Below are 114131 nucleotides of genomic sequence, written 5' to 3'. Positions count from 1 at the left end.
AGGCGAAGATCGCCCGCGCCGCCGATGCCTTCCAGGCCTGGCGCAAGGTGCCGGCGCCGCGTCGCGGCGAGCTGATCCGCCAGTACGGCGAAGTGCTGCGCCAGTACAAGGCCGAGCTGGGCGAACTGGTGTCCTGGGAAGCCGGCAAGATCACCCAGGAAGGCCTGGGTGAAGTGCAGGAAATGATCGACATCTGCGACTTCGCCGTCGGTCTGTCTCGCCAGCTCTACGGCCTGACCATCGCCTCCGAACGCCCCGGCCACCATATGCGCGAGACCTGGCATCCGCTGGGCGTGGTCGGTGTGATCAGCGCCTTCAACTTCCCGGTCGCCGTCTGGTCCTGGAACGCCGCGCTGGCGCTGGTCTGCGGCAACCCGGTGGTCTGGAAACCCTCGGAAAAGACCCCGCTCACCGCCCTGGCCTGCCAGGCGTTGTTCGAGCGCGTGGCGAAGAATTTCAGCGAAGCACCGGCCCATCTCTGCCAGGTGGTGATCGGCGCCCGCGAAGCCGGCGAAGCCCTGGTGGACGACTCGCGCGTGGCCCTGGTCAGCGCCACCGGCAGCACCCGCATGGGCCGCGAAGTGGCCCCCCGTGTGGCGGCCCGTTTCGCCCGCAGCGTGCTGGAGCTGGGCGGCAACAATGCCATGATCCTCACCCCCAGCGCCGACCTCGATCTGGCGGTGCGCGCCATTCTCTTCAGCGCCGTCGGTACCGCCGGCCAGCGCTGCACCACCCTGCGCCGCCTGATCGCCCACGAGTCGGTGAAGGCCGAGATCGTCGAGCGCCTGAAGGCGGCCTATTCCAGGGTGCGCATCGGCCATCCGCTGGAAGGCAACCTGATCGGCCCGCTGATCGACAATCAGAGCTTCGACGGCATGCAGCGCGCCCTGGAACAGGCCCGTGCCGAAGGCGGCAAGGTATTCGGCGGTGAACGCCAGCTCGAAGGGCAGTTCCCGAACGCCTACTACGTGTCCCCGGCCATCGTCGAAATGCCGGGCCAGAGCGCGGTGGTCTGCCACGAGACCTTCGCCCCGATTCTCTACGTGATCGGCTACAGCGATTTCGCGGACGCCGTCGCCCTCAACAATGCGGTGCCCCAGGGCCTGTCGTCCTGCGTGTTCACCACTGATGTGCGCGAAGCCGAGCTGTTCCAGTCGGCGGTGGGCAGCGACTGCGGCATCGCCAACGTCAACATCGGCCCGAGCGGTGCGGAGATCGGTGGCGCCTTCGGTGGCGAGAAGGAAACCGGTGGCGGCCGCGAATCCGGCTCGGATTCCTGGAAGGCCTACATGCGCCGTCAGACCAACACCGTGAACTATTCCCACGAACTGCCGCTGGCCCAGGGCATCACCTTCGACTGAGTGGGTTCCGGCCCTAAGGACTGCTATCGATGAGCCTGCGCCAGGAATGCCTCTGGGAATATCTGACGCCACAATTGCCGGAAAGCCCTGTGCTGCACGGCGAGGTCAAGGTCGATGTCTGCGTGATCGGGGCCGGTTTCACCGGCCTCTCCGCCGCATTGCACCTGCTGGAGGCGGGCAAGCGCGTCTGCCTGCTGGAGGCCCACACCGCCGGCCATGGCGGTTCCGGGCGCAACGTCGGGCTGGTCAACGCCGGCATGTGGATTCCGCCGGATGAGATCGAAGCCGGCCTCGGCCACACCGTCGGCGAGCGCCTCAATCGCACCCTGGGGGCCGCGCCGTCGCTGGTGTTTTCCCTGGTGGACCGCTACGACATCGACTGCCAGTTGCGCCGCGAAGGCACTCTGCACATGGCCCACAACGCCCGTGGCCAGGCAGACCTCGCCAGTCGCTGCGAGCAGTGGCAGCGCCGTGGTGCGCCGGTCGAGCTGCTGACCGGCGCCGCCTGCCGCGAAGCCACCGGCACCGACAAGATCGCCGCCGCGCTGCTCGACCGCCGCGCCGGCACCCTCAACCCCATGGGCTACACCCGTGGCCTGGCCCGCGCGGTGAAGTACCTCGGCGGCCAGCTCTTCGAACATTCCCCCGTGCTGCGGCTGGAACGCCAGGGCGCAAACTGGTGCGTGGTCGGCGAACACGGCGTGGCCATCGCCCCGCAGGTGGTGATCGCCTCCAACGCCTACACCGAAGGCGAGTGGACCGAACTGCGCCGCCATTTCTTCCCCGGTTTCTACTACCAGGTGGCCTCCACGCCGCTGTCGGGCGAGGCCGCCGCGCGGATCCTGCCGGGCGGCCAGGGTTCCTGGGATACCCGCCAGGTACTCAGCAGCATCCGCCGCGACGCCGCCGGCCGCCTGCTGCTCGGCAGCCTGGGCAACGGCTCGCGCAAGCCGGCCTGGTTCCTGCGCGCCTGGGCCGATCGCATCCAGCGCCACTACTTCCCGTATCTGGGCAAGGTGGACTGGGAATTCACCTGGACCGGCTGCATCGATTTCACCCCCGACCACCTGATGCGGCTCTACGAGCCGGCGCCCGGTCTGCTTGCCTTCACCGGCTACAACGGCCGCGGCGTGACCACCGGCAGCGTGGTGGGCAAGGCCTTCGCCGATTACCTTCTGAGCGGGGATGAAACGGTGTTGCCGATGCCCTTCCAGCCGATGCGCGCGGTGTCCGCGGTGGGGCTCCGGAGTTCGCTCTACGAAGCGGGTTTCTCGCTCTATCACGCGGGGCAGTGCCTGCGCGTGGTGATCTAGCAGGAAGGGAAGATTGGAGTAGGGCGGACCACGCTTCACCGGTCCACCCTGGGCGTTCGGGGCAGCATCGAACGGGGGAAATGAAATGCGATCTTCACCCTGCGAAAAGCTCTGACTGGGCATTGGGGCCGTGATGCAAGTCGCAAAAAAGTTGCACTGCACAGCTATGAGGCGCAGGGTTGTTTCTTGCAGGATTGGGGGAGTCCAGAGCGGGGCAGTAACAGTGCGGAGTGGGAAAATTCGCGCACCAGCGATGTGCAAATGGGTACCGCGAGTCTATTGTTACCGCACGTGCTGGCACCTTGATGCTGTGCGGCTTCCAGGCCTGTCCCGGGTTTTCTTGAAGCGATTTGGAAGTTACTGATTTTAAAGAATAAAAATAATAAACCTAGGAGGTGGGAAAAGCCTTTCAGGGCGCGGAGCAACTACAAGAATTAATGGCACGCCACTTGCTGAACACGAGCGCTAACCCTAAAAACCTCAGGAGCAAAACTCCATGTCGCAGAAGATTTTCAGAAAAGGCTTTCTGGCTCTGGCGGTTACCACCGCACTGGGCATTTCTTCCGTAGTACAGGCTGATGTAGTCATTGGCGTAGCCGGGCCGCACACCGGCGCGAACGCCTCTTTCGGGGAACAATACTGGCGCGGCGCCTCCCAGGCCGCCGAAGACCTCAACGCCGCCGGTGGTATCAACGGCGAGAAGATCAAACTGGTGAAAGCCGACGACGCCTGCGAGCCGAAACAGGCCGTGGCCGTTGCCAACCGTCTCGTCGACCAGGACAAGGCCATCGCCGTTGTCGGTCACTTCTGCTCCTCCTCCACCATCCCTGCTTCCGAGGTCTATGACGAAGCGGGCATCATCGCCATGACCCCCGGCTCGACCAACCCGGCGGTGACCGAGCGCGGCCTGTCCGGCATGTTCCGCATGTGCGGCCGTGACGACCAGCAGGGTATCGTGGCCGGTGACTACATCGTCGACGTGCTGAAGGCCACCAAGGTCGCCATCATCCACGACAAGGACACCTACGGTCAGGGCCTGGCCGATGCCACCAAGGCGCAGCTGGCCAAGCGCGGCGTGAAGGAAGTCCTGTACGAAGGCCTGACCCGCGGCGAGAAGGACTTCAACGCCCTGGTCACCAAGATTCGTGCCTCCGGTGCCGAAGTCGTCTACTTCGGTGGCCTGCACCCGGAAGCCGGCCCGCTGGTTCGCCAGATGCGTGAGCAGGGCCTGACCGCCAAGTTCCTCTCCGGCGACGGCATCGTCACCGACGAACTGGTCACCACCGCCGGCGGCCCGCAGTACACCAAGGGTGTGCTGATGACCTTCGGCGCCGACCCGCGCAAGATCGCCGACGGCAAGGCCGTGATCGAGAAGTTCCGCGCCGGTGGCTTCGAGCCGGAGGGCTATACCCTGTACGCCTACGCGACCCTGCAAGCCCTGGCTGCCGGCTTCAATGGCGCCGGTTCCAACGATCCGGCCAAGGCTTCCGAATGGCTGAAGGGCCATCCGGTGCAGACCGTGATGGGCAAAAAGGAATGGGATGCCAAGGGCGACCTGAAAGTCTCCGACTACGTGATCTACGAGTGGGACGACAAGGGTAAATACGCCCAGCAGTGATAACCGGCTCGCGCCCCACGCGGAGCGCGAACCGTTAGCTCGGCTGACCGGCCAGATGCCACCCGCATCTGGCCGGTCGGTGTATTCCGGGAAACTGCTGAAGTCCTTTTCTGCTTGAGCCGGGCGGGGAACCGCTCGATTTGACATGGTTTTTCAGTGGTGCCCGTCTGATTCCACTCGCGGGAGCTGGCCGAACCCAAGGCCGGACCCCCAAAAGACGAGACAGAGTGATGGACGGTATTATCCTGCAACAGCTGATCAACGGGCTGACCCTCGGGTCGGTCTACGGTCTGATCGCCATCGGCTACACCATGGTTTACGGCATCATCGGCATGATCAACTTCGCCCACGGCGAGGTGTACATGATCTCCGCCTACATCGCCGCGATCACCCTGGCCATCCTGGCCTTCTTCGGGCTCGAATCCTTCCCGCTGCTGATCCTCGGCACCCTGCTGTTCACCATTGCGGTGACCGGCGTGTACGGCTTCGTGATCGAGCGCATCGCCTACAAGCCGCTGCGCAACTCCACCCGCCTGGCGCCCCTGATCTCCGCCATCGGCATGTCGCTGATCCTGCAGAACTACGTGCAGCTCAGCCAGGGCGCCCGCCAGCAAGGCGTGCCCACCCTGCTCGACGGTGCGTTGAAGTTCCATATCGGTGATGGCTTCGTGCAGCTCACCTACACCAAGGTATTCATCCTGGTGGCGGCCTTCATCGGCATGGCGGTGCTGACCTACATCATCCAGCGCACCAAGCTCGGCCGCATGTGCCGCGCCACCCAGCAGGACCGCAAGATGGCGTCGATCCTCGGTATCAACACCGACCGGGTCATCTCCTACGTGTTCGTCATCGGCGCTGCCATGGCTGCCCTGGCCGGCGTGCTGATCACCATGAACTACGGCACCTTCGACTTCTACGCAGGCTTCATCATCGGCATCAAGGCGTTCACCGCCGCGGTGCTCGGAGGCATCGGCTCGCTGCCCGGCGCCATGCTCGGCGGCATCATCCTCGGGATCGCCGAAGCGCAGTTCTCCGGCATGGTGAATACCGACTACAAGGACGTGTTCAGCTTCTCGCTGCTGGTGCTGATCCTGATCTTCCGTCCCCAGGGCCTGCTGGGCCGTCCGCACGTCGCCAAGGTGTAATCATGACGTCTGCCATTGCCAGGAAACCCCTGGATATCAAGAAGAGCCTGATCGACGCCGTCGTCGCCGGTCTGCTCGCCCTTATCGTCTTCGGCCCCATCATGGGCGTGGTGCTCGATGGCTACAGCTTCAACCTGGAGTTCAAGCGCGTCGGCGTGATGATGGGCGTCGTCATGCTCGGCCGTTTCTTCCTCAGCCTCTACCTGCAAACCCCGGGCGGCGAAGTGCTGATGCAGCGCTTCGAGAGCACCGGCTCCGGCGTGCATGTGCGTGATCCCGACTACAAGAGCCGGCTGCGCTGGATCCTGCCGCTGCTGATCGTCGCCGCGGTGATCTTCCCGTTCTTCGCCAGCAAGTACCTGCTCACCGTGGTCATCCTCGGCCTGATCTACGTATTGCTGGGCCTGGGCCTGAACATCGTGGTCGGCCTCGCCGGCCTGCTCGACCTCGGCTACGTGGCCTTCTACGCCATCGGTGCCTATGGCCTGGCGCTCGGCTACGACCACCTGGGCCTCGGCTTCTGGGCCGCCTTGCCGCTGTCCGCGCTCACCGCAGCGCTGGCCGGCGCGCTACTGGGGTTCCCGGTGCTGCGCATGCACGGCGACTACCTGGCCATCGTGACCCTGGGCTTCGGCGAGATCATCCGCCTGATCCTCAACAACTGGCTGAGCTTCACTGGCGGCCCGAACGGCATGTCGGTGCCGTCGCCTACCTTCCTGGGCCTGGAGTTCGGTCGCCGGGCGAAGGATGGCGGGGTGCCTATCCACGAGTACTTCGGCTTCGCCTACAACCCCAACCTGAAGTTCCTGTTCATCTACGTGGTGCTCTTCCTGGTGGTGATGCTGGTGCTCTACATCAAGCACCGCCTCACCCGAATGCCGGTCGGCCGGGCCTGGGAAGCGCTGCGCGAGGATGAGATCGCCTGTCGCGCCATGGGCCTGAACCACGTGCTGGTGAAGCTCTCGGCCTTCATGCTGGGCGCCTCCACCGCAGGGCTCGCCGGGGTGTTCTTCGCCAGCTACCAGGGCTTCGTGAACCCCTCGTCCTTCACCTTCTTCGAGTCGGCGCTGATCCTCGCCATCGTCGTGCTCGGGGGCATGGGTTCCACCGTCGGGGTGGTGATCGCCGCCTTCGTCCTCACCGTCGCGCCGGAGCTGCTTCGCACCTTCGCCGACTACCGAGTGCTGCTCTTCGGCGTGCTCATGGTGGTGATGATGATCTGGCGGCCGCGCGGGCTGATCCGTATCAGCCGTGTCGGCTTCACCCCGCGTAAAGGAGTAGCCCCATGAGCGACCAAAACATCCTCAGCGTCGAGCACCTGATGATGCACTTCGGTGGCATCAAGGCGCTCAACGACGTCAGCCTGAAGATCAAGCGCGGCTCGATTTCCGCACTGATCGGCCCCAACGGTGCGGGCAAGACCACCGTGTTCAACTGCCTGACCGGCTTCTACAAGGCCACCGGCGGACGCATCCACCTCAATACCCGTGGCGCGACCACCGACATCATCAAGGTGCTGGGCGAACCCTTCCAGCCCACCGACTTCGTCAAGCCGGCGCAGTTCGCCAGCCGCCTGCACTACAAGATGTTCGGCGGCACGCACCTGGTGAACCGCGCGGGCCTGGCGCGAACCTTCCAGAACATCCGCCTGTTCCGGGAAATGTCGGTCGTGGAGAACCTGCTGGTGGCCCAGCACATGTGGGTCAACCGCAACCTGCTGGCCGGCGTGTTCAACACCCCGGGCTTCCGCAAGGCCGAGGACGACGCGCTGAACCACGCCTTCTACTGGCTGGAAGTGGTGGACCTGGTGGACTGCGCCAACCGCCTGGCCGGCGAGCTCTCCTATGGCCAGCAGCGCCGTCTGGAGATCGCCCGCGCCATGTGCACCCGGCCGCAGCTGATCTGCCTCGACGAACCCGCCGCCGGCCTCAATCCGGCCGAGACCGAGGCGCTCAGCCGGATCATCCGCAAGCTGCGCGACGAACACGACCAGACCGTACTGCTGATCGAACACGACATGGGCATGGTGATGAGCATTTCCGACCACATCGTGGTGCTGGACCACGGCGAAGTGATTGCCGAGGGCAACCCCCACGATATCCGCCACGATCCCAAGGTGATCGCCGCCTACCTCGGCGCCGAAGAGGAGGAAGTGGCATGAACGCCCCCCTCCTGGAGTTCAAGGATGTCGACGTCTTCTACGGCCCGATCCAGGCGCTGAAGAAGGTCAACCTGCACATCAACGAAGGCGAGACGGTGAGCCTGATCGGCGCCAACGGCGCGGGCAAGTCCACCCTGCTGATGTCCATCTTCGGCCAGCCGCGCGCGGCCAGCGGCGCCATCGTCTACGGCGGCACCGACATTACCCACAGGTCGGCGCACTACGTTGCGTCCAACGGCGTCGCCCAGTCGCCGGAAGGGCGCCGGGTGTTTCCCGACATGAGCGTGGAAGAGAATCTGCTGATGGGCACCATTCCCGTGGGCATGGACCATGCGGACGAAGACATGCAGCGCATGTTCGACCTCTTTCCGCGCCTGAAGGAACGGCGCAACCAGCGCGCCATGACCATGTCCGGCGGCGAGCAGCAGATGCTCGCCATCGCCCGCGCGCTGATGAGCCGGCCCAAGCTGCTGCTGCTCGACGAACCCTCCCTGGGCCTGGCGCCCATCGTGGTCAAGCAGATCTTCCAGACCCTCAAGGAACTGGCCCAGACCGGCATGACCATCTTCCTCGTGGAGCAGAACGCCAACCACGCGCTCAAGCTCTCCGACCGCGCCTACGTGATGGTCACCGGGGAAATCCGCATGAGCGGCACGGGCGAGGAGCTGCTGGGCAACCAGGACGTCCGCAACGCCTACCTCGGCGGTCACTGACCGCGCTTGCTCCCTCTCCCGGCTTTTCTCCCCTCGCCCTGCGGGCGAGGGGCCGGGGTGAGGGCCATTCGTTCGCACTCGGTTCTCAAAGGAGTCCGGAGATGCAAACCCTGCGCTTTTTCACCAACGCCGACGTCGCCGCGGCGTTGCCTTATCCACAACTGATCGAAGCCCTGCGCCATGGCCTGGCCAATCCGGCCGAAGCGCCGGTGCGGGCCTGCCATGCCTTGCCGCAGGACGCATCGCTGCTGTGCATGCCGGTCTGGCAGACAGGACAGGGCGTCGGCGTGAAGCTGGTCACCGTGTTCCCCCACAACGGCGAGAAGGGCCTGCCCTCGGTCGCGGCGCTGTTCACTCTGTTCGACGACGCCACCGGCAAGCCCCTGGCGGTGCTGGAGGCTTCCGAACTCACCGCCCGGCGCACTGCCTGTACCTCCGCCCTGGCCGCCAGCGCGCTGGTGCGGCACGACGCCAGCCGACTGCTGGTGGTGGGCGCTGGCACCCTGGCCGCGCACATGGTCCGCGCCCACTGCGTGGTGCGCCAATACGAACGTGTGGATATCTGGGGACGCCACCCGGACAAGGCCGCCGAACTGGTGCGCACCCTGGCCGCCGAAGGCTACCCCGTGCACGTGGCGCCCGACCTGCAGACCTGCGCCCAGCAGGCCGACTGCATCAGCTGCGTCACCACCTCCACCTCGCCGCTGATCCTCGGCGACTGGCTGCGGCCGGGGACCCACCTTGACCTGGTGGGCGCCTTCCTGCCCAGCATGCGGGAGACCGACAGCGCTGCCGTGGCCCGCTCGCGCATCGTGGTCGACACCCGTGCCGGTGCATTGGAAGAAGCAGGTGACCTGCTCTTTGCCATCGCCGAGGGTGCCATCACCGAGCAGAGCATCCACGTCGAACTGGCCGACCTGCTGCATGGCCGTGGCCATCGTCAGACCAACAGCGAGATCACCCTGTTCAAATCGGTGGGCTATGCCCTGGAAGACCTGATCGCGGCGCAGGTGCTGCTGCGGGCGGTGGAGTAACTGCTGCAGGAGCGAATTCATTCGCGACGGGGCGCGGAGCCGTCCCCTCTTGGCAGCCTTGCTGGCTGCTTTCGCGAATGAATTCGCTCCCACAGGGGGTTAGAACTCCTCTTCCTCCGCGGCCTCGGGCAACTTGGCCGCCAGCACCTCCACCCGCTCGATCTGTGGCGGCGTGCTGAACAGCTCCCCGGCGCGCTCCATCAGCGCGGCGGCCACCTGGCCGGTCATGTGGGCCTGCAGTCCCAGGTCACTGTCGAAAGCATCGAAAATGCCGAAACTCTGGGGTCCAATGCGCAGGGCGAACCAGGCCGTGGTATCGGGCTCGGCCTTTACCAGCGGCAGGCCGCCACGGAGGAATTCCTCCACTTCGGCGACTTTCCCCGGCCTGGCTTCCAGGCGTACCAGCAAGGCGACTTTAACCATGGCCCGATCTCCTCTGTGGTTAGCCAGGGAAGTCTAGGTCCCTGGGAAAAGGCGCCGGTCCCGCTTGTCCGATATGGGGATATCCACAGGCGCCGACACGGGAGATGTTCCTGTATCGGAGCGCATTCGTTCGCGAAGCGGGCCGAAGGCCCGCCCTACGGCCAATCGCGAATGAATTCGCTGCCACAAACAAGGCCGATCCCGGCTGCTACCCACAAAGCCTGTGAAACAATCTGTGGATAACTTGGTGGTAGCTGCCGCCGGGCCCCGATTCCCGCCACCCAAAGGCGGTCGATCACATATTGTCCAGTCGGCGTTTTTTTCACGAAAACAGGGGCTTGCATGAGCTATCCAGCGTTTGGAAACACAGCTGGAGTTGTCCCCGGCAACTGTGCGAAAAGCTGTGGATAAACTTGGGAGTAATCGCTGCGGTGCAGATGCGGTGCGGGCTGTATGGCGCTGGCGATTTTTTCGCCAGGAGCTCGCGCCTGTGGATGGCGTAACCTATGCCGGTCTATTCGCAACGGGCCTGTGCCCCAGAGCAAGGAGAAGAGCATGACTTCCACCGTATTCATCACCGGCGCCACCTCGGGTTTCGGCGAAGCCTGCGCCCGGCGCTTCGCCCGGGCCGGGTGGTCGCTGGTGCTGACGGGCCGCCGCGCCGCGCGTCTGCAAGCACTCAAGGATGAGCTCTCGGCCCAGACCGACGTGCTCACCCTGGAGCTGGATGTGCGTGACCGCAAGGCCATGGAAGCCGCCATCGCCGGCCTGCCGGCCAGGTACGAGAAGATTCGTGGCCTGATCAACAACGCCGGCCTGGCGCTTGGCGCCGACCCCGCGCCCAAGTGCGACCTGGATGACTGGGACACCATGGTCGACACCAACGTCAAGGGCCTGATGTACAGCACCCGCCTGCTGCTGCCGCGCCTGATCGCCCACGGCCGTGGCGCGAGCATCGTCAACCTTGGGTCGGTGGCCGGCAACTGGCCCTATCCCGGCAGCCACGTCTATGGCGCCACCAAGGCCTTCGTCGGGCAGTTTTCCCTGAGCCTGCGCAACGACCTGGTGGGCACCGGCGTGCGCGTCACCAACATTGAGCCGGGGCTGTGCGAGAGCGAGTTCTCCCTGGTGCGTTTCGGTGGCGACCAGGCCAAGTACGACGCCACTTACGCCGGCGCCGAAGCCATCCAGCCGGAAGACATCGCGGAAACCATTTTCTGGATCATGAACCAGCCGGCTCACATCAACATCAACAGCCTTGAGCTGATGCCGGTGAGCCAGACCTGGGCGGGCTTCGCGGTCAATCGTTCAGCGAAGTGATGCGGGTGGAGCGCCCGAGCAGCTGCAGGGCGCGATCCGGGTAGTCGGTGATCAGGCCATTCGCCCCCATGTCCAGCAGGTGGCGCATGGCCGGTTGCTCGTTGATGGTCCACATCTGGACCGCCAGGCCGCGCTGCAGGGCGGTCTTCATCAGGCTGTCGGTGGCCACCTGCAGGCCGCCGCTGCTCTCGGGAATCTGCAGGGCCTGGTAGGACGGGCTGACCAGGCTGCCCAGGCCGACCCAGTTCAGCGCCACCAGCAGGCGCACTGAAGTCGGGCCGGCCGAGGTGGCGACGCCGGGGCAGACTTCGCGGAAGCGCTTCAGGCTGCGCTCGTAGAAACTTCCCACCAGCACTCGCTCACGCTGCTCGTGCTTGTCCAGCAGGGCGCACAGCTGCTCTTCCAGCCCAGCGTCGGGCACCTTGATCTCCACCACCTTGGCCTGTTCCGGGAAACGCTCCAGCACTTGTTCGAAAGTGGGGATGCGGATGCCCTGGCCGCGATAGGGATGGCTCTCGCCGCCATCGGCGCTCCAGCGGTAGCCGGCATCCAGGGCCTGCACCTCGGCAAGGGTCAGATCGGCCACCTTGCCGTCGCCATTGGTGGTGCGATCCACCCGTGGGTCGTGCAGCACCACCAGTTGGCCGTCGCGGGTGCGGCGCACGTCCATCTCCAGCATGTCCACCTTGAGGGCGGCAGCGCGCTCGAAGGCGAACAGGGTGTTTTCCGGCCACAGGCCGCGTCCGCCTCGATGGGCGATGACCAGGGGCTGGTCGCCGAAGCCGGCGAGCACGCCGGGCCGTTCCGCCGGGCGACTGGTCAGGGCCAGTGCGAGCAGGCCGGCGACGAGGAGGAAGAGGGGAGCGAGGAAGAATCGGGCGAAGCGCTTCATGTTGTTCTTATCCGTAAGACGTGGACGGGCGTGCCGAATCAAACGCGGGGACTATGACAAAGACGTGACGGCGAGGCGAGGGGGATGTGTGTGGGTTGGGATGTGGGTAGGTAAATCGATGCTGCTTGGGGGCATCGTGCTTTTCTTGTGGGGGCGAATTCATTCGCGAAGGGCAGCGCAGCTGCCCCAATTGCGAGGCCGAATGGCAGACCTGCGGTCTGCTTAGCGATTGAAATCGCCCCCACAGGGTTTGGTGACAGGCCGTGCTCAGCTCGCCAACAACCACACTCCGGCCCCAGCCGAGAGACCACCGGCAATACGCACCAGCGGTGCGGCGGCGCGCGGCAGGGCGCGCACCAGGCCATAACCGGCTGCATGCAGGGTGGCGGTGGCAGCGATGAAACCGACGGCGTAGCCCCATGGGCTGGCCAGGTCCGGCAGTTCGAGGCCGTGGGCGACGCCATGGGCCATGGCGAACAGGGCGGTCAGGCCCACGGCCAGCCACAGTGGCGGGCGCACCGCCACGGCCACCAGCAGGCCGAGGGCGAGCACCGAGCCGGCGATGCCGGTTTCCATCAGCGGCATGGCCACGCCAGCGAAACCGGCGAGGCCCCCCAGCAGCATGGCGCCGACGAAGGTCAGCGGCAGGGCCCAGCGCGCCGAGCCCCGCTGTTGGGCCGCCCAGAGGCCGACGGCGAGCATGGCCAGCAGGTGGTCGAGGCCGGTGACCGGGTGGGCGACGCCCGCCATCAGGCCGGAATGGTCGTGGCCGGCGTGGGCGAAGGCCACGGCCGGGGTGAGGAACAGGGCAATGGCGAAGAGCGACTTGCGCAGGTTCATGCTGAATCTCCTTGAAGGCGAATCCTGTTGGCAGAGTGGGGTTTCAAGCAGCGAGCAGCCCCTGCTTCTCGATGAAGGCGATGATCTCGTCGAGGCCCTGGCCGAGCTTCTGGTTGCTGAACACGAAGGGCCGCTCGCCGCGCATCTTGCGGGCGTCGCGGTCCATCACTTCCAGGGACGCGCCGACCATGGGCGCCAGGTCCACCTTGTTGATCACCAGCAGGTCCGACTTGCAGATGCCGGGGCCGCCCTTGCGCGGCAGCTTGTCGCCGGCGGAAACGTCGATCACGTAGATGGTCAGGTCGGAGAGTTCCGGGCTGAAGGTGGCGGACAGGTTGTCGCCGCCGGATTCCACCAGGATCAGGTCGAGGCCGGGAAAACGGCGATTGAGCTGCTCCACGGCTTCGAGGTTGATCGAGGCGTCCTCGCGTATGGCCGTGTGCGGGCAGCCGCCCGTTTCCACGCCGATGATGCGTTCCGGCGCCAGCGCCTCGTTGCGCACCAGGAACTGGGCGTCTTCCTGGGTGTAGATATCGTTGGTCACTACCGCCAGGTTGTAGCGGTCACGCAGGGCGCGGCAGAGGGCCAGGGTCAGGGCGGTCTTGCCGGAACCGACCGGGCCGCCGATACCGACGCGCAGGGGTTGGCTGTTCATGGCTTCTTCTTCTCCTAGGAACGGAACAGACGGCTGTATTGGCGCTCGTGCGCCATGCTCGCCAGGGCCAGGCCGAAGGCGGCGCTGCCCCAGCGGGACGGGGGAATTTCACTGGCGTCGCACTGCGCCTGCTCCAGGCAGGGCAGCAGGGCAGAGGTCAGGCGCTGGGCAGCCTGCTGGCCCAGTGGCAGGGTCTTCATCAGCACCGCCAACTGGTTCTCCAGCCAGCCCCAGAGCCAGGCGCTGAGGGCTTCCTGCGGGGCGATGGACCAGGCGCGGGCGGCCAGCGCCCAGGTCACGGCGAGGCCCGGTCCTTCCAGTTCGGCGAGCAGGGCTCGGGCGGCGTCGTCCTGCTCGGGCAGGTCGTCCAGCAGCTGTTGCAGGGAGTACCCCATCTGCCGGCTTTCCAGATGCTGCTCGCGGGTTTCACGGCTGGCGCGGTGACGTTCGGCCAGGGCCTTCAGTTCGTGCCAGTCGTCCCGTGCCGCTGCCTCGCAATGGGCCAGCAGCAGGGGCGCCTCGAAGCGCGCGAGGTTGAGCAGCAACTGATCCCTGATCCAGCACGCGGCACTTTCAGGGTCATGCACCAGTCCCGAATCGACGGCCAGCTCCAGGCCCTGGGAATAGCTGTAGCCACCAATGGGCAGCTGGGGGCTGGCGAGTCTCAGGAGCTGCCATGCCTTGTTCACGTGCGCACACCGAACTGGTGCAGGCGCGGCGCATAGCTGAAGTCGGCTTCGAGCTGATGGGAGTGGTGATGACCCCCGCCGTAGGCGCCGTGCTCGGGCTGGAAGCCGGCTTCGATGCATTCCACCGTGGCGCCAAGCTGTTCGAGCATGGCCTTGAGCACGTAGTCGTCCAGCAGGCGCAGCCAGCCGTCGCCGATCTGCAGGGCGACGTGGCGGTTGCCCAGGTGGTAGGCGGCGCGGGTCAGTTCGAAGGCGTTGGCGCAGGTGACGTGGAGCAGGGCTTCCGGGCGCGCGCTGACCTTGACTACCCGGCCGTCCTGGCTGCGCAGGCAATCGCCGTCACGCAGGGGCGGATGGCCGCGTTCGAGGAACAGGCCGACGTCCTCGCCGCTCTCGGTGAAACAGCGCAGGCGGCTCTTGCTGCGCGCTTCATAGGTCAGCAGGAGCTCTTCGTCCCAGCTCGACCGGGCTTCTATTCGTTCGTGGATGACCAGCATGGGTGGGTCCGGCAGTGTGCAATGCCGGGATGCCGAGCAAGGCCCTTGCCAAGATGGCCGGACGCCCGTTCACCGGGCCTTTCGCGGAGCTGTGCCTGTCTGTGGGGCGTGTGGCTGGTCCGCGATGGTGCGCAGCGCACCGATGCAGTGCGCGGATGCTGGCGATCCGGTCAGCTTTTCGACTGGCCCGGTCCCAGCCAGTGCTTGCCTCCGATCATGATGAAACGCAGTTGCTGGGTGATCTTGGCGGCGGGCAGGAGGTGCGGCGGCAGGTTGTCCGCCGGCGGGTCGATCAGTTCGGGGAGTGTGGCGAATACGGTCTTCACCACCAGGTCGGCCACCAGGTCGACGCCTTCCTCGTCCAGTTGCGGCATGCGGTTGATCAGCCTGAGGTCGGCGGCCAGGTCGTCGGTGATGCGCTGGCGCAGGGCGCCGATGGCCTGGCGCACGGGCTGCGAGCCGCCGTACTGTTCGCGGGCGAGGAAGAGGAACTGGCCACGGTTGGCGAGCACCGCGTCGAGGAAAATGCGCACGGAGGCTTCGATGATGCCGCCCAACTCGAACTCGTTCTGGCGCACCTTGCGAATGGTGGCGCGGAAGGTTTCACCTACCTCCTCGACCAGGGCCAGGCCCAGCTCATCCATGTCGTTGAAGTGGCGGTAGAAGCCAGTGGGCACGATGCCGGCGTTGCGCGCCACTTCCCGCAGGCTCAGGCTGCCGAAGCCACGGCCGCTGTCCATCAGGAGGCGCGCGGCATCCATCAGGGCGTGGCGGGTCTGCTGCTTCTGTTCCGAGCGTTGGGTCATGGGGCGCGGCCGTTGGCGAATGTGCGGCGCACTCTAGCAAAAGGGCTTCGCGGGCGTCGAACCTGCTTCAGTGAACAACTGTTGACTGTAATTCCGATCTTCGTGCAGCCTAGTGCACGAGTGTTCACTAGAGTCCTGTCATGCCCCTCGTACCTCTCTCCCTGGCGCGCCGATTCGGCCCCGCGCTGGGACCCTTGCGCGCACTGGCCGGCGGCGGCTGGCTGCAGGAAGCCGACCTGGATTGCCTGCTGCGCCTCGTCCATCCCGTTCTGCGGCTCAACCGCGTGTTCGCCCGTGTCGAATCCCGCCGTTGGGTGGCCGACGACATGCTCGCCATCGGCCTGCGCACCAATGGCAATACCCGTGGCTGGCGGCCCGGCCAGCATGTACGCCTCCACCTGGAGCTGGATGGCGTGCGTCAGGGCCGCAGCTACAGCCTGGTGAGCGTGCAGGAGGACGGGCGCCTCGAACTGGCGGTGAAGCGCCAGCCGCAAGGGCGGTTGTCCAACTGGCTGCTGGACCGGCTGGAAGTCGGCTCCGTGCTGGAGTTGGACCCGGCCCAGGGTGACCTGGATTGGCCTCAGGATGCTTCCTCGGTGCTGCTGCTGGCCGCCGGCAGTGGCATCACGCCCTTGCTCGGCCTGCTGCGTCAGGCCCTGGCCCGTGGTTTCACTGCGCCGGTGACCCTGCTGCACTACGTGCGCCACCGTGCCCAGCGCGCCTTCAGCGAGGAGCTGCAGGGGCTGATGGCGCGCCACCCCAATTTCCAGGTGCGCTGGGCCATCAGCGGCGAGGCGCCGGCGGTCGATGAGCTGGCCGGGCGCTTCCAGGTGGATCACCTGGCCGGGCTGCCGGCGCACAGCCTGCTGGCCTGCGGACCCCACGGATTCGTCGCGGGCGTGCGTGACTGGTGGCAGGCCGCGCCGCGCGGCGGGCGTCTGCAATGGGAGGCCTTCACTGCGCCGGCGCCGACCGCCGGAGTAGGGGAGGCGGTGCGTCTGCGCTTCGTCCGCTCCCATCGGGAGCTGCCCGGCAACAGCGCCGCCAATCTGCTGGAGCAGGCCGAAGCCCATGGCTTGCGTCCACCCCACGGCTGTCGCCAGGGCATCTGCACCGGCTGCACCTGCCAGCTCCTGGCCGGCAGCGTGCGTGACCTGCGCACCGGCGCCATGACCCATGGGCCGGGGCTGCCGATCCGTCTTTGCGTCAGCGCGCCGCTGGGCGATGTGGAACTGGAACTCTAGGACTTGCGATGCGATTCGACCGCGAACTCACCTTTGCCGAACTCGATGCTTTCGGCGCCGAGCTGGACGCCCTGCGCCAGCGCACCCTGGACGATCTCGGCGAAGCCGACGCCCGTTACATCCGCCGAATCCGCGCGGCCGTCCGCTTCTGCTGCTGGAGCGGACGCGCCTTGCTGCTGCTCGGCTGGTTCCCGCCCACCTGGTTGCTGGGGGCGGCGCTGCTCGGGTTGGGCAAGATCCTTGAGAACATGGAGCTGGGCCACAACGTCATGCATGGCCAGTACGACTGGATGAACGATCCCGAGCTGCGTGGCACCCGCTATGAGTGGGATATCGCCGGTCCCTCCGACTTCTGGCGGCACACCCACAACCACATCCACCACAGCTACACCAATGTGCTGGGCAAGGACGACGACGTTGGCTACGGCGTGGTGCGGCTCTTCCCTGAACAACGCTGGAAACCCTTTTATCGCTGGCAGCCCTTGTGGGTGACGCTGCAGGCGGTGCTGTTCCAGTACTCGGTGGCGGTGCAGCACCTGCGACTGGACCAGTACTTCAAGGGCCGCATGAGCGCAGATGAACTGCGACCACGACTGCGCCAGTTCAATGCCAAGGTACTGCGCCAGTCGGTGAAGGATTACCTGCTGTTCCCCTTGCTGGCACTGCCATTGGGAGGGAGCGTGACGGCCGTGCTGGCGGGGAACCTGCTGGCCAACCTCATCCGTAACCTCTGGACCTTCACCGTGATCTTTTGCGGCCACTTCACCGAGCGCGCAGCCGTATTCCCGCCCGAGGTGCTGGCCGGGGAGAGTCGCGGCCACTGGTACCTGCGTCAGCTGCGGGGCTCCAGCAACCTGGAAGGCGGGCCGCTGTTCCACATCCTCACCGGCAACCTCAGCCACCAGATCGAACACCACCTGTTCCCCGACCTGCCGGCGCGGCGCTATGCCGAGATGGCCAAGGTGGTGCGGGAGATCGCCGGGCGATACGGGCAGGTCTACAACAGCGGGCGGCTGTCGGTGCAGTTCGGCAGCGTGCTGAAGCGCGTCTGGAAGTACCGGTTGGCGTGATTTCGCGGATGAATCCGCTCTTGCAGGACTGCACTGCCGGTGGGCCGGATATCACCCCTCACCCTCTGGAAGAGGGGCCGGGGGTGAGGGAAGTTGCCGGCCGGCCCGGTGCCACTGTTTCGCGAATGAATTCGCTCCCACAATCACAAAGCCCGGCATTTGCCGGGCTTTGTGGTTTTGCAGCCTGCAATCAGGCGACGCGGTTGGCGCCAGTGCGGTCGGCACCGCTTTCAGCGACGCGGTTGGCGCCAGTGCGGTCGGCACCGCTTTCAGCGACGCGGTTGGCACCGGTGCGGTCGGCACCGCTTTCAGCGACGCGGTTGGCACCGGTGCGGTCGGCACCGCTTTCAGCGACGCGGTTGGCGCCAGTGCGGTCGGCACCGCTTTCGGCGACGCGGTTGGCGCCGGTACGGTCGGCACCGCTTTCAGCGACGCGGTTGGCACCGGTGCGGTCGGAACCACCTTCGGCGACGCGGTCCAGGACCATGAAGCCACCTTCGACAGCAACCGGCTCGATGACCTGGAGGGTGGCACCTTCCTTCGACTCGCCCAGAACCGGCTGGGAATCCGACGGCAGGGCGAAGACGCTGGTGCTCAGGGCGGCGATGAACAGGGCGGCGAAGGCTTGGGTTTTCATGATCGTGGGCTCCTCAACGGGGGCTGGAAACTGGCTACGGAGCCTATGTTACGGACGGGGTGTTGATTAAGAAGTGATCACTTCCGATAGAGAACATCAACGCCGTTGATGTTGCGAGGATGCTTTTATAATCAAGCGCTTGCGGTATTTTTAAGACCGCTTCGCGGGGCGAAGGCAATGAAAGCCAGGTCATTGGATGGAGCATCTCGGCGCGTTCGTGGGTCGATAAGGCATGGACTTCACGCAGCCTCCCGAAGGCTGTCGTGGATCAAGGGGAGAAATGCATGACACGAGGTCTTCGCTTCCTGGCCAGGACGGTCCTGGCGCTGGTGCTGCTGTTGACGGCCTTGCTGGTGCTGGTCGCCACCTTCGATTGGAACCGCATCAAGCCTGCGCTCAACGAGCGGGCGTCCGCCGAGCTGGGGCGCGAATTCGCCATCGAGGGTGACCTTCGCGTCATCTGGCAACGGGAGGAAGGCGAGGGTGGCTGGCGCGCGCTGGTGCCCTGGCCGCACTTCGCCGCTGAAAAGCTGCGCCTGGGGAATCCGCAATGGGCCAAGGGAGGCGATTTCGTCAGCCTCGAACGGGTGGAGTTCCGCATCGCGCCGCTGCCCCTGCTGTGGCAGCAACTGAGCATTCCGCGCATCGAACTGGGCGGCCCGCGGGCCAGCGTCCGTCGCCTGGCCGACGGTCGCAACAACTGGACCTTCGAGCTGCCGGCCAAACCGGAAGGCGAGGAGCAACAACCTTCCGGCTGGACGCTGGACATCGGCACCATAGGTTTCGACAAGGGCCAGGTGCAGGTGGATGACGCCCAGACCGGCACCCGCCTGGATCTGCTCATCGACCCGCTCGGCAAGCCGATCCCGTTCAGCGAACTGCTGCCGGCCAAGGGCGCCAGGCCGGCCACGGTCAGCGCGCAGGATTACGCTTTCGGCTGGCAGGCCAAGGGCAGCTACAAGGGACAGCCGCTGGATGGCAAAGGCAAGGTGGGTGGTCTGCTGGCGCTGCAGAATGCCGACCTGCCGTTCCCGTTGCAGGCTGATATCAGGGCCGGCGACACCCGTATCGTCCTGCTGGGCACCCTGACCGACCCGCGCGAGCTGGGTGCCCTGGACCTGCGCCTGCAACTGTCCGGCAAGAGCCTGGCCCAGCTCTATCCCCTGACCGGCGTAACCCTGCCGGAAACCCCGGCCTATTCCACCGATGGCCGGCTGGTGGCCAGCCTGAACGAACCGGGCGGGGCGAGGTTCCACTACCAGGGTTTCAACGGCCGCATCGGCGGCAGCGATATCCATGGCGACCTCACCTATGCCGCCAGCCAACCCCGGCCGAAGCTTTCCGGCACCCTGACGTCCGAGCAGCTGCGATTTGCCGACCTGGCGCCGCTGATCGGTGCCGACTCCAGCGCCGGTCAGAAGGCCCGTGGCGTCGCCACGCGCCAACCGGCGGACAAGGTGTTGCCGGTGGAAGCGTTCCGCACCGAGCGCTGGCGGACGATGGACGCCGACGTCCGCTTCACCGGCAAGCGCATCCAGCACAGCGAGAAACTGCCCGTCACCGACCTGTCCACCCACGTCCTGCTCGACGATGGCCAGCTCAGCCTGGACCCCCTGCGCTTCGGCGTGGCCGGTGGCGACCTGGACGCAGTCGTCCGCCTGGATGGGCGACGCGCGCCGCTTACCGGCAGGGCTCGGCTCACAGCCCGCCACTTCAAGCTCAAGGAGCTGTTTCCCAACGTCCAGGCCATGCGCAACAGCCTGGGCGAGCTGAACGGTACGGCGGACCTGTCCGGCACCGGCAATTCGGTGGCGGCCCTGCTGGGTACCGCCAACGGCAACCTGCAGATGCTGGTCAATGACGGCACCATCAGCCGCAACCTGATGGAGATCGCCGGGCTCAACGTCGGCAACTACGTGGTGGGCAGGCTGTTCGGCGACGAGGAGGTGAAGATCAATTGCGCAGCGGCGGACCTTGGCCTGAAAGACGGGCTGATGACGCCGCGGCTGTTCGTCTTCGATACCGAGAATGCGTTGGTGCAGATCGACGGCAACGCCAACTTCCGCAATGAGCGGCTGGACCTGAGCGTTACGCCGGAGTCCAAGGGGGTGCGGTTGTTTTCCCTGCGTTCGCCGCTCTACGTGCGCGGAACCTTCAAGAATCCCCAGGCCGGGGTGCAGACGGTGCCCCTGATGGTACGCGGAGCGGGAATGTTGGCGCTGGGTGTGGCGGTGGCACCGGCGGCGGCCCTGTTGGCGCTGGTGGCGCCGGCGGCCGGTGGCGAGGAGGGCAATGCCTGTGCGCCGCTGCTACAGCAGATGCGCAAGCCTTAGCAGACTGTTGAAAGCTACCTGCGTTGCCGGTACGTCGTCAGCGTTTTTCAATCAGCTGCCCGGCACGGCTCAGAGCTGGTCGCGCTCCGCCTGCTCGCGCTGTCCGCAGGTCATGAAGCCCTTGTGGCGGACCCGGCCGCTGCTGTCGAAGCTGATGTGGTAAGGCTGCTGGTGGCCTTCTTCGTTGAGGATGTAATTGTTGCAGGAACCCGGATGCACGCTGCGCTGGACGACGGATGAAGGGCGCCCCCCGATGAGCAGGACCTGCTGCCGGCTCATGCCGGGCTCGACATCCGCGACCAGGGGCTGGTTGCGGAAGGTGATGTAGTCCGTCGGATTTTCGATCTTGCTGGCGCAGCCGGCAGTCGATGCCAGGGCACAAGCCATGACAAGCGCTTGCTTGTACATCATGGGTCCTCGAGGTTAACGCAGTTGAAACACTGCGCTTGGAACATCGGAGAGTGGGGAGAGTTCGCCCGAGAACGCCCCGAAACGGAGCAGGCGATGGACGGCATTGCGCCAGCAGCTGGCCAAATGCCGGAGGAAAAACCAGAAAGCCGCGACTGGCGCGGCTTTCAGCTGGTCTTGCTGGCTACCTGATATCGTGTGCGGGGGGCATAAGCGGTATCAATAGCTTGAGCTGGTCTTCCTGGCCTTTTCCAGTTCTACCTGTTCCCGCTGCTCGCAGGTCATGAAGCCCTTTTCCTCGACCCGGCCACTGCCGTCGAAGCTGATGTGGTAGGCCTGCTGGTGGCCGTCCTGGTTGAGGATGTAGTTGTTGCAGAGACCCGCGTTGACCTTGCGGCGAATGGAAGATGAGGGCGGCCCGCCGATGTTGCGCACCTGTGTTTCGCTCATGCCTTCATCCACCTGCTTGACCAGCGGCTGGTTGCGGTAGGTGTAGAAGTCGGTGGGGTTTTCCATCTTGCTGGCGCATCCGGCCACGGCGGCCAGGGCGCAGCACAGGATCAGCGCGTGCTTGCTCATGTAGGCATTTCCCTGTGTGTCCCTCGTCGGAATGAGCCTAGACCGCTGGTCGGCGCCGACCAGCGGAGGACAGCAGGTTTGCCGATGAACGGTCAGCCGTAGCGTTTCTTCGCTTCGATGGCCAGGCCGCTGCCGATGCTGCCGAACAGGTTGCCTTCCACCTGGCGGGCGTTGGGCAGCATGGCCGCGACGCTCTGGCGCAACGCCGGGATGCCGCTGGAGCCACCCGTGAAGAACAGGGTGTCGACCTGGTCGGCGCGCACGCCGGCCTGGGTCAGCAGCGTATCGACACTGGCGCGGATGCGTACCAGCAGGTCGTCGATGGCGTTCTCGAACAGCGCGCGGGTCAGCTCCACGTCCAGCCCCGGCTCGACGCGCGCCAGGTCGATGCGGCGGCTCTGCGCCTCGGTCAGCTCGATCTTGCTGTCCTCCACCTGCATGGCCAGCCAGTGGCCGGCGCGCTGCTCGATCAGGCTGAACAGGCGGTCGATGCCGGTGGTGTCGACGATGTCGTAGCGCATGTTCTTCAGCGCCAGTTGCGACTTCTGCGCATAGACCGCGTTGATGGTGTGCCAGGTGGCCAGGTTCAGGTGGAAGCTGGTGGGCATCAGCGCGTCGCTCTTCATCCGGCTGCCGTAGCCGAACAGCGGCATCACGCCCTGCAGGCTGAGCTGCTTGTCGAAGTCGGTACCGCCGATGTGCACGCCACCGGTGGCGAGGATGTCGCCCTGGCGCTCGGCCACTTCACGGCGCTCGGGTGACAGGCGCACCAGCGAGAAGTCCGAGGTACCGCCACCGATGTCGACGATCAGCACCAGCTCCTCACGCTCGATGCCACGCTCGTAGTCGAAGGCTGCGGCGATGGGTTCGAACTGGAAGGACACGTCCTTGAAACCGAGCTTCTGCGCCACGGCCACCAGGGTGTTCTGGGCTTCCTGGTCAGCCTCCGGGTCGTCGTCCACGAAGAACACCGGGCGGCCCAGCACCACCTGCTCGAACTCGCGGCCTGCGGCAGCTTCGGCGCGTTGCTTGAGCTGGCCGATGAACAGGCCGAGCAGGTCCTTGAAGGGTAGGGCGCTGCCCAGCACCGTGGTTTCGCTCTTGAGCAGGGGCGAGCCCAGCAGGCTCTTCAGCGAACGCATCAGGCGGCCTTCGTAGCCTTCCAGGTACTCGTGCAGCGCCTGGCGGCCATAGGCCGGGCGGCGTTCCTCGGTGTTGAAGAACACCACCGAAGGCAGGGTGAACTTGTCGTCCTCCAGGGCGATCAGCGGCTCCACGTCCGGGCGCCACCAGCCGACGGTGGAGTTGGAGGTTCCGAAGTCGATGCCCAGGGCCTGGGCGGAGGGGACGTTGCTCATGTCGCGGGTGTTCCGAAAAAAACGGCCGCGCAGTTTACGCGAGCGGAATCAGCTTGTCCGGCACAGTTCGTCGCGCTGGCTAGACTCCCTCCTTGTGGATAAACAGGGAGACCCTTCCATGAAGAAACTGCACCTGCCCCTCCTGCTCATCGCTCTGTTCGCCGCATCCCAGGGCTTTGCCGCCACCCAGCAGGAAAAGATGAAGACCTGCAACGCCGATGCTACAGCCAAGGCCCTCAAGGGCGACGAACGCAAAGCCTTCATGAGCAAGTGCTTGAGCATGACTCAGCAGGAACGCATGACGGCCTGCAACAAGGACGCCTCGGAAAAGGCCCTGAAAGGCGACGAGCGCAAGGCCTTCATGAGTCAGTGCCTGAAGAAGCATTAGCGCACGGCTCGCGTGTAGGTTGGGCAGAGGCGCGAATCCCAGCGCGGCAACGGGCTGGCACCGTGGGTTTCACTTCGCTCGACGCCGACCTAGACGTAGGCGAGCAACCGCCCGGCCGACATCACCCCGCACCAGGTCAGGATCGACAACGCCACCTGCAGCCGTCCCGCAAGGGGGGGCCGCAGGTCCCAGTCGGCCAGTCGCCGTGCCCAGCAGGCGCGGAACAGCAGCGCGTTGGCGATGCCGACACCCACCAGCGCCAGCTTGAGCTGCAGCAGCCAGTTGCCCGTGAGAGGGCCGGCGTCGGCGGCGAACAGGCAGAAACCGGTAACCAACTGGATCAGCAGCCCGGCGATGCCGATGGGTGTCAGTCGGCGTGAGGCTTCCTGCACCGGCACCTCGCGTGCCAGCCCGAGCAGGCGCAGGTCGAGCAGCAGCATGGAGCCCAGCAGCATCACCAGCCCGAGCAGGTGCAGCAGGTTGGCCGTCGGGTAGAACAGCGCGGATTCGCGCATCAGCGCGCCGAAGGGCGAGGCCTCCAGGCGTTCCGCCCAGGGCAGGATGAACTCCATCGCCGCCTCAGCGCAGTTCCACCGTGCGCCCGTCGACGATCAGGCGTTCGGCGCGGATTTCCGCCGTGCCGTCCTTGCGCGGGTAGCCGACCACCGTCACCGTCTTGCCCGGCGCCAGGTCCTTCTCCGGCAGCCCGCGCGACTCCATGCGGCTGAGGGGGGCCAGCACCACGTGCCATTCTCGGCCCTCGTAGTCGATGGTGATGTGGGCGTGGGGATTGCGATAGGCGAGCGTCCTGACCGGCGTCTCGATGGTCAAGGCCTTGTCCGCATCGTAGGAACTCCAGCCGTGGTGGGCGAAGGCAGCGGTGGCGCCGAGCACCAGGGCGAAGAAGGCGATGAGCAGGGCGAGCTTTCTCATGGGATGGCCTCCAGTCTGCGACGCGGAAAGCGTAGGCCCTGGTTCAGCCCGCCGCCGCCCGGGCAGTATCCCGAAACACAATGACCGCTGACCAACTGCGGGAGCGAATTCATTCGCGATTGAAATCGCTCCCACAGCGGATTGTCGGGGGATATCGCTTTTCATCTTCACCAGCGAAACCAATCCCGCCTCGACGGTGGATCGGTGAAGCGCGATCCAGCCTACTGCAGCCCCATCCAGCCCGTGGTCAGCGCTGTCAGTACCAGGTAACGCCCCGCCTTGGCCAGGGTCACCAGCGCCAGGAACACCCAGAAGGACTCGCGCATCACCCCGGCCACCAGGGTCAGCGGGTCACCGATCACCGGCACCCAGGCCAGCAGCAGCGACCAACGTCCGTAGCGGTGGTAGAAGGCCTGTGCCCGCTCCATCTGCGCCGGTTTCACCGGGAACCAGCGGCGCTCGCGCAAGTGTTCCACATAACGCCCCAGCAACCAGTTCAGCAACGAGCCCAGCACATTGCCGAAGGTGGCCACGGCCACCAGCGCCCATGCCGGATGGGCCTTGGCCAGCAACAGCCCGACCAGCACCGCTTCCGATTGCAGCGGCAACAGGGTGGCGGCGCCGAAGGCGGACAGGAACAGGCCCAGGTAGGCGGTGAGTGCCAGCACGCGGGGGTGTCTCGGGGAAAGGGGGCGCCAGTGTGGCGATCCCGGCACGAGCGGACAAGCCGGTAAGCGGATTGAAAGCCTGATCCGTTAGAATGGGCGCAGTCTGACAATGGAAAAACGGGGGCGTCGACTCCAGAGTTACGGAGCCGGCTTGATCCTGACCCCCTTCTGATCTTTGGTGCCCTTTATGCGTAGAGCTTCTCATCACGAGTTGCGCACGGCCTTTCGTGCGCTGCTGGACTCGGATTCCTGCTTCCACACCGCCTCGGTGTTCGACCCCATGTCCGCCCGTATCGCCGCCGACCTCGGATTCGAAGTCGGAATCCTCGGCGGTTCGGTCGCTTCCCTGCAAGTGTTGGCCGCGCCCGACTTCGCCCTGATCACCCTCAGCGAGTTCGTCGAGCAGGCCACCCGCATCGGCCGCGTCTCGCGCCTGCCGGTGATCGCCGATGCCGACCACGGTTACGGCAACGCCCTCAACGTGATGCGCACCGTGGTCGAACTTGAGCGTGCCGGCATCGCCGCGCTGACCATCGAGGACACCCTGTTGCCGGCGCAGTTCGGCCGCAAGTCCACCGACCTGATCCCGGTGGAAGAAGGCGTCGGCAAGATCCGCGCAGCCCTGGAGGCGCGTGTCGATCCGGACCTCGCCATCATCGCCCGTACCAACGCCGGCGTACTCAGCACCGAAGAAGTGATCAAGCGCACCAAGGCCTATCAGGCCGCCGGCGCCGATGGCATCTGCATGGTCGGCGTGGTCGACTTCGAGCACCTGGAAAAGATCGCCGAACACCTGAGCATCCCGCTGATGCTGGTCACCTACGGCAACCCCAAGCTGCGTGACAACGAACGGCTCGCCCGTCTCGGCGTGCGCATCGTGGTCAACGGCCACGCCGCCTACTTCGCCGCCATCAAGGCCACCTACGACTGCCTGCGCGAGCAGCGCCAGGTCGCCACCGGCACCGAGCTCAACGCCACCGAACTGACCCACAAATACACCTTGCCCGAGGACTACATCATCTGGGCCGAGGAATTCATGAACGTGAAGGAGTAGCGCGACCTCCACTTGTCGCCTGACGACCGCCCCCCTTGCAAAAGGCCGGAAGAAGGCCCAAATCTTCCATTGAGCCTTGAGCAAGCGGGAGGTCAGCATGGCCAGTGGTTGGGCCGGCGATGGCGCCGTCCAGGAACAGATCGACAGCACCATCGAAGATGCTATCCAGCGCGCGCGCAGCCAGTTGCCGAAGGGCGAAAGCCTGACGCACTGCGAAGAGTGCGGCGCCCCCATCCCCGAAGCCCGCCGCAAGGCCATCCCCGGTGTGCACCTGTGCGTCGCCTGCCAGACCGAGCACGACAAGGAAAACGCCGCCTATGCCGGGTATAACCGGCGGGGGAGCAAGGATAGTCAGTTGCGTTGAGGCAATTGTCTTGCAGGGCTACAAACGGCCTTTGGCCTTGTCTTAGACCGCACCACCTGCGCGTTTGCCAACGCCGATCACCACCACAGTGATGCGTTGGTCTTCCACCCGATCCACCAGGCGATAACCGGCGGTGCGGAGTTTGATCTTGAATCGCTCGGGCATCCCGTGAAGTGCATCGCCCTGGATCAGCTGCCGTTGCAGCCGCTCTTTCAGCTTCTTCCTGAATTGCTCCCGGACGGTATCGCCGAGCTTGCGCCACTCCTTCCGCGCCGAGGGCAGGAACTCCAGTTCATAGGTCATCGAGGCTGACTTTCATTCCCTTCTCGTGGGCACGGCTGCGGACGATTTCGGCCAGCGCCTGATCGTCCAGATACTCCATCAGTGCTTCGAAGGTTTCAGCCGAAACCATGTAGGCCATGACCTTGTTGTGGTTGAGAACAGCCACAGGCGCACCCTTGGCGCCGGACACCACGGCAGAGGGATTTTTCTTCAGCGCGGAAACGCTGACAGCACCATTGGCCAGTACGCTTTGCAAGAATTTGGCTCCTGAGTTGGGTGCCAAATCCTGGTCTTTTTATGGTTTCGACTCAATTTGGAGTTGCCTGCGGGGCGAATCGGCCCAACTCAGAACAGGAAATACCGCTGCGCCATCGGCAGCACCTCCGCCGGCTCGCACCAGAGCAATTGGCCGTCGGCTTTCACCTGGTAGTTCTGCGGGTCGACTTCGATGGTCGGGGTGTAGCCGTTGTGGATGAGGTCCTTCTTCTGCACGCCGCGGCAGCCCTTCACCACGCCGATTCTCTTCTGCAATCCCAATTGCTCCGGCACGCCGGCCTCGAATGCCGCCTGGCTGATGAAGGTGAGGCTGGTGGCATGGCGGCTGCCGGCGAAGCTGGCGAACATCGGGCGGTAGTGCACCGGCTGCGGCGTGGGGATGGAGGCGTTGGCGTCGCCCATCAGGCTGGCGGCGATGGCCCCGCCCTTGAGGATCAGGCTCGGCTTCACGCCGAAGAAGGCCGGGCGCCAGAGTACCAGGTCGGCCCATTTGCCCACTTCCACCGAGCCCACTTCATGGCTGATGCCGTGGGTGATGGCCGGATTGATGGTGTATTTGGCGATGTAGCGCTTGGCGCGGAAGTTATCGTTGCCCGGCGCGTCTTCGGGCAGGGCGCCGCGCTGTTTCTTCATCTTGTCGGCGGACTGCCAGGTACGGGTGATGACTTCGCCCACGCGCCCCATGGCCTGGCTGTCGGAGCTGATCATGCTGAAGGCGCCGAGGTCGTGGAGGATGTCTTCGGCGGCGATGGTCTCGCGGCGGATGCGGCTCTCGGCGAAGGCAACGTCCTCGGCGATGCTCGGGTCCAGGTGGTGGCAGACCATGAGCATGTCCAGGTGTTCGTCGATGGTGTTGCGGGTGAAGGGCCGCGTCGGGTTGGTGGAGCTGGGCAGCACATTGGAGAAGCCGCAGGCCTTGATGATGTCCGGGGCGTGGCCGCCGCCAGCGCCTTCCGTGTGATAGGTGTGGATGGTCCTGCCCTTGAATGCACCCAGGGTGGTTTCGACGAAGCCGGATTCGTTCAGGGTGTCGGTGTGGATGGCCACCTGCACGTCGTACTGGTCGGCGACCGTGAGGCAATTGTCGATGGCTGCCGGCGTGGTGCCCCAGTCTTCGTGGAGCTTGAGTCCGATGGCGCCGGCCTTCACCTGTTCGATCAGGGGCTCCGGCAGGCTGGCGTTGCCCTTGCCGGTGAAGCCGATGTTCATCGGGAAGGCATCGGCGGCCTGGAGCATGCGCGCCATGTGCCAGGGGCCTGAGGTGCAGGTGGTGGCATTGGTGCCGGTGGCCGGGCCCGTGCCGCCGCCGATCATGGTGGTGACGCCGCTCATGAGCGCTTCTTCGATCTGCTGTGGGCAGATGAAGTGGATGTGGGTGTCGATGCCGCCGGCGGTGAGGATCATGCCCTCGCCGGCGATCACTTCGGTGCTGGCGCCGATGGCGATGGTGACGCCGGGCTGGATGTCCGGGTTGCCGGCCTTGCCGATGGCCTTGATGCGACCGTCCTTGAGGCCCACGTCGGCTTTGACGATGCCCCAGTGATCGATGATCAGGGCGTTGGTGATCAGGGTGTCGACCACGTCCGCCGCCAGCAACTGGCCCTGGCCCATGCCATCTCGGATCACCTTGCCGCCGCCGAACTTCACTTCTTCGCCGTAGGTGGTGAAGTCCTTTTCGACTTCGATCCACAGGTCGGTATCGGCCAGGCGAACCTTGTCGCCGAGGGTGGGGCCGAACATGTCGGCGTAGGCTTGTCTGCTGATTTTCATTCGTTCATCCCGTAGGGTGCGCTGCGCGCACCGAATCGCTGTGCCAATTCCCCGGTGCGCACGGCGCACCCTACTGCTTACAACTCGCCCATCACCCGGCCGGCGAAGCCGAAGACGCGGCGAAGGCCCGCCAACTCCACCAGCTCCACCTCGCGGCTCTGGCCCGGCTCGAAGCGCACGGCAGTGCCTGCCGGGATGTTCAGGCGCATGCCACGCGCACTCTCGCGGTCGAAGGCCAGCGCGTCGTTGGTTTCGAAGAAGTGGTAGTGCGAGCCGACCTGGATCGGGCGGTCGCCGGTGTTGGCTACCGAAAGGCTCAGGGTGCGGCGGCCGGCGTTGAGTTCGATCTCGCCGTCCTGGATCTGGTATTCGCCGGGGATCATCGTGTCACTCCAGGATCAGTTGCATGAAGGTCAGGTCGAGCCAGCGGCCGAACTTGCGGCCCACCTGGGGCATCTGGCCGGTGATGGCGAAGCCGAGGCGTTCGTGCAGGCGGATGGAGGCGGCGTTCTCGCTCTCGATGGCGGCGACCATCACGTGCAGTCCCGTCTGGCGGGCGCGTTCGACCAGCGCCTGCATCAACGCGGGGCCGAGGCCCTGGCCGCGCTGGTCGCCGCGCACGTACACAGAGTGCTCCACGGTGTGGCGGAAGCCTTCGATGGTGCGCCAGGTGCCATAGCTGGCGTAGCCAAGCACATCACCCACAGCATTCACCGCTACCAGCACCGGGAAGCCGGCGGCGTTGCGGTCGGCCAGCCAGGCACGACGATTGGCCAGGTCCACCAGGGTTTCGTTCCAGATCGCCGTGGTGTTCTCCACGGCGTCGTTGTAGATGGTGAGGATGCCGGGCAGGTCGGCTTCTGCTGCATCACGAATGTTCATGTTTCCGGTCTCCAGGAAGTCGTTCAAGGTCGTAGCGAGCGCGGCATGGGCAAGCGCAGTAGACATTGGACGATTCCATCACGCGATGGGCTGGTGGACGGTCACCAGCTTGGTCCCGTCCGGGAAAGTGGCTTCGATCTGGATCTCCGGAATCATCTCCGGCACCCCTTCCATCACCTGATCGCGGGAAAGCAGGGTGGTGCCGAAATGCATCAGCTCGGCCACGGTCTGGCCGTCGCGGGCGCCTTCCAGGAGCGCGGCGGAAATGAATGCCATGGCTTCCGGGTAATTGAGCTTGAGGCCGCGAGCCAGGCGCCGTTCGGCCACCAGGCCGGCGGTGAAGATCAGCAGCTTGTCTTTCTCTCTTGGGGTCAGGTCCATCAGGTACTCCAGATACGGGGTGCAACGGCCTCGCGGCCGAGCAAGGCAGGGCGCAACAGGCGCCAGAGGTCGATCAGCCAGGCGCGGGCGTGCAGCGCCTCGGAGGCGAGGCAGCGGGCGACCAGAAGGCCGGGCAGTTGGGTCAGGTCGCCACGTCCGGCAAAGGGCCGTTCGCGGCAGCGTTCGAGCAGCTCGGCGTCGATCTCGCCGGTAGCGATCAGGGTGGCGAAAACGGGCTGGCCCGCGAGGCCGATGGGGGAGTCGAGCAGGCCGTCGCCACCTTCGATGCGCTGGCGTTCGTGCCAGATCAAGGTGCCGTTGCGACGAATATCCAGATGCGCCTGGAAATGGCCTTCGGTGAAGCGTTCGCCGGCGGCGGGGCGGCCAAGGGCGACCATGTCCCAATAGAACAGGCGGGCGTCGTCGGCCAACTCGATGCGGGTGGCCAATTCGGCGCGGGCGCCAGAGAAGACGATGGTTTCCTGGGGCAGCCATTCCAGTGTGGCGCCGGCTTCGACGTTGAGTTCGATTTCCTGGAACGCCGGGCTGGTGGCGCGATACCACTTGGCTGCGCCGGGGCTGGTGAGCTGCGTCCAGGCGCCTTTGCCAACGCGGGCGGTCAGGTCGAGACGGTCGCCGCCGGCAATGCCGCCGGGCGGGTGGACGATGATGTGCTGGCACACCTGCGGACCTTCGGCGTGCAGATGCTTCTGCACCCGCAACGGGCCCTTGTGGCGGCGCTGCACGGGGCGCGTGGTGGCGCCATCGAGGGCGTAGGCCAGCTCCAGCTCGGCGTGCCAGCTGGGGGTGAAGAGGGCGGTGTCGGCAGGTGCGTTCATGGCGTCGTTCGTCGTGCTTTCGTCAGATGGTCACCAGGCCGCGCACGCCTTCGGCTTCCATGTTTTCTCCGCGTCCCTGCTGGATGATTTCGCCCCGGCTCATCACCAGGTACTGGTCGGCCAGTTCGGCGGCGAAGTCGTAGAACTGTTCCACCAGAAGGATGGCCATGTCACCGCGTTCGGCCAGCTTCCTGATCACCGCGCCGATCTCCTTGATTACCGATGGCTGGATGCCTTCGGTAGGCTCGTCGAGGATCAGCAAGCGCGGCTGGCTGGCAAGGGCGCGGCCGATGGCGAGCTGTTGCTGCTGGCCGCCGGAGAGGTCGCCGCCGCGACGATGCTTCATCTCCCGCAGCACGGGGAAGAGTTCGTAGATGGACTCCGGCACCGCTTTTGCCTCTTTCGCGCTGAAGCGCGACAGCCCCATCAGCAGGTTCTCTTCCACCGTCAGGCGCGGAAAGATTTCGCGGCCCTGGGGCACGTAGGCGATGCCGGCATGCACCCGCTGGTGCGGCTTGAAGCCGGTGATGGCGCGGCCTTCCCAGTTCACCGCGCCCTCCTTCGCCGGGATCAGGCCCATCAGGCATTTGAGCAGGGTGGTCTTGCCCACGCCGTTGCGCCCGAGCAGGCAGGTGACTTCGCCGATCTTCACGTCGAACGACAGGCCGCGAAGGATATGGCTGCCGCCGTAATACTGGTGGAGCTTGTCGACTTGGAGCATGTGCGTGTCCTTGTTGCCTCGCGGCGTGATTCGGTCCGCGCGGCGCACCCTACGCGTGACGCCGTGCCCGATAGGGTGCGCCGTGCGCACCGATTTTCAACGGCCCAGGTAGACCTCGATCACCTGTTCGTTGGCCTGCACTTCGGCCAGCGAGCCTTCGGCCAGCACATGGCCCTGGTGCAGCACGGTGACGTGGTCGGCGATGCTGCCGACGAAGCCCATGTCGTGCTCCACCACCATCAGCGAATGCTGGCCGGCGAGGCCCTTGAACAGCTCGGCGGTGAATTCGGTTTCGGCGTCGGTCATGCCGGCCACCGGTTCGTCGAGCAGCAGCAATTGCGGGTCCTGCATCAGCAGCATGCCGATCTCCAGGAACTGCTTCTGGCCATGGGAAAGCAGGCCCGCCGGGCGATGGCGCGAGGCTTCCAGGCGGATCACCGCGAGCACTTCGTCGATGCGGTCCTTCTGCTCGCCGCTGAGCTTCGCCCGCAGGCTGGCCCACACGGATTTATCGGTCTTCTGCGCCAACTCCAGGTTTTCGAACACCGAGAGCGCTTCGAACACGGTGGGTTTCTGGAACTTGCGGCCGATGCCGGCCTGGGCGATTTCCACTTCGCTCATGCGGGTGAGGTCGAGGGTTTCGCCGAACCAGGCCTTGCCGGTATCGGGACGGGTCTTGCCGGTGATCACGTCCATCAGCGTGGTCTTGCCCGCGCCGTTGGGGCCGATGATGCAGCGCAGCTCGCCGACCCCGATGTAGAGGTTGAGGTCGCGCAGCGCCTTGAAACCATCGAAGCTGACGCTGATGTCTTCCAGGGTGAGGATGGTGCCGTGGCGCACGTCCAGGCCCTGGCCGGCGACACGGCCGAGGCCCAGGGAATCGCGGCCGCTGCCGGCGTCGCGGTTGGGATCGAAGGCGGGTTCGAGCATGAGTTCAGGTACCGGGGCTGCACGCATTTACTTGTCCCCCCGTTTCACCAGGCCAATCACGCCCTTGGGCAGATAGAGGGTGACCAGGATGAACAGGGCGCCGAGGAAGAACAGCCAGTACTCCGGGAAGGCCACGGTGAACCAGCTCTTCATGCCGTTGACCAGACCCGCGCCGAGCAGCGGGCCGACCAACGAACCACGACCGCCAAGGGCGACCCACACGGCCGCTTCGATGGAGTTGGTGGGCGACATCTCGCTGGGGTTGATGATTCCCACCTGGGGTACGTAGAGCGCACCAGCCAGGCCGCAGAGCACCGCCGACAGCACCCAGATGAACAGCTTGTAGCCGCGCGGGTCGTAGCCGCAGAACATCAGCCGGTTCTCGGCATCGCGCAGCGCCGTGAGCACGCGGCCGAACTTGCTCCGGGCGAGTCGCCAGCCGAGCAGCAGGCTGCCCACCAGCAGCGCCAGCGTGGCCAGGAAGAGCACGGCGCGGGTGCCCGGTGCGGTGATGTCGAAGCCAAGGATGCGCTTGAAGTCGGTGAAGCCGTTGTTGCCGCCGAAACCGGTCTCGTTGCGGAAGAACAGCAGCATGCCGGCGAAGGTCAGCGCCTGGGTCATGATCGAGAAGTACACGCCCTTGATCCGCGAGCGGAAGGCGAAGAAGCCGAACACCAGCGCCAGCAGGCCGGGCGCCAGTACCACCAGGCACAGGGCCCAGAGGAAGTGCTGGGTGCCGGCCCAGTACCAGGGCAGTTCGGTCCAGGCGAGGAAACTCATGAAAGCCGGCAGCCCGTCGCCCGCCGCTTCGCGCATCAGGTACATGCCCATGGCGTAGCCGCCAAGGGCAAAGAACAGTCCGTGGCCGAGGGAAAGCAGCCCCGCGTAGCCCCAGACCAGGTCCAGGGCGAGGGCGACGATGGCGTAGCAGAGGATCTTGCCCACCAGCGTCAGCGTATAGGCCGAGACCTGCAGCGGGTTGTCCGCCGGCAGCAGGTGCAGCAGCGGCAGGGCCAGCAGGACCGCCAGTACGGCGAGACCCATGGCCAGCGAGGTGCGTGGACCAAGGGTGGTCGTGGCGCGGGCGAGCAGGGTCTGGTTGAGTGGTTGAGTCATCAGTCGATCACCCTTCCCTTGAGTGCGAAGAGACCCTGGGGCCGCTTCTGGATGAACAGGATGATCAGCGCGAGGATGAGGATCTTGCCCAGCACGGCGCCGATCTGCGGTTCGAGGATCTTGTTCGCCACGCCGAGGCCGAAGGCGGCCATGACGCTGCCGGCGAGCTGGCCGACGCCGCCCAGCACCACCACCAGGAACGAGTCGATGATGTAGCCCTGCCCGAGGTCCGGGCCGACGTTGCCGATCTGCGACAGGGCGACGCCACCGAGGCCGGCGATACCCGAGCCGAGGCCGAAGGCGAGCATGTCCACGCGGCCGGTGGGCACGCCGCAGCAGGCGGCCATGTTGCGGTTCTGGGTGACGGCGCGGACGTTGAGGCCCAGGCGGGTCTTGTTCAGCAGCAGCCAGGTCAGGGCGACCACGAACAGGGCGAAGCCGATGATCACGATGCGGTTGTAGGGCAGCACCAGGTTGGGCAGCACCTGCATCCCCCCGGACAACCAGGCGGGGTTGGCCACTTCGACGTTCTGCGCACCGAAGATCACTCGCACCAACTGGATCAGGATCAGGCTGATGCCCCAGGTGGCCAGCAGGGTTTCCAGCGGACGGCCGTAGAGGTGGCGGATCACCGTGCGTTCCAGCGCCATGCCCACCAGGGCCGTGACGAAGAAGGCCACCGGCAGCGCCACCAGCGGATACAGCGCGAGCAGCTCCGGCGCCAGGCGCTGGAAGCCCAGTTGCACCATGTAGGTGGTGTAGGCGCCGAGCATCAGCATCTCGCCATGGGCCATGTTGATCACCCCGAGCAGGCCGAAGGTGATGGCCAGGCCGAGGGCCGCGAGCAGCAGGATGGAACCGAGGGACAGGCCGCTGAAGGCCTGGCCGAGCCACTCGCCCACCAGCAGACGGCGCTTGACCTGGGCCAGGCTGGTTTCGGCGGCGGTGCGCACGCCGGCATCGGTTTCCACGTTCGGGTCGAGCAGGGCTTCGAGGCGGGTGCGGGCCAGCGGATCGCCGGTCTCGCCAAGCAGGCGCACCGCGTTGAGGCGGATGGCGGGATCGGGGTCGACCAGTTGCAGGTTGGCCAGCGCCAGGCTGATGGCGTCGCGCACGCCGCTATCTTCCTCGGCCACCATGCGCTGGTTGAGCAGGGCCAGTTGCGCCGGCTTGGCGCTCTTCTGCAGTTGCCGCGCACCTTCCAGGCGGGTGGCGGGCTCGGCGGCGAGCAGCTGATGGCTGGCCTGGGCGCTGATCACCAGGCCGCGCAGGCGGTTGTTCAGACGCAGCTTTTTCGGTGTGCCGGCGGGGGAGGCATCACCTTCGGCGGCGATGAAAGTGCCGTCCTGCTCGATGTAGGCGAGCTTGCTGTCGATGGCGAAGCGACCTTGTTGCAGGGCCTCCAGCAGCGGCTGGCGCGCGGCGTCGGGCTCGGCGGCCCAGTGTTCCAGCAGCTTCGCCTGTTGTGCCGGGTTGGCGGCGGCGAAGTCGTTGGCGTCGCCGGCCAGGGCTTCGAGGGGGAGCAGCAGGGCCAGGGCGAGGAGGATTCGGTAGAGAGCTTTGGGCATTGGATGATCCTGGTTGATGGGCCAGGCTCTGTGCCAACGGACAAAGCCCTCACCCCTGGCCCCTCTCCCGGAGGGGGAGGGGAACCGTCCGGTGTCTCGGGGAACGCTCGGTGCCCGGCAGTGCGTCACCCCTCTCCCCCTGGGAGAGGGATCGGGGGTGAGGGATGCTCTGCCGAGCTCGGATTCCCCGGACGTGCTCATTCAGCTCAGTTCGTCTTCACCGCGTAATCCGGCTTCTTGTCGTTGCCAGGAATGAAGGGACTCCACGGCTGGGCGCGCAGTGGGCCTTCGGTTTGCCAGACCACGGAAAACTGACCGTCTTCCTGGATCTCGCCGATCATCACCGGCTTGTGCAGGTGGTGGTTCGTCTTGTCCATCGTCAGGGTGTAGCCGGACGGCGCGGCGAAGGACTGGCCGGCCAGGGCTTCGCGAACCTTGTCCACATCGGTGGTGCCGGCTTTCTCCACGGCCTGGGCCCACATGTGGATGCCCACGTAGGTGGCTTCCATCGGGTCGTTGGTCACTGCGGTCTGGTAGTTGGGCAGGTTCTTGGCCTTGGCGTAGGCCTTCCACTGCTCGACGAACTTGCCGTTGATCGGGTTATCCACGGACTCGAAGTAGTTCCAGGCGGCCAGATGGCCCACCAGCGGCTTGGTGTCGATGCCGCGCAGTTCTTCTTCGCCCACCGAGAAGGCCACCACCGGCACGTCGGTGGCTTCCAGGCCCTGGTTGGCCAGTTCCTTGTAGAAGGGCACGTTGGAGTCGCCGTTGACGGTGGAGATCACCGCGGTCTTGCCGCCAGCGGAGAACTTCTTGATGTTGGCGACGATGGTTTGGTAATCGCTGTGGCCGAAGGGGGTGTAGACCTCTTCGATGTCCTTGTCGGCGATGCCCTTGCTGTGCAGGAAGCTGCGCAGGATCTTGTTGGTGGTGCGCGGGTAGACGTAGTCGGTACCCAGCAGGAAGAAGCGCTTGGCGCTGCCACCGTCCTCGCTCATCAGGTACTCGACGGCCGGGATGGCCTGCTGGTTCGGCGCGGCGCCGGTGTAGAAGACGTTGGGGGAGAGTTCTTCACCCTCGTACTGCACCGGGTAGAAGAGCAGGCCGTTCAGCTCCTCGAAGACCGGCAGCACGGACTTGCGCGACACCGAGGTCCAGCAACCGAAGACCACATCCACCTTGTCCTTGGTCAGCAATTGGCGGGCCTTCTCGGCGAACAGCGGCCAGTTGGATGCCGGGTCCACCACCACCGGTTCGAGCTGCTTGCCGTTCACGCCGCCCTTGGCGTTGATCTCATCGATGGTCATCAGCGCCATGTCTTTGAGCGAAGTCTCTGAGATCGCCATGGTGCCGGAGAGGGAGTGCAGGATGCCGACCTTGATGGTCTCGGCGGCCTGGATGGTCCAGGACATGCCCATGGCGGCGATGGATGCGGAAAGGGTGAAGGCCTTGATCAGGCTGCGACGGTGCATGGGTCGGTCTCCATTCTCACAAGTTTTCGAATAACTGCGTTGTTCTGCGTTCTTGTCCGGGCAGTTTTCAAAGGGGCTTCCTCGTCACCCTTGGGCTGGCTGCGGCGCTCTGCCGAGCGCTGTGCAACATGTGCTGGGTGATCTTGCGTACTTCGGCCTTGCTGGTTTCGATATGGGTCCTCAGCAATTGCTGTGCCTCTTCACATCGAGGCTCGGCAATCGCCGGGAGAATGGCGCCGTGTTCGGCGTAGGTGGTGCCGCTGCGAGACGCCTGGGGACGGATGATGCGGAGCTTTTCGCTGACTTCACGGCGGTTGCGCTGCCCGCGGATTCCACCCGTTGGCAATGGGAATCCTCGTCCAGGCGCGACACCACGGGGCGGTCTTTCAGGTGGTCTGCACCAATCAGGTGCGACTGGGTCGTTGCAGTGCTGCGGGGTGCTCATCGAAGGGGCGCGCAAATTGGCGCCTCACTGCGTCGAGCCTGCGGGCCGGGCATCGCGATGCGATGGGTATCGTTCCGCCGTGGATCGCCGCCCGACCCATCCTGCGAAATACCGCTGCGATGGGCTGCACTACGAAACCAGGTAGTTCTTCACCCCGGTGAAGATGATCTGCGCGGCCAGGGCGCAGACGAACAGGCCCATCAGACGGCTGACGATCTGCAGGCCCTGGTCGCCGAGGATGCGTTCGATACGGTCGGAAAGGTAGAGGATCGCGCCTACGGTGGCTGCGGCGATGGCAATGGCGAACAGCGCGGTGAATTTGTCTTCCCACTGCACGTGACCGGCGCCCATGACCAGCATGGCGCCGATGGTGCCGGGGCCGACGGTCAGCGGGATGGTAAGCGGCACGATGGTGACGTCCTGCTGCACGTTGTCTGCCTGGACCGCCGGCTTGCCCTGGGCCATGCCCAGCGCGGAGATGAACAGCACAGTACCGGCGCCGATGCGGAAGGCGTCGATGGTGATGCCGAAGACATTGAAGATGGCCTGGCCGAACAGGTAGAGCAGGGCGCTGGCCACCAGGGTGCCGAGGGCGACTTTCCAGGCGAGTTTCTTGCGCTCCTTCACCGTGTAGCCGCGGGTGAGGGAAATGAAGCAGGAGAGCACGAAGAAGGGGCTATAGAGCACCAGCATCTTCAGGTACAGGCTGGAAAGGCTTTCGAGCATGGGGGCATCCGTTCGTGACTGCGAGGGCCGCTCATCAGTGTAGAGGCTGCCCTGCCATTGGGCGCACAACTATAACCGCGCAGAGGTCGTCGGCTAACCTGATTCAACCGGGTTGTTTCGTCGCGCAGGGAGCCATTGATGGCGCACATGAGCTTCACTCCCAACCTGCAACGTCACCTTGACGTCCCCGAACTGGATGTCGCGGCGGCCTCCGTGGCCGAGGCGCTGGAAGCTGCCTTCGCCGCCAATCCGCGCCTGCGCAGCTACCTGCTGGATGACCAGGGCCGCCTGCGCCGCCATGTGGCGATCTTCGTCGATGCCCAGCAAGTCAGCGACCGTCGCCGCCTCACCGATCCGGTGGGGCCGGCCAGTGACATCTTCGTTGTCCAGGCGTTGTCCGGCGGTTGAGCCGGCGCAAGGAGAATCACCATGAGCCGATGCATCCATGTGGCAACCCGCAAGGGGCTGCTGCGTTTCGAGCCAGAGGGCGACGGCTGGCGCCTGGCGCGCCAGGATTTTCTTGGCGAACCCGTTAGCATGCTGCTGGCCGACCCGCGAGACGGCCACCTCTATGCCGCCCTGCATCTGGGCCATTTCGGCCCCAAGCTGTGGCGCTCGGCGGACGTCGGGCAGAACTGGACGGAAGTGGCCGCGCCGGCCTTCTCCCCGGCAGCGGAGGGCGAGGAAGGGCCGTCGGTGGAAATGATCTGGTGCCTGGAACCGGGAGGCGCCGACCAACCCGGTGTGCTCTGGGCCGGCACCATTCCCGGTGGCCTGTTCAAGTCCCGCGACCGGGGCAGTTCCTGGGAGCTGGTGGACAGCCTCTGGCAGCGCCCGGAGCGGGCCAACTGGTTCGGCGGCGGTTATGACCAGCCCGGTATCCACTCCCTCTGCGTCGACCCGCGCAACAGTCGTCACCTGACCCTGGCGGTGTCCTGCGGCGGCATCTGGCACAGCGAGGACGAAGGCGCCAGCTGGAACCACAGGACCCGTGGCATGCGCGCCGCCTACATGCCGCCGGAACGCGCCGAAGACCCGGACATCCAGGACCCGCACCGCATGGTGGCCTGCCCGGCATACCCGGAGCGACTCTGGGTGCAGCATCACAGCGGCATTTTCGTCAGTTCCGATCGCGGCTTGAACTGGCGGGAGATCGAGCAGGCCGGTCCCTCTACCTTCGGCTTCGCGGTGGCGGTGCACCCGTCGGACCCGGACTGCGCCTGGTTCGTGCCGGCCGTGAAGGATGAATGCCGCGTGCCCGCCGACCAGCGTTTGCGGGTCACCCGAACCCGCGATGGCGGCAAGCATTTCGAGGTGCTGGAGCAGGGTCTGCCGCAGCAGCTCTGCTACGACCTGGTGTATCGCCACGGGCTGGACGTGGATGGCAGCGGGCAGTGTCTGGCAATGGGCTCCACCACCGGGCATCTGTGGATATCCGGGGATCAGGGGGACAGCTGGAAGCTGGTGGCGGGGCATTTGCCGCCGATTTTTGCGGTGAGGTGGGGGTAGGCAGGCCTGCGGCCTGCTTGGCGAATGAATTCGCCCCTACAGGTACTGCGCGAGCTTGCCGGCGCGAGTCCCCCCTCTCCTCTTCAGGGAGAGGGGCCTGGGGAGAGGGAGGGTGAGTTCGGCAGGGCGTTGAATGGCAGGACTGCGTCCTGCTTTCGCGAATGAATTCGCTCCTACAGGGGCCCCTGCAGGGCGTTTGCCCAATCAGCTATGCATCGCGTGGCGGTCGCGCATTTCCTTCTCGGCCACCCAGTACTCGATCAGCTCGCGCAATTGCGAGAGCTCCACCGGCTTGGCCATGTGGCCGTCCATGCCGGCCAGGCGGGCGCGTTCCTTGTGCTCGCTGAGGATGTGGGCGGTCAGGGCGACCACCGGGGTGCGCGGGCGCTGCTCCAGGTTTTCCCAGTGGCGCAGCATCTCGGTGGCGGTGAAGCCATCCAGCACAGGCATCTCGCAGTCCATCAGCACCAGGTCGTAGTGCTGGTTCTTCATGGCGCTCAGGGCTTCCTCGCCGTTGCTGGCGGTATCCGGCTCGAGGTTGAGTTTGCTCAGCATGCCGCGGATGACCTTGGTGGAGATGCTGTTGTCCTCGGCCACCAGGATGCGGAAGTCGCTGGGTACATGCAGCGGTTGGCTGACCTGCGAGCCCGGCAGGGAGATGGCGCCGCCTTCCTTGCGCTGGTTGAGTTCGTCGGCCAGGGTGGTCTTCAGCGTGTAGCCGGCCACCGGCTTGGCGAGGATGCGCTTGATGCCGGCGTTGCGCGCGATGATCTTGCTCGGCGCGTTGCTGATGCCGGTGAGCATGATGATCAGGATATCGTGGCTGAGGCTGGGGTCTTCCTTGATCTTGGCTGCCAGCTGCATGCCGGTCATGCCGGGCATGTCCTGGTCCAGCAGGACCACGTCGAAATACTCGCGCAGGTGCGCCTTGGTGCGCAGCAGGGCCAGGGCCTCCTTGCCGGAGGGCACGGCGCTGACCTGCAGACCCCAGGCGCTGCATTGCTGCACCAGTACCTTGCGGCAGGTGTCGTTGTCGTCAACCACCAGCAGGCGCGCGCCTTCCAGCGGGCTGTCGAGGTCGGCGGTGGGGCGTACCAGGTGCTGGGCGTCCAGCGGCAGGGTCAGCCAGAGCGTGCTGCCCTGGCCGGAACCGCTCTGGATGCCGAACTCGCCGTTCATCAGGCGTACGAGCTGGCGGGCGATGACCAGGCCCAGGCGGCCGCCGAGCTTTGAGGCGGCGAGGAAATCGCTGCTCTGCAGTTCCGCGTTGAGCAGCGCCTCGCGCTCGCTGGCGTCCAGGGGCCGGCCGCTGTCCTGCACGGCAATGCGCAGGCGCGGCTGCGGGGTGCTGTTGTCCAGCGCCACCACCAGGAGGATTTCGCCTTCGTCGGTCTGCTTGAAGGCGTTGTCCAGCAGGCTGAGGAGGATCTGCCGCAGACGGGTGGGGTCGCCACTGACGACGCGGGGCACCTGGGGCTGCATGAAGCTGATGAGTTCGACCCGCTGCTGCTCGGCCTTGGCGCGGAAGATGTCGAGGCAGTCGTCGATCAGGGCGTTGAGGTCGAACTGCACGTCGTCCAGTTCGATCTGGCCGGACTCCAGCTTGGAGATGTCGAGGATCTCGTTGATCAGGGTGAGCAGTTCGTTGCCGGAGCTGTGGATGGTCTGCACGTAGTCGCGTTGCTTGGCCGACAGCGGGGTGCCCAGGAGCAGCTCGGTCATGCCCAGCACGCCGTTCATCGGGGTGCGGATCTCGTGGCTGATCTTGGCGAGGAATTCACCCTTGGCCTTGAGTTCGGCGGAGCTGGCGGCCAGGGCGCGGCTGGCGCTGAAGGCCTCATGCTGGAGGCGCCGCTGGCGTTCGCTCAGGGCCATGCTGAGGAACACGCCGCTGATGGTGGAAGTCGCCAGCAGGGCATAGGCCAGCCAGTCGGACTGCATGTGCCAGTAACCGAACAGGGCCGGCAGGGCGCCAAGGATGGCGATGCAGAACACGCCCAGGGCCAGGCTGAACAGCCGCGCCGGTCGATAGCCCTGGCGCCAGTGGACGATGGCGAGGGCGAACATGCTGAGGCTGGCGATGGCTGCCAGCACGTAGACCAGCTGGTTGAACTGCAGCTCGGTGATGATCAGCAGCAGGATGGCGGTCAGGGCGATCATCACGATCTCGCCCAGCAGCAGGCCGGTGAGCGGCGTGCTGGGGCAGACCTTGTGGAAGAAACTGACGGTGAAGGCCAGGGCGCAGACCATGGCGGTCAGCATGGCCAGGTTGGCGATCTGCGGCTGCGCGCTCTGCCAGTCGCCCAGCCAGGGCGAGCTGATGCCCAGCAGGCTGACGCTGGTGACGATCAGGCCGCTCTGCGCGGCGGCGAGCCAGAGACTGACGGCGGCGCGTGAGTACGCGTAACGCACAAGGTTGTAGTAGACCAGCATGACGAGGCCGCCGAGCAGCAGGCCGAAGAGCAGCGGACGGGTGTCGTCGGCGGCCATCAGTGCGGCGGATTGCAGCGTCACGGTGGGGCGCAGGGCGTGTTCCGAGGCCATGCGCAGGTAGAGATCCAGGGGCTCCTGCCGGACCGGCAGGGGCAGGAGGAAATCGCGGCTGGGCAGCGGGCGTTCGCTGAAGGGCAGGCGGCTGCCGGTGCGGGTATGGGCCACCAGTTCGTCGCCCTTGAGGACGTAGAGGTCGAGGTAGGCCAGGTAGGGGGCGAAGACCCGCAGCAATTGCTCGTGCTGGCCGGGTTGAAGCTGGTAGTGCAGCCACAGGGCGCTGCTGCCGCCGGGCGTGTAGAGCTGGTCGAGGTCGATCGGGGTGAACTGGGAGAGGGCTTGCTGGGTGCGGATCTCCTGCAACTGCAGGTTGGCACTGGGATCGAGCAGCATGCTCCATTGCCGCTCTTCGGCCGCCTGGGCGGGCAGCAGATAAATCAGGGCCAGTATCAGGCTGGCGATCAATCCTGTGGCAATCCTGAGCCGGGGCACGGTCGAGGTCCCTTCGTGGGTGAGTGGCCGGATTATAGACAAGGCCTTCTCGGACGGAATATGACCAAGGCGGCCATCCGGCCGCCCTGGTGAGTACTATCAGACTTCTTACCCTTCGCCGCGTTCCCGGGCAATGGCCCGGTAGCCGATGTCCTTGCGGTAGAAGCAGCCGTTCCAGCGGATCTTCTCCGCCAGGCGATAGGCCTGCTGCTGCGCGTCGGACACGCTGGCGCCGATGGCGGTGGCGCAGAGCACGCGGCCGCCGGCGGTGACGATCTGGCCGTCCTTCTGCGCGGTACCGGCGTGGAACACCTTGCCGTCCAGGGCCGCGGCGTCGGCCAGGCCCTCGATCACGTCACCCTTGGTGTAGTCGCCCGGATAGCCGCCGGCAGCCAGCACCACGCCTACGGTGGGGCGCGGGTCCCAGGTGGCTTCGACCTTGTCCAGGGCCTTGGCCAGGGCGGCTTCCACCAGCAGGACCAGGGAGCTTTCCAGGCGCACCATGATCGGCTGGGTCTCCGGGTCGCCGAAGCGGCAGTTGAACTCGATGACCTTGGGCGCGCCGTTCTTGTCGATCATCAGGCCGGCATAGAGGAAGCCGGTGTAGACGTTGCCTTCCTCGGCCATGCCGCGCACGGTCGGGTAGATCACTTCGTCCATCACGCGCTGGTGCACGTCGGCAGTGACCACCGGGGCCGGGGAGTAGGCGCCCATGCCGCCGGTGTTCGGGCCGGTATCGCCGTCGCCGACGCGCTTGTGGTCCTGGCTGGTGGCCATGGGCAGCACGTTCTGGCCGTCGACCATGACGATGAAGCTGGCTTCCTCACCGTCGAGGAACTCCTCGATCACCACGCGGGAACCGGCGTCACCGAAGGCGTTGCCGGCGAGCATGTCGCGCACGGCCGCTTCGGCTTCCTCGAGGGTCATGGCGACGATCACGCCCTTGCCGGCGGCCAGGCCGTCGGCCTTGATGACGATGGGGGCGCCTTTCTCTTTCAGGTAGGCCAGGGCCGGCTCCACCTCGGTGAAGTTCTGGTAGGCGGCGGTGGGAATCTGGTGGCGGGCCAGGAAGTCCTTGGTGAAGGCCTTGGAGCCTTCCAGCTGGGCGGCGCCGGCGGTGGGGCCGAAGATGGCCAGGCCGCGGGCGCGGAACAGGTCGACCACGCCTTTCACCAGCGGCGCTTCCGGGCCGACGATGGTGAGCTGGACATTCTTCTCGGCGAAGTCGGCCAGTTGCTCCAGTGCCAGCACGTCGATGGCGACGTTCTCGCACTTGGCTTCAGTCGCGGTGCCAGCGTTGCCCGGGGCGACGAAGACCTTCGCAACGCGTGGGTCCTGGGCCACTTTCCAGGCCAGGGCGTGTTCACGGCCGCCGCTGCCGATGATGAGTACGTTCATTGAATTCTCCTTCGGGAGGCGGGCCTGCGGCCCGTTTGGTGGATAAGAGAAGCGCTATCCACCCTACAAAAGCGCTTACACACGACAGTCGAGGTCGCGATCGGGCTGGTAGGTGCAAGGCGCCCGGCCCTTCACCCAGCGGATTTGCCTTCTGGCAATGAGCATGGGGGAAGGGCCGGGCAACGCCGCAGATGCCTGTCCGAGTGCGGCCGTCTCCGCTTAGTGGCGGAAGTGGCGCATGCCGGTGAACACCATCGCGATGCCCGCTTCATCGGCGGCGGCGATCACTTCGTTGTCGCGCATGGAGCCGCCCGGCTGGATCACGGCGGTGATGCCGGCCTTGGCCGCGTTGTCGATACCGTCGCGGAAGGGGAAGAAGGCGTCGGAAGCCATGACCGCGCCTTTCACCTCAAGACCGGCATGCTCGGCCTTGATGGCAGCGATGCGGGCGGAGTTCACGCGGCTCATCTGGCCGGCGCCGACACCGACGGTCTGGCGGTTCTTGGCGTAGACGATGGCGTTGGACTTGACGAACTTGGCCACTTTCCAGGCGAAGATCAGGTCGTGGATCTCCTGCTCGCTCGGGGCGCGCTGGGTCACGATCTTCAGGTCGGAGGCGGCGATCATGCCGATGTCGCGGCTCTGTACCAGCAGGCCGCCGTTGACGCGCTTGAAGTCCCAGCCAGCAGCACGTTCGGCCGACCACTCACCGCATTCCAGCAGGCGGACGTTGGCCTTGGCGGCAACCACTTCACGGGCGGCAGCGGAGATTTTCGGGGCGATGATCACTTCGACGAACTGGCGCTCGACGATGGCCTTGGCGGTTTCGCCATCCAGTTCGCGGTTGAAGGCGATGATGCCGCCGAAGGCGGATTCGGTATCGGTGGCGTAGGCCAGGTCGTAGGCCTTGCGGATGCCGCCTTCGTTCTCCGGTACCACGGCGACGCCGCACGGGTTGGCGTGCTTGACGATGACGCAGGCCGGCTTGAGGAAGCTCTTCACGCATTCCAGCGCGGCGTCGGTGTCGGCCACGTTGTTGAAGGAGAGTTCCTTGCCCTGCAGCTGGATGGCGGTGGAAACGCTGGCCTCGCCCTTCTTCGCTTCTACGTAGAACGCCGCGCTCTGGTGCGGGTTCTCGCCGTAGCGCATCTCCTGGGCCTTGACGAACTGGCTGTTGAAGGTGCGCGGGAAGGCGCCACGGCCCTCGGTGGACAGGGTGTCGCGAGCCTGGTCGATGGTGCCCAGGTAGTTGGCGATCATGCCGTCGTAGGCGGAGGTGTGCTCGAACGCCTTGAGGGCCAGGTCGAAACGCTGGGCGTAGGTCAGGCCGCCGGCTTTCAGGCCGTCGAGGACGCTGGCGTAGTCGCTGGCGTTGACCACGATGGCGACGTCCTTGTGGTTCTTCGCGGCGCTGCGAACCATGGTCGGGCCGCCGATATCGATGTTCTCGATGGCGGTGGGCAGGTCGCAGTCAGGCTTGGCGACGGTGGCCTCGAAGGGGTAGAGGTTGACCGCGACCAGGTCGATCGGCTTGATGCCGTGCTGTTCCATCACCGCGCCGTCGAGGTCGCGACGACCGAGGATGCCACCGTGGATCTTCGGGTGCAGGGTCTTCACGCGGCCGTCCATCATTTCCGGGAAGCCGGTGTAGTCGGCAACTTCCACGGCGGCGATGCCGTTGTCCTTGAGCAGCTTGTAGGTGCCGCCGGTGGAGAGGATTTCCACGCCAAGGGCAGCCAGCTCACGGGCGAAGTCGACGATGCCGGTCTTGTCGGAGACGCTGATCAGGGCACGGCGAACGGGAAGGCGGGTGGTCTGGTCGGTCATTTCGGAACCATTCGAGTGGGAGAGGGTTTGGCGGACGGGCCTGAAACTGGAAGCCGGAAGCTCGATCGTCGGGGTTCGTCCCGCTTCAGGCTTCCGGCTTCCAGCTTCCGCCCTTCAGAGCAGGTCGTATTGCTTGAGCTTCTTGCGCAGCGTGCCCCGGTTGAGGCCGAGCATTTCGGAAGCCTTGGTCTGGTTACCCTTGACGTAGTTCATCACGGTTTCCAGCAGCGGCGCTTCCACTTCGGAAAGCACCAGGTTGTACACGTCCGTGACGGCGGCGCCCTCAAGATGGGCGAAATAATTGTGCAGTGCCTTCTCGACACTGCCGCGCAGGGTCTGGCCCTCTGCGGTCGGTGCCGTCAGGTGCTGTTTCAGGTTGGCGTTGTCGCTCACGGGTGTTGCCCCATCAAAAAAATTCTCGGTCATCGTCGTCATGCGGCCTTTTCCCCTTCGTTGTGACGCTCGGCGAAGAACTCCCGAACGTTGGCGCACTGCGCGTCCGTGGACTCCAAACGATTGAACTTGGCGCGAAACTCCCTGGCGCCGGGCAGGGTTGCCAGATACCAGCCGACATGCTTGCGGGCGATGCGAACGCCCATCTCCTCGCCATAGAAGGCGTGCAGTGCGGCCAGGTGCTCCAGCAGTATCCGTTCCACTTCGATCAAGCCCGGCGCCGGCAGAAATTCACCGGTCGCCAGGTAATGCGCGATCTCGCGGAAGATCCAGGGTCGCCCCTGGGCCGCTCGACCGATCAGCAGGGCATCGGCGCCGGTGGCGTCGAGGACCTGTCTGGCTTTCTGTGGCGAATCGATATCGCCGTTGGCGAAGACCGGAATGGACACCGCCTGCTTGATCGCCGCGATGGTGTCGTACTCGGCTTCGCCGGTGTACAGGTCTGCGCGGGTCCGGCCATGGACAGCCAGGGCCTGGATACCAGCCTGTTCGGCGATCTTCGCTACGGTGATGCCGTTCCTGTTCGATCGGTCCCAACCGGTACGGATCTTCAGGGTGACGGGCACGTCGACGGCCCTGACCACGGCGTCGAGGATGTCGGCCACCAGGGCCTCGTCCTTCATCAGCGCCGAGCCGGCGGCCTTGTTGCAGACCTTCTTCGCCGGGCAGCCCATGTTGATGTCGATGATCTGTGCACCGAGTTCGACATTGGCCCTGGCCGCTTCCGCCAGCATTTCCGGATCACCACCGGCTATCTGGACGGAGCGAGGCTCCGGATCCCCCTCGTGGAGCAGGCGCAGCCGCGACTTGCGGCTGTTCCACAGGCGCACGTCACTGGTGACCATCTCCGATACCACCAGGCCGGCGCCGAGGCGGCGGCAAAGCTGACGGAACGGCTGGTCGGTCACGCCCGCCATGGGGGCGAGGATCACCTGATTGGGCAAGGCATAAGGGCCAATGCTAACCGCCGACATGGGTCTTCCCTGTTTGGGGCCTGTGCTCTGTTGACTGCCAGGGTCAATACGGAAGCGGGCTGCGCCTGGTTTTGCCAGTGCTCGCCGACGTTCCGCAAGGAACCTGAGGGAGTTCGAAAAAGGGTGGGCATGATACCCGCTCTCGATGACTGGATAAAGGCTGTTTTGAACAAATTCTGAACAGCCCCATGCTTATCGCCGGGAGTTAGCGGTGGGCTGGAAGCGCCGGAATCCGGCGCTTTCGGCTCATTCTGGGGAGTGGAAGCTGAGGCTGTAGTTCACGGCCTTGGTGCCCGGGTCGAGGATGTCCAGGCTGATGTGAATGGGGGTTTGCGGCGGCATTTCCGCCTGTCCGGCCAGCTCGCCGGAAAGGTATTCGCCTGGCTTGAACCGGCGACTGGCCAGCAACTGGCCGTTGATGTCGGCGAAACGCAGTTCCAGCAGCGGGAACGGCTGGGAGAAGGCGGCGCGGTTGTAGAGGATGGCGTCGACCACCAGGGCGCCGGAGAACTCGGGGTGGCTGCGCACCACGAGGTTGCTGCTCTTGATCAGGTCGATGTCCACCTTGGAGGGCATCTGGCAGCCGATTTCCGGGCAGATCTGCTGGAACCAGGGGCGGTACTGGTCCTGCCGGGCGAGTTCATCGAAGTGGTACCAGACGTACTGGCCGGTCAGGGCCAGGGCGGCCACCAGGTTCAGCAGCGTCCAGCCGATCCAGCGGCCCCAGGGGCGCTTGTGTTCCTGCCAGTCCAGCTGCAGCGGCTCTTCGCTGAGCTCGAGCAGGCCGTCGTCGCGCAGGCCGGGCTCGCTGCGCTGGGGCTGCGGGCGTGCCGGTTCGGCGACCTGAGGTTCGTCCTGGTCTTCGTCGAAGTCGTCACGCAGGTCTTCGGGTTCGTCGTCGCGGGCGGAACCCAGGCTGAAGTCCGGGCCCGGCTCGTCTTCCACCAGGTCCATGGACAGGCGCGGTTCGGTGCGTGGTGCCGGCGCCGGCCTGGGCAGTTCGGCCGGGGCGCGGCTGACCGGCTCGGCAACGGGCTCGGCGCGCAGTTCGAAATCGGGCTCCGGGTCCCCATCCGCATCTGCGGTCATGGAGGGGGTGTGTTCCTCGGCTTCCAGCAGGGCCTCGGCCCAGTCTTCGTCATGGCGCGGTTTCGGTTGCGCCTCGTTGTGCACCGGGGCGCCCGGGCCGAGCAGGTCGCGGGACAGGCGTTGTTCTTCCTGTTCCAGCTTGGCCAGCTCTTCGTCCAGGTCGAGGCTGTCGAGATCCAGGTCGTCGTGGATCCACAGGGTATCGCCACCGGCCGGTTGGGCCGGTGGCTTGGCTTGTGGGGCGACCGGCTGCTTGAGCACGGCGGCGACACTGGGTACCGGGGCTGCGGCAGCCGCTGGAGCTGCCGGTGCCTGGGGGGCTGCCGGCTTGGGCGCCGGGGCGGTGGCGGCGGGTGCCTTGGGTTTGGGAGATGCCGGAGTGGCCGCCTGGCCCTGGGACGCCAACAACTGCTGCGCCGCATTGAACACATGCAGGCAGGCACCGCAGCGCACGGCGCCGTGGGCCACCGCCAGCTGGGCGCGGCTGACGCGGAAACTGGTCTGGCAATGCGGGCACTGGGTGACGAAGCTGTCGGTCATGCGGCGATCCGGTCGAAACGAAAGGCTATTTTACTCGATCTGCTGGCTTTCAGCGGCGCACGCCACTGATGCGTACCCAGCCGTCCTTCTCCGCGGTGGGGTCGAGATCGAAGGCGTCGGCGTAGGCGGCGCGCACTTCCTCGGCCTGCTCGGCAAGGATGCCGGACAGCGCCAGGCGTCCACCAGGCGCCACCAGGCTGGTGATCTGCGGGGCCAGCGAAACCAGCGGGCCGGCGAGGATGTTCGCCACCACCACTGCGGCGGGTTTGGCGGGCAGGTCGGCGGGGAGATAGACCGGGAAGCGTGCCGGGTCGATGCCATTGCGCGAGGCGTTGTCGCGGGAGGCTTCCAGGGCCTGCGGGTCGATATCGGTACCGACCGCCTGGCGCGCGCCCAGCAGCAACGCGGCGATGGCGAGGATGCCTGAGCCGCAGCCGAAATCCAGCACCTCGCAACCGTCCAGCTCCTGGCCGTCCAGCCACTCCAGGCAGAGGGCGGTGGTCGGGTGGGTGCCGGTGCCGAAGGCGAGGCCCGGGTCCAGCAGCAGGTTCACCGCATCCGGCTCGGGGGCATCGTGCCAGCTCGGCACTATCCACAGGCGGCGGCCGAAGCGCATGGGCTGGAAGTTGTCCATCCAGCTGCGTTCCCAGTCCTGGTCTTCGATGCGTTCGATCTGGTGCGCCGGCAGCGCGCCGCCGGTCAGCAGTTCCAGGTGTGCCACCAGGGCGGTTTCGTCGGTATCGGCCTCGAACAGGGCGAGCAGGTGGGTGTGGGACCAGAGCGGGGTGGTGCCCAGGTCCGGCTCGAAGATCGGCTGGTCTTCGGCATCCATGAAGGTTACCGAGACGGCGCCCACTTCCAGCAGGGCGTCCTCGTAGGTTTCGGCCTGTTCCGGGGTGATGGCGAGTCGAACTTGTAACCAGGGCATGGCGGGACCTCTTGAAAATTCAGCGTGCGCATTCGGCAGGCGCGCAAGCTTACTTGAGCACAGGCCGGAAAAACACAAGGGCCGCCATGTGGCAGCCCCTGTGTCGTGGATCAGGCACTGGAGATCAGTGCTTGTCCATGCCGAGTTTCTTTTCCAGGTAGTGGATGTTGATCCCACCCTTGCAGAAACCCTTGTCGCGAGTGAGGTCGCGGTGCAGCGGGATGTTGGTCTTGATCCCGTCGACGACGATCTCGTCCAGCGCATTGCGCATGCGCGCCATGGCTTCGTCGCGATCCTTGCCGTAGGTGATCAGCTTGCCGATCAGCGAGTCGTAGTTCGGCGGAACCGCGTAGCCGCTGTACAGGTGCGAATCAACGCGAACGCCGTTGCCGCCCGGTGCATGGAAGTAGTTCACCTTGCCGGGGCAGGGCATGAAGTTGTCCGGGTCTTCGGCGTTGATCCGGCATTCCAGCGCATGGCCACGGATGACCACGTCTTCCTGCTTGATCGACAGCTTGTTGCCGGCGGCGATGCTGAGCATTTCCTTGAGGATGTCGATACCGGTGACCATTTCGGTAACCGGGTGCTCCACCTGCACGCGAGTGTTCATCTCGATGAAGTAGAAACGGCCATTCTCGTAGAGGAACTCGAAGGTGCCGGCGCCGCGGTAGCCGATCTCGATGCAGGCCTGGACGCAGCGGTCCAGCACTTCGGCGCGGGCTTTCTCGTCGATATCCGGAGCAGGGGCTTCTTCCAGAACCTTCTGGTGACGACGCTGCAGGGAGCAGTCGCGGTCGCCCAGGTGAATGGCGTTACCCTGTCCGTCGGACAGGACCTGGACTTCGACGTGACGCGGGTTGGTGAGGAACTTCTCCAGGTAGACCATGGAGTTGCCGAAGGCTGCACCGGCTTCGGTACGGGTCAGCTTGGCCGACTTGATCAGCTCTTCTTCCTCGAAGACCACGCGCATGCCGCGACCACCACCGCCGCCGGCGGCCTTGATGATCACCGGGTAACCCACTTCGCGGGCGATGGCCAGGGCGGTTTCCTCGTCCTCCGGCAGCGGGCCGTCGGAGCCCGGCACGGTCGGTACGCCGGAACGCTTCATGGCGTCCTTGGCGGAAACCTTGTCACCCATCAGGCGAATGGTGTCCGCTTTCGGGCCGATGAAGGCGAAGCCGGATTTCTCCACCTGTTCGGCGAAGTCGGCGTTCTCGGCGAGGAAGCCGTAGCCCGGGTGGATCGCAGTCGCGCCGGTCAGTTCGGCGGCGCTGATGATCGCCGGGATGCTCAGGTAGGACTGGGCGGCCGAAGCCGGGCCGATGCAGACGGTCTCGTCGGCCAGGGACAGGTGCATCAGCTCACGGTCGGCTGTGGAGTGCACCGCCACCGTCTTGATGCCCAGCTCCTTGCAGGCGCGCAGGATGCGCAGGGCAATCTCGCCACGGTTGGCGATCAGGACTTTTTCCAACATCGCAGGCTCTCCGCGGTTCAGACGATGGTGAACAGCGGCTGGTCGTACTCAACCGGCTGACCGTTTTCCACCAGGATGGATTCGATCACGCCGCTGGCCTCGGCCTCGATGTGGTTCATCATCTTCATGGCTTCGACGATGCAGAGGATGTCGCCTTTCTTCACGCTCTGGCCGACTTCAACGAAGGCAGCAGTAGTCGGGGACGGCGAGCGGTAGAAGGTGCCGACCATCGGCGAACGCACGACATTGCCGTTCAGCTTCGGCGCTGCGGGGGCAGCGGCTTCAGTGGCAGCAGCCGGAGCAGCGGCTGCAACCGGAGCAGCCATCGGCGCGGGCGCGGCAGCGTAGATCGGCTGGGCGGCAATCGCCTTGTTGCTGTGACGGCTGATGCGCACGGACTCTTCGCCCTCGCGGATCTCCAGTTCGTCGATACCGGATTCTTCGAGCAGTTCGATCAGCTTTTTGACTTTACGGATATCCATTAATCATCAACTCCCAAGGGTGAGGTCAGGGGCGTTCAAGGTGTTCTAGCGCCGCGTCCAGGGCCAGGCGGTAGCCGGTGGCACCCAGACCGCAGATCACTCCCACGGCCACGTCGGAAAAGTAGGAGTGATGGCGGAAAGGTTCTCGTTTGTGCACGTTGGACAGGTGCACTTCGATGAATGGGATGCTCACTGCGAGCATCGCGTCACGTAGGGCGACACTTGTATGCGTGAAAGCAGCAGGATTGATGATGATGAAGTCCACTCCTTCACCGCGGGCCGCATGAATCCGGTCGATCAATTCGTACTCGGCATTGCTCTGCAGATACATCAGGTGATGACCGGCCTCGCGAGCGCGGCGCTCCAGGTCCTGGTTGATCTCCGCCAGGGTGGTGGCCCCGTATTTGTCGGGTTCGCGGGTGCCCAGCAGGTTGAGGTTGGGGCCGTGCAGGACGAGCAGGGTGGCCATGCTGATTGTTCCTTATTGGAGGCCAGGCGGCACTATGCCGGATAGCCGAAAAGGCTGTCCAGTTGTCGACAATAGCCGACAAGATGCCCGGTGTTTACGGCAAATATATGACGTTACATGCATCAGCGCGATGCATTCGCCTGTTGCAGACGAGCGGCGAAGGCCTTGGCATCGACTTCACCTACGACACGCAGTCCGACCAATTCGTCACCCTTGCCGTCGAAGAACAGGATGGCCGGCGGTCCGAACAGCTTGTAGCGGTCGAGCAGGGCGCGTTGCTCCGCGTTGCTCTCGGTCATGTCGAAACGGATCAGGCGGTAGCCGTCGAGCTGCGAGGTGACCTCCGGGGCGATGAGGACTTCACGCTCGATGACCTTGCAACTAATGCACCAGTCGGCATACCAGTCCAGCAGCAGGGGCTGGCCAGTGCTCGAGGCTGCAGCGAGGGCGCCGGTGAGTTCGGCCGGCGTCTTGATGGTTTGCCAATCCCCGCTGGCCGGGGCGACGGACGGCGCACCAACCAGGTGCGTGCGGCCCAGCGGGCGCAACGGATCGGATTCTCCCTTGAGGGCGCCTGACCAGGCGGCCACGGCGTAGACCAGCAGGATCAGGCCGCCCAATTGCGCAAGGCGTTCGCGAGGGGCCTTGGGGGTGAATTCCAGGGCGCCGAGGAACAGCGCCACGCCGCCGGCCAGCAGGCCCCAGAGGCCGAGGGCCAACGGGCCGGGCAGGACACGTTCGAGCATCCACACCGCCACGGCCAGCAGTAGCACACCGAAGGCGTTGCGCACGGCGACCATCCATTGGCCGGCCTTGGGCAGCAGTGCGCCGCCGCCGGTGGCGAAGAGCACCAGGGGCGCGCCCATGCCCAGGCCCAGGGCGAAGAGCTTCAGGCCGCCGCCCAGGGCATCGCCGCTGGCACTGATATAGAGCAGGGCGCCGGCCAGCGGTGCGGAAACGCAGGGGGATACCAGCAGGCTGGAAAGCACGCCGAGCAGGGCCGCGCTCCAGATCGAACCGCCCCTGGTGCTGCTGGCCAGGGTGTCCAGCGGACCGCTGATGAAGCGCGGCAGGCGCAGTTCGTAGAGGCCGAACATGGCCAGTGCGAAGAGGGTGAAGAAACCGGCGAAGGGCACCAGCACCCAGGGGGATTGCAGTCGCGCCTGAAGATTGAGTTCGGCGCCGAACACGCCCATCAGCGCACCCAATAGGGCGAAGCAGGCGGCCATCGGCAGCACGTAGGCCAGCGACAGCACCAGTCCCCGGCTGCCGCCCGCCTGGCCGCGCAGCACCACGCCGGAAAGGATCGGCAGCATGGGCAGCACGCAGGGGGTGAAGGTCAGGCCGAGGCCAGCGAGGAAGAACAGGGCCAGTTCATGCCAGCTCCAGGCCTTGCCGGTGGTGCCGCTGCCGATATCACTGCCACTGCTGCCGGCGGCACCGGCGGCGAGCTTGATCACCTCGGTTTCCGGCGGATAGCACAGGCCCTTGTCGGCACAGCCCTGGTAGGTCACCCGCAGTTCGGTGGGTGCCTTGCGCGCCGGGTCCACCGGCAGGTCGATGTCCGTTACGCCGTAGTACACCTCGACATCGCCGAAGTATTCGTCGGTCTTGTGCTTGCCGGCGGGCAGCACCGGCTGACCCAGGCCGCCGTCGGCGGGCTCGGTGCGGAACTGGAAGCGATGGCGGTAGAGGTAGTAGCCCTCGGCATTGGTGAAACGCAGCTTCACCGATGTGGGGGTGCTTTCTACCAGGCTGAGGCGGAAGGCCTCGCGCACCGGCAGGAAATCGGCACTGTTATTGAGGGAGGCGCCCAGGGTGGGGTTCGGGCGATTATCCAGCAGCCCTGCGCTGGCGGGCAGGGCCACCAGCAGCAGGATCAGGCTCAGCAGGCGGCGCATGGAGGTCTCTTGGGCAGAAGATGCCCGCATCATAACGGACCTCGACGCCTTCCTGCAGGTTCCGGGCTGTAAGCGGTTTTGTCACCTGACCGAATGGTCTGGTAGCGGACGGTATTTTTCGCCGGGCTGGCGCCCCCTCGCCGGGGCGGGGCGCGACATTCGGTCGCGCACTGGTTCAGACGCGGAAGGCCTTCACCGCTGTGTGCAGTTCGCCGCCCAGTTGCAGCAGGCGCTCGCCCTGGCTGCGGCTTTCGCCAATGCGCGCCAGGTTGTCGCCCCCCAGCTGATGGATCTGCTCGCTATGGTCGCGGATTTCGCTGACCGCGCCGCTCTGCTGGGCGGTGGCGTCGGCGATGCGCTCGGCCATGCTGGCGATGGTGCGGATGGCACTGACCACCTCGATCAGCGCGCCATCGGCGGCGGCGGCCTGTTCGGCGCTGGCCTCGGCGTGCTCCACCTGGATGCGCATGGCTTCCACCGACTGCCTTGCCGCGTGCTGGAGGCGGGCGATCAGTTGCTGGATCTCGGTGGTTGCGCCGGTGGTGCGCTGGGACAGGGAGCGCACTTCCTCGGCGACCACGGCGAAGCCGCGGCCCATTTCCCCGGCGCGCGCGGCCTCGATGGCGGCATTGAGCGCCAGCAGGTTGGTCTGTTCGGCGATGCCGCGGATCACCGTCAGCACCTTGTCGATGGTTTCGGTTTCTTCGGCCAGGCGTTCCACCGCCTGGGCGTTGTTCTGCACTTCGCCCACCAGTTGGTGCAGGCCGGCCAGGCTCTGGTCGATCACGCTCTGGCCCTGTTCCACGGCGAGTCCTGCATCGCGGCTGGCGTCGGCAGCCAGGCTGGCATCGCTGGCCACCTGCTGGATGGTGTTTTCCAGCTCGCCCAGGGCGTCGCGGATCTGCGCGGTGCCACCGGCCTGGTATTCGGCGCCTGTGTGCAGGCCGTTGTTCAGCTCTGCCAGGGCGCTGCTGCTGCCGGCGACCTGCTCGGCGTGCAGGCGAATGGTGCCCACCAGTTCGCCCAGGTAGTCGCGCAGGCGGTTGAGGGATTCTTCGATGCGGCGCAGGTCGTGGATGTTGGAGCCGAGTGCGATGGGGCGGCTGAAGTCGCCGGCGGCCCAGGCGCCCAGTGCGTTGACCAGGCGACCGAGGACATTGGTCAGGCGGCGCTGGATGCGGTCGATGCACAGGGCGATCAGGAGGATCAGGCCGATCATCAGGCCCTGCATCACGCGGACTTCGGCCTGGATGCGTCCATGCTCGGCGCGTACTTCGGGCTCCAGGGCGGCCAGCGCGCCTTGCAGGGCGTCCACTCGCTGGGCGGTGGCCTTGGCCAGTTCGGCCCGCCGCTGGATCAGTTCGCGGGTGCGTGCCAGCTCGCCCGGGTAGCGCTTGAGCAGGCCGCTCAGTTCGCGTTTGAGGGCGATGCCACGGTCTTCCGCCTGGCTGGCTTCATTGCTGCTTTCCAGGCCCATCATGGCGGCGAAGTCATCGGCGGCCGAGGTGCTGCTGTCGGCCACGCCAAGCAGGGGTAGCTGTTCCAGCCTGGTGCTGTCCTGGCCCAGGGCTTCGAGTTCGCGTTCGACGTCGGCTGCCAGTTCGTCGCGGCCGCTATCCACCAGCTTGGCGCGGGCCTGGCTGAGGCGGTTGAGGTGCTGTGCGGCGGCAAACAGCGGTGCGCGGTACCCGGCGGCAGTCGGGGTGTTGGCGGAGTCGGCGTACTGGGCGAGCTGGTCGAGGGAGCCGGCGATTTCCCGCTCGGCCTGGATCAGCAGGCCCTGGGGGTCGCCCGCCAGCTTGCCGGCCGCCAGCAGTTCGCCACGGGTGAATTCGCGCAGTTCGTTGAAGCTGGGCAGCAGCTCCTCGGAAAACTCGGCGGGGAGCTGGCCGAGGCGCTGCTCCAGGCTGTCGATGCCCTGGCTGGCGGCGCTGTGGCGCAGGGCGTCGCCGCTGCCGAGATAGCCCTGGACGTTGTCCGCCACTTCGCTGCGGAAGCGCTGGGCCAGGTCGAGGTACTGTTCCATCAGTTGATAAGGGCGTTCCAGTGCCCGTTGCGACCACCACAGCGTGGCCCCGAGTGCCAGGCACACGGTGACCAGCAGCAGGGTAATCAGGTTGGTGAGCAGTTTCAGGCGCATCGCGTCCACTTCGAACAGCTGAGGGAGATGGCCAGATGATATTGCTGTTTGGTGACAGTCCCGTGACGGCGGGGCTCAGTCCAGGTGCAGTTCGACCCGGTTGCGGCCGCCGTGCTTGGCGCGGTAGAGCGCTTCGTCCGCCTGCTTGGACAACTGGTTGATGTCGAGATCGTCCCGCAGCTGGGCGATGCCGCAACTGAAGGTGCAGGTCAGGTCGTCGGGTTGCGCCGGGTAGCGGATCTCGGCGAAGCGACGGCGGATCTCCTCAAGCACCCGATGCGCCGCTTCAAGGTCGGTATCGGGCAGGACCACGGCAAATTCCTCGCCGCCGTAGCGGCCGATGTGGTCGGTCTTGCGCAAGCGCTGCTTGAGAAACAGCGCCAGGCTCTTGATCACCCGGTCGCCCATGGGATGACCATAGGTGTCGTTGACCTTCTTGAAGTGGTCGATGTCGAGCATCGCGAAACACAGCGGCTTGCCATCCCGGCGCGCGCGGGAGCTGGCGTCTTCCAGCAACTGCAGCGTGTGGGTGTGGTTGAACAGGCCGGTGAGGCTGTCGCGCACCATGCGTGCCTTGAGGCTGCGCGCACGCGTGGCGCGGGTGCGCACCGTGGCGATCAGGTGGCGCGGCTTGATCGGCTTGGTGAGGAAGTCGTCGCCGCCTTCGCTCATCGCATCCAGTTGCTTGTTCAGGTCGTCTTCGGCCGAGAGATAGATGATCGGCACGCTGACATAGCGTTCGTGCTGGCGGATCACCTTGGCCAGTTCGGTGCCCAGGCACTCGGGCATGTACATGTCGAGGATGATCAGGTCCGGCTGGAATTCGGCCAGGGCCAGCAGGGCCAGCACCGGTTCGGTGATGACGCGGGTGACGACGCCGGCGGAGTTGAGGATCAGCTCGGTATGGGTGGCCTGGGCGCGGGAGTCGTCGACGATCAGCACCTTGAACGGATCGTAGTGGGCGGTGCGGGTCAGGGTTTCCAGCTTCTCCAGCAGGCTGGAGGCATCCAGGGCGCCGGTGAAGAACTCCTGGCCGCCGGCGCGCACGGCGGCCAGGCGGGTCGGCGCGTCGGCTTCTTCATGGCTGAAGAAGATGATCGGCAGCTTCTGCTCCAACCCTTGCTGGGCCTCGCGGGCCAGCTCCAGGCCCTTGCCCGGTCCGGAAAAGTCCACTTCCAGCACGATGGCTGCCGGGTGCCGCTCGGCCATGGCCGCACGGAAGGCATTGGCGCTCTCGCAGCACTGGGCGTTGAGACCGAAGAAGTCCAGTTGCTGGGTCAGGCGCTCGGCGCGATCCTCACTCTGCAGTGCCAGGTACACCGGTTTGCGCAGGGGCGGCAGGAAGGTCTGCTCGAACTGGTCGCCATGGCGTAGTCCGGTGCGCGACAGGCGCTGCATCAGCAGGCTGAGCTCGGTGATCAGGTCGCTGGACAGCCGGCCACGATTTTCCTCGACGCCGCGCAGGCAATTGCCGATGGCTACCGCCAGGCGTGTGTGCTCGGGTTGCTCGAAGCGCTCCGCATAGCGCTGCAGGTACAGGCTGGCCTCGGCCAGCTCGGCCATGCAGGCCGGGCTCCACTCGCTGCGCTGCAGGCGCTGCCAGATCTCCAGCACGTGCCGCGCCTGGTTGATCACCCGCTGGGCGAAGTGGTTCTTGAGTCGGTCGCGGCTAGGGTCTTCGTGCTCGGTCATGGCCGGAAGTGTCGCCTGGAGACGATCTAAATGATGGCGCCATGCTATCACCTTGTAGGCGGTACGCCAGTGCCATCTGTCCCGGATGTGCGTGATTCGTCAGATAAGCATCGTCAGCAAGGTAGCGCCAGGGGCGATTGCCCGTGCGCACCGGATGATGGTTTGGCTCGCGGCCACTGCGCCGCGCGTGCTCATCCCTTATAGTGCTGAACTCGGCCACAACCACTACAAAGGACCGTGGTCGAACCTTTCCTTGCTGATCGAAATTCGAAGGACACTGCCATGCTGGACTGGAAGAAGCGTATGGGCGATGCGCGTGAGCGCGTCGATGATTCGGTTGACGATGTGCGCAGCTACCTCGGTGGCATGTGGATGAGTCGCGCCCTCGGCAGCCTGCTGGTGATCTACCTGATCGCCTGCGTGGTGGTGGGCTGGTACTGGAGCCGCGAGCCCGACCTCTTCCCCGTGCAGCAGAACGCCCAGGCCGCCGCCGATCGTGCCGGCCGCCAGATGGTCAGTGGCTATACCACCGTGGAAACCCTCAAGACCGTTGCCCAGACCCTGCTGGACAAGAGCGGCGGCTACGTCTCCAACGACCTGGCCCCGCCCGGTCTCTGGCTGGACAACATGCCGAGCTGGGAGTACGGCGTGCTGGTCCAGGTGCGTGACCTGTCCCGCGCCCTGCGCAAGGACTTCGCCCGCTCCCAGTCACAGTCCACCGAAGACCCGGACCTGGCCAAGGCCGAACCGCGCTTCAACTTCGACAACAAGAGCTGGGCGCTGCCGGCGTCCGAGTCCGAGTACCGGGAAGGCATCCGTTCGCTGGATCGCTACCTGGCCCGCCTGGCCAACCCGAACCAGCCCAACGCCCAGTTCTATACCCGCGCCGACAACCTGAACAACTGGCTGGGCGACGTCGCCACCCGCCTGGGTTCGCTGTCCCAGCGCCTGTCCGCCAGCGTCGGCCGCGTGCGCCTGAACACCGATATCAGCCCGGAAGCCGCCGCCGCCTCGGGCAAGGTGCCGGAAGTGAGCGAAGAGATCGTCGAGACCCCCTGGCTGCAGATCGACAACGTCTTCTATGAAGCCCGCGGCCAGGCCTGGGCGCTGTCCCACATCCTGCGCGCCATCGAAGTCGACTTCGCCGATGTGCTGGCGAAGAAGAACGCCACCATCAGCGTGCGCCAGATCATCCGTGAACTGGAGGCCGCCCAGGAGCCGCTGTGGAGCCCGATGGTGCTCAACGGCAGCGGCTACGGCGTGCTGGCCAACCACTCGCTGGTGATGGCCAACTACATTTCCCGCGCCAACGCCGCGGTGATCGACCTGCGTCAGCTGCTGGAGCAGGGCTGATGGCCATCGACGCGCGCGAGGCGGCCCATCGCGCCGCCTCGGATGCCGAGCGGGTCGCCTGGGTCGACGAGCAGGACCGCTCCCTCGGCGGACTGCCCCGCGCCGAGGTGCGCGAGCGCGGGCTGATCTCCCGGGGCACCTTCATCCTGCTGTTCAACTCCGCCGGCCAGCTCTGTGTGCATCGCCGCACCCTGAGCAAGGCGCTGTACCCGGGCTACTGGGACGTGGCCGCTGGCGGCATGGTGCAGGAAGGCGAGGACTACGCCGAATCCGCCGCCCGCGAACTGGAAGAAGAACTCGGCGTCGGTGGGGTGCCGCTGCGCGAGCATGGCCGCTTCTATTTCGACGAACCGGGCAACCGCCTCTGGGGCGCGGTGTTTTCCGCCGTGTCCGACGCGCCGCTGAAACTGCAGCCGGAAGAAGTGATGGAAGCGCGCTTCATGTCGGTGGACGAGGCGCTGGCCGTCGAGCCCTGCTGCCCCGACTCTCTCAAGGCGCTGAAGCTGTACCTCGCGTCCTTTTAGGTGCACTCCTCTTGTCGGGGCGATTTCAATAGCCAAGGGTTGCGTAGCAGCCCTGCGATCTCGAAGGGCAGGTCTTCGGCCTGCTTGGCGAATGAGTTCGCCCCGACAGGCTTTCGCCGATCCCGCACAATGAAATTCGCCTTTTTCTCCCTCCAAACCCGCGCCAGGCGCGGGTTTGTGCAATATTCCGGACCCTTTCGTGCGGGATGCTGCACGAGGTCGCCAATCTGTCGATCAATGGCGCATTTTCGTACTTAGCATCCGGCGCAATAGCTGATAAATTTCGCCGCCTTTCAACCCTGGCCTCCCGGCCAGGCAGCGCTGCCCCTGCCAGAGTGGGGCTTCGCGGTCGGCACCCCGCCGACCAGTCGCTATCCTGACCCCTACGAGGAAAGCCGGTGGTCAAGAAAGCTTCGTCCTTTGCCGCCCTCGGCGGCCTGGTGTACTCCACCGACAGCGGCCGGCACTGCCCGGATTGCCGCCAGCCCATCGATGCCTGCATCTGCAAGCAAGCCACCGTGCCTGCTGGCGATGGCATTGCCCGCGTTCGTCGTGAATCCAAGGGCCGTGGCGGCAAGACCGTCACCACCATCAGCGGCGTGCCGCTGGCGGGCGACGAGCTCAAGGAGCTGGCCACTGCGCTCAAGCGTCGTTGCGGAACCGGTGGAGCCCTGAAGGACGGCGTGATCGAGATCCAGGGCGACCACGTGGACCTGTTGCTTGAAGAACTCGCCAAACGCGGCTTCAAGGCGAAGAAATCCGGCGGCTGAGCCACGGCTTTCTAAACTGACCGTCATTGCAACGGTCAACTCTCCAACGTCACACGACCGAATTAACCTGTCCGCGCCCGCCCGGCACGATCCGGCGGGCATGGCCCTTTTCTATCCCATAGGGGGAAACCGATGTCTGCACGACGCACGCGCAAAGACGATGGCACCAGCTGGACCGTGGCCGACAGCCGCAGTGTCTATGGCATTCGCCACTGGGGGGCCGGCTATTTCGCAATCAATGAAGCGGGCCGCGTCGAAGTGCGTCCGCGCGGTGTCGGCAGCGCGCCGGTGGACTTCTTCGACATCGTCAGCGACCTGCGCGAGACGGGCCTGTCGCTGCCTCTGCTGGTGCGTTTTCCCGACATCCTGCAGGACCGCGTGCGCCAGCTGACCGGTGCCTTCGACGCCAACATCGAGCGCCTGGAATACCAGAGCAAGTACACCGCCCTGTACCCGATCAAGGTCAACCAGCAGGAAGCGGTGGTGGAAAACATCATCGCCACCCAGAACGTCTCCATCGGCCTGGAAGCCGGCTCCAAGCCCGAGCTGCTGGCCGTGCTGGCCCTGGCGCCGAAGGGCGGCACCATCGTCTGCAACGGCTACAAGGACCGCGAGTTCATCCGCCTGGCGCTGATGGGCCAGAAGCTTGGCCACAACGTCTTCATCGTCATCGAGAAGGAAGCCGAGGTGGACTTCGTCATCGACGTCGCCGCCGAACTCAAGGTCGCTCCCCAGGTGGGCCTGCGCGTGCGCCTGTCGTCCCTGGCCTCGTCCAAGTGGGCCGACACCGGTGGCGAGAAATCCAAGTTCGGCCTGTCCGCCGCGCAGATCCTCTCGGTGGTCGAGCGCTTCCGCAAGGCCGGCCTGGACCAGGGCGTGCGCCTGCTGCACTTCCACATGGGTTCGCAGATCGCCAACCTGGCCGACTACCAGCACGGCTTCAAGGAAGCCATCCGCTACTACGCCGAGCTGCGCAACCTCGGCCTGCCGGTCGACCACATCGACGTCGGTGGCGGCCTGGGCGTGGACTACGACGGCACCCACTCGCGCAACGCCAGCTCCATCAACTACGACATGGACGACTACGCCGGCGTGGTGGTGGGCATGCTCAAGGAGTTCTGCGACGCGCAGGGCCTGCCGCACCCGCACATCTTCTCCGAGAGCGGCCGCGCCATGACCGCGCACCACGCGGTGCTGGTGATGCAGGTGACCGACGTCGAGCGCCACAACGACGAGGTGCCGAAGTTCACCAACCTGGAGGAGCAACCGGAGATCGTCCGCTGGCTGGCCGAACTGCTGGGCCCGACCGATGCCGAGATGGTCACCGAGACCTACTGGCGCGCGACCCACTACATGAGCGACGCCGCCGCCCAGTACGCCGAAGGCAAGCTGAGCCTGGCCGAGAAAGCCCTGGCCGAGCAAACCTACTTCGCCATCTGCCGCCGTCTGCACAACCAGCTGAAAGCACGCCAGCGTTCCCACCGCCAGGTGCTGGATGAGCTGAACGACAAGCTGGCGGAGAAGTACATCTGCAACTTCTCGGTGTTCCAGAGCCTGCCGGACACCTGGGCCATCGGCCAGGTACTGCCGATCATCCCGCTGCACCGGCTCGACGAAGAACCCCTGCGCCGTGCCGTGCTGCAGGACCTGACCTGCGATTCCGACGGCAAGATCAACCAGTACGTCGACGAGCAGAGCATCGAAACCAGCATGCCCGTGCACGAGGTGCGCGAAGGCGAGGACTACCTGCTGGGCGTGTTCCTGGTGGGCGCCTACCAGGAAATCCTCGGCGACATGCACAACCTGTTCGGCGACACCGACTCGGTGAACGTCTACCAGCATGACGATGGCAGCGTGTACCACGCGGGTATCGAAACCCACGACACCATCGAAGACATGCTGCGCTACGTGCACCTGTCCCCCGAGGAGCTGATGGCGCACTACCGCGACAAGGTCGCCAGCGCCAGGCTGAGCCCGCGCGAGCGCACCCAGTTCATCGACGCCCTGCGCCTGGGGCTGACCCGCTCGTCCTACCTGTCTTCCTGACAGCGTGGTGAATGAAAAAGCCCGGCCCTGTGCCGGGCTTTTTCATGCGTGGGCGCATTCATTCGCTGAAACAGAGAGGAGGCCGCCAGGCGACCAACTCCCTGGCAAAATTTCCCGTCCGGCGCTTTCATTTCCGCCAGCCTTCATTTTTACCTGGAGTCATCACCATGCCGCGCGTCCTGTTGCTCGAATGCAGCCCCAACGACCTGGCCTCGCCCGGCGGTCAGCTGGCCCGGGAAATGGCCCGGCGCATCCACCCCAAGGCCGAGGTGATCGTGCGCAATCTCGTGCGCGAACCCCTGCCGCCGATCTGCGCCGACTATGCGGGCGCGGTGGTGGGTCATGCGGATCGCGCGGATGAGCACTTCGTCCTGTCCGAGCAACTGATCGGCGAGCTGGAGCGCAGCCACTATCTGATCATCTCCACGCCCATGCACAACTACATGGTGCCGGCGGCGCTGAAACTCTGGCTGGACTATGTGGTGCGCATCCGCCGCACCTTCGAAATCCACAACGGCCAGCGCGTCGGCCTGCTGGAGGACCGGCCGACCTTCGTGGTGCTGAGTTCAGGCGGCCATTACCTGGGCGCCAAGGCCAAGCAGATGGATTTCCTATCCCCCTACCTGCGCCACGTGCTCGGCATCATCGGCCTGCACCATGTGGAATACCTCCACCTGCAGGGGCTGGCCGATGGCGAGGAGGCCGTGAACGCTGCGCTCCAGCAGGCCCGGGAACGCCTGTCCTTCAATCCGGTCTTCGCCCCCGAGCCCTTCCCCGACGTGCAGTTGTAGGGCAGAGGCGCCGGCAGGGTGCGCCCTGCGCACCGGCGGTTGAACATTGCGCCGGCGCTGGCCTGGCATCGGTGCGCGCAGCGCACCCTACGGGGAACCGCTGTCAGCCTCAGCTGCCCATCACCCCGTGACCGCGCGCCATCAGCACCGCGAACAGCGGCAGCAGCAGCGCCAGCAGCAATTCCAGGCGGATCACCATGATTACCGCCCTGGCCTTGCCGGGGCTGACCTCCGGGACCTGGCCGGCCTTCAGCGCGTTGCGCCAGTTGAGGAAGACGAAGGTGGGGAAGCCGGAGAGCAGGGCGATCAGCACGAACAGCCCCATCTTGGCGTGGAACATGGAGTTGTGCAGGTAGTAATCCAGCCCCTTGCCGTACCAGACCACCCGCGCCAGGCCGGTGAGCAGCACCACGCCGGCGGCCAGGCCGTAGGCGATGTCGATTCGCACCAGGCTGCGCGCGCGCTCAAGGTCCAGCGGCAGCTTGAACAGGCGATGCTCCAGCACGAGCAGGGCGAAGAGCATGAAGATCGAGAGGAAATGCAGATAGGCGGCGACGGCTTGTCCCATGGAAACTCCTTCAGGTCATCAGGTTTTCGTAGTCGTTATCGTGCGGCGAACCAGGCGTCGCGGCGTTGCAGGCGCCAGGCCAGTGCGCCGAGGCTGATCCCGCGTATCGCCATGAAGGCGAGGAAAGCCAGCCAGAGTCCGTGGTTGCCGAGAAACTGTAGTCCCCAACCCAGCGGCAGGCTAAGGACGACGGCGACCAGCATGGCGTCGCGCATTTCGCGGGCCCGCGTGGCGCCGATGAACAGGCCATCCAGCAGGTAGCTCCACACCGTGATCACAGGCAGTAGCGCGAGGTAGGGCAGGTAGGTGTGGGCCACTTCGCGGACGGCAGCGATGTCGCTTTGCATGTCGATGAACAGCCCGCCGGCGACGGCGAAGAACAGCGCGAAGCCCAGGCTCGCCAGCAGCGACCAGCCCCCGGCCACCAGCAGCGAGCGGCGCAGGGTCAGGCGGTCACGGGCGCCGATGGCGTGACCGCACAGGGCTTCCACCGCATGGGCCAGGCCATCCAGGGCGTAGGCGGTCACCAGCAGGCCGTTGAGCAGCAGGGCGTTGGCCGCCACGGTGGCGTCGCCCATCCGGGTGCCCTGTACCGTCAGCAGGAAGAACACCAGTTGCAGCGCCAGGGAACGGATGAAGATGTCACGGTTCACCGCCAGCAGCGGCCGCCAGTTGCGCCACAATTGCAGTGCCGGCCAGTCGATGTGGCCCGGATAGCGCCGCAGTGCGCCACGGGTGAGTGCCAGGCCGATCAGCGCGCCGCTCCATTCGGCGATCACCGCGGCACGCGCCGCACCGGCCACGCCCCAGTCCAGTCCGAGGACGAACCACAGCGCCAGGGCGATGTTCGCCAGGTTGGTGCCCAGCAGGATGGCCAGCGGTGCGCGCGCGTTCTGGGTGCCGAGGAACCAGCCCACCAGGGCGTAGTTGGCCAGGGCCGCCGGCAGGCCGAGCAGGCGCAGGTGGAAGAACTCGCGGGTCAGCGTGTCCAGCTCCGCGGAGGGGTTCATCAGCCCCAGCGCCAGGTCGCTGAAGGGGACTGCCAGCAAGCCCAGCAACAGCGCCAGGCCCAGCGCCAGGCCAAGCCCTTGCAGCAGAACCTGGCGCAGGGCGCCGCCATCCGCGCGGCCGGCGGCCTGGGCGGCGAAACCGGTGGTGCCCATGCGCAGGAAGCCCAGCACCCCGAGCAGCAGCATGTACAGCGTACTGCCCACCGCCACCGCGCCCAGCTGGTGAGCGTGGGGCAGATGGCCCACCACGGTGCTGTCCACCAGGGCGACCAGGGGCACGGAAATATTCGAGAGGATCATGGGCGCGGCCAGTGCCCAGACCTTGCGGTGGGTCGGGGAATGCCGCCAGGCGTCGAGGAACAGGCTCATGCAGGGCTCCAGTCAGGCCGCGCAGTATAGCGGCGCGAAGTTTCGTGAGCTGCATCGCTCCTGCCGTCGTCCGGATGCCACCGGAGCGCCCGGCTGGTCTATAGTTCGCGGCTTGTACGCACTCCCCAACGAGAGCCTGTCATGCCGAAGAAAGGACTACTTCTGGCCCTGGTGCTGAGCCTGCTCAGCGCCTGTGATTCCTCCACCCCCGAGCAAGCCGCAAGCAAGTCGCCACCGGCTGCCGATCAATCCGCGGCGCGCCCCGCCGCCGACACCGAAGCCCTGGCCAAGCGCTACGCCGGCCGCGAACTGCAGGTGATCGACGTCTCCGAAGTGCAGCTCGAGGGCGCCAGCGCCCTGTCGGTGACCTTCTCCGTGCCCCTGGACCCGGATCAGACGTTCGCCGAGCGGCTGCACCTGGTGGACAGCCGGGACGGCACGGTGGACGGCGCCTGGGAACTCTCCGACAACCTGATGGAGCTGCGCCTGCGCCACCTGGAGCCCAAGCGCCAGCTGGTGCTGACCATTGACCCCGGCCTGCGCGCGGTGAACGATGCGCGGCTCGCCGCAGAGCACGTCACCCGCCTGGAAACCCGCGACCTGCAGGCGACCGTCGGCTTCGCCAGCCGGGGCTCGCTGTTGCCCACGCGCCTCGCCGAAGGCCTGCCGGTGATCGCGCTGAACGTCGACAAGGTGGATGTGGACTTCTTCCGCGTGAAGGCCGAATCCCTGCCGGGCTTCCTCGCCCGCTGGGGCAAGCGTGGCGCCCTGGACGTCTGGGAGGCCCGCGACCTGCTGAAAATGGCCGACCTGGTCTACACCGGCCGCTTCGACCTCAAGCCCGCACGCAACACCCGCGAGACCCTGCTGCTACCCATCGCCAACCTGGATCCGATGAAGCAGCCAGGCGTCTACCTCGCCGTGATGAAGGAGGCCGGCAGCTACACCTATTCCAACCCGGCGACCCTCTTCACCCTGAGCGACATCGGCCTTTCCGCCCACCGCTACAGTGATCGCCTGGACATCTTCACCCAGGCCCTGGAAGGCGGCGCCGCGCAAGCCGATATCGCCCTGGAGCTGCTCGACGGCGAAGGCCGCGTGCTGGCCGAAGGCAAGACCGACGGCAAGGGCCACGCCGAGCTGCCGCTGGCGCCCAAGGCGGAGGTGCTGATCGCCCGCAAGGACGAGCAGACCAGCCTGCTGCGCCTGTCCGCGCCGGCGCTGGACCTGGCCGAGTTCGACATCGCCGGCCCGGCCAGCCATGCCCTGCAGTTCTTCGTCTTCGGTCCGCGCGACCTCTACCGCCCTGGCGAGACGGTGCTGCTCAACGCCCTGCTGCGCGACGCCGATGGCCGCGAGGTGGCTGGCCAGCCGGTGACCGTGGAAGTGCGCCGCCCCGACGAACAGGTCAGCCGCCGCTTCGTCTGGGAAGCCGGAGAGGGCGGTTTCTACCAGTACCAGCTGCCGCTCGCCGCCGAGGCGCCCACCGGTCGCTGGCAACTGCTTTTCGACCTGGGCGACGGCAAGCCGCAGCTCTATGAATTCCTCGTTGAAGACTTCCTGCCCGAGCGCATGGCGCTGGAGCTCAAGGGCAGCGACCAGCCGTTCGTGCCCTCCGACAATGCCCGCTTCCAGGTCAGCGGCCGCTACCTCTATGGCGCGCCAGCCTCCGGCAACCGTCTGACCGGCCAGCTCTACGTACGCCCGCTGCGCGAAGCGGTGAAGGCACTGCCCGGCTACCAGTTCGGCTCAGTGACCGAGGACGAGCTGAAGCAGGACATCGAACTGGACGAAACCCAGCTGGACGCCGACGGCAAGACCGAGCTGAACATCGAAACCCGCTGGGCCGAGGCCAAGTCGCCCGTGCAACTGATCCTCCAGGCCAGCCTGCAGGAATCCGGCGGCCGCCCGATCACCCGTCGCCTGGTGCAGCCGGTGTGGCCTGCCGAGCGCCTGCCGGGCCTGCGTGCGCTGTTCGAGGGCGAAGAAACCGATGCCGACGGCGTCGCCGAGTTCGAACTGCTGGTGGCTGACCCCGACGGCAACAAGCTGGCCGCCGACGACCTCAAGGTGCGCCTGGTGCGCGAGCGCCGCGACTACTACTGGAACTACTCCGAGAGTGATGGCTGGACCTACCACTACAACGAGAAGTACCTGAACCTCTCGGAAGAGCAGGTGCAGGTGGCCGCCGGCGGCACCGCCAAGGTGAGCTTCCCGGTGGAGTGGGGCCCCTACCGCGTGGAAGTGGAAGACCCGCAGACCGGCATCACCAGCAGCCTGCGCTTCTGGGCCGGCTATCGCTGGCAGGACAACGCCGAAGGCGGCGCGGTGCGCCCGGACCAGGTCAAGCTGGCGCTGGACAAGCCGGGCTATGCCGCCGGCGACACCGCGAAAGTCACCGTCACCCCGCCCAGCGCCGGCAGCGGCTATCTGCTGGTGGAATCCGCCGAAGGCCCGCTCTGGTGGCAACCCATCGAGGTGCCGGCCGAAGGCAAGAGTTTCGACATCCCGGTGGCCAAGGAATGGGCACGCCATGACCTTTACGTCAGCGCCCTGGTGATCCGCCCCGGCGAGCGCAAGGCCAGCGTGACGCCCAAGCGCGCCGTGGGCCTGCTGCACCTGCCGCTGGATCGCGCGCCGCGCAAGCTGGCGGTTTCCCTCAGCGCACCGGAAAAGATGCGGCCCAAGCAGCCGCTGAAGGTCCAGGTGCAGGCCAAGAATGCCGATGGCAGCGTGCCGAAGTCGGTGAACGTGCTGGTGGCCGCGGTGGACGTGGGCATCCTCAATATCACCAGCTACGCCACGCCCGACCCCTTCGCCAGCCTGTTCGGCCGCAAGGGCTACGGCGCCGACCAGCTCGACGTCTATGGCCAACTGATCGAAGCCGGCCAGGGCCGCCTGGCGACCATGGCCTTCGGTGGCGACGCCGCGCTGGCCGGTGGCGGCAAGCGTCCGCAGACCAGCGTCACCATCGTCGCCCTGCAAAGCGCGCCGGTGGCCCTGGACGAGCAGGGCCAGGGCGAGGTCAGCCTCGACATCCCTGACTTCAACGGTGAGCTGCGCCTGATGGCCCAGGCCTGGACCGATGAACGCTACGGCATGGCCGAGGCGAAGACGGTGGTGGCCGCGCCGCTGGTGGCGGAGCTGGCCGCGCCGCGCTTCCTTGCCGGCGGCGACCAGACCACCCTGGCGCTGGACCTCACCAACCTGTCCGGCAAGCCCCAGCGCCTGGACGTGCAACTGGAAAGCACTGGCCAACTGGATCTCGCCCAGAGCGCCGGTGGCCAGACCGCACCCATCCAGCTCAAGGATGGCCAGCGCACCACCCTGCGCATTCCGGTGCGCGCGGTGGGCGGTTATGGCCAGGGCCACTTCAAAGTGACGGTCAACGGCCTGGAACTACCGGGCGAGAACCTGCCGCCGTTCAGCCGCGAATGGACCCTCGGCGTGCGCCCGGCCTATCCGGCGCAGCTCAAGCAGTTCCGCGCGGTGCTCAAGGGCGATGCCTGGAGCCTGCCGGCCGGCACCCTGGATGCGTACGAGCCGGATGGCCGCGAGGCCCTGCTGCAGCTGTCCAGCCGCCCGCCGCTGAACCTCGGCGAGCAGGTCCGTGCCCTCAAGGCCTACCCCTACGGCTGCGCCGAGCAGACCACCAGCGGCCTCTACCCGTCGCTCTATGCCGACGCCGCGTCGCTCAAGCGCCTCGGCCTGGAAGGTGAGCCGGACGACACGCGCCGCAAGTCCATCGACCTCGGCATCGAACGCCTGCTGGGCATGCAGCGCTACAACGGCAGCTTCGGCCTGTGGAGCGCCGACAGCGAAGAGGAATACTGGCTGACCGCCTATGTCACCGACTTCCTCCTGCGTGCCCGCGACCAGGGTTTCGCGGTGCCGCCGGAGGCCCTGAAGAAGGCCAGCGAGCGCTTGCTGCGCTACCTGCAGGAGCGCAGCCTGGTCGAAGTCAGCTACAGCCAGAACGCCGATCACACCCGTTTCGCCGTGCAGGCCTACGCCGGCTACGTCCTGGCCCGCAGCCAGCAGGCGCCGCTGGGCGCGCTGCGCAGTCTGTGGGAACGCCGCGCCGATGCCCGCTCGGGCCTGCCGCTGGTGCAACTGGCGGTGGCCTTCAAGCTGATGGGCGATGCGCCGCGAGCCGACCAGGCCCTGGAGCTTGGCCTGCGTCTCCAGCGCGACAACCGGGACTGGCTGGCCGACTACGGCAGTCCGCTGCGCGACCAGGCGCTGATCCTCGCCCTGCTGGAGGAGAACGACCTGGCTGCCAGCGCCCGCGAACAGCGCCTGTTCGACCTGGCCGACCTGGTGGCCGGCGAGCGCTGGCTCTCCACCCAGGAGCGCAACGCGCTGTACCTGGCGGGCCGTGGCCTGCTGGGCAAGCCCGAACCGAACTGGAGCGCGCAGCTCAGCGCGGGCGGCCAGCAGCGCGAGCTGAGCAATCAGCAACCCGGCCTGAAACTGGACGGCGCCCTGCTGACCGAGCCGCTGAGCATCACTCCGGCCGGCGGCGAGCCGCTCTACCAGCAGCTGACCCTCTCCGGTTATCCGCTGACGGCGCCTGCCGCCGGTGGCGAGAACCTCGCCATCTACCGCGAGTTCCTCGGCGCGAATGGCGAGCGCCTTGATCTCAACAGCCTGGACAGCGGCGAACTGGTGCTGGTGCACCTGGCCATCGAAGCGAAGGAGCGCGTACCCGACGCCCTGGTGGTGGACCTGCTGCCGGCTGGCCTGGAGCTGGAAAACCAGAACCTCGCCCAGAGCGCCGCCAGCCTGGACGACGCCAGCAGCGCAGTGAAGGAGTGGCAGAAGTCCATGCAGAACGCCGCCATCAAGCACCAGGAATTCCGCGATGACCGTTACGTGGCGGCCCTGGATGTCAGCGAGTACGGCACCACCCACCTGCTGTACCTGGCCCGCGCCGTCACTCCCGGCAAATACCGCGTGCCGCCGCCCACGGTGGAGTCCATGTACCGGCCGAACTGGCAGGCCCTCGGCGAGGCCCCGGAGCACCTGGTGGTGCGCGGCAAGTAAGACCGAACCGGAACCCCCTCTCCCTTTCAGGGAGAGGGGGCACGCCCTCAGCTGGGAATGATGTGGTCGCCGCCCCCGAAGGTCGCCGTCACCTGCTGAACGCCGGTGATGGTGACCAGCTCGACAAAGTTCGCCCCTCCCGTGCTGCCGTTGACATCCACCTGCACCGAGATGTCCGTACCCACCAGCACCGCTTTGACGTAGTTGGCGATATCCCCCGAAATCGGGGTGGCGAACAGCGCCGAGATATCGAGCTTGTCATTGGCGCTGTAGTCGAGGATGCGGTCCTCGGCCTCACTGAGGTTGTTGAACCTGAACACGTCCGCACCGCCACCGCCGCTCAACCGGTCTGCACCCAGACCGCCGACCAGGACGTCGTCGCCGCTGCTGCCGGTCAGCGTGTCGCTGTAGATCGAACCGATCACGCCTTCCATGTTCCGGTAGTTGTCGATGCCCAGGCCCACGCCGGAAAGATCGAGGGACGTGCCGCTGGTGCTTTGCGCCAGCGTGAAGCTGAGCGCGCCGATCGCATCGGACAGGTCGAGCAGGTCGGTGCCCGCACCGCCATCGAGGATGTCATTGCCGGCGCCGCCGCGAAGGACGTCGTTGCCGCTGCTGCCGGTGAGGGTGTCCGCGAAGCGGGAGCCGACCACACCTTCCATGTTCTTGTAGGTGTCTGTGCCGATTCCCGGCAGGGCTCCCGTGTTCCAGAAACCGTTGGTGCCAGCAGCCGGATTGCTGCCTTGTCTGAGGGTGAAGGTGAGTGAGCCGGTGGCATCGGAGAAATCGAGCATATCGATGCCGTCACCGCCATCCAGCACATCGTTGTCCTCGCCCCCGCGAAGGCGATCTTCGCCACTGCCGCCAATGAGTGTGTCCACCCCATTCCCGCCGACGAACAGATCACTTGCGGCCGCTCCGGTCAGGGCGTCCACGTTGCTGCCGCCGTCGAGGAAGGCTGCCTGGTAACTGTTGCCGGACAGGTTGACGCTGGACGCGCCATTGGTGGAGACGAGATTTACCGTCACGGTTCCCGTGGCCGTTCCGCCGGCATTGTCCGAAAGGGTGTAGGTGAATGTGCCGGTGGGGGAGGACGGGTTATTGCCGCTGGCGAAGGTGATCAGGCTGTTGTTCGAGCCTTCGACGAATTTCACGTCGGAGATCGCGCCTGCTCCCAGGCCAAGACCGGTGATGGACAGGAACGACCCATCGACATCGGAGTCATTGCCCAGCAAGGCGGCGACCGAGAAGACGATGCCAGTACCATTGGTTGCATTGAAGGCCGCAGTGTTGTTGGACACGTAGAGCACATCGTTGACTGCAACTGGTGCAGCGTTCACCTGCGTAGCCGTGACCGTGATGCCCAGATTGTCGACGTCGCTGGCGGCGCCATCGCTGGTGGTCATGATCAGCGTGTCTTCGCCGCTGAAGTTGGCGGCGGAGAGGTAGCCGATATTGGCGGCCAGCGTTGTGTTGATCTGGGCGAGGGTTCCGCTGAGGGTGAGGGTGGAGGTGTTGAGGCCGATTACCGAGGCACCGCCTGCAAGCGACTGCGCGGAGAGGGTGCCGTGGGCGACCTGCAGCGTCACTGTCAGGTTGCCCGAGCCAGCATCCACATCGGCGATGCTCAGGCCACTGATGCTCTTGGGTGTTCCTGCAGGAGTGGTCTGGGCGCCGGGCAGGGTGTTGACCGGGGCATCGTTGACCGGGGTGATATCGAGGCTGGCGCTGCCGGCGGCGCTGAGCGAGCCGTCGCTGACGGTGTAAGTGAAGCTGACGGACGTGTCGTCGTTCAGTGCCGGGGTATAGCTCCAGGTGCCGTCGCCGTTGTCGATCAATGTGCCGCTGCCGGCGCTGATCTGCAGGTCGGTCGCGGTCAGGGCTGGGCCGTCGACGTCCGCCGCGTTGGCCAGCAACTGGGCCTGGGTGATCAGGCGGGCGCCGCTGTCTTCGGCAATCGAAGTCAGGGTTACCGGGGTGGTGGTCGGCGCGTCGTTGACCGGAGTGATATCGAGGCTGGCGCTGCCTGCGGCCGTGAGCGAACCGTCGCTGACGGTGTAGGTGAAGGACACCTGGGTGTCGTCGTTCAGCGCCGGCGTATAGCTCCAGGTGCCGTCACCGTTGTCGATCAATGTGCCGCTGCCGGCGCTGATCTGCAGGTCGGTCGCGGTCAGGGCTGGGCCGTCGACGTCCGCCGCGTTGGCCAGCAACAGGGCCTGGGTGATCAGGCGGGCGCTGCTGTCTTCGGCAATCGAAGTCAGGGTTACCGGGGTGGTGGTGGGCGCATCGTTGACCGGGGTGATATCGAGGCTGGCGCTGCCAGCGGCCGTGAGCGAACCGTCGCTGACGGTGTAAGTGAAGCTGACGGACGTGTCGTCGTTCAGCGCCGGCGTATAGCTCCAGGTGCCGTCGCCGTTGTCGATCAATGTGCCGCTGCCGGCGCTGATCTGCAGGTCGGTCGCGGTCAGGGCAGGGCCGTCGACGTCCGCCGCGTTGGCCAGCAACTGCGCCTGGGTGATCAGGCGGGCGCCGCTGTCTTCGGCAATCGCAGTCAGGGTTACCGGGGTGGTGGTGGGCGCATCGTTGACCGGGGTGATATCGAGGCTGGCGCTGCCAGCGGCAGTGAGCGAACCGTCGGTCACCGAGTAGCTGAAGCTGACGGACGTGTCGTCGTTCAGCGCCGGGGTATAGCTCCAGGTGCCGTCGCCGTTGTCGATCAATGTGCCGCTGCCGGCGCTGATCTGCAGGTCGGTCGCGGTCAGGGCTGGGCCGTCGATGTCCGCCGCGTTGGCCAGCAACTGCGCCTGGGTGATCAGGCGGGCGCCGCTGTCTTCGGCAATCGCAGTCAGGGTTACCGGGGTGGTGGTGGGTGCATCGTTGACCGGGGTGATATCGAGGCTGGCGCTGCCTGCGGCAGTGAGCGAACCGTCGCTGACGGTGTAGGTGAAGGACACCTGGGTGTCGTCGTTCAGCGCCGGCGTATAGCTCCAGGTGCCGTCACCGTTGTCGATCAATGTGCCGCTGCCGGCGCTGATCTGCAGGTCGGTCGCGGTCAGGGCTGGGCCGTCGACGTCCGCCGCGTTGGCCAGCAACTGCGCCTGGGTGATCAGGCGGGCGCCGCTGTCTTCGGCAATCGCAGTCAGGGTTACCGGGGTGGTGGTGGGAGCATCGTTGACCGGGGTGATATCGAGGCTGGCGCTGCCAGCGGCCGTGAGCGAACCGTCGCTGACGGTGTAGGTGAAGGACACCTGGGTGTCGTCGTTCAGCGCTGGCGTATAGCTCCAGGTGCCGTCGCCGTTGTCGATCAATGTGCCGCTGCCGGCGCTGATCTGCAGGTCGGTCGCGGTCAGGGCTGGGCCGTCGACGTCCGCCGCGTTGGCCAGCAACTGTGCCTGGGTGATCAGGCGGGCGCCGCTGTCTTCGGCAATCGAAGTCAGGGTTACCGGGGTGGTGGTCGGCGCATCGTTGACCGGGGTGATATCGAGGCTGGCGCTGCCGGCGGCGCTGAGCGAACCGTCGGTCACCGAGTAGCTGAAGCTGACGGACGTGTCGTCGTTCAGCGCCGGCGTATAGCTCCAGGTGCCGTCACCGTTGTCGATCAATGTGCCGCTGCCGGCGCTGATCTGCAGGTCGGTCGCGGTCAGGGCAGGGCCGTCGACGTCCGCCGCGTTGGCCAGCAACTGGGCCTGGGTGATCAGGCGGGAACCGCTGTCTTCGGCAATCGCAGTCAGGGTTACCGGGGTGGTGGTGGGCGCATCGTTGACCGGGGTGATATCGAGGCTGGCGCTGCCAGCGGCAGTGAGCGAACCGTCGCTGACGGTGTAGGTGAAGGACACCTGGGTGTCGTCGTTCAGTGCCGGGGTATAGCTCCAGGTGCCGTCGCCGTTGTCGATCAATGTGCCGCTGCCGGCGCTGATCTGCAGGTCGGTCGCGGTCAGGGCTGGGCCGTCGACGTCCGCCGCGTTGGCCAGCAACAGGGCCTGGGTGATCAGGCGGGCGCCGCTGTCTTCGGCAATCGCAGTCAGGGTTACCGGGGTGGTGGTGGGCGCATCGTTGACCGGGGTGATATCGAGGCTGGCGCTGCCAGCGGCAGTGAGCGAACCGTCGCTGACGGTGTAGGTGAAGGACACCTGGGTGTCGTCGTTCAGTGCCGGGGTATAGCTCCAGGTGCCGTCGCCGTTGTCGATCAATGTGCCGCTGCCGGCGCTGATCTGCAGGTTGCTGGCTGTAAGTCCATCACCGTCGATGTCCGAGGCATGGGCCAGCAGCTCGGCCTGGGTGATGAGGCGCGCGCCGCTGTCTTCGGCAATCGCGGTCAGGGTTACCGGGCTGCTGACCACCGGAGCGTCGTTGATACCGGCAATCCGCACTGTCGCCGTGGCCCAGCTCAGGGTGCCGTTACCCAGGCGAATGGCGTAGGTGAAGCTGTCGGTCAGGTATTCGCCAACCGAGAGGCTTCTGTATGCCGCGCTCTGGAGGAGGTCGCTGGCGTCATAGAGCACCTTCATCTTCCCGTCCAACGGGTCCCGGTTGATCCAGATACGGGCGCCATAAGCGCTGTAGCAATCCTGGTCATGGGCCAGCAGGTCCGCTTGTATCTCCGTCCGGGTCGCCGTGCTGCCATCGGCCGTAACGCCATCGTCCAGCGAATAGAGCGTCTTGGCCTTGCCACCGAGGTCATTCGCCATGACATCCAGGCAGATGTAGTCGAGGCCGTCTTGCACCAGGTTCTCGTAGATAAAGCTGTCGCCGTTCGCTTGGGGAGTATTGCTGAATGAGACGGTGGAGATGGCCATGCTGACGTCCTTTCGCTGAAATTGTTGGTCTTGTGGGCGTTACCTGGGCTATTGCGCGGCGCCAGGCGGGCCCTGAGCCGCCCGCTGTGAACGGGACGCGCGAAGCCCGAAGGCAGCACGCAGGAATCTGCGAGCACCCATGCAAGGGACTCCTGAAGTGAGTAAGGGACCGTGAGGACGAGAGGCACCGACTACAGCGACGGCCAAAGCACTGATGTCAGTTTGATATTCGTTTAGGAGGAGCCCGCGCCTCTGTAAAGGGACGGCCCGGGGCGAAGAGTACTGACGGTCAAAATCACGACGAACGGTGATTTGGAGTCGGAAATTTGACTGACGGTGTGATGACGGCTCGCTCGCGTAGCACGGCGACTTGTAGTGAAACCCGGATGGGACGACCATCTGCCCCTTGATTCGGCCCTGCCCTGGAGAAGACATGGCCCAGCCCCCCCAGGTCGACCCGAAATCCGCCAGGACGGCGTGGATAGGGTCTGGCCGCCCTTGGCGCGTCCTGCGCCGGCCCTTGTTGCTGATACCGCTGCTGATGCTGGCGCTGCCCTGGTCGGCGGACCGCCTGTTCCCGCTGCCCCTGCCGGATGACGATCTGGCTCGGGTGGTCCTGGCCGAGGACGGCACGCCGCTATGGCGCTTCGCCGATGCCAATGGCGTGTGGCGCTACCCCATCAGCCAGGACGAGGTGTCGCCCTTTTACCTCGAGGCGCTGCTGACCTACGAGGATCGCTGGTTCTACCAGCACCCTGGGGTGAACCCCCTGGCCCTGGTCCGTGCAGCCTGGCTCAACCTCACCAGCGGGCGTGTGCTCTCCGGGGGCAGCACCCTGTCGATGCAGGTGGCGCGGCTGCTCGATCCGCACTCGCGCACCTTTGCCGGCAAGTTGCGCCAGCTCTGGCGCACCGCGCAACTGGAGTGGCATCTGTCCAAGGACGAGATCCTCGGCCTCTACCTCAATCGCGCGCCTTTTGGCGGCACCCTGCAGGGCGTGGCCGCCGCCAGCTGGGCCTACCTCGGCAAGCCACCTTCGCAGCTGACCCGGGCCGAGGCCGCACTGCTGGCGGTATTGCCCCAGGCGCCAAGCCGGTTGCGCCCGGACCGTCACCCCGAAGCTGCCCAGGCCGCGCGGGACAAGGTGTTGCGGCGCCTGGCGCAGTTCGACGTCTGGCCCAAAGGCGCGGTGAAGGAAGCCATGGAAGAACCGGTGCTCCTGGCGCCGCGCCAGGAACCCAGCCTGGCGCCATTGCTTGCGCGGCGGCTGAACACCTCCAAGAGCCCGCCGCTGATCCGCACGACCCTCGACGCGGCCCTGCAGCGCCGCCTGGAAGACCTGCTGCTGGGCTGGCGCGCACGCCTGCCGGAACGCACCTCGGCGGCCATCCTGGTGGTGGAGCACCAGACCATGGCCGTGCGCGCCTATCTGGGCTCGGTCGACATCGCCGACGAACGCCGTTTTGGCCATGTGGATATGGTCGAGTCGCTGCGCTCGCCCGGTTCCACCCTCAAGCCGTTCCTCTACGGCATGGCCCTGGATGCCGGGCTGATCCACTCCGAATCCCTTTTGCAGGACGTGCCCCGGCGCTACGGTGATTACCGCCCCGGCAACTTCGCCGCCGGCTTCATCGGCCCGGTGTCCGCCAGCGAGGCATTGGGCATGTCCCTCAACCTGCCGGCAGTGCAATTGCTGGAGGCCTACGGCCCGAAGCGTTTCGCCGGCGAGCTGCGCAATGTCGGCGTGCCGCTGGTGCTGCCGGCGGCCAGCGAGCCGAACCTGGCACTGATTCTCGGCGGCGCCGGCAGCAGGCTGGAAGAGCTGGTCAGCGGCTACAGCGCCTTCGCCCGCCAGGGGCGCGTCGCCCATCTGCGCCTGCAGCCCCAGGATGCGTTGCAGGAACGCCGCCTGCTGTCCCCCGGCGCCGCCTGGATCATCCGTCGCATCCTGGCCGGTCAGGCGCGCCCGGACCGCGATCCGCGTGCACGCCTGACCCAGCGCCCGGTGCTGGCCTGGAAGACCGGTACCAGCTACGGCTTCCGCGATGCCTGGGCCATCGGCGTCGGGCCGCGTCATCTGATCGGCATCTGGATCGGCCGACCCGACGGTACGCCGGTACCTGGCCAGTTCGGCCTGGCCTCGGCCGCGCCCCTGCTGTTGCAGGTGCACGACCTGCTGGTCAATCGCGATACCCAGCGCGGCATCGCCCAGCCGGTGGACCCGCAACCGCCGGAAGTCGGCGTGGCCGCGATCTGCTGGCCCCTCGGCCAGCCCATGGCCAAGGGCGACCCCAACTGTCGCCGCCAGCGTTTTGCCTGGACGCTCGAAGGCACCACGCCGCCGACCCTGCTGGCTGCCGACCAGCCCCTCGGGCTCGGCTTGCGCCAGCCGCTGTGGGTGAATACCGAAGGCCGCCAGGTGGCCGCCGGTTGCAGCGGCGCCCAGGCGCGCGAGCTGGTGCTCTGGCCGGCGCCACTGGAACCCTGGCTGCCCCGTCGCGAACGGCGTGCCGCGCGCTTGCCATTGGTAGACCCGGCCTGCCCGCCGCAATTGCCGCCGGCCGCGGCGCCGCTGTCCATCGTCGGCGTGCGCGAGGGCGACCAGCTGCGCCGTCCGTCCGGCAGCGCCGAGCCCCTGCGCCTCAAGCTCTCCACCCTCGGTGGCAGCGGCCGGCGCTGGTGGTTCCTCGATGGCGCACCGCTCACCGCCACATCTGCGGAGGAGAGCTTCAACCAGGAGTTCCGGCGCAGCGGCCGCCACCAGTTGAGCGTACTGGACGAAACCGGGCAGACCGCTCGTCTGGAGTTCGCCGTCACGGACTGACTGAGCGTTCAAGTTTTTTGCATTGGGCGCCGATATGAGTTGTTGGCAATGGATGGGAAAATTGTCGAACAATTTGTATACAATTATTCGTTCCCTCGTCCTGCCTCCAACAAGAACTCCCAAGGAGACAACTCCATGCGCCTCTGGCAACGCAGCATTCAGTGGCAGCTGATCCTCAGCATGGGCGCGGCCCTGCTCGCCGGCATCCTTATCGTCATCGGCATCTACTCGGTACTGATGAACCGCCTGACCGAACGTTTCCTGCTGGATGAAGCCTTGCCCGCCCGCGTACAGGCCATCGGCAATGCCCTGGAGCGCACCCTGGCCGCGCCCATCACGGCCAACGCCAGCATCGCCGAGAACGCCCTGGTGCAGGACTGGCTCGCCGAAGGCGAGGACCCGGCCCGCGCCGAGGCTTTCGCCCGCTACCTGGAGGGTGTGCGCGCCCAGCAGAACGCGACGACCACCTCCATCGCCGTGATGGACAGCGGCCACTACTACACGGGCCAGGGGCTGGCGCGCACCATTTCCCGCAGCCAGCCGGAGAACCAGTGGTTCTACCGGCTGGTGGACAGCAACCGTAACCGAGTGCTGGAAATCGACATCGACAAGGGCACCCGCCTGCCCACCCTGTTCATCAACCAGCGCATCAGCCGTAACGGCAGAACCCTTGGCGTCTCCGGCCTGGGCTACAGCCTGCAGTCCATGTCCGAGATGATCCGCGATTTCCGCTTCGGCGAGCGCGGCCGGGTGTTCCTGATGGACAACGAGGGCAACATCAAGGTCCACCCGGACGCTGCCCTGAACGGCAGCGCGCGCCTGGCCGACGTCTTCGGTACCGACTCCGCCTCCGGGCTGCTGGCGTCCGGTGGCAAGGCCATCCGCTTCAGCCGTGATGGCGAGGACTACCTCGCCCTGTCCCGTCCGCTGGAAAGCCTCGGCTGGCAACTGGTGAGCGAAGTGCCGGAAGCGGAAATCTACGCCGAGGCACGCAAGGCCATGGTGACCAGCAGCTTCGCTGGTTTCGGCGTGCTCGCGCTGTGCCTGCTCCTGGTGGTGGTGCTGGCCCGTGGGCTGGTGCGGCCGATTCGCCAGGTCACCGCGGCATTGGTGGAAATCGGCGGTGGTGGCGGTGACCTCACCCGTCGCCTGGACGAAGGCCGCGCGGACGAACTCGGTGACCTCGCCCGTGGTTTCAATCGTTTCCTGGAAAGCCAGCGCAGCCTGATCGGCGAAGTGCTGGACACCAGCCAGCGCCTGCACAAGGTGGTCGGCCAGGTGGCGCAGGTGGTGGACAACACCGCGACCCGCGCCGGCCAGCAGCAGGAAATGACCGACATGGTGGCGACCGCCGTGCACGAGATGGGCCTCACGGTGCAGGAAATCGCCCGCAACGCCGGCGCCGCCGCCCATGCCTCGCAGAACGCCCGCGATGAATCCCTGCAGGCGCGCCAGGTAGTGGGCGAGTCGGTGGGCCATATCGAGAAAATGTCCGACGAGATCGGCGTCGCGGCTTCGGCTGTGAGTGAGCTGGCCAGCCATGTCGCTTCCATCGACCAGGTGCTGGCGGTGATCCGTGGCATCTCCGAACAGACCAACCTGCTGGCGCTGAACGCCGCCATCGAAGCCGCCCGCGCAGGCGAGATGGGCCGGGGCTTCGCCGTGGTCGCCGACGAGGTACGGACCCTGGCCAGCCGCACCCAGTCGTCCACCGACGAAATCCAGCAGATGATCCAGCGTCTCAAGCACGGCGCTGAAACCGCGGTGCATTCCATGCACGCCGGCCAGGCTGCCACCGGCACGGGCGTCGAGGCCAGCCAGCGCACCGGCACGTCCCTCGGCGCCATCACCGATCAGGTGGAGCGCATCAGCGACATGAACCACCAGGTGGCGGCAGCGACCGAAGAGCAGTCGTCGGTGACCGAGGAAATCAACCGCAATGTCCAGGGCATCGCCGACCTGGCCCACGCCACCGCCAGCGAAGTGCGCGGCTGCCGCGAGGAATGCCAGACCCTGAGCCGCCTGGCCGGCGACCTGGCGCAGCAAGTGGGCAAATTCAGGTTGTGAGTGGAGCTGTAAAGTTCTGAGCCAAGCTGCTTGCCGAGTTTTGCGGCTGTTTCTGGTTTCGCCTTCCCAGGCGAGTCCCTTTTTCAAACGTCGGAATGCCGCCCACAAAAAGGAACCAAAAGGCTTGCCCCTGCATCCGGCCGCGGCTTCGCCGGGGTTCCCTCCCTCCATCATTGCGCCGGGGGCGTGGCGCGAGGGGCCATCCATGGCCCCACACGCCTCTCGCGGCATCCATGCCGCTCGTCCCCCTTTGCAACGATTCCGCTCGGCCTTCTGAAGGGGCGAGCTCGCTGCCCCACCGCTTCTGCCCAGCTTCAGGCGGCGTATGGGCTTCAGGATGACTTTGAATTTGCCGGCGCGAGTCACCCCTCTCCTCTTCAGGGAGAGGGGGCGGGGGTGAGGGGGAGCAGGTTGGCGCGAAAGCTTGGAACTCCGTTTTTGGCCTGTCACTTCAACGTCAGCGCAGATTGAAATCACCACCACTGCGAACGAATCACCCGTTCCTTTTCAGGACGAGCCACCCGGCGAGATGGACGCTGGACCGGGTTCCTCTCCCGCCATTTCCAACCTGTCCCGCCCCAGTGCCTTGGCGCGGTACAGTGCATCGTCCACGCGCTTGAAGAAGGCCTCGGCGCTGCCACCGTCGCGTTCGTCGAGGCGGCCCAGACCCAGGCTGGCGGTCACCGGCAGGTGCTGGCCGCCGAGCTCGAAGCCACGGTTGGCCAGGTCCTCGCGGAACAGCTCGGCCAGCTGGCGGGCCTGCTCCATGCTGGTGTCGGGCATCAGCACGCCGAACTCTTCGCCGCCCAGGCGCAGCAGGGCGTCGCTGTCGCGACGGAAGAATTCACGCATGCGCTCGCCGAATGCCCGCAGGCAGGCATCGCCTACGCTGTGGCCGTGCTCGTCGTTGATCCGCTTGAAGAAATCGATGTCCATCAGCAGCAGCGACAGCTCGCTGCCATGGCGCTGGGCGCTGGCGCACATGGCCGGAAACAGGTTGTTGAACTGGTAGCGGTTGCCCAGCTGGGTCAGGCCGTCGGTGCGGCTGAGGATATCCAGACGCTGGCGCTGCTCCAGCAGCTGCAGTTCCAGGGCAAGCATGTTGGTGTATTCGCGGTGGCTGCGATTCAACGCCAGCAGCAGGTAGCTGAAGTAGAAGGCGAGGGTGATGAGCTCGGCCCGCGTGCCCTCCGGCGATACCGCCAGCACCAGCAGCCCCGGCAGGTACAGCATCAGGATGGCGATGATTGCACGGCGCCGGCGCATGGAGAAGTTGAAGGTCATCGCGGTACTGAAGGCCACGGTGGCCAGCGTGGCGATCAGGCGGGAAGGCTGGAAGTCGGGGGCCAACAGCACCCAGCCGTGGGCCAGGCCCCAGCCAACGGACGACACCAGGATTACGCCCCAGTGGCGGTCCAGCCAGCGCTGCAGTTCGGTCTCGCTGCCCGCTTCGGGGGGACGGTGCAGCAGCCGCGCCGCCAGCAACAGTGCGAAGAACGCACTGCCGATCGAACCCACGGCCAGGTGCTGCAGCGGCGCCGCGCTGAACTGCCAGCACAGCAGCCAGGCCAGCAGGTAATAGACGCCGCCGAGTCGTGTGCGCGAACGGGTGTCCTGTACTTCGCGCCAGAGACTGAAACGCTCCGGGGAATGAGGGAGGTCGGCGTCGGTCATCTTTCTGTGATCACAGATACAGCAGAGGTCGGCTGAGCTTAGTCGTTCTGCCAACGCAATGACATCAAGTTGATATTGGTGCCGTTCATCCCCGACGAATGAGCCAGACGCCGCCGATGATCAGCGCCAGGCCAGCCAGTTTGCCGATGCTGACAGGCGCCTCGCGATAACCCGCCCAGCCGAAGTGGTCCAGCATCAGCGCCATGCTCAGTTGCCCGGCCAGCACCAGCGTCATGAACAGCAGGGCGCCGATGCGCGGACCGGCGAAGGCGGCGGTAGCGATGAACACCGCGCCCAGCAGGCCGCCGCCCCATTGCCACCAGCTCACGCCCTTGAGCGCCTCGAAGGTCGGCATTTCTCGCTGTATCAGCACCACCGCGAGCAGGGCGAGGGTGCCCACCAGGAAGGACACCAGGGCAGCGCTCATGACGCTGGAAATCTGTTTGGCCAGTTGGCCATTGATACCCGCCTGCAGCGGCAGGAAGGCGCCAGCGACGAAGGGCAGGGCGAGCAGCCACCAGGCCTTGGGCATGGCGATCTCCATGGGTTCGAGGGGGCGCCTAGTATGCCCGAGGCGCTCTTTCGCGCGCGCACTGGTTGCATCCCGAACGTCCAGAAAGCGCTGAAACCCGCGCCAGCCGTGGGATTCAGCGTGCCTTATAGAAACGGTTAATACCAAGTCGAAGATTGTCTAGGGCGGTTCACTGATCTGTCATGACCTCAGAAGTACGGGGCTGAGGGGCCCCGGCGACTAGGCAAGACGAGATAGGGACGCATATGAAGAACAAGACGAACTGGATCAACCTGGGCTCTGCCCTGACCCTGGCGATGGTGTTCTCCCTGACCGGTTGCAGCAGTGGCGGCGGGGGCTCGAAGAGCTTCGTCGACAGCGCGAGCAGCGATGCACCCGCCGATGCCAACGCGGGCGCTGATGGTGGAGATGCGGGGGCTGGCGGTACGGGAGATGGCACCGGCGGTGGCACGGGTGGTGGCGTCGTGGATGGCGGCACCGGCGGAGGCACCGGCAGTGCCGGCGGTGTTGGTGGTGGAACTGGAGGAAGCACTGGCGGCGGCACGGGTGGTGGCGTCGTCGATGGTGGCACCGGTGGAAGCACTGGCGGCGGTACCGGCGGTGGTGTGGGTGGCGGCTCGGGCGGCGGTACTGGAGGCGGCACAGGTGGTGGCGTCGTCGATGGCGGTACCGGCGGAAGCACTGGCGGAGGTACCGGCGGCGTCGGTGGTGGAACCGGCGGTGGTAGCGGAGGCGGCACTGGCGGTGGCGTCGTCGATGGTGGTACTGGCGGCGGTACGGGAGGCGGCACGGGTGGTGGTGTCGTCGATGGCGGTACCGGCGGAGGCAACGGTGGGGGTACTGGCGGTGGCACTGGCGGCGGAACTACGTCTCCCAGCCTGGTGACCGCCGAAGTGCTGCAGGACGCTGGCGGCATCGTGTCCGGCGCCGGTAATGCCGTCGATCAAGCGGGCCAGGCCGTCGGCAATCTCCCTCTCGCGGGCAACCAGGACCTCACTGGCGGGGCGGGCGACCTGGTGTCTTCGGTCGGCCAGGCCACCGACAGCCTGGGGGATGGCATCCAGAATGGCGTCGGCCAGTTGGGCAAGGACGGCAACGCCCTGGGCACCACAGTGGGCAGCCTGGGTGAGGCCGTGAGTGAAGTAGGCGGCGGCGTTTCGGCGCTGGGCGATGGCGTGAAGGCCGTCTCCGACTCATCGGCCATAGAGCACCTGCCGGTGCTTGGCGGTACCGTCGGCGGTGTTGTGGACAAGGCCGGCACCCTGGTGGACGGTGTTGGCGAACAGGTCTCCATGCTTGGCAACACCCTGGACACCGCTGCCACCAGTGGCCCGCTGGGCGACGTTACCGGAGCCGTCGGTGACAAGCTGGTGCCGGTGGTCAGCCTGGCCGAAAGCGTGACCGGCAAGCTGGGCAGCGCTACGGGCCTGGACCAGCCTGTGGGCAGTCTGCTGGACAAGGCTGGGGAAACCCTCGGGGCCGTCGGCGACAAGGTGGCCGATGGTGTCGATAACCCCCTTGGCGAGGCTGTTGGTGACACCCTGGCGAAGACTGGCGACGCCCTCTCCACCGGTGGCGGCCTGCTCGATCAGGCGGAAGGCGGCAGCAGCCCACAGGCGGGCCTGGACACCCTGGTCGGCGAGGTGGCCGCTACCACTGGGCAGATCGGCCAGCAGACCGGCCTCGCCGCGCCTGTGGACAACCTGCTGGAAACCGCCGGTGGCGTGGTGGCCGGGGCCGGCAGCGGGCTGGATGCCGGCAGCGGCAATGGCCTGGTCAGCGCCGCGGGTGGTGCGGTGGTGGAAACCGGGCAGACCGTGGCATCCCTCGGCACCCTGGTAGGCGGCGACGGCGTGACCAACAACCCGGCTGGTGCGCCCGTCGCGGCGCTCACCAGCGATGTGGGAGGCGCGCTGACCCCGGTGGTGCAGACGGTTGGTGCCGCGACCCAGTCCGTGGGCGACGCAAGCGGTCTGGGCGACCCGGCCGGCAACCTGGTGCAGCAGGTCGGTGGTGCGGTGAGCAGCCTTGGCCAGCAGGTGGACGTCGCCAGCAGCAACCCGGTGGTGAGCCAGGTCGGACAGACCGTCGGCGGCACCGGCCAGGTGGTCGAAAAGGTCGGCACCCTGCTCGAAGGTGGATCGGCAAGTGGCGGGGCCGTGGGTGACCTGGGTGTGTCGCTGCAAGGCACCGTTTCCGGAAGCCTGACCGGCACCCTCGGTGGCGGCCTGCTGGGTGGCCAGGGCAACTGACCGCCTTTCGCCGGGCTCCATTCCGGGGCCCGGCGCTCTCCTGTAAATCCCGGCTACGCGATCAGGGAGTGACCCCATGCGCGCTTCAGCAGTACTGCTCGCGCTTGGCTGCGTGGTGCTCAACCAGGCCCAGGCGCAACAGAATCCGGTGTACCTGAACAGCAACGAAATCGAACGCCAACTACCCACGCCCAACCTTCCGGCGGACGCCTACCGGCCTCGCTCCCCCGCCCTCAGACTGCCTGAGGCCGCCAAGCCGCAGCCACTGAAACTGAACACTCGCGTCAGGGTTCGCGAAGTGAAGATCGAGGGAGGCAGCGTCTACCCCTTCGCCGAGCTCAAGGCGGTCTACCAGCCCTTCGTCGGCCGCGACGTCAGCCTCGCGGAACTGATCGAAGCCACCCGCAGCGTGACGCGGCGCTACCAGGAGGACGGCTACCTGCTGTCCTACGCCTTCCTGCCGGTGCAAGGGTTCGAGCAGGGGCGGGTGCGGGTGGTGCTGGTGGAAGGTTACGTGAAGGACTACCAGTTCCAGGGCGACATCGGTGCCGCGCGTGCCCACGTCGACAAGCTGGCGGCGCGCCTGCAGACCGAGCGCCCGCTGAAACGCGCCACCTTCGAGCGCTACACCAGCCTGATGGGGCGCATACCCGGCGTCACCCTGAGCGCACGGGTTCCGCCGCCGGCCACCACCGACGGCGCCAGCCATCTGCAGATCCAGGCGAAGCGCAAGCCCTGGACCAGCAGCCTCAACTTCAGCGAAGACAACCGGGGCAGCGCCCAGGCCGTGCTGGGCCTTTCCAGCAATGCCCAGACCGCCCTGGCCGAGCAGGTCAGCTTCAGTGTGCTGGCACCGCCCGGCGAGGATGACGAGCGCTACTACCGGCTCGATTACAGCCAGTACCTGGGCAGCGACGGAACCCGCCTGAACCTCTACGGCTCCCACTACCGCAGCCAGCCGGGGGACGATCTGCGCCTGGCCAACGGCCTGGAGCTGGAGCGGCACCTGAGCAATGACCGCCTCTCCATCGGCGTCAGCCATCCGTTCATCGCCGCGCAGAAACAATGGCTGAGCCTCGGCGCCCGCCTGTACGGGGTGAACGATCGGGTGCGCTATGACGTGGTCGGCTTCCCCCTCAGCATCGACGCCGATACCGACCTGCGTGCGCTTGCCTTCGAAGGCGATTGGAACCGCTCCGACGACCGCCGTCTGCGCATCATCAGCGCTGGCCTGTATCGGGGCCTGGATGCACTCGGCGCGCGCACCGACAACGGCCTGTTCGACGTCGAATTCACCCGCCTGCGCCTGTCCGGCGTGCAGAGCGATCGCTTCGCCGAGCGCTGGCAAGGCGTGCTGTCCGCGGCGCTCTACTGGAGCGAGGACAACCTCCCGGACGCCGAGCAGGTGGTATTCGGCGGGCAGAACTTCGGCCGTGGTTATCCCAGCGACCAGGCATCCGGCGACAAGGGCTGGGGGGCGGCCTATGAGCTGAATTACAGCCACCGCCGCGAGGGGCAGTGGCTACGCCTGTTGCAGCCCTATGTGGTGGTGGATGCCGCACAAGCCTGGTTCAACGAACAGCCCATCGCCCGATCACGCCTGTCGTCCCTGGCCACCGGCCTGCGCCTGGGGGATTCGCGTTACTACAACGTCGCCCTGGAAGTGGCCAAGCCGATGTCCGACGAAGCCCTCGACAGCCACAACCGCAGCCCGCGGGTGACCTTGAGTTTCAGTTACCAGCTGTAGGCGGAACGGATGGACGGGGTGCGCCATGCGCACCGGCGCTGATTCTGGATTGCGGCAAGAGGGGCGCCGGGAACGCCGGTGGTGTGTGCGGCGCGCCCTACCCAGTTGGAGGGCAGCGAAACGAGCAATGAAAAAGGCCGCCGTCCCGGGCAGCCTTCTTCTATCGAGTCGGTAGGTTCAATTGCTGACCAGCTTCAGATGCGGCTGGGGGAACTGGGCCTTGATCACTTCCACCAGGCGTTCCAGGTAGATGGGTTTGCGGAAGAAGTCGATGACATGCAGGCGCAGCACATCGATCACGTCGTCCATGTCGGCATGGCCGGAAGTCACGATTACCGGCAGGTGCTGCTTGGTTGTGTGGGCGCGCAGTCGCTGGATCAGGCGTATCCCGCTTTCTTCGGGCATGCGCAGATCGGTGACGACCAGGGCGATATTGGGGTGGAGCAGCAACAGCTCGGTGGCGCTCCTGACGGACGTCGCGGTATGGCAATAGAAGCCTTCGCCTTCGAGCATCTCCGCCAGTTCCAGCAGGATGTCTTCTTCATCGTCGACCAGGAGCAATTGCTGTCGCAGCAGGGGAGTAGAGGACATTGGAAAGGCCTCCTGCCGAGTTAATGCATGGTCCGTTTTTTATTGATCGGACAGATAACTTTCGGATGCTGCTTATGGAGTAGCTACGAAGCTGTCCCTGATGGCCTCGAACGTGTCAGATACGCCATTCTTGATACCAGGACTGAATGTAATGATCGCGACTGCAACCATTGCTGCGACGATTGCGTATTCGATACCGGATGCGCCCTCTTCTTCCTTCGAAAACTTCTTGAATTTCTTGATCAGAGACATCAGGGACATGGTTGAAAGCTCCTTGCCGTGTAGGTTTTCTGCCAGAGGCAAGCTGAGCGTCGTCGAGAGTTTTGGCGAATGCAAATGTAAGAAAGCATTAATACCAAGGTTATAGTTTTCCGCCACAGTAGCCTTTCACCCAGAAGTGGGTGCTGCACACCCAAAGTTTGGTCCTTATGCATATATAAGTAGCACTTGTATATATGTGTGGGGAGGCTTTGTGCGCATGGGAATATTTATCGAAGCCGCAGAATGATTTTTTTCTTGCAGGGTGAAAACTTCTGCTAAACAGATTTGCAGGGCGGGTGACAGATTGTGGAAGAGGCGGTTGCTGGCCGGCCGCCAGGTGAAGATGCCCCCACACGCAGGGGCTTGTAGTTCTCACGGCAGAGGGAGTGCCAGATGAGTAGCCGAATGACCATTGCCTTGGCCGCAGTGCTGCTGTTGGGTGCGTTGCTGGCCGGATACTGGGGAGTTGTGCTCAGCAGCGCGCCGCAGGCCGTCCAGACGGCCGAGCCGGTCGCATCCAGCGAAACCCCCAGCCTCACCTCCGATGCTGCCGACAAGTTGCGTACCCCCGTGGTGGTCGCGGCCCGGGAGCTCAGCCCGTTCGTGGCCGTCACCGCCGAAGACCTGCGTGTCGAAGAGCTGCGCATCGCCCCGCCGGGCAGCTTCAGCAAGGTCGAAGACGTGATTGGCCGCCGGCCCTGGACGCCGGTGCCCGCCGGCAGCTGGCTCGGGCCGGCCAGTTTCGAGGCCGGTGGCCCGCTGGCGCACATGATCCGGGCGGACGAGCGCGCGGTGGCCGTGCCGGTGGATGAAGTGGTGGGCGGCGGCGGCCATCTGCGGCCGGGCGACTATGTCGACGTGCTGCTGTTCCTGCGCGGTGAGGGCGGCCAGCCGAGCGCCCAGGTGGCGGTGCCGGCCCTGCGGCTGCTGAGTTTCGGCGAGAACCTGGGGCCCGACTCCGACGGCCGGGCCAGTAAGCCGGCCAAGGAGGGCGAGCAGGTGGAAACCCGCAAAGCCAGCACCGCCGTGCTGGCCGTGCCGGAGACTCAGGTGACCCGCCTGATGCTGGCCAGCCAGGCCGGTTCCCTGCGCCTGGCGGTGCGCAGCGCCGACGAACGCCTGCTGGAGCGCTACCAGACCGGCGAACTGAGCGCCATGCCCGTGGATGCCGCCAGCCGCAACCTGATTCCCCTCGAGTCGCTGAATGCGGCGCCGGCTCCCCGCCGCGTCGTGGCGCCCGCTCCGGTGGTGGTTTCCGCCGGCAAGGGGCCGGGAGTCGCCGTCTACCGTGGCGCGGAGCTGACCCGCCAGATCCCCTGATACCGCAAGGAACGCCCCGATGAAGCGCCGGATCGCATGCATGATCATTCCTCTGCTGGGCTGCGCGCCCCTGGCCGCGTCGGCGGCGCCGGGCTGCGACGCATTGGGCCAGGCGCCCGGCGTGGTGGAGGTGGGGCAGGGGCGCCAGGAACTGATGAGCTACCCGCTGGCCATCACCCGCCTGGCCGTGGGCGATCCGGAAGTGGCCGACGTGCAACTGGCCGACAAGCAATCCTTCCTCATAACCGGCAAGCACGCTGGCGCCACCAGCCTCATGGTCTGGACCGCTTGCAGCCGCGAGCCGCGCCGCAGCCTGGTCTACGTAGAGGGCACCGCCAGTGCGTCACTGGCGCAATCCCTGGAGGAACCCCGCGAGGCCGACCCGGTGCCCAGCCAGGTACAGACCGACATCCGCTTCGTCGAAGTCAGCCGCGGCAAGCTCAAGCAGGCCAGCACCTCCCTGGTGCGCCAGGGCTCGAACCTCTTCGTGCTCGGCGCGCCGGGCAGCCTCAACAACATCTCGGTGACACCGGGCGGTGGGCTCGATGGCACCTTCGGCAACCCCGCCGGCGGTTTCAACATCATCTGGGGCGGGGGCAGCAGCAAGGTGCTGGGCTTCATCAACGCCCTGGAAAACAGCGGCTTCGCCTACACCCTGGCCAAGCCCAGCCTGGTGGCCCTGAGCGGGCAGAGCGCGAGCTTCCTGGCCGGCGGTGAGTTTCCCGTGCCGGTGCCCAATGGCGACGGCGACGACATCACCATCGAGTACAAGGAATTCGGCGTGCGCCTGACCCTCACGCCTACCGTGGTCGGCCGTCAGCGCATTTCCCTGAAGGTGGCGCCGGAAGTCAGCGAACTGGACTTCAGTTCGGGCATCAGCATCGCCGGCACCCAGGTGCCGGCGCTCAAGGTGCGGCGCACCGACACCAGCGTTTCCCTGGCCGACGGCGAAAGCTTCGTCATCAGCGGCCTGATCAGCAGCCAGAATGTCGCCAACATCGACAAGTTCCCCGGACTCGGTGACCTGCCGGTGATCGGCGCGCTGTTCCGCTCCTCGCAGATCGACCGCGAAGACCGCGAGTTGCTGATGATCGTCACCCCGCACCTGGTTCAACCGCTGGCGGTGGACGCGCAACTGCCCGAACTGCCTGGCGAGCAGCTGCGCCGCTACGACCCGGGCTTCTTCGACTTCTACCTGAACGAGCGCGGCGATTTCGACCGCCGTGCCGGGCTGTCCGAATGAGGCCGTCATGAGCCAGACCTTCCTCGCCTTCACCCGCAACAACGCCGACCTGGAATGGCTGCAGGGCGCGTTGACGCCGCTGGGGCAGGTGCTCAGCGCGGGCCGTGGCGCCCTCGACGAACTGCTCGGGCTGATCGAAGTCACCGGCGCCAGCCTGCTCTTCGTCGGCCTGGACCGCGACAACCTGGTGGCCCAGACCTCGCTGATCGAAGGCGCCCTGGCGGCCCGTCCGATGCTCGCGGTGGTGGCCATGGGCGACGGCCTGGACAACCAGCTGGTGCTCAATGCCATGCGTGCCGGCGCCCGCGACTTCATCGCCTATGGCGCGCGCACCAGCGAGGTGGCCGGGCTGGTGCGGCGCCTGGTACAGCGGATGCCGAGCGTGCTGCCCAATCACAACGCCGGCCGCATGACCGCGCTGTTCAGCCGCCAGCAGGATGCCGACGCGGCGCTGCTGGCGGCGCATCTCGCCCTGGCCATCCAGCAATGCGGCCAGCGCACCCTGCTGATCGACCTCGGCCAGCCCCAGGGCGACAGCCTGGCTCTGCTGGGGCTGGAGGCGTCCTTCCATTTCGCCGATGCCCTGCGCAACCTGCGCCGCCTCGACGCCGCGCTGATCGACAGCGCCTTCGGCAGCCATCCCGATGGCTTGCGCCTGCTGGTGCAGGAAGCCGGAGGCGAAACCCTGGAGCGCATCAACGCCGCCGAGCTCTACCTGCTGCTCGGCGCCCTGCGCCAGCATTTCCAGCACATCGTGGTGAATCTGGTGGGCCAGCCCGACAGCGATGCGCTGCGCATCCTCGTCGGCAACGCCGACCAGTTCCTCTGGTGCACCGACCAGAGCGTGCCGGACTGCCGCCGCAATATCGAACTGCTGGGCCGCTGGCGCGACGCGGGGGTCAAGCTGGAGCACGCGCAATTGCTGGTGGACCGCCACCTGCGCGGGGTGGCGCCGGAGCCCGAAGTGCTGGCCCGTTCCTTCAACCTGCCGGTGGCGGAGACCCTGCCCAACAGCCCCGAACTGCGGATGAACGCCAAGAACCAGGGCCGCAGCCTGTTCGAGCTGGCCCCCCGTGAACGCCTCAGCCAGCGCCTGCGCGGGCTGGGAGAACGCCTGGCATGCATCGAGCAGCCGAAGTCGCGGCCCTGGCAGCGCCTGTGGAGCGTCCGCTGATGAGCGGCGAAAGCCTGTTCGGCGGCGCCGCCCGCTACACCCAGCTCGGTCACAACGACCCGCAAGGGCTGAAGCTGGTGCTGCACCGCTACATCATCGACGCCATCGACGAAGACGGCGTGAACATCCTCGAAGGCGTGCGCAGTGCGGTGTCGCAGTACGTCATCGACAAGGTGGTGGAGTTCGTCGGCCGCCATCACCTGGCCGTTTCGCGCTATGAAATGGAACGCCTGGCCGAGGAACTGGTGGACGAACTGACCGGCTTCGGCCCGCTGGAAGTGCTGCTGCGCGACCCCGGCGTCACCGAGATCCTGGTCAACGGCCCCTGTCGCATTTTCATCGAGCGCGAGGGCGTGCTGCACCAGAGCGATCTGCGCTTCATCGACGACCAGCACGTGCTGCGGGTGATCCAGCGCATCCTCGCACCGCTGGGGCGTCGCCTCGACGAGTCCAGCCCCATGGTCGACGCGCGCCTGCCGGACGGCAGCCGGGTCAACGCCATCATCCCGCCCATCGCCCTGGACGGCCCCTGCATCTCGGTGCGCAAGTTCCGCAAGGACCTGCTGCAGAGCTCCGACCTGCTGGCCTACCAGTCCCTGGACGAAGCCATGCTGCAGTTCATCCGCCGCGCCGTGGGCGAGCGCTGCAACATCCTGGTCAGCGGCGGCACCGGCACCGGCAAGACCACCTTGCTCAATGTCATGAGCCTGCTGATCGACGGCCATGAGCGCCTGGTCACCATCGAAGACACCGCCGAACTGCAGCTCAACCATCCCCATGTGGTGCGCCTGGAAACCCGTCCGCCGAATGCCGAGGGGCGTGGCGAAGTGGCCGCCAGCGACCTGATCCGCAACGCCTTGCGCATGCGCCCGGACCGCATCATCCTCGGGGAGATCCGGGGCGTCGAAGTGCTCGACGTGCTGCAGGCGATGAACACCGGCCACGACGGCTCCATGAGCACGGTGCACGCCAACTCGGCGCTGGACTCCCTGCTGCGCCTGGAAACCCTGGTGGGACTGACCGGCCGCCAGGTGGCCGAGCGCACCCTGCGGCAGATGATCTGCGCGGCCCTCGACCTGGTGGTCCAGCTCACCCGCCTGCCCAATGGCCGGCGCTGCATCAGCGAAGTGGTGGAAGTGGTCGGCGTGCGCGATGACGTCTATGTCACCAACTGCCTGTTCCGGCTCGACCGGGCCAGCGGCCGCTTCATCAGCGAGGCGGCGAACCCGGCCGGGGAGAAACTGCGCCAGGACGTGGGAGCCGCGCGGTGAGCGCGCCGCTGCTGCTTGGCCTGCTCTGCAGTCTGCTGCTCGCCCTGGGCGGCGCGCTGCTGCACAAGGGCTGGCGGCAGTCCGGCGAAGAACGCGTCCTGCAGCGCCTGGGTCAGGACCTGGCGCCCCCCGAACCGGGCTCCAGCCGCGCGGGCTGGCTGGAGCGCGCCTTCCTGCGCGCCGGCCTGGAGTTGCCCCGCGAACGGCTCGGCCTGCTGCTGACGTTCTGGCTGCTTGCCGCGTTGCTGGCGGCACTGGCCGGGGGCTGGATAACGGCGCTGGCGGTCGTCTCGCTGGTTCCGCTGGGGCTGCGTGCCTGGCTGGGCTGGCGCTATCGGAAGCGGGTGAAGCGCATGGTGGAACAGTTGCCGCAGCTGCTCGACCAGGTGGTGCGCAGCCTGCACGCCGGGCGCACCCTGGGTGATGCCGTGGTGCGTGCCATCGATGCCTCGCCCGATCCGCTGCGCGCCGCGCTTGCGCGGGTGTCGCGTGATGTGCAGCTGGGCGTCGGCCTGCCCGATGCCCTGCAGGAGGTGGCCGATCTGTTCGAGCAGGAAGAGCTGCGCATCCTCGCCCTCGGCGTGCGGGTCAATCACCGCTACGGCGGCAGTGCCAGCGAGCTGCTGGGCAACCTGATCAAGGTCATCCACGAGCGCGAACAGATCGCCCGCCAGTTGCGCGCCATGACCGGAGAAACCCGCTTCACCGCCGTGGTGCTGGCGATCCTGCCGATTTCGGTGGCCGGTTACATCCTGGCGGTGAACCCCAGCTACCTGCTCAGCCTGTGGATGGACGCCAGCGGCCAGCGCATGTTGCTGACGGCCTTCGCCATGCAGGTGCTGGGCTGCATCGTCCTCTGGCGCATGTTGAGGAGCGTGTGAGATGGCGCTGATCCTGTTCGCCGTCCTGCTGGGCCTGGCTGCCGTGTTGCTGGTGTCCGGCCTCGTGGGCGAGCGCCAGCGCCGCGTGCGGGTGCATCAGCGGCTGCTGGGGCAGGAGCTGGCCGGGCACCTGGCGGACGATCGCTGGCAGGGCCTGGTGCGCCGCCTCGGCGGCAGTCGCCTGGCGCAGCGCTACCTGAGCCTGGACGGCGAAACCCAGCGGCTGCTCAACCGCATCGGCTGGCGTCGTTCCAGCCGGCGCACCCTGTTCCTCGCCTGCCAGATCGGCGCGCCGCTGGCGATGGTCGGCCTGGCATTGCTCGGGCAGTCGCTGCTCGAGGAACCGCCTTCACCCTCCTGGCTGGTGCCCTTCCTGGCCGCCGGTTGCGGATTGCTGCTGCCCAAGCGGGTGCTGGCGATTGTCGCATTGCGCCGCCAGCACGCCCTGCAGCAGGAACTGTCGGTGTTCATTCCCATGGTGCGCATCCTCTTCGAGGCCGGCCTCACCGTGGAACAGGCGCTGCGGGTGCTCAGCCAGGACGGTCGCGGCCTGATGCCGGTGCTGACCGCCGAGCTGCAAGGTCTGTTACAGCACGTGGATTCCGGCCTGGAACTGGGCGAGGAACTGGGCAAGCTGGCGCGGTTGCTGGAGGTGGATGAGCTGACCGACAGCTTTACCATTCTCGAACAGCTGGTGCGCCAGGGCGGTGGTGCCATGGCGTCACTGCTGGCGCTGAAGAAACTCCTGGACGACCGTCGCCTCACGCGGATGCAGGAGTACATCTCCAAGCTCTCCGCGAAGATGGCGGTGGTGATGATGTCGCTGCTGTTCCCGGCCCTGCTGATCGTGCTGGCGGGGCCGGGGCTGGTGGCGATCAGCCGGGCCATGGGCGGAATGGGAGGGATGCGATGAGAAGGATGCTGATGCTGTTCGCGCTGGGCCTGCTGGGCGGCTGCACCAACGCGCCGGTCCAGGTCGGCTGGCTGGCGCAGGGGGGGTGCGGCCAACCGACGGCGGAGCAGGAACTGGCGCTGAACCTGGCCAAGGACATGGCTGCCGATGGTCGCGCCCATGCGGCCCTGGCCCATCTCCAGGCATTGCCCTCCAGCCTGCCGGAAGTGCGCCTGCGCCAGGCCCGCATCTATCGCAGCCTGGGCCGCAACGAGGCCGCGCCGCTGTATCGGAGTCTGCTGGGCACCTGCCTTGCCGCCGAGGGGCACCACGGCCTGGGCCAGCTCGCGGCGGCCGACGGCAACCAGCGCGAAGCCCTGGAGCAGTTGCGCGAAGCCCTGCGCCTGTCCCCTACCGACGCCAAGGTGCGCAACGACCTCGGGTTGGTGCTGCTGCGGGAAGGGCGGCTGGATGACGCCCGCTTCGAGTTCCTCACCGCCCTTGAACTGGACCAGGACAGCGCCTTGCCGGCGCAGAACCTGCTGTCGCTGCTGTTCTATCAGGAGCAGTACCAGCAGGCCGCCGACCTCGTGTCGCGGCTGCGCCTGCCCGCCGACCTGGTGCGCCAGGCCGAGGAACGGGCGCGGGACATGAAACGCCAGGGGCTGACCGCACCGCTGGCGGCACGGCAACCGAGGGAGGACGCACCGCTGCTGGCACAGGTGCACAAGGCCGAGCCCGACACGGGCGGGGAGGTGGGACGATGAAAGCCTGGATCGCCATCCTGTTGCTGGGTGCCTGCGCGGGGCCGCAGGCGGCTGAAGACGCCCGCCACGCGCGGCACGAGCGCCACCGCCTGACGGAGCAGTGGCTGAGCATCCAGCGCGAAGGCAGCCAGGCTTCGCGCCATGCGCAGACCGCCACCGCAGCCGAGCGCGAACTGGCCAGCCAGCGCTGGCTGGAGAGCTACAAGTTCGCCATTCCCGAGCGCTACTACGGCAACAGCATGTCCGTGGACGGCGGGTCGTCGTCGAGCGAGTGAGTCCCGACATGCACAGCCTGCGACGACAGCGTGGCGCCATCGGCCTGATGGCGACCATGGTGCTGCTGATGGCCCTGATGATGCTGGCGCTGACGGTGGATGCCGGACGTCTCTACTACGAGAAGCGCAAGCTGCAGCGGGTGGCCGACATGGCGGCCATGGAGAGCGCGTCCCGCTCCGGGCTCTGCGGCACCACCAACGCTGCCGAGGTGGTGACGATGGCCAACGTGGCGGCGGCACGGCATGGCTACGGCACCAGCCTTTCGGCCGGCAAGAACAGCGTCGGCCTCGGTTATGTGTCGCTGGACGGCGCGGAGGAACGGCGGGTGTTCACGCCGTCCGCGATGCGCGCCGAAGCGGTGCGGGTACTGGCCAACCAGGAGGTGCCCGCCAGCCTGGTGCTGGGCGGGCTCTGGGGCGAGCGGGTGAATCTCCAGGCCGTGGCCGTGGCGCAGCGCCCGGCGTTGGCGGCCTTCTCCCTCGGCAGTGGGCTGGCTTCCCTGGACCCCCAGCAATCGGCCGTGCTCGATGCGCTGCTGGGCAAGATGCTCGGCACCACGCTGACCCTCGACGCGGCTTCCTACGACGGCCTGGCCAATACCCGGCTGAACCTGCTGGAACTCAACCGCTATCTGCCTCCGGCCGCGCAGGTGGACCTTTCCGCCGGTGAGGTGGACCGTCTGCTGGACACCACGCTGACCCTCGACCAGGTGCTGGACGCCACGGTCGGCGCCGCCAATTCGCGCGAAACCCTTGCGGTGGGCGTGCGCAACGGCTTGAACAGCCTCACCAACGTCAGCCTTGGCGCCACCCAGGTGAAGCTGGCGGACATCCTCGATGTGGTCACCCCCGCCGGCGGCGGCGAGCAGGCGCTGCGCACCGACCTCAGCGCCCTCGACCTGGTGACCGCCCTGGCATTCCTCGCCAACAAGGCCCATGCGGTGGACGTGGGCTTGGGGATCAATCTCGTCGGCCTGGCCAACGTCGGCCTCAAGCTCTACGTGGTCGAACCGCCGAAGATCGCCATAGGCGAGCCGGGCAGGGATGCCAATGGCAACTGGAAGACGGAGGTCAGTACGGCGCAGGTGCGCCTGGAGGCCAGTTCCAATCTGGACGTCATAGGTGTGGTGACGGTCAACCTGGGGCTGGCGTTGAATGTGGCGGAAGGCTGGGCGGCCCTGGACCGGGTCGACTGCGGAAGCATCCTGCCGGGCCAGAGGAGCGTCGGAATCAAGGCTCAGCCAGGTATCGCGTCATTGGGCCTGGGGACATTCCAGTCGCTTGGCGGCCCTCAAACCACGCTCAATCCAGTGTCGGTGACATTGGCGCCGAACTGGGTCGGGGTATCGGTGAACATCAGTTCGCAGACCCAGGTCGCCAACTCCGCGGCGCAGGATCTGCAATTCGATCTGGCCAGCAGCAGCCAGCTCCCGCAGACGAGGCGGGCGGGCAGTGCTGCGGGCGACGCGCTTGGCAATGGACTGAGCGATCTGGTCGGGAATCTCACCGTCAGCGTCTCGGGCGTGGAGAGCAACTGCGTCGGGCTGAAGTTCCTGAACTGCGTCATCTCGGGAGTCACCACCCTGCTGGACCCGCTGACGAGCGCAATTCTGGGAACCGCCGTCAAGGAGGCGCTTGAGTTGGCTATCCCCACCTTGGGCAAGACCCTGCTCGAGCCGGTGCTCAGGCTTCTGGGCGTCGAACTGGGCTATGCCGACGTGCGCCTGATCGACCTGGATACCTCGGCCCCGCAATTGCTGCTCTGAGCCGGGTAAGGCAGAACTGCGTTCTGCCTGGCGAATGAATTCGCCCCTACAGCCCACCATCGGAGGCCAGCGTTGGCTAAAGCCCACCCTACCGGGGCGTCAAGGTTCGCAGGATGGGGGAGCGCAGCGATACCCATCACGCGGTGTCCCTCAATGCGCCACCTGATGCGAGCGCCGGCTGGGTGGGGCCATGGCCAGGGCCAGTTGGGTGCGGTTGTGCATGTGGGTCAGTCGCAGGATCTGCGACACGTAGAGCTTCACGGTGTTTTCCGTCAGGCCCAGTTCGCAGGCGGTCTGGTAGTTGGTCATGCCCTTGCCCACCAGCCGGGCCACTTCCAGCTGCCTGGGCGAGAGCTTGTCGAACGGCGGCTGCACGCCCATCTCCATGCCCTCCATCGCCGGTGGCGTGTGGTCGATGGGGCCGCGGCGGCGCTTGTTGATGTCGTGGTACAGCTCGTCGATGGACTCGGCGAGGGTGCGCAGCTTGTTGTTCAGCTGGGCCAGTTCCAGGTTGTCCCGGCGGCGCTGATTCAGGCGCTCTTCGAGGCGGCGTACGGCGCGCAGCACCTGCTCCGGGTCGATGGGCTTCTGGTAGTAGTCGGCGACCCCGGCGCGCATGGCTTCGATCACATCGCGGGGCTCGGCCTGGCCGGTGAAAATGATGGCCTCGAAGGCATGGCCCGGCGTGCTGATGGTTTCCAGCTCCTGGACCAGGGCAATGCCATCCAGCTCCGGCATGTGCAGGTCGCAGAGGACGATGCCGATGCTGGCGTCTTCACGAAACCGCTGGATGGCCTCGCGGCCGGACGTAACGCCGATACAGTTGTAGCCACAGCTTTCGAGAAACTCCTGGAGTTCGACGACGATGGCTTCGTCGTCGTCCACGACAAGCAGGGTGCAAGGTTGCGAATCCATATCCAGCCTTCCAAAAAATGCGGTCCTGGCCATTTGCTGTCGCGACCCCCCACCCCGGCAAGCGGGAGTTGGTACGGCGGTGCACTGCTAACGAAAGATATAGCACTTTCATATCAGTGCCAGTCAGTTCGTCAGAATTAGCGATGCCAACGAACCGACGAACAGAAAGGGGGCGAAGGGATAGCGCCGGGCGCGCTCCGGCGCCAGCTGTACCAGGGCGTTGCGCAAGCCCGCTGGCAGCACGGGCCAGAGCGGGCGCGACAGCCCGGCCCAGGCCAGGTAGGCCAGCCCCGCGCCGGCCAGGCAGTAGAGGACGAACAGGCTGTGGCTGCACAAGGCGATGCCGAGCAGCAGCTTCACGTCCGCCGCGCCCAGCTTGCCCAGCCACCAGCCGGGCAGGGTCAGCAGCAGGGCGAGACCGGCAGCATTGAAGGCCTCGGCCGGCGATGCGCCCAGCAGGGTCCGTTCGTTCAGCAGCAGATAGAGCAGGGCGACCGTGGCACCACCCAGGGTGAGCCAGTTGGAAATGCGCCGCTGCCGGAGATCCTGCAGGGCGCAGAGGGCGGTCCAGAACAGCAGGGGGAGGGCCGACATGAAATATCCGGTGCGTCCGTGAAGTCCTTCTATGCTGCTATCTGTGTAGCCGAATCTTCGGAAGGCGGTCGAGCATTCCTGCCGCAGTGCGGTCACCAGTCGGGAAGGTCTCCATGAGAAAAGGGGTATCACCGCGCTTCGCCCGGCAGCAGAAGGGTGCCGCTGCCATCGAGTTCTCCCTGGTCTTCATCATCTTCTTCGCCATCTTCTACGGCGTGGTCAGTTACTGCCTGCCCTTGCTGATGCTGCAGTCCTTCAACCAGGCATCGGCCGAAGCGGTGCGCCGCGCCGTGGCGGTGAACCCCGAGGCCGAAAATTTCCTCGCCCTGGCCACGGCAGAAGCCAATACCGCGATCAACCAGCAGCTCTCCTGGTTGCCCTCCAGCGTACGCACCCACCTGCCGGCACCGGCCGTCAGCCTCACGGGTGGTGTGCTGACCGTGCGCGTCGCCTACCCCTATGAAACTCATCCGGTCGTGCCCTTCCTGGTGCTGCCGGGCATCGGTCGGGTGCCGCAGCTGCCCGCTGTTCTCGCGGCCCAGGCCAGCCTGAAGGTGCAGAACCCGTGAGGTTCGGCATGGCTGGTGCGACGGAGTCGTTGGAGTCGTCCAGCCAGGCGCTGCTCCAGGCCGCGCGGACGACGACCTCCAGCCTGCTGCTGGCGCTGGACCCCCAGGGCCGCGTGCTGGGAATTGCCGGCGCCCTGGGCGTGCGCCTGGGGCGCTCGGCCAATGGCCAGGCGTTGCCGCTGGCCGACTTCGTCACTGCCAATTCCGCCGCGCTGCTGTCAGGGACGCCGGAGCAGTGGGCGCGGGATTGCCTCGACCTGGACTTCATCGGCAACGACGGCCGCGCCTTGCACACCCGTGGCTGGCTCACTGCCACCCGCGATGGCTGGCTGTTCCAGGCGATGGATATCGGCGACCTGATCCGTCACCAGGAAGCCGGCGACCAGCGCCGCCAGGCACTGCTCCACGCCGGGCAGGCGGCGGAACGGATCCGCCTGGCCAGTGCCTCGCTGCTGCCCCAGGTCACCACCGAATTGCTGGAAGCCCTCGCCCTGCGCTGGCGGGTGCCCTGCATGGCCCTGGCGCTCTACATGCCGGGCGGGCAGGGCTGGCAGGTCTACGCGCAGTACCGTGGGCACGGTGCGCCCGGTTACTGGCAGGAGGGCCAGCGCCTCGGCCAGGAACTGGCCGACCTGCATGGCCGGGCACCGCAGCGCTGGAGCTGGTCGCAGCTCTCGCAACACCCTCGCCTGTTCGCCCTGCTGGGGGATGGCCCGGCTTTCCTGGTGCCCTATGTGGAGATTTCCGGCATCACCGCCTGGCTGTTCTGCGCCCCCTTCGAACCCGATACCGATTCGGCCCTGGGCGATGCCGAGTGGCAGCAGGTTTGCGCCCAGCTCGCCGGCCCCCTGTTGGCGCGTCTGCGGGATCAGAGCCAGCGCCATGAAGGCGGCCGCCTGGAAGCCTTGCAGGGAATGCTGGGAGCCGGCTGGTGGGAATACTTGCCGGCGACGAAAGCAGTGCTTCTGGCGCCGGCCCTGGCCCATGCCTGGCAGGCCGACGAGCAGGGGCGGCTGCCACTGGAAAACTGGCTGCAGCAGGTGCACCCCGCCGACCGGGATGAGTTCCGCGCCCGCTTGCGCTCCGCCGAGCTCAACGGCCAGGGCTTCACCCAATGCCTGCGCCTGTACCTCTCCGGCGCGCAGGAGGCGGCGATCTGGCACCGGGTCCAGACCCAGGTGCAAGGCACCGCGACCCCGCCACGGGTGTTCGGCTTCCTGCTCGACATCAGTGACATCAAGGCCCAGGAAGCCAGCGCGGCAGCCGCTCACGCCCGCCTGCGCAACCTGATCGCCAGCGCCCCGGCGGTGATCTACGTACTGCGCTACGAAGACGGCGCCCTGCTGCCGGAATTCTGCAGCGAAAGCCTCGGCCCCATGCTCGGCTGGACCCTGGCGGAGCTGCAGCAGGGCGGCCTGGCCGAACGCGTCCATCCCGAGGATCACGACATCTTCTTCGCCCGCAGCCGCAGCCTGTTGCGCGACGGCCAGGTCAGCTGCCGCTATCGCCTGCGAGACCGCCAGGGCGGCTACCACTGGCTGCTGGACGAGGTACGCCTGCTGCGCAATGAACTGGGCCAGCCCCAGGAAGCGGTGGGCATCTGGCTGGACGTGACCGAAGCCACCCTGGCCGCCGAGCGGGTGCGGGAAAGCGAGGAGCGCTACCGCATCCTGGTGGAAGACTCCCCGGCGATGATCTGCCGCTACACCCCCGATCTCGTCCTGCGTTTCGCCAACCGGCCGCTGGCCGACTACCTGGAGTGCCGGCCCGAGGAACTGGCCGGCGCCAACCTCGGCGCCTGGCTCTCCGACGAGCAGCGCCAGACCTTCCAGGAACGCCTGATCGGCCTGACCCCGGAGCAGCCGGTGAGCACCGCGGAAATCTGCCTGCAACTGCCTGGCCGCGAACACGCCTGGTGGATCTGGGCCGACCGCGGCGTGTTCGACGAGCACGGCCGGTTGCTGGAAGTGCAGGCCGTGGGGCGCGACAACACCGAAGTGCGCAAGGCCCAGCAGCAGCTCTACCAGGGCGCCAAGATGGCCACCCTGGGCGAGATGGCCACCGGGCTCGCCCACGAAATGAACCAGCCGCTGAACGTGATGCGCATGGCCGTGGCCAACGTGCTCAAGCGCCTGGCCAACGACGAGGTGCAGGTGGACTACCTGCGCGACAAGCTGCTGCGTATCGAGGCACAGGTGCAGCGGGCGGCACGCATCGTCGATCACATGCGGGTGTTCGGCCGCCGCTCGGACGTGGAGCAGCAACTGTTCGATCCGCGCGAGGCAGTGGAGGGTGCCCTGTCGCTGCTGTCCGAAGGCTTGCGTGGCAAGGGGGTGGACGTGCGCCTCGCACTGGGCGCGGAGCGCTTTGCCGTGCGCGGATTCGCCGACCAGTTGGAGCAGGTGCTGATCAACCTGATGGTCAACGCCCGCGACGCCATGCTTGGCAAGAAGGAGAAGGAGCCGGATTTCGCCCCGTCCATTCTCGTCGGCCTGGAGAAGCGCAGCGCCTGGGCGGAGTTGCGGGTGGAGGACAATGGCGGCGGTATCGATCCGCGCCTGCTGGAGAAAATCTTCGAACCCTTCTTCACCACCAAACCGGTGGGCAAGGGCACGGGCCTCGGCCTGTCGGTCAGCTACGGCATCGTGCAGCAGATGGGGGGGCGCCTCAGTGCCGAGAACGGCGTCGAGGGCGCCTGCTTCCGCATCGCCCTGCCGCTGTTCGCGGATTCGCCGAGTCAAGTGCCGGGCGAGGAGCCCGCAGCGGTCCCGACCGGGCTCGCCGGCCAGCACGGCTAGCGGCCCGCGTCAGGGCACCCGTCTGGCATTACCCCTGAACCTGACTACCCTTACAGTGGATATGCCCGGCGATAATCCGGGCACCGCCTGCTGATGAGGGAGAACACGATGGACATGAACCGTCGACAGTTCTTCAAGGTCTGCGCCGTGGGCCTTGGAGGATCCAGCCTGGCGGCTCTGGGGGTGGCGCCCCCGGAAGCCTTCGCCGACCAGGTACGCCACTTCAAACTGGCGCGCACCAACGAGACGCGCAATACCTGCCCGTACTGCTCGGTCGGCTGCGGCCTGATCATGTACAGCCAGGGCGACGCGGCGAAGAACGTCGCGCAGAACATCATCCACATCGAAGGCGACGCCGATCACCCGGTGAACCGCGGCACCCTGTGCCCGAAGGGCGCCGGCCTGCTCGACTTCGTCCACAGCCCCAATCGCCTGAAATACCCCGAGGTGCGCGAGCCGGGTTCCAATGAGTGGAAACGCATCGAGTGGGATGAAGCCCTCGACCGCATCGCCAAGCTGATGAAAGCCGACCGCGACGCCAACTTCATCGAGAAGAACGCCCAGGGCCAGACGGTGAACCGCTGGCTGACCACGGGCTTCCTCGCGGCGTCCGCATCAAGCAACGAAGCCGGCTACATCACCCACAAGGTGGTGCGTTCCCTTGGCATGCTGGGATTCGATAACCAGGCCCGTGTCTGACACGCCCCGACGGTAGCAGGTCTTGCTCCGACGTTTGGCCGTGGCGCCATGACCAACCACTGGGTCGACATCAAGAATGCCGATCTGGTGCTGATAATGGGCGGCAATGCCGCCGAAGCCCACCCCTGCGGCTTCAAGTGGGTCACTGAAGCCAAGGCGCACAACAAGGCCCGGCTGATCGTGGTCGATCCGCGTTTCACCCGTTCGGCCTCGGTGGCCGACTACTACGCGCCGATCCGCGCCGGCACCGACATCGCCTTCCTTGGCGGCCTGATCAACTACCTGATCAGCCACGACAAGATCCAGCACGAGTACGTGCGCAACTACACCGACGCGCCCTTCATCGTGAGCGAAGGCTTCACCTTCCAGGACGGACTGTTCAGCGGCTACGACGAGACCAAGCGCGCCTACCCCGACAAGTCCACCTGGAGCTACGCCAAGGGCGAGGACGGTTACGTTCGCGCCGACATGACCCTGCAGGACCCGCGCTGTGTATTCCAGCTGATGAAGCAGCACTACAGCCGCTACGCCCCGGAACTGGTCAGCAGCATCTGCGGTACGCCGAAGGAACTGCTGGAGCAGGTCTGGGGGCTGATCGCGGACACCTCCGCGCCCGGCAAGACCATGACCATCATGTATGCCCTCGGCTGGACCCAGCACTCGGTGGGCTCGCAGATGATCCGTACCGGTGCCATGGCGCAACTGCTGCTGGGCAATATCGGCATGCCCGGTGGCGGCATGAATGCCCTGCGCGGCCACTCCAACATCCAGGGCCTGACCGACCTCGGCCTGCTCTCCAGCTCCCTGCCGGGCTACCTTACGCTGCCGGCTGACGCCGAGCAGGACTACGTGGCCTACATCGACAAGCGCGCCAGCAAGCCCATTCGGCCGGGGCAGATGTCCTACTGGCAGAACTACGGGAAGTTCCACGTCAGCCTGATGAAGGCCTGGTTCGGCAAGTCGGCCACCGCCGAGAACAACTGGTGCTACGACTGGCTGCCGAAACTCGACGTACCGGCCTATGACGTGTTGCGCTACTTCGACCTGATGTACGAAGGCAAGGTGAACGGCTACTTCTGCCAGGGCTTCAACCCCATTGCCGCCTTCCCCAACAAGGCCAAGGTCAGCGCCGGCCTGGCCAAGCTCAAGTACCTGGTGATCATGGACCCGCTGGCCACCGACACTTCGGAGTTCTGGCGCAACGCCGGCGAGTTCAACGACGTCGACACCGCCAGCATCCAGACCACCGTGTTCCGCCTGCCCGTCACCTGCTTCGCCGAGGAGGACGGCTCGCTGGTCAACAGTGGGCGCGTGCTGCAATGGCACTGGAAAGGCGCCGAGCCGCCCGGCCAGGCGCGCACCGACATCGCCATCATGGGCGGGCTGTACCATCGCCTGCGCGCGGCCTACGCGAAGGACGGCGGTGCGTTCCCCGACCCGATCCTGGGGCTGGACTGGAGCTACCTGCGTCCCGACGAACCCGGCCCGGACGAACTGGCCCGCGAGTTCAACGGCAAGGCCCTGGCCGACCTCACCGACCCGGCCACGGGCGCCGTGCTGGTGAAGGCCGGCGAGCAGATACCCGGTTTCGGCGTGTTGCGGGATGACGGCAGTACGGCCAGTGGCTGCTGGATCTTCGCCGGCAGCTGGACCGCCGCCGGCAACCAGATGGCGCGCCGCGACAACGCCGACCCTTACGCCATGGGGCAGACCCTTGGCTGGGCCTGGGCCTGGCCGGCCAACCGGCGCATCCTCTATAACCGTGCCTCCGCCGATCCCTCGGGCAAACCCTGGGATGCGCAGAAGAAACGCCTGGTGTGGTGGAACGGCAAGGCCTGGACCGGCACCGACGTGCCCGACTACAAGGCCGACGTCGCGCCGGAAGTGGGCATGAGCCCCTTCATCATGAACCCCGAGGGCGTCGCGCGTTTCTTCGCCGTGGACAAGATGAGCGAAGGGCCCTTCCCCGAGCACTACGAACCCTTCGAGAACCCCGTTGGGCGCAACCTGCTGCATCCGGAGAACCCCAAGGTCACCAGCAGTCCGGCGGCGCGGGTGTTCAAGGGCGACCTGCAGATGTTCGGCAAGGCCGAACAGTTCCCCCATGTGGCCACGACCTACCGCCTCACCGAGCACTTCCACTACTGGACCAAGCACTGCCGGCTGGCCGCGATCACCCAGCCCGAGCAGTTCGTCGAGATCGGCGAAACCCTGGCCAAGGAACTGGGCATCGCTGCCGGCGAACGGGTCAAGGTCTCCTCCAACCGCGGTTTCATCAAGGCCGTGGCGGTGGTGACCAAGCGCCTGTTACCGCTGACCGTGGACGGCAAGACCGTGCACCAGGTCGGTATTCCGCTGCACTGGGGTTTCTCCGGCGTGGCGCGCAACGGCTACCTGATCAATACGCTTACTCCCTTCGTCGGCGACGGCAATACGCAGACACCGGAGTTCAAGTCGTTCCTGGTCAAGGTGGAAAAGGCATGAGGAGCTGAGCCATGGCATCACAAGACATCACCGCCCGCTCCGCCACCACCACCCCCATGCCGTCCGTGCGCGAGATGGACGAGGTGGCGAAGCTCATCGACGTCTCCAAGTGCATCGGCTGCAAGGCCTGCCAGGTGGCGTGTTCGGAATGGAACGACCTGCGTGACGAGGTCGGCCACAACCACGGCACCTACGACAACCCGGCGGATCTCTCGGCCGACACCTGGACGCTCATGCGCTTCACCGAGTACGAGCCCGAGGCGGGCAAGCTGGAATGGCTGATCCGCAAGGACGGCTGCATGCACTGCGACGATCCGGGTTGCCTCGCGGCCTGCCCGAGTCCCGGTGCCATCGTGAAGTACGCCAATGGCATCGTCGACTTCAATCAGGACAAGTGCATCGGCTGCGGCTACTGCATCACCGGCTGCCCCTTCAACATCCCGCGCATCTCGCAGAAGGACCACAAGGCCTACAAGTGCACCCTGTGTTCCGACCGCGTGTCCGTGGGGCTGGAACCGGCCTGCGTGAAGACCTGCCCGACAGGTGCCATCGTTTTCGGCACCAAGGAAGACATGAAGGAGCATGCCGCCGAGCGCATCGTCGACCTGAAGTCCCGTGGCTTCGACAACGCCGGCCTGTATGACCCGCCGGGTGTCGGCGGCACCCACGTCATGTACGTGCTGCACCACGCCGACAAGCCCTCGCTCTACGCCGGCCTGCCGGACGACCCGGCCATCAGCCCCATGGTCAGCCTGTGGAAAGGCGTGACCAAGCCCCTGGGCCTGCTGGCGATGGGCGTGGTGGCGCTGTTCGGTTTCTTCCACTACGTGCGGGTCGGCCCGAACAAGGTGGAAGAGGACGAGGCCCCACGCGGCGATGCGACGGTGCAGAAGGTCGATCCCAAGTCACCGAGTTGATGAGCCGTTTACGCCCTCTCCCACCGGGAGAGGGCCGGGGTGAGCGAAGCCTGCCCCGAGCATGGAGCCCGACATGAACAAAGACATCGAACGCTACACCCCCGCCGAGCGCAGCAATCACTGGGCGGTGGCCATTCTCTTCTTCCTCGCCGGGCTGTCCGGCCTGGCGCTGTTCCACCCGTCCCTGTTCTGGCTGAGCAACTTCTTCGGCGGCGGACCCTGGACACGCATCCTGCACCCCTTCCTCGGCGTGGCCATGTTCCTCTTCTTCATCTGGCTGGCCATGCGCTTCGCCCGCCACAACCGCTGGGAGAAGTCCGACAGCCAGTGGCTGAAGCAGTGGAAGGACGTGGTGAACAACCGCGAGGACCGGCTGCCGGAAGTGGGCCGCTATAACGCCGGGCAGAAAATGCTCTTCTGGGTCCTGCTGCTCAGCATGCTGGTGCTGCTGGCCACCGGCGTCGTGATCTGGCGGCAGTACTTCAGCCACCTGTTTGGCATCGACCTCATCCGTTTCGCCGCGCTGCTGCACGCCTTCGCCGCCTGGGTGCTGATCCTCAGCATCATCGTCCACATCTACGCCGGCATCTGGATCAAGGGCTCGGTCAGCGCCATGCTCCACGGCTGGGTCAGCAAGGGCTGGGCCCGCAAGCACCACGGCGCCTGGTACAAGGAGGTCAGCAAGGAGGAGGGCAAGCGCTGAACCGGATGACCTTTACCTGTAGGGGCGAATTCATTCGCCAAGCGGTCCGCAGGACTGCCTGACGCCCTCACAGCGGGCAGCTACGCTGCCCTATGGCGTACACCTATCTCGGACACAAGGAGTTCTGCGTGTCAGGCCGAATTCTCCAACCCGGCGAAATCGAAGCCGCCGCCAACATCCCGCCCTTCCTCAACCTGCCGGGCCGCGACCTCTTCACGGTGCGTGCCGCACGTCTGCGGCAACTCGCCAACGGCCATCCGCTGGCCGGCTACCTGCAGTTGGTCGCAGCACTCTGCGATGCCCAGCAAGAGGTACTGGACAACCCGCCACCGCTGCCCGGTCCGGCCCCCGAATCCCTGACCCGCAGCCGCGAACACGGCATGCCGCCCATTGCCTTCGAAGCCCTGGTACGCGCCGATGGTTGGCTCGCCGCCCTCGATGCGCTGCTGGCGCGCATCGATGTTCCGGCCAATGCCGCCGTGGCTGACGCCCTGAACCAGCTGAAAACGGCCGATGCAGCCCAGCGCAAGACCTGGGGCGTCGGCCTGCTGAGCGGCCAGTTCGACCTGCTGCCGCCCGCTATCGCCCCCTTCGTTGGCGCCGCCCTGCAGGTGGCCTTCAGTCACTGGCTGCTGGCCTTGCCTGAAGGGTCCATCGTCGAGAACGACGCCAAGGTCCTCTGCCCCGCGTGCGGTTCGCCGCCGGTCATCGGCATGATCCGCCACCGTGGCAAGCACAACGGCCTGCGCTACCTCGCTTGCTCCCTGTGCTCCTGCGAATGGCATTACGTGCGCCTGAAGTGCAGCCACTGCCAGGAGAGCAAGCACCTGGCCTATCTCTCCCTGGACCGCGAGGGGGTAAAGGGCGAAGAGGCGCCCATCCGCGCCGAGTCCTGCCCCAACTGCCAGGGCTACCTCAAGCATTGCTACCTGGAGTTCGACACCCAGGCCGAAGCCCAGGCCGATGACCTGGCCAGCCTCGATCTCGATGTGCGCGTGAGCGAAGAAGGTTACCTGCGTCGCGCGCCGAACCTTCTGCTGGCACCCGGTGGCGAATAAGCACCTAGACTTCAAAAGGAACCGATCGCCCCGTGCTAAGGAATGCCCATGTCGGCCGCTCGTCTGCCTTCTGTCGACCGCCTGCTGCGCAGCCCGGCCTGCGCTCCACTGCAACAGCGTTATGGCCGCGAGGCCCTGCTCAAGACCCTGCGCGACCTGCTCGACGAGCTGCGCGAGCCTGCACGTCATGGCCAGCTCGCGGCGGTTGAACTCACCGATGCCGTGCTGGCCGGCCGCGCCGGGGAACGCCTCGCCGTGGCCCATTCCAGCCGGGTGCGGCGGGTGTTCAACCTCACCGGCACCGTGCTGCACACCAACCTGGGCCGCGCTCTGCTGCCCGACGAGGCCGTCGAAGCCATCACCCTGGCCGCGCGTTACCCGCTGAACCTGGAGTTCGACCTCGCCACCGGCAAGCGCGGCGACCGCGACGATCTCATCACCGGCCTGATTCGCGAGTTGACCGGCGCCGAAGCGGTCACCGTGGTCAACAACAATGCCGCCGCCGTGCTGCTGGCACTGAACAGTCTCGGCGCGCGCAAGGAGGGTGTGATTTCCCGAGGCGAGCTGATCGAGATCGGCGGCGCCTTCCGCATCCCCGACATCATGGCCCGCGCCGGGGTGAAGCTGGTTGAAGTGGGCACCACCAACCGCACTCACGCCAAGGACTACGAAGCCGTCGTCAACTCACGCACCGGCCTGCTGATGCGGGTGCACACCAGCAACTACAGCGTGCAGGGTTTCACCGCCAGCGTGCCCACGGCGCAGCTGGCGGCCATCGCCCATGCCCATGGAGTGCCGCTGCTGGAAGACCTCGGCAGCGGCACACTGGTGGACCTCACGCGCTGGGGCTTGCCCAAGGAACCCACGGTGCAGGAGGCCCTGCGCGACGGCGCCGATATCGTCACCTTCAGCGGCGACAAGCTGCTGGGCGGCCCCCAGGCCGGGCTGATCCTCGGCAACAAGGAACTGATCGGGCGGATCAAGAAGAACCCGCTCAAGCGTGCCCTGCGTGTCGACAAGCTGACCCTCGCCGCCCTCGAAGCGGTGCTCGGTCTCTACCGCGACCCGGAGCGCCTCGCCGAACGCCTCACCACCCTGCGCCTGCTCAGTCGCCCACAGGCGGAGATTCGTGCCCTGGCCGAGCGCCTGGCTCCGGTGCTGGCCGCGCAGCTCGGTGCCACCTGGCGGGTGAGCGCGGAGGCGGCACTCGGCATGATCGGCAGCGGTGCCCAGCCGGTGGCACGCCTGCCCAGCGCCGCGCTCTGCCTGCGTCCGCAACAACCCAGGCGCCTGCGCGGCCGCGCCCTGCGTCAGCTGGAAGAGAACCTGCGCACCCTGCCCATCCCGGTGATCGGCCGCCTCGATGACGACGCCCTCTGGCTCGATCTGCGCCAGCTTGACGACGAACCGGCCTTCCTTGCCCAGCTGCCGCGGCTCTCGGGAGTGATCGAGTGATAATCGGCACAGCAGGGCATATCGACCACGGCAAGACGGCGCTCCTCAAGGCCCTTACCGGGCTGGAAGGCGACCGCCGCCCGGCCGAGCGCGAACGTGGCATCACCATCGACCTCGGCTATCTCCACGCCGACCTGGGCGATGGACGTCCCACCGCTTTCATCGACGTTCCCGGCCATGAACGCTTCGTCCACAACATGCTGGCCGGGGCCTGTGGCATCGACCTGCTGCTGCTGGTGGTCGCCGCCGACGACGGCGTGATGCCGCAAACCCGCGAACACCTCGCCATAGCCGAACTGCTGGGTATCCGCCGTGCCCTGGTGGCCCTGACCAAGATCGACCGCGTGGACGACAGGCGCCTCGCAGAGGTGCAATCCGAAGTCGCCGCATTGCTGGCGCCGGGGCCCCTGGCAGATGCCGAACTCTTCCCGGTAGACAGCCTGAGCGGCCGGGGCATCGACGCGCTGCGCCAGGCAATCCTGACAGAGGCCGCACGCCCCACCGGGCGGGGCGGTGACGGCCATTTCCGCCTGCCCATCGACCGAGCCTTCAGCGTTTCCGGCGCGGGTGTGGTGGTCACCGGCACCGCATTCGCCGGTCGGGTGAGCGTCGGCGATGAACTGGTCCTCAGCCCCTCTGGCCGAACCCTGCGCGTACGCGGCCTGCACGCGCGCAACCTGCAGGTCGAGGAGGCCGAAGCCGGCCAGCGTGTGGCCCTGAACATCACCGGCGAACGCCTGGCCCTGGAACACATCCATCGCGGCGACTGGCTGCTGGCCCAGCCACTGCTGGCGCCCACCACCCGCGTGGATATCGAACTGCGCCTGCTCCCAGGCGAAGCCCACGACCTCGCCCACTGGACCCCGGTGCATGCCCACCTCGGCGCCCAGGACGTCACCGGCCGCGTGGCCCTGCTGGAAGCGAACAGCCTGGCCCCCGGCCGCAGCGGCCTCGCCCAGTTGCTGCTGAATGCGCCCGTCCACGCGGTACATGGCGACCGCCTGGTACTGCGCGACCAGTCAGCCCAGCGCACCCTCGGTGGCGGCCGCGTACTCGACCCCTTCGCCCCGGCGCGTAACCGCCGCACGCCGGAACGCCTCGCCCAGTTGCAGGCATTGCGGGGCGATGGATTGGAAACGGCCCTGCCAACCCTGCTTGGCGTTGCCGACAATGGCCTCGACCCGCAACGGCTGGAGCGCCAGTTCAATCGACCGCGGAGCGGCTGGGCATTGCCCGCAGATGCCCTGGAAATCGCCACACGGCTGGGGCCGCGCCTGTTCGCCAAAGAGCGCTGGAATTCCCTGGGGCAGCAACTGCTCGCCGGGCTCGCGCGCTTCCACGCCGAACTCCCCGACGAACTCGGCCCGGACCGCGACCGCCTGCGCCGCTACGCGCTATCCGAACTGGAACGCCCCGTCTTCATCGCCTTGCTGGAACAGCACCTCGCCAGCGGCGACGTGCAATCCAGCGGCCCCTGGCTGCACCTGCCCGATCACCGCGTACAACTGAGCGACGCCGACGAAGCCTTGCGCCAACGCATCTGGCCACTCATGGAAGCCGGCCACTTCGATCCACCCTGGGTCCGCGACCTCGCCCGGGAACTGACCGTGGAAGAGGGCGCCATGCGCCAGCTGGAACGTAAACTCGCCCGGCTCGGCCTGCTGCACCAGGTGGTCAAGGACCTGTTCTACCCGGACCAGGCCATCCAGCAACTGGCAATGCACGCCCGGCAACTTCAAGACGAACAAGGCACCATCAAGGCCGCCGCCTGGCGCGACCACATCGGCATCGGCCGCAAACGCAGCATCCAGCTACTGGAATACTTCGACCGCATCGGCTTCACTCGCCGCATCGGCGACCAACGCAAGATCAGGGAAGACTCCGCCCTGGCCCAAGTGCCAAAGCCCTGATCAAAAGTTATGGAAGGCAAGCACGCCCGGTGGCGTGGCCGGGCTTCAAACCCGGTGGGGGACGGCAGCCGTTCCTGGGTGAGTTCGACTCTCACTGCCTTCCGCCAAATCACCCTCTAAAGGCCCCGGTATACGGGGCTTTCAGCTATTGAGGCGGTGCCGGTTCGGCTTGGGTGTCGAAGAAGTGTCGAATAATCTTGTTGAGCTTGGAACGAAAGAATGTTGTGTCACTGAGCCAGCGACCATGCGTTGATGGCGTAAAAGGCCGCAGCGTGGATGCTGCCGAGGCCGTTTGCGGTGACGCATTACATAGTGGTTGATGGGGGGCGTTGAGCCGCCAGCATCTCCAACAAACGAGTGAGAGTCATGCCGACATTGCAGGAACTACAAGCGCCAATCGACAGGAAAATCGTCGAGGAACTAATTGCCGCTACGCCCGAGACATGGAATTCCGCTGATATGGTTGTTTCGCGGGAGCAAACGGGAGCGCAGGAGCGGATGACCATCGTCATTAGTAGCCCGGAAGGAAAAAGAGATCTCATCGGCCCAACTGACGAAATGTACGAGGGCCTGTACCAGCTTTCTGATGCTCACTTAAAAGCAGGTACGCTCTGGAAGAAAGTGACGTACTGGGTGGGCCTTGATAGTCAGGGGGAGTGGCAGTATCGGGTGGATTTCGAATACTGAAGCCCCTTTATCAACGCCAAGTTCGTCACATGGTCGAGCCATCAGCACCATAGAGGTGCCTGAAATCCCGAATCGGCCCAAGGCTGATCACGTCTCGCAGGTATTCCGGGGCCAGGTGTGCATAGCGCATCGTCATGTTCAGCGAGGCGTGGCCCAGGATCTTCTGCAGCGTGAGGATGTTGCCGCCGTTCATCATGAAGTGCGACGCAAAACTGTGGCGCAGGACGTGGCTCTTCTGGCCGGCAGGTAGATCGAGGCCAGACATTTTCACCGCGAAGTCGAAGCTGTCACGGCAGTTGGTGAACAGGCCGTGGCGGGTGAAGTGTTCCTGGATGCAGTCCTGCAGGGCGGCGTCGATGGGCACCGAGCGGCGGCGCTTGGACTTGGTGTTCACGAAGTGCACTGCACCATCCTTCACACGCTCAGGGCGCAGCCCTTGGGCCTCTCCCCAGCGGCACCCGGTAGCCAGGCAGATGGTCGCAACCATCGCGGTATGCGGCGTGCGGCAGTGTTCGCGGATGGCGTTGAACAGCACCTCGATCTGTTCCCGGCTCAGGTAGGACAGCTCCCGCTCCTGGAGCTTGAGCGGCTTCACCTTGGCCAGCGGGTTGGAGTAGTCGATCTCCCCCAGCTCCTGGAGGATGTTGAACACGGCGCAGAGGTGGCCGAGCTGGGTGTTCACCGTCTTGCCGGTAATGCCGGCTGCAAGGCGCTTGGCTCGGTACTCGGTGTATTGGGCGCCACTTAATCGGCAGGCGATGGGGTTGCCCATGCCTTCGGCCATGCGCCGCAGTACCAGCTCGGTACGGTAGATGTCCGACAGGGCGTGGCCGTGGAGCAGACGCCAGCGATCGATCAGTTCCAGGAGCCGTCGTGTGTCCTTGGGGCGCGGTGACCAGTCCGGGGTTTCGATGCACTTGGCCCGGCAGGTCGCTTCGAAGCGTTGCGCCTCACCCTTGGTCTTGAAGGTCTTGCGGAACCGGCGGCCCTTGATCGGTTCGGTATCGACTTTCCAGCGGCCGTCCGGCAGTTGCTCGATGGCCATCAGACCGCACGCCCCCATCGGACGACGCGTTCCTCCAGGAGCTGTTTGATGCGCTTGTAGAGGGCCCGTTCATCCATGCCCTTGTGGGCGTAGTGGTCACGGATCACCGGCCAGCACTCCCAATTGCGGAGGCTGGCAAAGGCCTTTTTTGCCCCAACCCGTTCACGCGCCACCAGGCTGATGAAGTTGCCGATGAACAGGTCGACGTTCTTCCCGGAGAAGCCCTGCGAAGTCTTGTAGTGACGCTTGTAGTGGGTACGCCCGGCGAGGGACACGGCCGGCACGGAAACCTTCGTGTCCTGGCGCAGTAAGGTCCAGAACGCATCGAACACGCCCTTGCTGGAGCACAGGCGGAAGGATTCCAGGCCGTACTGGAACAGCCCGTCCAGGTGCGGGGCAAGGTCGCGGTAGGTGCGGCTGTCGATCATGGCGCCGGTGTCCATGCTGGCCGAGCCGTCGGCAAACTGCTGGACGATGGAGTGATGGAAGCGCAGCTCCACGCGCCACACCGGGGCCTTGGCGTCGTAGTTCTGGTCGTCGTCCGGGGCGAAGGGGTTGTCCATGGTCTTCCAGACCGACTGCCAGTAGTCGAGCTTGTCGATGCTGTAGGCCTGCAGGGTCTTGTCGTAGATCGCGAGCTGCATGCCCGAGGCGGAGCCGAACAGGAAGGACTGGCCGTTGCCGTAGGAGACGGCTTCCCCGTCATAGAAGATCTCGTTGATGCCGGTGATGCTGCGACGGGTACGGGCCCGGCACAGGAGGCGATCCATCAGGTCCTTCGGCGGTTGCCAGCCTTGTACGTCCAGGGCGAGGTGGACGGCGCACTGGTTGGCCTCCATGCACTCCAGGGCGGCCTTGGCGAAGCGGTCCATCCACTCCTGCAGCACGTCGGGCGGGCTCGATTGGATCGCGTGGGGGCTGACCTCGATCTTCATGTGCGCGCCGATCACATCGGCCTTCACGTTGAAGTTCTTCAGCAGCAGCACAAAGCCCAGGTCGTTGTTCTGCAGCTTGTACTGGTAGCCGGAATCCCGGCTCACGCGCCCTGCATGCCACTGGTGCCCGGCAAAACTGACCAGACCGCTTTCCTCGAACAGGGCCAGGACCTCGGGGCGGACCATGCCCCGGTACAACTGGCGCACGGTGTCGACGCGACAGCCCAACAGGCGGACCTTCGACAGGTTGGTCATCCGGGCTGCCTTCGGGTAGAAGAACAGACGGGAGTTCCGGCACTCCTGGCCGGTCTGCAAATCGACGCGAATCTGGTCTACGGCTTTTCTCATGTCGTCAAACTCCATGAAATGACACGAATTGAAACGGCGTTAAGCCATTGATAGGACGTGCTACAGGGACGTCCTGACGACCGCTTGAGCGCGGGTCCCACCCGCACGCGGGAGCCCTCCCGCGCTCACGCGTTTGCGCGGTACGCGCTGCGCGCGTATCCGTGCAAAACGCGTGTGCGCTCGGGTATTCACACAGTTCCCGGGGAGGGCTTGTCGAGGTCATCGAAGGGAAGTCGCCATCTGGCCAGCAGGGGAACAGCAGGCTTTCCGGCGCAGGCGGTGGGGGCAGGAACTGCAGCGGGGGAAGAACGGCCAAGGCGGCCAGGAAGCACATCGCGCCCAGCAGGGCCGTGTAAACACCAAGGGCGCTGCCCTTGTCATCCCGCTCTTGCCGCCGAGGGCTCGGGAGCGCGGGGCGGTGAAGCTGCCCCACAC

98 protein-coding genes and 1 tRNA gene (1 of these 99 running past the window's edge) are annotated in these 114131 nt (G+C 66.2%); 46 read left to right on the top strand and 53 right to left on the bottom strand.

Annotation, left to right across the window (positions count from 1 at the left end):
- The 8 genes from amaB to FXN65_RS25180 form a co-directional block, all read left to right on the top strand.
- Positions 1-1361 carry the 3' portion of an L-piperidine-6-carboxylate dehydrogenase gene (gene amaB, locus FXN65_RS25215; protein WP_151137549.1) on the top strand. The gene continues 130 nt to the left of window position 1, outside the view, so only the last 1361 of its 1491 coding nucleotides appear in the window; the start codon falls outside the window, past its left edge; its stop codon occupies positions 1359-1361.
- Positions 1362-1390: 29 nt separating this feature from the next.
- Positions 1391-2674, top strand: coding sequence for an L-pipecolate oxidase (gene amaA, locus FXN65_RS25210; protein WP_151137547.1), 1284 nt, complete (start codon positions 1391-1393; stop codon positions 2672-2674).
- Positions 2675-3170: 496 nt separating this feature from the next.
- A complete protein-coding gene (locus FXN65_RS25205; protein ID WP_151137545.1) occupies positions 3171-4292 on the top strand; it encodes a branched-chain amino acid ABC transporter substrate-binding protein in 1122 nt (373 codons plus the stop codon).
- A 230-nt stretch (positions 4293-4522) separates the two neighbouring features.
- Positions 4523-5437: an ABC transporter permease subunit gene (locus FXN65_RS25200; RefSeq protein ID WP_151137543.1), complete on the top strand. Its 915-nt coding sequence runs from the start codon at positions 4523-4525 to the stop codon at positions 5435-5437.
- 2 nt (positions 5438-5439) lie between these two features.
- Entirely contained in the window at positions 5440-6726 is a 1287-nt protein-coding gene (livM, locus tag FXN65_RS25195; protein WP_151137541.1) for a high-affinity branched-chain amino acid ABC transporter permease LivM, read from the top strand.
- Positions 6723-7598, top strand: coding sequence for an ABC transporter ATP-binding protein (locus tag FXN65_RS25190; protein WP_151137539.1), 876 nt, complete (start codon positions 6723-6725; stop codon positions 7596-7598). The genes livM and FXN65_RS25190 overlap by 4 nt, the downstream gene beginning before the upstream one ends.
- Complete coding sequence (locus FXN65_RS25185; RefSeq protein ID WP_151137537.1) at positions 7595-8311, top strand: ABC transporter ATP-binding protein; 717 nt, start codon at positions 7595-7597, stop codon at positions 8309-8311. The genes FXN65_RS25190 and FXN65_RS25185 overlap by 4 nt, the downstream gene beginning before the upstream one ends.
- A 101-nt stretch (positions 8312-8412) precedes the next feature.
- Positions 8413-9345 carry an ornithine cyclodeaminase family protein gene (locus FXN65_RS25180; protein WP_151137535.1) on the top strand — a complete coding sequence of 311 codons (933 nt, stop codon included), beginning with the start codon at positions 8413-8415 and terminating at the stop codon, positions 9343-9345.
- A gap of 99 nt (positions 9346-9444) precedes the next feature.
- Here FXN65_RS25180 and FXN65_RS25175 read toward each other — a convergent pair whose 3' ends face one another.
- On the bottom strand, positions 9445-9768 hold the full coding sequence (locus FXN65_RS25175; RefSeq protein ID WP_151137533.1) for a putative quinol monooxygenase: 324 nt from the start codon (positions 9766-9768) through the stop codon (positions 9445-9447).
- Between the two features lie 555 nt (positions 9769-10323).
- On the opposite strand from FXN65_RS25175, the gene FXN65_RS25170 reads away from it, so the two are divergent.
- Positions 10324-11088 carry an SDR family oxidoreductase gene (locus tag FXN65_RS25170; RefSeq protein ID WP_151137530.1) on the top strand — a complete coding sequence of 255 codons (765 nt, stop codon included), beginning with the start codon at positions 10324-10326 and terminating at the stop codon, positions 11086-11088.
- Here the strand turns inward: FXN65_RS25170 and FXN65_RS25165 are convergent.
- The 6 genes from FXN65_RS25165 to FXN65_RS25140 form a co-directional block, all read right to left on the bottom strand.
- Complete coding sequence (locus tag FXN65_RS25165; protein WP_151137528.1) at positions 11069-11980, bottom strand: glycerophosphodiester phosphodiesterase; 912 nt, start codon at positions 11978-11980, stop codon at positions 11069-11071. The two genes, FXN65_RS25170 and FXN65_RS25165, sit on opposite strands and share 20 nt — an antisense overlap.
- 267 nt (positions 11981-12247) lie before the next feature.
- Positions 12248-12820 carry a HupE/UreJ family protein gene (locus tag FXN65_RS25160; protein WP_151137526.1) on the bottom strand — a complete coding sequence of 191 codons (573 nt, stop codon included), beginning with the start codon at positions 12818-12820 and terminating at the stop codon, positions 12248-12250.
- Between the two features lie 43 nt (positions 12821-12863).
- On the bottom strand, positions 12864-13475 hold the full coding sequence (ureG, locus tag FXN65_RS25155; RefSeq protein WP_151137524.1) for an urease accessory protein UreG: 612 nt from the start codon (positions 13473-13475) through the stop codon (positions 12864-12866).
- A gap of 14 nt (positions 13476-13489) precedes the next feature.
- A complete protein-coding gene (locus tag FXN65_RS25150) occupies positions 13490-14164 on the bottom strand; it encodes an urease accessory protein UreF (RefSeq protein WP_151137522.1) in 675 nt (224 codons plus the stop codon).
- A complete protein-coding gene (gene ureE / locus FXN65_RS25145) occupies positions 14161-14661 on the bottom strand; it encodes an urease accessory protein UreE (RefSeq protein ID WP_151137520.1) in 501 nt (166 codons plus the stop codon). Before ureE ends, FXN65_RS25150 begins: the two co-directional genes overlap by 4 nt.
- Before the next feature lie 170 nt (positions 14662-14831).
- On the bottom strand, positions 14832-15467 hold the full coding sequence (locus tag FXN65_RS25140) for a TetR family transcriptional regulator (RefSeq protein WP_151137518.1): 636 nt from the start codon (positions 15465-15467) through the stop codon (positions 14832-14834).
- A 140-nt stretch (positions 15468-15607) separates the two neighbouring features.
- Here FXN65_RS25140 and FXN65_RS25135 point away from each other — a divergent pair, with 140 nt between their 5' ends.
- Entirely contained in the window at positions 15608-16711 is a 1104-nt protein-coding gene (locus tag FXN65_RS25135) for a ferredoxin reductase (RefSeq protein ID WP_151137516.1), read from the top strand.
- 8 nt (positions 16712-16719) lie between these two features.
- Positions 16720-17781, top strand: coding sequence for a fatty acid desaturase family protein (locus FXN65_RS25130; protein ID WP_151137514.1), 1062 nt, complete (start codon positions 16720-16722; stop codon positions 17779-17781).
- Between the two features lie 190 nt (positions 17782-17971).
- On the opposite strand, the gene FXN65_RS25125 is transcribed toward FXN65_RS25130, so the two are convergent.
- Positions 17972-18418, bottom strand: coding sequence for a phage infection protein (locus FXN65_RS25125; RefSeq protein WP_151137512.1), 447 nt, complete (start codon positions 18416-18418; stop codon positions 17972-17974).
- A gap of 284 nt (positions 18419-18702) precedes the next feature.
- On the opposite strand from FXN65_RS25125, the gene FXN65_RS25120 reads away from it, so the two are divergent.
- Positions 18703-20751: an AsmA family protein gene (locus tag FXN65_RS25120; RefSeq protein ID WP_151137510.1), complete on the top strand. Its 2049-nt coding sequence runs from the start codon at positions 18703-18705 to the stop codon at positions 20749-20751.
- Positions 20752-20820: 69 nt separating this feature from the next.
- On the opposite strand, the gene osmE (FXN65_RS25115) is transcribed toward FXN65_RS25120, so the two are convergent.
- The 3 genes from osmE (FXN65_RS25115) to FXN65_RS25105 form a co-directional block, all read right to left on the bottom strand.
- Positions 20821-21159 (bottom strand): osmotically-inducible lipoprotein OsmE, encoded by a 339-nt coding sequence (gene osmE, locus FXN65_RS25115; RefSeq protein WP_151138959.1) that lies wholly within the window; start codon positions 21157-21159, stop codon positions 20821-20823.
- Positions 21160-21378: 219 nt separating this feature from the next.
- A complete protein-coding gene (gene osmE / locus FXN65_RS25110) occupies positions 21379-21738 on the bottom strand; it encodes an osmotically-inducible lipoprotein OsmE (protein ID WP_151137508.1) in 360 nt (119 codons plus the stop codon).
- A gap of 92 nt (positions 21739-21830) precedes the next feature.
- Complete coding sequence (locus FXN65_RS25105) at positions 21831-23096, bottom strand: Hsp70 family protein (protein ID WP_151137506.1); 1266 nt, start codon at positions 23094-23096, stop codon at positions 21831-21833.
- 118 nt (positions 23097-23214) lie between these two features.
- Here FXN65_RS25105 and FXN65_RS25100 point away from each other — a divergent pair, with 118 nt between their 5' ends.
- A complete protein-coding gene (locus FXN65_RS25100) occupies positions 23215-23484 on the top strand; it encodes a PsiF family protein (protein WP_151137504.1) in 270 nt (89 codons plus the stop codon).
- Between the two features lie 89 nt (positions 23485-23573).
- Here the strand turns inward: FXN65_RS25100 and FXN65_RS25095 are convergent, their stop codons facing one another.
- From FXN65_RS25095 to FXN65_RS25085, 3 genes are all read right to left on the bottom strand, one after another.
- Positions 23574-24056, bottom strand: coding sequence for a DUF6644 family protein (locus FXN65_RS25095; protein ID WP_151137502.1), 483 nt, complete (start codon positions 24054-24056; stop codon positions 23574-23576).
- Positions 24057-24063: 7 nt separating this feature from the next.
- Entirely contained in the window at positions 24064-24417 is a 354-nt protein-coding gene (locus FXN65_RS25090; RefSeq protein WP_151137500.1) for a DUF6152 family protein, read from the bottom strand.
- Between the two features lie 221 nt (positions 24418-24638).
- Positions 24639-25085, bottom strand: coding sequence for a YqaA family protein (locus FXN65_RS25085; RefSeq protein WP_151137498.1), 447 nt, complete (start codon positions 25083-25085; stop codon positions 24639-24641).
- A 178-nt stretch (positions 25086-25263) separates the two neighbouring features.
- Between FXN65_RS25085 and FXN65_RS25080 the strand changes: the two genes are divergently transcribed.
- Positions 25264-26139, top strand: a complete 876-nt coding sequence (locus FXN65_RS25080) for an isocitrate lyase/PEP mutase family protein (RefSeq protein ID WP_151137496.1) — start codon at positions 25264-25266, stop codon at positions 26137-26139.
- Positions 26140-26236: 97 nt separating this feature from the next.
- Positions 26237-26503, top strand: coding sequence for a DksA/TraR family C4-type zinc finger protein (locus FXN65_RS25075; protein ID WP_151137494.1), 267 nt, complete (start codon positions 26237-26239; stop codon positions 26501-26503).
- A 42-nt stretch (positions 26504-26545) separates the two neighbouring features.
- Here FXN65_RS25075 and FXN65_RS25070 read toward each other — a convergent pair whose 3' ends face one another.
- From FXN65_RS25070 to FXN65_RS25005, 14 genes are all read right to left on the bottom strand, one after another.
- Entirely contained in the window at positions 26546-26806 is a 261-nt protein-coding gene (locus tag FXN65_RS25070) for a type II toxin-antitoxin system RelE family toxin (RefSeq protein ID WP_151137493.1), read from the bottom strand.
- Complete coding sequence (locus FXN65_RS25065) at positions 26796-27041, bottom strand: type II toxin-antitoxin system Phd/YefM family antitoxin (protein ID WP_151137491.1); 246 nt, start codon at positions 27039-27041, stop codon at positions 26796-26798. Before FXN65_RS25065 ends, FXN65_RS25070 begins: the two co-directional genes overlap by 11 nt.
- Positions 27042-27130: 89 nt before the next feature.
- Entirely contained in the window at positions 27131-28831 is a 1701-nt protein-coding gene (gene ureC / locus FXN65_RS25060; RefSeq protein WP_151137489.1) for an urease subunit alpha, read from the bottom strand.
- A 77-nt stretch (positions 28832-28908) separates the two neighbouring features.
- Positions 28909-29214 (bottom strand): urease subunit beta, encoded by a 306-nt coding sequence (locus FXN65_RS25055; protein ID WP_151137487.1) that lies wholly within the window; start codon positions 29212-29214, stop codon positions 28909-28911.
- Between the two features lie 4 nt (positions 29215-29218).
- The gene (locus tag FXN65_RS25050) at positions 29219-29713 is read right to left on the bottom strand and encodes a GNAT family N-acetyltransferase (RefSeq protein ID WP_151138957.1); all 495 of its coding nucleotides are present in this window, start codon (positions 29711-29713) and stop codon (positions 29219-29221) included.
- A 78-nt stretch (positions 29714-29791) separates the two neighbouring features.
- Positions 29792-30094 carry an urease subunit gamma gene (ureA, locus tag FXN65_RS25045; protein ID WP_151137485.1) on the bottom strand — a complete coding sequence of 101 codons (303 nt, stop codon included), beginning with the start codon at positions 30092-30094 and terminating at the stop codon, positions 29792-29794.
- The gene (locus tag FXN65_RS25040) at positions 30094-30933 is read right to left on the bottom strand and encodes an urease accessory protein UreD (RefSeq protein ID WP_151137483.1); all 840 of its coding nucleotides are present in this window, start codon (positions 30931-30933) and stop codon (positions 30094-30096) included. The genes ureA and FXN65_RS25040 overlap by 1 nt, the downstream gene beginning before the upstream one ends.
- 22 nt (positions 30934-30955) lie before the next feature.
- Positions 30956-31654: an urea ABC transporter ATP-binding subunit UrtE gene (gene urtE, locus FXN65_RS25035; RefSeq protein ID WP_151137481.1), complete on the bottom strand. Its 699-nt coding sequence runs from the start codon at positions 31652-31654 to the stop codon at positions 30956-30958.
- 96 nt (positions 31655-31750) lie between these two features.
- Positions 31751-32611, bottom strand: a complete 861-nt coding sequence (gene urtD / locus FXN65_RS25030; protein WP_151137479.1) for an urea ABC transporter ATP-binding protein UrtD — start codon at positions 32609-32611, stop codon at positions 31751-31753.
- On the bottom strand, positions 32612-33700 hold the full coding sequence (urtC, locus tag FXN65_RS25025; protein WP_151137477.1) for an urea ABC transporter permease subunit UrtC: 1089 nt from the start codon (positions 33698-33700) through the stop codon (positions 32612-32614).
- Positions 33700-35268 carry an urea ABC transporter permease subunit UrtB gene (urtB, locus tag FXN65_RS25020; RefSeq protein ID WP_151137475.1) on the bottom strand — a complete coding sequence of 523 codons (1569 nt, stop codon included), beginning with the start codon at positions 35266-35268 and terminating at the stop codon, positions 33700-33702. Before urtB ends, urtC begins: the two co-directional genes overlap by 1 nt.
- 206 nt (positions 35269-35474) lie before the next feature.
- Positions 35475-36740: an urea ABC transporter substrate-binding protein gene (urtA, locus tag FXN65_RS25015; RefSeq protein ID WP_151137473.1), complete on the bottom strand. Its 1266-nt coding sequence runs from the start codon at positions 36738-36740 to the stop codon at positions 35475-35477.
- Positions 36741-36807: 67 nt separating this feature from the next.
- Positions 36808-37086, bottom strand: coding sequence for a hypothetical protein (locus FXN65_RS25010; protein WP_178119397.1), 279 nt, complete (start codon positions 37084-37086; stop codon positions 36808-36810).
- Between the two features lie 228 nt (positions 37087-37314).
- On the bottom strand, positions 37315-37911 hold the full coding sequence (locus FXN65_RS25005; protein ID WP_151137471.1) for a MarC family protein: 597 nt from the start codon (positions 37909-37911) through the stop codon (positions 37315-37317).
- 138 nt (positions 37912-38049) lie between these two features.
- Here FXN65_RS25005 and FXN65_RS25000 point away from each other — a divergent pair, with 138 nt between their 5' ends.
- Complete coding sequence (locus FXN65_RS25000) at positions 38050-38319, top strand: ubiquitin family protein (RefSeq protein WP_151137469.1); 270 nt, start codon at positions 38050-38052, stop codon at positions 38317-38319.
- A gap of 21 nt (positions 38320-38340) precedes the next feature.
- Positions 38341-39420, top strand: a complete 1080-nt coding sequence (locus FXN65_RS24995; protein WP_151137467.1) for a WD40/YVTN/BNR-like repeat-containing protein — start codon at positions 38341-38343, stop codon at positions 39418-39420.
- 204 nt (positions 39421-39624) lie between these two features.
- Here FXN65_RS24995 and FXN65_RS24990 read toward each other — a convergent pair whose 3' ends face one another.
- The 13 genes from FXN65_RS24990 to FXN65_RS24930 all read right to left on the bottom strand — a co-directional run bounded on the left by FXN65_RS24990 (position 39625) and on the right by FXN65_RS24930 (position 57769).
- Positions 39625-42402, bottom strand: coding sequence for a hybrid sensor histidine kinase/response regulator (locus FXN65_RS24990; RefSeq protein WP_151137465.1), 2778 nt, complete (start codon positions 42400-42402; stop codon positions 39625-39627).
- 108 nt (positions 42403-42510) lie between these two features.
- Complete coding sequence (purD, locus tag FXN65_RS24985) at positions 42511-43800, bottom strand: phosphoribosylamine--glycine ligase (protein ID WP_151137463.1); 1290 nt, start codon at positions 43798-43800, stop codon at positions 42511-42513.
- A 219-nt stretch (positions 43801-44019) separates the two neighbouring features.
- Positions 44020-45627, bottom strand: coding sequence for a bifunctional phosphoribosylaminoimidazolecarboxamide formyltransferase/IMP cyclohydrolase (gene purH, locus FXN65_RS24980; RefSeq protein ID WP_151137461.1), 1608 nt, complete (start codon positions 45625-45627; stop codon positions 44020-44022).
- Positions 45628-45741: 114 nt separating this feature from the next.
- The gene (gene fis, locus FXN65_RS24975; protein ID WP_151137459.1) at positions 45742-46062 is read right to left on the bottom strand and encodes a DNA-binding transcriptional regulator Fis; all 321 of its coding nucleotides are present in this window, start codon (positions 46060-46062) and stop codon (positions 45742-45744) included.
- Positions 46059-47054, bottom strand: coding sequence for a tRNA dihydrouridine synthase DusB (gene dusB / locus FXN65_RS24970; RefSeq protein ID WP_151137457.1), 996 nt, complete (start codon positions 47052-47054; stop codon positions 46059-46061). The genes fis and dusB overlap by 4 nt, the downstream gene beginning before the upstream one ends.
- Positions 47055-47300: 246 nt before the next feature.
- The gene (locus FXN65_RS24965) at positions 47301-48683 is read right to left on the bottom strand and encodes a DUF3426 domain-containing protein (RefSeq protein WP_151137455.1); all 1383 of its coding nucleotides are present in this window, start codon (positions 48681-48683) and stop codon (positions 47301-47303) included.
- A gap of 49 nt (positions 48684-48732) precedes the next feature.
- On the bottom strand, positions 48733-49611 hold the full coding sequence (gene prmA / locus FXN65_RS24960; protein WP_151137453.1) for a 50S ribosomal protein L11 methyltransferase: 879 nt from the start codon (positions 49609-49611) through the stop codon (positions 48733-48735).
- A 124-nt stretch (positions 49612-49735) separates the two neighbouring features.
- Positions 49736-51085: an acetyl-CoA carboxylase biotin carboxylase subunit gene (accC, locus tag FXN65_RS24955; protein WP_151137451.1), complete on the bottom strand. Its 1350-nt coding sequence runs from the start codon at positions 51083-51085 to the stop codon at positions 49736-49738.
- 17 nt (positions 51086-51102) lie between these two features.
- Positions 51103-51567, bottom strand: coding sequence for an acetyl-CoA carboxylase biotin carboxyl carrier protein (gene accB, locus FXN65_RS24950; RefSeq protein WP_151137449.1), 465 nt, complete (start codon positions 51565-51567; stop codon positions 51103-51105).
- 25 nt (positions 51568-51592) lie between these two features.
- Positions 51593-52036: a type II 3-dehydroquinate dehydratase gene (gene aroQ / locus FXN65_RS24945; protein WP_151137447.1), complete on the bottom strand. Its 444-nt coding sequence runs from the start codon at positions 52034-52036 to the stop codon at positions 51593-51595.
- Between the two features lie 122 nt (positions 52037-52158).
- Positions 52159-53937, bottom strand: a complete 1779-nt coding sequence (locus tag FXN65_RS24940; RefSeq protein ID WP_151137445.1) for a protein-disulfide reductase DsbD — start codon at positions 53935-53937, stop codon at positions 52159-52161.
- 175 nt (positions 53938-54112) lie between these two features.
- Entirely contained in the window at positions 54113-56077 is a 1965-nt protein-coding gene (locus FXN65_RS24935) for a methyl-accepting chemotaxis protein (RefSeq protein ID WP_151137443.1), read from the bottom strand.
- A gap of 75 nt (positions 56078-56152) precedes the next feature.
- Positions 56153-57769: a response regulator gene (locus tag FXN65_RS24930; protein ID WP_151137441.1), complete on the bottom strand. Its 1617-nt coding sequence runs from the start codon at positions 57767-57769 to the stop codon at positions 56153-56155.
- A 282-nt stretch (positions 57770-58051) separates the two neighbouring features.
- Between FXN65_RS24930 and FXN65_RS24925 the strand changes: the two genes are divergently transcribed.
- The 5 genes from FXN65_RS24925 (at position 58052) to FXN65_RS24905 (ending at position 63253) form a co-directional block, all read left to right on the top strand.
- Complete coding sequence (locus FXN65_RS24925; RefSeq protein ID WP_151137439.1) at positions 58052-59122, top strand: DUF2333 family protein; 1071 nt, start codon at positions 58052-58054, stop codon at positions 59120-59122.
- Complete coding sequence (gene yfcD, locus FXN65_RS24920) at positions 59122-59646, top strand: NUDIX hydrolase YfcD (RefSeq protein WP_151137437.1); 525 nt, start codon at positions 59122-59124, stop codon at positions 59644-59646. The genes FXN65_RS24925 and yfcD overlap by 1 nt, the downstream gene beginning before the upstream one ends.
- 398 nt (positions 59647-60044) lie before the next feature.
- Positions 60045-60416: a translation initiation factor Sui1 gene (locus FXN65_RS24915; protein WP_151137435.1), complete on the top strand. Its 372-nt coding sequence runs from the start codon at positions 60045-60047 to the stop codon at positions 60414-60416.
- A gap of 132 nt (positions 60417-60548) precedes the next feature.
- A complete protein-coding gene (speA, locus tag FXN65_RS24910) occupies positions 60549-62462 on the top strand; it encodes an arginine decarboxylase (protein ID WP_151137433.1) in 1914 nt (637 codons plus the stop codon).
- Positions 62463-62629: 167 nt separating this feature from the next.
- Positions 62630-63253, top strand: a complete 624-nt coding sequence (locus FXN65_RS24905; RefSeq protein WP_151137431.1) for an FMN-dependent NADH-azoreductase — start codon at positions 62630-62632, stop codon at positions 63251-63253.
- Positions 63254-63362: 109 nt separating this feature from the next.
- Here the strand turns inward: FXN65_RS24905 and FXN65_RS24900 are convergent, their stop codons facing one another.
- The gene (locus FXN65_RS24900) at positions 63363-63821 is read right to left on the bottom strand and encodes a DUF2214 family protein (RefSeq protein ID WP_151137429.1); all 459 of its coding nucleotides are present in this window, start codon (positions 63819-63821) and stop codon (positions 63363-63365) included.
- A gap of 35 nt (positions 63822-63856) precedes the next feature.
- The gene (locus tag FXN65_RS24895) at positions 63857-65200 is read right to left on the bottom strand and encodes an MATE family efflux transporter (protein WP_151137427.1); all 1344 of its coding nucleotides are present in this window, start codon (positions 65198-65200) and stop codon (positions 63857-63859) included.
- Positions 65201-65341: 141 nt separating this feature from the next.
- On the opposite strand from FXN65_RS24895, the gene FXN65_RS24890 reads away from it, so the two are divergent.
- Positions 65342-70246, top strand: coding sequence for an alpha-2-macroglobulin family protein (locus FXN65_RS24890; RefSeq protein ID WP_151137425.1), 4905 nt, complete (start codon positions 65342-65344; stop codon positions 70244-70246).
- 47 nt (positions 70247-70293) lie between these two features.
- Here FXN65_RS24890 and FXN65_RS24885 read toward each other — a convergent pair whose 3' ends face one another.
- Positions 70294-75042, bottom strand: a complete 4749-nt coding sequence (locus FXN65_RS24885) for a beta strand repeat-containing protein (protein WP_151137423.1) — start codon at positions 75040-75042, stop codon at positions 70294-70296.
- Positions 75043-75583: 541 nt separating this feature from the next.
- Here FXN65_RS24885 and pbpC point away from each other — a divergent pair.
- Together pbpC and FXN65_RS24875 are read left to right on the top strand one after the other, a co-directional pair.
- Positions 75584-77866: a peptidoglycan glycosyltransferase PbpC gene (gene pbpC, locus FXN65_RS24880; RefSeq protein ID WP_244620778.1), complete on the top strand. Its 2283-nt coding sequence runs from the start codon at positions 75584-75586 to the stop codon at positions 77864-77866.
- Positions 77867-78001: 135 nt separating this feature from the next.
- The gene (locus FXN65_RS24875) at positions 78002-79933 is read left to right on the top strand and encodes a methyl-accepting chemotaxis protein (protein WP_151137421.1); all 1932 of its coding nucleotides are present in this window, start codon (positions 78002-78004) and stop codon (positions 79931-79933) included.
- A 507-nt stretch (positions 79934-80440) separates the two neighbouring features.
- On the opposite strand, the gene FXN65_RS24870 is transcribed toward FXN65_RS24875, so the two are convergent.
- The 3 genes from FXN65_RS24870 to FXN65_RS28065 all read right to left on the bottom strand — a co-directional run bounded on the left by FXN65_RS24870 (position 80441) and on the right by FXN65_RS28065 (position 83086).
- Positions 80441-81607: a GGDEF domain-containing protein gene (locus FXN65_RS24870; RefSeq protein ID WP_151137419.1), complete on the bottom strand. Its 1167-nt coding sequence runs from the start codon at positions 81605-81607 to the stop codon at positions 80441-80443.
- A gap of 85 nt (positions 81608-81692) precedes the next feature.
- The gene (locus FXN65_RS24865) at positions 81693-82139 is read right to left on the bottom strand and encodes a DMT family transporter (protein WP_151137417.1); all 447 of its coding nucleotides are present in this window, start codon (positions 82137-82139) and stop codon (positions 81693-81695) included.
- A 188-nt stretch (positions 82140-82327) separates the two neighbouring features.
- The gene (locus tag FXN65_RS28065; protein WP_178119396.1) at positions 82328-83086 is read right to left on the bottom strand and encodes a hypothetical protein; all 759 of its coding nucleotides are present in this window, start codon (positions 83084-83086) and stop codon (positions 82328-82330) included.
- Between FXN65_RS28065 and FXN65_RS24860 the strand changes: the two genes are divergently transcribed.
- Both FXN65_RS24860 and FXN65_RS24855 read left to right on the top strand, forming a co-directional pair.
- Entirely contained in the window at positions 83033-84391 is a 1359-nt protein-coding gene (locus FXN65_RS24860; protein ID WP_178119395.1) for a collagen-like triple helix repeat-containing protein, read from the top strand. The genes FXN65_RS28065 and FXN65_RS24860 overlap by 54 nt on opposite strands.
- A 76-nt stretch (positions 84392-84467) precedes the next feature.
- Entirely contained in the window at positions 84468-86138 is a 1671-nt protein-coding gene (locus FXN65_RS24855) for a ShlB/FhaC/HecB family hemolysin secretion/activation protein (RefSeq protein ID WP_151137413.1), read from the top strand.
- 177 nt (positions 86139-86315) lie between these two features.
- Here FXN65_RS24855 and FXN65_RS24850 read toward each other — a convergent pair whose 3' ends face one another.
- Together FXN65_RS24850 and FXN65_RS24845 are read right to left on the bottom strand one after the other, a co-directional pair.
- A complete protein-coding gene (locus tag FXN65_RS24850) occupies positions 86316-86729 on the bottom strand; it encodes a response regulator (RefSeq protein WP_151137411.1) in 414 nt (137 codons plus the stop codon).
- Between the two features lie 72 nt (positions 86730-86801).
- The gene (locus FXN65_RS24845; protein WP_317890030.1) at positions 86802-86990 is read right to left on the bottom strand and encodes a Flp family type IVb pilin; all 189 of its coding nucleotides are present in this window, start codon (positions 86988-86990) and stop codon (positions 86802-86804) included.
- A gap of 405 nt (positions 86991-87395) precedes the next feature.
- Between FXN65_RS24845 and cpaB the strand changes: the two genes are divergently transcribed.
- Genes cpaB through FXN65_RS24800 form a run of 9 tightly spaced genes read left to right on the top strand, consistent with a single transcriptional unit; the run spans position 87396 to position 96579 of the window.
- Positions 87396-88310 carry a Flp pilus assembly protein CpaB gene (gene cpaB / locus FXN65_RS24840; RefSeq protein ID WP_342212755.1) on the top strand — a complete coding sequence of 305 codons (915 nt, stop codon included), beginning with the start codon at positions 87396-87398 and terminating at the stop codon, positions 88308-88310.
- A 40-nt stretch (positions 88311-88350) separates the two neighbouring features.
- Positions 88351-89553, top strand: a complete 1203-nt coding sequence (locus FXN65_RS24835; protein ID WP_394351258.1) for a type II and III secretion system protein family protein — start codon at positions 88351-88353, stop codon at positions 89551-89553.
- A 7-nt stretch (positions 89554-89560) separates the two neighbouring features.
- Positions 89561-90727, top strand: a complete 1167-nt coding sequence (locus FXN65_RS24830; RefSeq protein WP_151137405.1) for a pilus assembly protein — start codon at positions 89561-89563, stop codon at positions 90725-90727.
- Positions 90727-91998, top strand: a complete 1272-nt coding sequence (locus FXN65_RS24825) for a CpaF family protein (RefSeq protein WP_151138951.1) — start codon at positions 90727-90729, stop codon at positions 91996-91998. The genes FXN65_RS24830 and FXN65_RS24825 overlap by 1 nt, the downstream gene beginning before the upstream one ends.
- On the top strand, positions 91995-92879 hold the full coding sequence (locus FXN65_RS24820) for a type II secretion system F family protein (RefSeq protein ID WP_151137403.1): 885 nt from the start codon (positions 91995-91997) through the stop codon (positions 92877-92879). Before FXN65_RS24825 ends, FXN65_RS24820 begins: the two co-directional genes overlap by 4 nt.
- Before the next feature lies 1 nt (position 92880).
- Positions 92881-93792, top strand: a complete 912-nt coding sequence (locus FXN65_RS24815; RefSeq protein WP_151137401.1) for a type II secretion system F family protein — start codon at positions 92881-92883, stop codon at positions 93790-93792.
- Positions 93789-94538: a tetratricopeptide repeat protein gene (locus FXN65_RS24810; RefSeq protein ID WP_151137399.1), complete on the top strand. Its 750-nt coding sequence runs from the start codon at positions 93789-93791 to the stop codon at positions 94536-94538. Before FXN65_RS24815 ends, FXN65_RS24810 begins: the two co-directional genes overlap by 4 nt.
- Complete coding sequence (locus FXN65_RS24805; protein ID WP_151137397.1) at positions 94535-94813, top strand: DUF3613 domain-containing protein; 279 nt, start codon at positions 94535-94537, stop codon at positions 94811-94813. The genes FXN65_RS24810 and FXN65_RS24805 overlap by 4 nt, the downstream gene beginning before the upstream one ends.
- Positions 94814-94821: 8 nt before the next feature.
- The gene (locus tag FXN65_RS24800) at positions 94822-96579 is read left to right on the top strand and encodes a TadG family pilus assembly protein (RefSeq protein WP_151137395.1); all 1758 of its coding nucleotides are present in this window, start codon (positions 94822-94824) and stop codon (positions 96577-96579) included.
- A gap of 150 nt (positions 96580-96729) precedes the next feature.
- On the opposite strand, the gene FXN65_RS24795 is transcribed toward FXN65_RS24800, so the two are convergent.
- Positions 96730-97494, bottom strand: coding sequence for a response regulator transcription factor (locus tag FXN65_RS24795; protein ID WP_151137393.1), 765 nt, complete (start codon positions 97492-97494; stop codon positions 96730-96732).
- Positions 97495-97617: 123 nt separating this feature from the next.
- Entirely contained in the window at positions 97618-98088 is a 471-nt protein-coding gene (locus FXN65_RS24790; protein ID WP_151137390.1) for a prepilin peptidase, read from the bottom strand.
- 113 nt (positions 98089-98201) lie between these two features.
- On the opposite strand from FXN65_RS24790, the gene FXN65_RS24785 reads away from it, so the two are divergent.
- The 10 genes from FXN65_RS24785 (at position 98202) to FXN65_RS24740 (ending at position 111368) form a co-directional block, all read left to right on the top strand.
- The gene (locus FXN65_RS24785; protein ID WP_151137388.1) at positions 98202-98657 is read left to right on the top strand and encodes a TadE/TadG family type IV pilus assembly protein; all 456 of its coding nucleotides are present in this window, start codon (positions 98202-98204) and stop codon (positions 98655-98657) included.
- An 8-nt stretch (positions 98658-98665) separates the two neighbouring features.
- Complete coding sequence (locus FXN65_RS24780; RefSeq protein WP_226282783.1) at positions 98666-101455, top strand: PAS domain-containing sensor histidine kinase; 2790 nt, start codon at positions 98666-98668, stop codon at positions 101453-101455.
- Positions 101456-101563: 108 nt separating this feature from the next.
- Positions 101564-104638: a formate dehydrogenase-N subunit alpha gene (gene fdnG, locus FXN65_RS24775; protein ID WP_151137386.1), complete on the top strand. Its 3075-nt coding sequence runs from the start codon at positions 101564-101566 to the stop codon at positions 104636-104638.
- Between the two features lie 11 nt (positions 104639-104649).
- Entirely contained in the window at positions 104650-105555 is a 906-nt protein-coding gene (gene fdxH, locus FXN65_RS24770; protein WP_151137384.1) for a formate dehydrogenase subunit beta, read from the top strand.
- Positions 105556-105628: 73 nt separating this feature from the next.
- Positions 105629-106258 carry a formate dehydrogenase subunit gamma gene (locus FXN65_RS24765; protein WP_151137382.1) on the top strand — a complete coding sequence of 210 codons (630 nt, stop codon included), beginning with the start codon at positions 105629-105631 and terminating at the stop codon, positions 106256-106258.
- A gap of 128 nt (positions 106259-106386) precedes the next feature.
- On the top strand, positions 106387-107316 hold the full coding sequence (gene fdhE, locus FXN65_RS24760; protein ID WP_151137380.1) for a formate dehydrogenase accessory protein FdhE: 930 nt from the start codon (positions 106387-106389) through the stop codon (positions 107314-107316).
- Between the two features lie 48 nt (positions 107317-107364).
- Positions 107365-108771, top strand: coding sequence for an L-seryl-tRNA(Sec) selenium transferase (gene selA / locus FXN65_RS24755; RefSeq protein ID WP_151137377.1), 1407 nt, complete (start codon positions 107365-107367; stop codon positions 108769-108771).
- Entirely contained in the window at positions 108768-110681 is a 1914-nt protein-coding gene (gene selB, locus FXN65_RS24750) for a selenocysteine-specific translation elongation factor (RefSeq protein ID WP_151137375.1), read from the top strand. The genes selA and selB overlap by 4 nt, the downstream gene beginning before the upstream one ends.
- Before the next feature lie 11 nt (positions 110682-110692).
- Positions 110693-110788: transfer RNA gene (locus tag FXN65_RS24745), tRNA-Sec, on the top strand.
- 259 nt (positions 110789-111047) lie between these two features.
- A complete protein-coding gene (locus FXN65_RS24740) occupies positions 111048-111368 on the top strand; it encodes a hypothetical protein (RefSeq protein WP_151137373.1) in 321 nt (106 codons plus the stop codon).
- Positions 111369-111393: 25 nt separating this feature from the next.
- Here FXN65_RS24740 and FXN65_RS24735 read toward each other — a convergent pair whose 3' ends face one another.
- Positions 111394-112413, bottom strand: a complete 1020-nt coding sequence (locus tag FXN65_RS24735; RefSeq protein WP_151137371.1) for a phage integrase — start codon at positions 112411-112413, stop codon at positions 111394-111396.
- A complete protein-coding gene (locus tag FXN65_RS24730) occupies positions 112413-113696 on the bottom strand; it encodes a hypothetical protein (RefSeq protein ID WP_151137369.1) in 1284 nt (427 codons plus the stop codon). Before FXN65_RS24730 ends, FXN65_RS24735 begins: the two co-directional genes overlap by 1 nt.
- Positions 113697-114131: the final 435 nt, after the last annotated feature.

Origin of the sequence: Pseudomonas lalkuanensis (genome assembly GCF_008807375.1) — a bacterium.
Lineage (GTDB): Bacteria > Pseudomonadota > Gammaproteobacteria > Pseudomonadales > Pseudomonadaceae > Metapseudomonas > Metapseudomonas lalkuanensis.
The sequence above is the reverse complement of the archived record's forward strand: the minus strand, read 5'-3'. Positions and strand labels throughout refer to the sequence as shown.

Excerpts from the sequence above, each read along its gene's own strand:
- amaA (WP_151137547.1), top strand. The coding sequence starts at position 1,391 with ATGAGCCTGCGCCAGGAATGCCTCTGGGAATATCTGACGCCACAATTG.
- FXN65_RS25205 (WP_151137545.1), top strand. The coding sequence starts at position 3,171 with ATGTCGCAGAAGATTTTCAGAAAAGGCTTTCTGGCTCTGGCGGTTACC.
- FXN65_RS25200 (WP_151137543.1), top strand. The coding sequence starts at position 4,523 with ATGGACGGTATTATCCTGCAACAGCTGATCAACGGGCTGACCCTCGGG.
- livM (WP_151137541.1), top strand. The coding sequence starts at position 5,440 with ATGACGTCTGCCATTGCCAGGAAACCCCTGGATATCAAGAAGAGCCTG.
- FXN65_RS25190 (WP_151137539.1), top strand. The coding sequence starts at position 6,723 with ATGAGCGACCAAAACATCCTCAGCGTCGAGCACCTGATGATGCACTTC.
- FXN65_RS25185 (WP_151137537.1), top strand. The coding sequence starts at position 7,595 with ATGAACGCCCCCCTCCTGGAGTTCAAGGATGTCGACGTCTTCTACGGC.
- FXN65_RS25180 (WP_151137535.1), top strand. The coding sequence starts at position 8,413 with ATGCAAACCCTGCGCTTTTTCACCAACGCCGACGTCGCCGCGGCGTTG.
- FXN65_RS25175 (WP_151137533.1), bottom strand. The coding sequence starts at position 9,768 with ATGGTTAAAGTCGCCTTGCTGGTACGCCTGGAAGCCAGGCCGGGGAAA.
- FXN65_RS25170 (WP_151137530.1), top strand. The coding sequence starts at position 10,324 with ATGACTTCCACCGTATTCATCACCGGCGCCACCTCGGGTTTCGGCGAA.
- FXN65_RS25165 (WP_151137528.1), bottom strand. The coding sequence starts at position 11,980 with ATGAAGCGCTTCGCCCGATTCTTCCTCGCTCCCCTCTTCCTCCTCGTC.
- FXN65_RS25160 (WP_151137526.1), bottom strand. The coding sequence starts at position 12,820 with ATGAACCTGCGCAAGTCGCTCTTCGCCATTGCCCTGTTCCTCACCCCG.
- ureG (WP_151137524.1), bottom strand. The coding sequence starts at position 13,475 with ATGAACAGCCAACCCCTGCGCGTCGGTATCGGCGGCCCGGTCGGTTCC.
- ureE (WP_151137520.1), bottom strand. The coding sequence starts at position 14,661 with ATGCTGGTCATCCACGAACGAATAGAAGCCCGGTCGAGCTGGGACGAA.
- FXN65_RS25140 (WP_151137518.1), bottom strand. The coding sequence starts at position 15,467 with ATGACCCAACGCTCGGAACAGAAGCAGCAGACCCGCCACGCCCTGATG.
- FXN65_RS25135 (WP_151137516.1), top strand. The coding sequence starts at position 15,608 with ATGCCCCTCGTACCTCTCTCCCTGGCGCGCCGATTCGGCCCCGCGCTG.
- FXN65_RS25130 (WP_151137514.1), top strand. The coding sequence starts at position 16,720 with ATGCGATTCGACCGCGAACTCACCTTTGCCGAACTCGATGCTTTCGGC.
- FXN65_RS25125 (WP_151137512.1), bottom strand. The coding sequence starts at position 18,418 with ATGAAAACCCAAGCCTTCGCCGCCCTGTTCATCGCCGCCCTGAGCACC.
- FXN65_RS25120 (WP_151137510.1), top strand. The coding sequence starts at position 18,703 with ATGACACGAGGTCTTCGCTTCCTGGCCAGGACGGTCCTGGCGCTGGTG.
- osmE (WP_151138959.1), bottom strand. The coding sequence starts at position 21,159 with ATGTACAAGCAAGCGCTTGTCATGGCTTGTGCCCTGGCATCGACTGCC.
- osmE (WP_151137508.1), bottom strand. The coding sequence starts at position 21,738 with ATGAGCAAGCACGCGCTGATCCTGTGCTGCGCCCTGGCCGCCGTGGCC.
- FXN65_RS25105 (WP_151137506.1), bottom strand. The coding sequence starts at position 23,096 with ATGAGCAACGTCCCCTCCGCCCAGGCCCTGGGCATCGACTTCGGAACC.
- FXN65_RS25100 (WP_151137504.1), top strand. The coding sequence starts at position 23,215 with ATGAAGAAACTGCACCTGCCCCTCCTGCTCATCGCTCTGTTCGCCGCA.
- FXN65_RS25095 (WP_151137502.1), bottom strand. The coding sequence starts at position 24,056 with ATGGAGTTCATCCTGCCCTGGGCGGAACGCCTGGAGGCCTCGCCCTTC.
- FXN65_RS25090 (WP_151137500.1), bottom strand. The coding sequence starts at position 24,417 with ATGAGAAAGCTCGCCCTGCTCATCGCCTTCTTCGCCCTGGTGCTCGGC.
- FXN65_RS25075 (WP_151137494.1), top strand. The coding sequence starts at position 26,237 with ATGGCCAGTGGTTGGGCCGGCGATGGCGCCGTCCAGGAACAGATCGAC.
- FXN65_RS25070 (WP_151137493.1), bottom strand. The coding sequence starts at position 26,806 with ATGACCTATGAACTGGAGTTCCTGCCCTCGGCGCGGAAGGAGTGGCGC.
- ureC (WP_151137489.1), bottom strand. The coding sequence starts at position 28,831 with ATGAAAATCAGCAGACAAGCCTACGCCGACATGTTCGGCCCCACCCTC.
- FXN65_RS25055 (WP_151137487.1), bottom strand. The coding sequence starts at position 29,214 with ATGATCCCCGGCGAATACCAGATCCAGGACGGCGAGATCGAACTCAAC.
- FXN65_RS25050 (WP_151138957.1), bottom strand. The coding sequence starts at position 29,713 with ATGAACATTCGTGATGCAGCAGAAGCCGACCTGCCCGGCATCCTCACC.
- ureA (WP_151137485.1), bottom strand. The coding sequence starts at position 30,094 with ATGGACCTGACCCCAAGAGAGAAAGACAAGCTGCTGATCTTCACCGCC.
- FXN65_RS25040 (WP_151137483.1), bottom strand. The coding sequence starts at position 30,933 with ATGAACGCACCTGCCGACACCGCCCTCTTCACCCCCAGCTGGCACGCC.
- urtE (WP_151137481.1), bottom strand. The coding sequence starts at position 31,654 with ATGCTCCAAGTCGACAAGCTCCACCAGTATTACGGCGGCAGCCATATC.
- urtD (WP_151137479.1), bottom strand. The coding sequence starts at position 32,611 with ATGCGTGCAGCCCCGGTACCTGAACTCATGCTCGAACCCGCCTTCGAT.
- urtC (WP_151137477.1), bottom strand. The coding sequence starts at position 33,700 with ATGACTCAACCACTCAACCAGACCCTGCTCGCCCGCGCCACGACCACC.
- urtB (WP_151137475.1), bottom strand. The coding sequence starts at position 35,268 with ATGCCCAAAGCTCTCTACCGAATCCTCCTCGCCCTGGCCCTGCTGCTC.
- urtA (WP_151137473.1), bottom strand. The coding sequence starts at position 36,740 with ATGCACCGTCGCAGCCTGATCAAGGCCTTCACCCTTTCCGCATCCATC.
- FXN65_RS25005 (WP_151137471.1), bottom strand. The coding sequence starts at position 37,911 with ATGCTCGAAAGCCTTTCCAGCCTGTACCTGAAGATGCTGGTGCTCTAT.
- FXN65_RS25000 (WP_151137469.1), top strand. The coding sequence starts at position 38,050 with ATGGCGCACATGAGCTTCACTCCCAACCTGCAACGTCACCTTGACGTC.
- FXN65_RS24995 (WP_151137467.1), top strand. The coding sequence starts at position 38,341 with ATGAGCCGATGCATCCATGTGGCAACCCGCAAGGGGCTGCTGCGTTTC.
- purD (WP_151137463.1), bottom strand. The coding sequence starts at position 43,800 with ATGAACGTACTCATCATCGGCAGCGGCGGCCGTGAACACGCCCTGGCC.
- purH (WP_151137461.1), bottom strand. The coding sequence starts at position 45,627 with ATGACCGACCAGACCACCCGCCTTCCCGTTCGCCGTGCCCTGATCAGC.
- fis (WP_151137459.1), bottom strand. The coding sequence starts at position 46,062 with ATGACGACGATGACCGAGAATTTTTTTGATGGGGCAACACCCGTGAGC.
- dusB (WP_151137457.1), bottom strand. The coding sequence starts at position 47,054 with ATGTCGGCGGTTAGCATTGGCCCTTATGCCTTGCCCAATCAGGTGATC.
- FXN65_RS24965 (WP_151137455.1), bottom strand. The coding sequence starts at position 48,683 with ATGACCGACAGCTTCGTCACCCAGTGCCCGCATTGCCAGACCAGTTTC.
- prmA (WP_151137453.1), bottom strand. The coding sequence starts at position 49,611 with ATGCCCTGGTTACAAGTTCGACTCGCCATCACCCCGGAACAGGCCGAA.
- accC (WP_151137451.1), bottom strand. The coding sequence starts at position 51,085 with ATGTTGGAAAAAGTCCTGATCGCCAACCGTGGCGAGATTGCCCTGCGC.
- accB (WP_151137449.1), bottom strand. The coding sequence starts at position 51,567 with ATGGATATCCGTAAAGTCAAAAAGCTGATCGAACTGCTCGAAGAATCC.
- aroQ (WP_151137447.1), bottom strand. The coding sequence starts at position 52,036 with ATGGCCACCCTGCTCGTCCTGCACGGCCCCAACCTCAACCTGCTGGGC.
- FXN65_RS24940 (WP_151137445.1), bottom strand. The coding sequence starts at position 53,937 with ATGCGCCGCCTGCTGAGCCTGATCCTGCTGCTGGTGGCCCTGCCCGCC.
- FXN65_RS24935 (WP_151137443.1), bottom strand. The coding sequence starts at position 56,077 with ATGCGCCTGAAACTGCTCACCAACCTGATTACCCTGCTGCTGGTCACC.
- FXN65_RS24930 (WP_151137441.1), bottom strand. The coding sequence starts at position 57,769 with ATGACCGAGCACGAAGACCCTAGCCGCGACCGACTCAAGAACCACTTC.
- FXN65_RS24925 (WP_151137439.1), top strand. The coding sequence starts at position 58,052 with ATGCTGGACTGGAAGAAGCGTATGGGCGATGCGCGTGAGCGCGTCGAT.
- yfcD (WP_151137437.1), top strand. The coding sequence starts at position 59,122 with ATGGCCATCGACGCGCGCGAGGCGGCCCATCGCGCCGCCTCGGATGCC.
- speA (WP_151137433.1), top strand. The coding sequence starts at position 60,549 with ATGTCTGCACGACGCACGCGCAAAGACGATGGCACCAGCTGGACCGTG.
- FXN65_RS24905 (WP_151137431.1), top strand. The coding sequence starts at position 62,630 with ATGCCGCGCGTCCTGTTGCTCGAATGCAGCCCCAACGACCTGGCCTCG.
- FXN65_RS24900 (WP_151137429.1), bottom strand. The coding sequence starts at position 63,821 with ATGGGACAAGCCGTCGCCGCCTATCTGCATTTCCTCTCGATCTTCATG.
- FXN65_RS24895 (WP_151137427.1), bottom strand. The coding sequence starts at position 65,200 with ATGAGCCTGTTCCTCGACGCCTGGCGGCATTCCCCGACCCACCGCAAG.
- FXN65_RS24890 (WP_151137425.1), top strand. The coding sequence starts at position 65,342 with ATGCCGAAGAAAGGACTACTTCTGGCCCTGGTGCTGAGCCTGCTCAGC.
- FXN65_RS24885 (WP_151137423.1), bottom strand. The coding sequence starts at position 75,042 with ATGGCCATCTCCACCGTCTCATTCAGCAATACTCCCCAAGCGAACGGC.
- pbpC (WP_244620778.1), top strand. The coding sequence starts at position 75,584 with ATGCTGGCGCTGCCCTGGTCGGCGGACCGCCTGTTCCCGCTGCCCCTG.
- FXN65_RS24875 (WP_151137421.1), top strand. The coding sequence starts at position 78,002 with ATGCGCCTCTGGCAACGCAGCATTCAGTGGCAGCTGATCCTCAGCATG.
- FXN65_RS24870 (WP_151137419.1), bottom strand. The coding sequence starts at position 81,607 with ATGACCGACGCCGACCTCCCTCATTCCCCGGAGCGTTTCAGTCTCTGG.
- FXN65_RS24865 (WP_151137417.1), bottom strand. The coding sequence starts at position 82,139 with ATGCCCAAGGCCTGGTGGCTGCTCGCCCTGCCCTTCGTCGCTGGCGCC.
- FXN65_RS24855 (WP_151137413.1), top strand. The coding sequence starts at position 84,468 with ATGCGCGCTTCAGCAGTACTGCTCGCGCTTGGCTGCGTGGTGCTCAAC.
- FXN65_RS24850 (WP_151137411.1), bottom strand. The coding sequence starts at position 86,729 with ATGTCCTCTACTCCCCTGCTGCGACAGCAATTGCTCCTGGTCGACGAT.
- FXN65_RS24845 (WP_317890030.1), bottom strand. The coding sequence starts at position 86,990 with ATGTCCCTGATGTCTCTGATCAAGAAATTCAAGAAGTTTTCGAAGGAA.
- cpaB (WP_342212755.1), top strand. The coding sequence starts at position 87,396 with ATGACCATTGCCTTGGCCGCAGTGCTGCTGTTGGGTGCGTTGCTGGCC.
- FXN65_RS24835 (WP_394351258.1), top strand. The coding sequence starts at position 88,351 with ATGATCATTCCTCTGCTGGGCTGCGCGCCCCTGGCCGCGTCGGCGGCG.
- FXN65_RS24830 (WP_151137405.1), top strand. The coding sequence starts at position 89,561 with ATGAGCCAGACCTTCCTCGCCTTCACCCGCAACAACGCCGACCTGGAA.
- FXN65_RS24825 (WP_151138951.1), top strand. The coding sequence starts at position 90,727 with ATGAGCGGCGAAAGCCTGTTCGGCGGCGCCGCCCGCTACACCCAGCTC.
- FXN65_RS24815 (WP_151137401.1), top strand. The coding sequence starts at position 92,881 with ATGGCGCTGATCCTGTTCGCCGTCCTGCTGGGCCTGGCTGCCGTGTTG.
- FXN65_RS24810 (WP_151137399.1), top strand. The coding sequence starts at position 93,789 with ATGAGAAGGATGCTGATGCTGTTCGCGCTGGGCCTGCTGGGCGGCTGC.
- FXN65_RS24805 (WP_151137397.1), top strand. The coding sequence starts at position 94,535 with ATGAAAGCCTGGATCGCCATCCTGTTGCTGGGTGCCTGCGCGGGGCCG.
- FXN65_RS24800 (WP_151137395.1), top strand. The coding sequence starts at position 94,822 with ATGCACAGCCTGCGACGACAGCGTGGCGCCATCGGCCTGATGGCGACC.
- FXN65_RS24795 (WP_151137393.1), bottom strand. The coding sequence starts at position 97,494 with ATGGATTCGCAACCTTGCACCCTGCTTGTCGTGGACGACGACGAAGCC.
- FXN65_RS24790 (WP_151137390.1), bottom strand. The coding sequence starts at position 98,088 with ATGTCGGCCCTCCCCCTGCTGTTCTGGACCGCCCTCTGCGCCCTGCAG.
- FXN65_RS24785 (WP_151137388.1), top strand. The coding sequence starts at position 98,202 with ATGAGAAAAGGGGTATCACCGCGCTTCGCCCGGCAGCAGAAGGGTGCC.
- FXN65_RS24780 (WP_226282783.1), top strand. The coding sequence starts at position 98,666 with ATGGCTGGTGCGACGGAGTCGTTGGAGTCGTCCAGCCAGGCGCTGCTC.
- fdxH (WP_151137384.1), top strand. The coding sequence starts at position 104,650 with ATGGCATCACAAGACATCACCGCCCGCTCCGCCACCACCACCCCCATG.
- FXN65_RS24765 (WP_151137382.1), top strand. The coding sequence starts at position 105,629 with ATGAACAAAGACATCGAACGCTACACCCCCGCCGAGCGCAGCAATCAC.
- selA (WP_151137377.1), top strand. The coding sequence starts at position 107,365 with ATGTCGGCCGCTCGTCTGCCTTCTGTCGACCGCCTGCTGCGCAGCCCG.
- FXN65_RS24740 (WP_151137373.1), top strand. The coding sequence starts at position 111,048 with ATGCCGACATTGCAGGAACTACAAGCGCCAATCGACAGGAAAATCGTC.
- FXN65_RS24735 (WP_151137371.1), bottom strand. The coding sequence starts at position 112,413 with ATGGCCATCGAGCAACTGCCGGACGGCCGCTGGAAAGTCGATACCGAA.
- FXN65_RS24730 (WP_151137369.1), bottom strand. The coding sequence starts at position 113,696 with ATGAGAAAAGCCGTAGACCAGATTCGCGTCGATTTGCAGACCGGCCAG.